Annotated in this window: 126 protein-coding genes, 6 tRNA genes and 1 pseudogene (2 of these 133 cut by a window edge); 62 read left to right on the top strand and 71 right to left on the bottom strand. The window is 60.0% G+C overall.

Features of this window, described 5'->3' with window-relative positions:
* Positions 1-1,184, top strand: partial view of a tyrosine--tRNA ligase gene (gene tyrS / locus SynPROS71_RS10505; RefSeq protein WP_186594974.1) — the 3' portion only. It extends 61 nt beyond the left edge of the window; only the last 1,184 of its 1,245 coding nucleotides appear in the window; its start codon lies beyond the left edge, outside the window; its stop codon occupies positions 1,182-1,184.
* Here tyrS and SynPROS71_RS10500 read toward each other — a convergent pair.
* The 3 genes from SynPROS71_RS10500 to SynPROS71_RS10490 all read right to left on the bottom strand — a co-directional run bounded on the left by SynPROS71_RS10500 (position 1,174) and on the right by SynPROS71_RS10490 (position 2,443).
* Positions 1,174-1,584, bottom strand: coding sequence for a type II toxin-antitoxin system VapC family toxin (locus tag SynPROS71_RS10500; RefSeq protein ID WP_186594973.1), 411 nt, complete (start codon positions 1,582-1,584; stop codon positions 1,174-1,176). The genes tyrS and SynPROS71_RS10500 overlap by 11 nt on opposite strands.
* Entirely contained in the window at positions 1,584-1,811 is a 228-nt protein-coding gene (locus SynPROS71_RS10495) for a type II toxin-antitoxin system Phd/YefM family antitoxin (RefSeq protein ID WP_011933840.1), read from the bottom strand. The genes SynPROS71_RS10500 and SynPROS71_RS10495 overlap by 1 nt, the downstream gene beginning before the upstream one ends.
* Before the next feature lie 122 nt (positions 1,812-1,933).
* Positions 1,934-2,443 (bottom strand): cupin domain-containing protein, encoded by a 510-nt coding sequence (locus SynPROS71_RS10490; protein ID WP_255442118.1) that lies wholly within the window; start codon positions 2,441-2,443, stop codon positions 1,934-1,936.
* Between SynPROS71_RS10490 and pyrF the strand changes: the two genes are divergently transcribed.
* On the top strand, positions 2,420-3,169 hold the full coding sequence (gene pyrF / locus SynPROS71_RS10485; protein ID WP_186594972.1) for an orotidine-5'-phosphate decarboxylase: 750 nt from the start codon (positions 2,420-2,422) through the stop codon (positions 3,167-3,169). The genes SynPROS71_RS10490 and pyrF overlap by 24 nt on opposite strands.
* On the opposite strand, the gene SynPROS71_RS10480 is transcribed toward pyrF, so the two are convergent.
* From SynPROS71_RS10480 to SynPROS71_RS10465, 4 genes are all read right to left on the bottom strand, one after another.
* Entirely contained in the window at positions 3,170-3,310 is a 141-nt protein-coding gene (locus tag SynPROS71_RS10480; RefSeq protein WP_186594971.1) for a hypothetical protein, read from the bottom strand.
* 201 nt (positions 3,311-3,511) lie between these two features.
* Positions 3,512-3,904: a type II toxin-antitoxin system VapC family toxin gene (locus SynPROS71_RS10475; RefSeq protein WP_186594970.1), complete on the bottom strand. Its 393-nt coding sequence runs from the start codon at positions 3,902-3,904 to the stop codon at positions 3,512-3,514.
* Positions 3,901-4,155 carry a type II toxin-antitoxin system Phd/YefM family antitoxin gene (locus SynPROS71_RS10470; RefSeq protein WP_186594969.1) on the bottom strand — a complete coding sequence of 85 codons (255 nt, stop codon included), beginning with the start codon at positions 4,153-4,155 and terminating at the stop codon, positions 3,901-3,903. The genes SynPROS71_RS10475 and SynPROS71_RS10470 overlap by 4 nt, the downstream gene beginning before the upstream one ends.
* A 166-nt stretch (positions 4,156-4,321) precedes the next feature.
* A complete protein-coding gene (locus tag SynPROS71_RS10465; RefSeq protein ID WP_186594954.1) occupies positions 4,322-5,731 on the bottom strand; it encodes an autotransporter outer membrane beta-barrel domain-containing protein in 1,410 nt (469 codons plus the stop codon).
* Positions 5,732-6,067: 336 nt separating this feature from the next.
* Here SynPROS71_RS10465 and SynPROS71_RS14010 point away from each other — a divergent pair.
* Together SynPROS71_RS14010 and SynPROS71_RS10460 are read left to right on the top strand one after the other, a co-directional pair.
* Positions 6,068-6,460 (top strand): annotated as a pseudogene (locus SynPROS71_RS14010) (DUF4347 domain-containing protein); the annotation flags it as partial.
* 3 nt (positions 6,461-6,463) lie between these two features.
* Positions 6,464-13,063: a rhodanese-like domain-containing protein gene (locus SynPROS71_RS10460; RefSeq protein WP_255442115.1), complete on the top strand. Its 6,600-nt coding sequence runs from the start codon at positions 6,464-6,466 to the stop codon at positions 13,061-13,063.
* Here SynPROS71_RS10460 and SynPROS71_RS10455 read toward each other — a convergent pair.
* The 6 genes from SynPROS71_RS10455 to SynPROS71_RS10430 form a co-directional block, all read right to left on the bottom strand.
* Positions 13,036-13,431: a hypothetical protein gene (locus SynPROS71_RS10455; RefSeq protein ID WP_186594950.1), complete on the bottom strand. Its 396-nt coding sequence runs from the start codon at positions 13,429-13,431 to the stop codon at positions 13,036-13,038. The genes SynPROS71_RS10460 and SynPROS71_RS10455 overlap by 28 nt on opposite strands.
* A complete protein-coding gene (gene plsY, locus SynPROS71_RS10450; RefSeq protein ID WP_186594949.1) occupies positions 13,428-14,039 on the bottom strand; it encodes a glycerol-3-phosphate 1-O-acyltransferase PlsY in 612 nt (203 codons plus the stop codon). Before plsY ends, SynPROS71_RS10455 begins: the two co-directional genes overlap by 4 nt.
* On the bottom strand, positions 14,039-14,998 hold the full coding sequence (locus SynPROS71_RS10445; protein WP_186594948.1) for a DUF3086 domain-containing protein: 960 nt from the start codon (positions 14,996-14,998) through the stop codon (positions 14,039-14,041). The genes plsY and SynPROS71_RS10445 overlap by 1 nt, the downstream gene beginning before the upstream one ends.
* Positions 14,999-15,114: 116 nt before the next feature.
* Positions 15,115-15,531 (bottom strand): DUF3119 family protein, encoded by a 417-nt coding sequence (locus SynPROS71_RS10440; RefSeq protein ID WP_186594947.1) that lies wholly within the window; start codon positions 15,529-15,531, stop codon positions 15,115-15,117.
* A gap of 12 nt (positions 15,532-15,543) precedes the next feature.
* On the bottom strand, positions 15,544-16,290 hold the full coding sequence (locus SynPROS71_RS10435; RefSeq protein WP_186598044.1) for an ABC transporter permease: 747 nt from the start codon (positions 16,288-16,290) through the stop codon (positions 15,544-15,546).
* A gap of 23 nt (positions 16,291-16,313) precedes the next feature.
* Complete coding sequence (locus tag SynPROS71_RS10430; protein WP_186594946.1) at positions 16,314-17,672, bottom strand: MFS transporter; 1,359 nt, start codon at positions 17,670-17,672, stop codon at positions 16,314-16,316.
* A gap of 95 nt (positions 17,673-17,767) precedes the next feature.
* On the opposite strand from SynPROS71_RS10430, the gene SynPROS71_RS10425 reads away from it, so the two are divergent.
* A tRNA-Gly gene (locus SynPROS71_RS10425) sits at positions 17,768-17,838 on the top strand.
* A gap of 57 nt (positions 17,839-17,895) precedes the next feature.
* Here the strand turns inward: SynPROS71_RS10425 and SynPROS71_RS10420 are convergent.
* Positions 17,896-19,974 (bottom strand): glycogen-debranching protein, encoded by a 2,079-nt coding sequence (locus SynPROS71_RS10420; protein ID WP_186594945.1) that lies wholly within the window; start codon positions 19,972-19,974, stop codon positions 17,896-17,898.
* Between the two features lie 63 nt (positions 19,975-20,037).
* On the opposite strand from SynPROS71_RS10420, the gene SynPROS71_RS10415 reads away from it, so the two are divergent.
* The 4 genes from SynPROS71_RS10415 to SynPROS71_RS10400 all read left to right on the top strand — a co-directional run bounded on the left by SynPROS71_RS10415 (position 20,038) and on the right by SynPROS71_RS10400 (position 22,814).
* Positions 20,038-20,712, top strand: a complete 675-nt coding sequence (locus SynPROS71_RS10415; protein ID WP_186594944.1) for an MBL fold metallo-hydrolase — start codon at positions 20,038-20,040, stop codon at positions 20,710-20,712.
* A 154-nt stretch (positions 20,713-20,866) separates the two neighbouring features.
* Positions 20,867-21,142: an HU family DNA-binding protein gene (locus SynPROS71_RS10410; protein WP_006043393.1), complete on the top strand. Its 276-nt coding sequence runs from the start codon at positions 20,867-20,869 to the stop codon at positions 21,140-21,142.
* Between the two features lie 51 nt (positions 21,143-21,193).
* Positions 21,194-22,090, top strand: coding sequence for a tRNA glutamyl-Q(34) synthetase GluQRS (gene gluQRS, locus SynPROS71_RS10405; RefSeq protein WP_186598043.1), 897 nt, complete (start codon positions 21,194-21,196; stop codon positions 22,088-22,090).
* A 478-nt stretch (positions 22,091-22,568) separates the two neighbouring features.
* Entirely contained in the window at positions 22,569-22,814 is a 246-nt protein-coding gene (locus tag SynPROS71_RS10400; protein WP_370586874.1) for a lactate dehydrogenase, read from the top strand.
* 3 nt (positions 22,815-22,817) lie between these two features.
* Here SynPROS71_RS10400 and SynPROS71_RS10395 read toward each other — a convergent pair whose 3' ends face one another.
* On the bottom strand, positions 22,818-23,054 hold the full coding sequence (locus SynPROS71_RS10395) for a hypothetical protein (RefSeq protein ID WP_186594941.1): 237 nt from the start codon (positions 23,052-23,054) through the stop codon (positions 22,818-22,820).
* Between the two features lie 73 nt (positions 23,055-23,127).
* Between SynPROS71_RS10395 and SynPROS71_RS10390 the strand changes: the two genes are divergently transcribed.
* The 5 genes from SynPROS71_RS10390 (at position 23,128) to SynPROS71_RS10370 (ending at position 24,969) form a co-directional block, all read left to right on the top strand.
* Positions 23,128-23,334, top strand: a complete 207-nt coding sequence (locus SynPROS71_RS10390) for a hypothetical protein (RefSeq protein ID WP_186594939.1) — start codon at positions 23,128-23,130, stop codon at positions 23,332-23,334.
* An 11-nt stretch (positions 23,335-23,345) separates the two neighbouring features.
* Complete coding sequence (locus tag SynPROS71_RS10385; protein ID WP_186594937.1) at positions 23,346-23,870, top strand: early protein (E6); 525 nt, start codon at positions 23,346-23,348, stop codon at positions 23,868-23,870.
* 77 nt (positions 23,871-23,947) lie between these two features.
* Positions 23,948-24,289 (top strand): hypothetical protein, encoded by a 342-nt coding sequence (locus SynPROS71_RS10380; protein ID WP_186594935.1) that lies wholly within the window; start codon positions 23,948-23,950, stop codon positions 24,287-24,289.
* A 76-nt stretch (positions 24,290-24,365) separates the two neighbouring features.
* Positions 24,366-24,626: a hypothetical protein gene (locus SynPROS71_RS10375; RefSeq protein WP_186594934.1), complete on the top strand. Its 261-nt coding sequence runs from the start codon at positions 24,366-24,368 to the stop codon at positions 24,624-24,626.
* 52 nt (positions 24,627-24,678) lie between these two features.
* A complete protein-coding gene (locus SynPROS71_RS10370; RefSeq protein ID WP_222929529.1) occupies positions 24,679-24,969 on the top strand; it encodes a hypothetical protein in 291 nt (96 codons plus the stop codon).
* A gap of 51 nt (positions 24,970-25,020) precedes the next feature.
* Here SynPROS71_RS10370 and SynPROS71_RS10365 read toward each other — a convergent pair whose 3' ends face one another.
* On the bottom strand, positions 25,021-25,455 hold the full coding sequence (locus SynPROS71_RS10365; protein WP_186594930.1) for a VOC family protein: 435 nt from the start codon (positions 25,453-25,455) through the stop codon (positions 25,021-25,023).
* Between the two features lie 618 nt (positions 25,456-26,073).
* Here SynPROS71_RS10365 and SynPROS71_RS10360 point away from each other — a divergent pair.
* From SynPROS71_RS10360 to SynPROS71_RS10350, 3 genes are all read left to right on the top strand, one after another.
* Entirely contained in the window at positions 26,074-26,547 is a 474-nt protein-coding gene (locus tag SynPROS71_RS10360) for a cupin domain-containing protein (protein WP_186594928.1), read from the top strand.
* A gap of 160 nt (positions 26,548-26,707) precedes the next feature.
* Positions 26,708-26,908, top strand: a complete 201-nt coding sequence (locus SynPROS71_RS10355; RefSeq protein WP_255442114.1) for a hypothetical protein — start codon at positions 26,708-26,710, stop codon at positions 26,906-26,908.
* Between the two features lie 42 nt (positions 26,909-26,950).
* Entirely contained in the window at positions 26,951-27,325 is a 375-nt protein-coding gene (locus SynPROS71_RS10350; RefSeq protein WP_186594926.1) for a hypothetical protein, read from the top strand.
* Positions 27,326-27,425: 100 nt separating this feature from the next.
* Here SynPROS71_RS10350 and SynPROS71_RS10345 read toward each other — a convergent pair whose 3' ends face one another.
* Together SynPROS71_RS10345 and SynPROS71_RS13925 are read right to left on the bottom strand one after the other, a co-directional pair.
* Positions 27,426-27,683: a DUF1651 domain-containing protein gene (locus SynPROS71_RS10345; RefSeq protein ID WP_186594925.1), complete on the bottom strand. Its 258-nt coding sequence runs from the start codon at positions 27,681-27,683 to the stop codon at positions 27,426-27,428.
* Positions 27,684-27,788: 105 nt separating this feature from the next.
* Complete coding sequence (locus SynPROS71_RS13925) at positions 27,789-27,917, bottom strand: hypothetical protein (RefSeq protein ID WP_255442113.1); 129 nt, start codon at positions 27,915-27,917, stop codon at positions 27,789-27,791.
* Positions 27,918-27,949: 32 nt separating this feature from the next.
* Here SynPROS71_RS13925 and SynPROS71_RS10340 point away from each other — a divergent pair, with 32 nt between their 5' ends.
* The 5 genes from SynPROS71_RS10340 (at position 27,950) to SynPROS71_RS10320 (ending at position 30,873) form a co-directional block, all read left to right on the top strand.
* Complete coding sequence (locus tag SynPROS71_RS10340; RefSeq protein WP_186594924.1) at positions 27,950-28,720, top strand: hypothetical protein; 771 nt, start codon at positions 27,950-27,952, stop codon at positions 28,718-28,720.
* 139 nt (positions 28,721-28,859) lie between these two features.
* Positions 28,860-29,285: a hypothetical protein gene (locus tag SynPROS71_RS10335; protein ID WP_186594922.1), complete on the top strand. Its 426-nt coding sequence runs from the start codon at positions 28,860-28,862 to the stop codon at positions 29,283-29,285.
* 338 nt (positions 29,286-29,623) lie between these two features.
* Positions 29,624-29,875 carry a Nif11-like leader peptide family natural product precursor gene (locus tag SynPROS71_RS10330; protein ID WP_186594920.1) on the top strand — a complete coding sequence of 84 codons (252 nt, stop codon included), beginning with the start codon at positions 29,624-29,626 and terminating at the stop codon, positions 29,873-29,875.
* Positions 29,876-30,054: 179 nt separating this feature from the next.
* Positions 30,055-30,318, top strand: a complete 264-nt coding sequence (locus SynPROS71_RS10325; RefSeq protein WP_186594918.1) for a Nif11-like leader peptide family natural product precursor — start codon at positions 30,055-30,057, stop codon at positions 30,316-30,318.
* A gap of 252 nt (positions 30,319-30,570) precedes the next feature.
* On the top strand, positions 30,571-30,873 hold the full coding sequence (locus SynPROS71_RS10320; RefSeq protein WP_186594916.1) for a Nif11-like leader peptide family natural product precursor: 303 nt from the start codon (positions 30,571-30,573) through the stop codon (positions 30,871-30,873).
* Between the two features lie 227 nt (positions 30,874-31,100).
* Here the strand turns inward: SynPROS71_RS10320 and SynPROS71_RS10315 are convergent, their stop codons facing one another.
* Both SynPROS71_RS10315 and SynPROS71_RS10310 read right to left on the bottom strand, forming a co-directional pair.
* Positions 31,101-31,301 (bottom strand): hypothetical protein, encoded by a 201-nt coding sequence (locus SynPROS71_RS10315; RefSeq protein ID WP_186594910.1) that lies wholly within the window; start codon positions 31,299-31,301, stop codon positions 31,101-31,103.
* A gap of 96 nt (positions 31,302-31,397) precedes the next feature.
* A tRNA-Ser gene (locus tag SynPROS71_RS10310) sits at positions 31,398-31,462 on the bottom strand.
* 175 nt (positions 31,463-31,637) lie between these two features.
* Between SynPROS71_RS10310 and SynPROS71_RS10305 the strand changes: the two genes are divergently transcribed.
* The 4 genes from SynPROS71_RS10305 (at position 31,638) to SynPROS71_RS10290 (ending at position 33,848) form a co-directional block, all read left to right on the top strand.
* The gene (locus SynPROS71_RS10305) at positions 31,638-31,856 is read left to right on the top strand and encodes a hypothetical protein (protein WP_186594914.1); all 219 of its coding nucleotides are present in this window, start codon (positions 31,638-31,640) and stop codon (positions 31,854-31,856) included.
* Positions 31,857-31,936: 80 nt separating this feature from the next.
* Entirely contained in the window at positions 31,937-32,377 is a 441-nt protein-coding gene (locus SynPROS71_RS10300; RefSeq protein ID WP_186594913.1) for a hypothetical protein, read from the top strand.
* A 682-nt stretch (positions 32,378-33,059) separates the two neighbouring features.
* Positions 33,060-33,332, top strand: coding sequence for a Nif11-like leader peptide family natural product precursor (locus SynPROS71_RS10295; RefSeq protein WP_186594912.1), 273 nt, complete (start codon positions 33,060-33,062; stop codon positions 33,330-33,332).
* Between the two features lie 216 nt (positions 33,333-33,548).
* Positions 33,549-33,848, top strand: a complete 300-nt coding sequence (locus tag SynPROS71_RS10290; RefSeq protein WP_186594911.1) for a Nif11-like leader peptide family RiPP precursor — start codon at positions 33,549-33,551, stop codon at positions 33,846-33,848.
* Between the two features lie 212 nt (positions 33,849-34,060).
* Here the strand turns inward: SynPROS71_RS10290 and SynPROS71_RS10285 are convergent, their stop codons facing one another.
* Both SynPROS71_RS10285 and SynPROS71_RS10280 read right to left on the bottom strand, forming a co-directional pair.
* A complete protein-coding gene (locus SynPROS71_RS10285; RefSeq protein ID WP_186594910.1) occupies positions 34,061-34,261 on the bottom strand; it encodes a hypothetical protein in 201 nt (66 codons plus the stop codon).
* Between the two features lie 96 nt (positions 34,262-34,357).
* Positions 34,358-34,431, bottom strand: a tRNA-Arg gene (locus SynPROS71_RS10280).
* A gap of 68 nt (positions 34,432-34,499) precedes the next feature.
* Here SynPROS71_RS10280 and SynPROS71_RS10275 point away from each other — a divergent pair.
* Complete coding sequence (locus SynPROS71_RS10275) at positions 34,500-35,240, top strand: helix-turn-helix domain-containing protein (protein ID WP_186594909.1); 741 nt, start codon at positions 34,500-34,502, stop codon at positions 35,238-35,240.
* A 1-nt stretch (position 35,241) separates the two neighbouring features.
* Here SynPROS71_RS10275 and SynPROS71_RS10270 read toward each other — a convergent pair whose 3' ends face one another.
* Together SynPROS71_RS10270 and rsmI are read right to left on the bottom strand one after the other, a co-directional pair.
* Positions 35,242-35,469 (bottom strand): hypothetical protein, encoded by a 228-nt coding sequence (locus SynPROS71_RS10270; RefSeq protein ID WP_186598042.1) that lies wholly within the window; start codon positions 35,467-35,469, stop codon positions 35,242-35,244.
* 22 nt (positions 35,470-35,491) lie between these two features.
* On the bottom strand, positions 35,492-36,358 hold the full coding sequence (gene rsmI / locus SynPROS71_RS10265; protein WP_186598041.1) for a 16S rRNA (cytidine(1402)-2'-O)-methyltransferase: 867 nt from the start codon (positions 36,356-36,358) through the stop codon (positions 35,492-35,494).
* A gap of 23 nt (positions 36,359-36,381) precedes the next feature.
* On the opposite strand from rsmI, the gene SynPROS71_RS10260 reads away from it, so the two are divergent.
* Entirely contained in the window at positions 36,382-37,293 is a 912-nt protein-coding gene (locus SynPROS71_RS10260; RefSeq protein ID WP_186594908.1) for a 3'(2'),5'-bisphosphate nucleotidase CysQ, read from the top strand.
* A gap of 12 nt (positions 37,294-37,305) precedes the next feature.
* Here the strand turns inward: SynPROS71_RS10260 and SynPROS71_RS10255 are convergent, their stop codons facing one another.
* The 14 genes from SynPROS71_RS10255 to sppA all read right to left on the bottom strand — a co-directional run bounded on the left by SynPROS71_RS10255 (position 37,306) and on the right by sppA (position 48,841).
* Complete coding sequence (locus tag SynPROS71_RS10255; protein WP_186594906.1) at positions 37,306-39,471, bottom strand: polyribonucleotide nucleotidyltransferase; 2,166 nt, start codon at positions 39,469-39,471, stop codon at positions 37,306-37,308.
* Positions 39,472-39,631: 160 nt separating this feature from the next.
* Entirely contained in the window at positions 39,632-39,934 is a 303-nt protein-coding gene (rpsN, locus tag SynPROS71_RS10250; RefSeq protein ID WP_186594904.1) for a 30S ribosomal protein S14, read from the bottom strand.
* 43 nt (positions 39,935-39,977) lie between these two features.
* Positions 39,978-41,063: an RIP metalloprotease RseP gene (gene rseP, locus SynPROS71_RS10245; RefSeq protein WP_186594902.1), complete on the bottom strand. Its 1,086-nt coding sequence runs from the start codon at positions 41,061-41,063 to the stop codon at positions 39,978-39,980.
* Positions 41,064-41,082: 19 nt separating this feature from the next.
* Positions 41,083-42,360 (bottom strand): serine--tRNA ligase, encoded by a 1,278-nt coding sequence (serS, locus tag SynPROS71_RS10240; protein WP_186594901.1) that lies wholly within the window; start codon positions 42,358-42,360, stop codon positions 41,083-41,085.
* Between the two features lie 59 nt (positions 42,361-42,419).
* Positions 42,420-42,581: a hypothetical protein gene (locus SynPROS71_RS10235; protein ID WP_011933801.1), complete on the bottom strand. Its 162-nt coding sequence runs from the start codon at positions 42,579-42,581 to the stop codon at positions 42,420-42,422.
* 72 nt (positions 42,582-42,653) lie between these two features.
* Complete coding sequence (locus SynPROS71_RS10230; RefSeq protein ID WP_186594900.1) at positions 42,654-44,153, bottom strand: AAA family ATPase; 1,500 nt, start codon at positions 44,151-44,153, stop codon at positions 42,654-42,656.
* Positions 44,146-44,700: a DUF177 domain-containing protein gene (locus tag SynPROS71_RS10225; RefSeq protein WP_186594899.1), complete on the bottom strand. Its 555-nt coding sequence runs from the start codon at positions 44,698-44,700 to the stop codon at positions 44,146-44,148. The genes SynPROS71_RS10230 and SynPROS71_RS10225 overlap by 8 nt, the downstream gene beginning before the upstream one ends.
* Positions 44,697-45,848 carry a membrane protein insertase YidC gene (gene yidC / locus SynPROS71_RS10220; protein WP_186594898.1) on the bottom strand — a complete coding sequence of 384 codons (1,152 nt, stop codon included), beginning with the start codon at positions 45,846-45,848 and terminating at the stop codon, positions 44,697-44,699. The genes SynPROS71_RS10225 and yidC overlap by 4 nt, the downstream gene beginning before the upstream one ends.
* A gap of 75 nt (positions 45,849-45,923) precedes the next feature.
* Complete coding sequence (locus SynPROS71_RS10215; RefSeq protein WP_186594897.1) at positions 45,924-46,355, bottom strand: PH domain-containing protein; 432 nt, start codon at positions 46,353-46,355, stop codon at positions 45,924-45,926.
* Positions 46,352-46,747 carry a ribonuclease P protein component gene (locus tag SynPROS71_RS10210; RefSeq protein ID WP_186594896.1) on the bottom strand — a complete coding sequence of 132 codons (396 nt, stop codon included), beginning with the start codon at positions 46,745-46,747 and terminating at the stop codon, positions 46,352-46,354. Before SynPROS71_RS10210 ends, SynPROS71_RS10215 begins: the two co-directional genes overlap by 4 nt.
* 23 nt (positions 46,748-46,770) lie before the next feature.
* Complete coding sequence (rpmH, locus tag SynPROS71_RS10205; RefSeq protein ID WP_011128745.1) at positions 46,771-46,908, bottom strand: 50S ribosomal protein L34; 138 nt, start codon at positions 46,906-46,908, stop codon at positions 46,771-46,773.
* Between the two features lie 54 nt (positions 46,909-46,962).
* Positions 46,963-47,553 (bottom strand): DUF2808 domain-containing protein, encoded by a 591-nt coding sequence (locus SynPROS71_RS10200; protein ID WP_186594895.1) that lies wholly within the window; start codon positions 47,551-47,553, stop codon positions 46,963-46,965.
* Positions 47,554-47,651: 98 nt separating this feature from the next.
* Positions 47,652-48,032 (bottom strand): chorismate mutase, encoded by a 381-nt coding sequence (aroH, locus tag SynPROS71_RS10195; protein ID WP_186594893.1) that lies wholly within the window; start codon positions 48,030-48,032, stop codon positions 47,652-47,654.
* Positions 48,029-48,841, bottom strand: a complete 813-nt coding sequence (gene sppA, locus SynPROS71_RS10190; RefSeq protein WP_186594891.1) for a signal peptide peptidase SppA — start codon at positions 48,839-48,841, stop codon at positions 48,029-48,031. The genes aroH and sppA overlap by 4 nt, the downstream gene beginning before the upstream one ends.
* A gap of 53 nt (positions 48,842-48,894) precedes the next feature.
* Between sppA and SynPROS71_RS10185 the strand changes: the two genes are divergently transcribed.
* The 3 genes from SynPROS71_RS10185 to SynPROS71_RS10175 are packed head-to-tail and all read left to right on the top strand — an operon-like array spanning position 48,895 to position 52,801.
* A complete protein-coding gene (locus SynPROS71_RS10185) occupies positions 48,895-49,857 on the top strand; it encodes a DMT family transporter (protein ID WP_186594889.1) in 963 nt (320 codons plus the stop codon).
* On the top strand, positions 49,854-50,957 hold the full coding sequence (locus tag SynPROS71_RS10180) for a glycosyltransferase (protein ID WP_186594888.1): 1,104 nt from the start codon (positions 49,854-49,856) through the stop codon (positions 50,955-50,957). The genes SynPROS71_RS10185 and SynPROS71_RS10180 overlap by 4 nt, the downstream gene beginning before the upstream one ends.
* Positions 50,957-52,801 carry a glycosyltransferase family 39 protein gene (locus SynPROS71_RS10175; protein ID WP_186594887.1) on the top strand — a complete coding sequence of 615 codons (1,845 nt, stop codon included), beginning with the start codon at positions 50,957-50,959 and terminating at the stop codon, positions 52,799-52,801. Before SynPROS71_RS10180 ends, SynPROS71_RS10175 begins: the two co-directional genes overlap by 1 nt.
* Here the strand turns inward: SynPROS71_RS10175 and SynPROS71_RS10170 are convergent.
* Positions 52,795-53,337, bottom strand: a complete 543-nt coding sequence (locus tag SynPROS71_RS10170) for a DUF721 domain-containing protein (RefSeq protein ID WP_186594886.1) — start codon at positions 53,335-53,337, stop codon at positions 52,795-52,797. The genes SynPROS71_RS10175 and SynPROS71_RS10170 overlap by 7 nt on opposite strands.
* Positions 53,338-53,420: 83 nt before the next feature.
* On the opposite strand from SynPROS71_RS10170, the gene SynPROS71_RS10165 reads away from it, so the two are divergent.
* From SynPROS71_RS10165 to SynPROS71_RS10145, 5 genes are read left to right on the top strand one after another with little or no spacing between them, the layout of a single operon-like run.
* On the top strand, positions 53,421-54,188 hold the full coding sequence (locus SynPROS71_RS10165; RefSeq protein WP_186594885.1) for a PspA/IM30 family protein: 768 nt from the start codon (positions 53,421-53,423) through the stop codon (positions 54,186-54,188).
* A gap of 55 nt (positions 54,189-54,243) precedes the next feature.
* Entirely contained in the window at positions 54,244-54,570 is a 327-nt protein-coding gene (gene trxA, locus SynPROS71_RS10160) for a thioredoxin (protein WP_186594884.1), read from the top strand.
* A complete protein-coding gene (locus SynPROS71_RS10155) occupies positions 54,557-55,750 on the top strand; it encodes an aminotransferase class I/II-fold pyridoxal phosphate-dependent enzyme (protein ID WP_186594883.1) in 1,194 nt (397 codons plus the stop codon). The genes trxA and SynPROS71_RS10155 overlap by 14 nt, the downstream gene beginning before the upstream one ends.
* Positions 55,750-56,520, top strand: a complete 771-nt coding sequence (locus SynPROS71_RS10150) for a biotin--[acetyl-CoA-carboxylase] ligase (RefSeq protein WP_186594882.1) — start codon at positions 55,750-55,752, stop codon at positions 56,518-56,520. The genes SynPROS71_RS10155 and SynPROS71_RS10150 overlap by 1 nt, the downstream gene beginning before the upstream one ends.
* A 30-nt stretch (positions 56,521-56,550) precedes the next feature.
* Positions 56,551-57,525, top strand: a complete 975-nt coding sequence (locus SynPROS71_RS10145) for a M23 family metallopeptidase (RefSeq protein WP_186594880.1) — start codon at positions 56,551-56,553, stop codon at positions 57,523-57,525.
* On the opposite strand, the gene SynPROS71_RS10140 is transcribed toward SynPROS71_RS10145, so the two are convergent.
* Genes SynPROS71_RS10140 through SynPROS71_RS10130 form a run of 3 tightly spaced genes read right to left on the bottom strand, consistent with a single transcriptional unit; the run spans position 57,514 to position 60,587 of the window.
* On the bottom strand, positions 57,514-58,254 hold the full coding sequence (locus SynPROS71_RS10140; protein WP_186594878.1) for a response regulator transcription factor: 741 nt from the start codon (positions 58,252-58,254) through the stop codon (positions 57,514-57,516). The genes SynPROS71_RS10145 and SynPROS71_RS10140 overlap by 12 nt on opposite strands.
* Before the next feature lie 31 nt (positions 58,255-58,285).
* Positions 58,286-59,023 carry an ABC transporter ATP-binding protein gene (locus SynPROS71_RS10135; protein ID WP_186594876.1) on the bottom strand — a complete coding sequence of 246 codons (738 nt, stop codon included), beginning with the start codon at positions 59,021-59,023 and terminating at the stop codon, positions 58,286-58,288.
* Positions 59,016-60,587: an NAD(P)H-quinone oxidoreductase subunit N gene (locus SynPROS71_RS10130; protein WP_186594875.1), complete on the bottom strand. Its 1,572-nt coding sequence runs from the start codon at positions 60,585-60,587 to the stop codon at positions 59,016-59,018. Before SynPROS71_RS10130 ends, SynPROS71_RS10135 begins: the two co-directional genes overlap by 8 nt.
* 127 nt (positions 60,588-60,714) lie before the next feature.
* On the opposite strand from SynPROS71_RS10130, the gene topA reads away from it, so the two are divergent.
* From topA to SynPROS71_RS10105, 5 genes are read left to right on the top strand one after another with little or no spacing between them, the layout of a single operon-like run.
* On the top strand, positions 60,715-63,432 hold the full coding sequence (gene topA / locus SynPROS71_RS10125; RefSeq protein ID WP_186594874.1) for a type I DNA topoisomerase: 2,718 nt from the start codon (positions 60,715-60,717) through the stop codon (positions 63,430-63,432).
* Positions 63,432-63,917 (top strand): hypothetical protein, encoded by a 486-nt coding sequence (locus SynPROS71_RS10120; protein ID WP_186594873.1) that lies wholly within the window; start codon positions 63,432-63,434, stop codon positions 63,915-63,917. Before topA ends, SynPROS71_RS10120 begins: the two co-directional genes overlap by 1 nt.
* A complete protein-coding gene (locus SynPROS71_RS10115; RefSeq protein WP_186594872.1) occupies positions 63,917-64,561 on the top strand; it encodes a DUF2232 domain-containing protein in 645 nt (214 codons plus the stop codon). Before SynPROS71_RS10120 ends, SynPROS71_RS10115 begins: the two co-directional genes overlap by 1 nt.
* Complete coding sequence (locus SynPROS71_RS10110; protein WP_186594871.1) at positions 64,533-65,738, top strand: nicotinate-nucleotide--dimethylbenzimidazole phosphoribosyltransferase; 1,206 nt, start codon at positions 64,533-64,535, stop codon at positions 65,736-65,738. The genes SynPROS71_RS10115 and SynPROS71_RS10110 overlap by 29 nt, the downstream gene beginning before the upstream one ends.
* A 9-nt stretch (positions 65,739-65,747) precedes the next feature.
* Positions 65,748-66,758: an ABC transporter substrate-binding protein gene (locus tag SynPROS71_RS10105; protein WP_186594870.1), complete on the top strand. Its 1,011-nt coding sequence runs from the start codon at positions 65,748-65,750 to the stop codon at positions 66,756-66,758.
* Here the strand turns inward: SynPROS71_RS10105 and SynPROS71_RS10100 are convergent.
* Positions 66,747-67,883 carry an aldo/keto reductase gene (locus SynPROS71_RS10100; RefSeq protein ID WP_186594869.1) on the bottom strand — a complete coding sequence of 379 codons (1,137 nt, stop codon included), beginning with the start codon at positions 67,881-67,883 and terminating at the stop codon, positions 66,747-66,749. The genes SynPROS71_RS10105 and SynPROS71_RS10100 overlap by 12 nt on opposite strands.
* Before the next feature lie 17 nt (positions 67,884-67,900).
* A complete protein-coding gene (locus SynPROS71_RS10095; RefSeq protein ID WP_186598040.1) occupies positions 67,901-68,491 on the bottom strand; it encodes a bifunctional nuclease family protein in 591 nt (196 codons plus the stop codon).
* A 57-nt stretch (positions 68,492-68,548) separates the two neighbouring features.
* Here SynPROS71_RS10095 and SynPROS71_RS10090 point away from each other — a divergent pair, with 57 nt between their 5' ends.
* Together SynPROS71_RS10090 and SynPROS71_RS10085 are read left to right on the top strand one after the other, a co-directional pair.
* Positions 68,549-69,196, top strand: coding sequence for a riboflavin synthase (locus SynPROS71_RS10090; RefSeq protein WP_186598039.1), 648 nt, complete (start codon positions 68,549-68,551; stop codon positions 69,194-69,196).
* Positions 69,197-69,269: 73 nt separating this feature from the next.
* Complete coding sequence (locus SynPROS71_RS10085) at positions 69,270-69,860, top strand: HdeD family acid-resistance protein (protein WP_186594868.1); 591 nt, start codon at positions 69,270-69,272, stop codon at positions 69,858-69,860.
* A gap of 78 nt (positions 69,861-69,938) precedes the next feature.
* Here the strand turns inward: SynPROS71_RS10085 and SynPROS71_RS10080 are convergent, their stop codons facing one another.
* The 4 genes from SynPROS71_RS10080 to SynPROS71_RS10065 all read right to left on the bottom strand — a co-directional run bounded on the left by SynPROS71_RS10080 (position 69,939) and on the right by SynPROS71_RS10065 (position 73,502).
* Positions 69,939-70,316, bottom strand: coding sequence for an AbrB family transcriptional regulator (locus SynPROS71_RS10080; RefSeq protein WP_186594867.1), 378 nt, complete (start codon positions 70,314-70,316; stop codon positions 69,939-69,941).
* Positions 70,317-70,411: 95 nt separating this feature from the next.
* Positions 70,412-71,014 carry a cytochrome c oxidase subunit 3 gene (locus tag SynPROS71_RS10075; RefSeq protein WP_186594866.1) on the bottom strand — a complete coding sequence of 201 codons (603 nt, stop codon included), beginning with the start codon at positions 71,012-71,014 and terminating at the stop codon, positions 70,412-70,414.
* On the bottom strand, positions 71,011-72,681 hold the full coding sequence (ctaD, locus tag SynPROS71_RS10070; RefSeq protein WP_186594865.1) for a cytochrome c oxidase subunit I: 1,671 nt from the start codon (positions 72,679-72,681) through the stop codon (positions 71,011-71,013). Before ctaD ends, SynPROS71_RS10075 begins: the two co-directional genes overlap by 4 nt.
* On the bottom strand, positions 72,678-73,502 hold the full coding sequence (locus tag SynPROS71_RS10065; protein WP_186471648.1) for a cytochrome c oxidase subunit II: 825 nt from the start codon (positions 73,500-73,502) through the stop codon (positions 72,678-72,680). The genes ctaD and SynPROS71_RS10065 overlap by 4 nt, the downstream gene beginning before the upstream one ends.
* A gap of 225 nt (positions 73,503-73,727) precedes the next feature.
* On the opposite strand from SynPROS71_RS10065, the gene SynPROS71_RS10060 reads away from it, so the two are divergent.
* Genes SynPROS71_RS10060 through SynPROS71_RS10030 form a run of 7 tightly spaced genes read left to right on the top strand, consistent with a single transcriptional unit; the run spans position 73,728 to position 78,933 of the window.
* Complete coding sequence (locus SynPROS71_RS10060) at positions 73,728-74,657, top strand: heme A synthase (RefSeq protein WP_186594864.1); 930 nt, start codon at positions 73,728-73,730, stop codon at positions 74,655-74,657.
* On the top strand, positions 74,650-75,651 hold the full coding sequence (locus SynPROS71_RS10055; protein WP_186594862.1) for a heme o synthase: 1,002 nt from the start codon (positions 74,650-74,652) through the stop codon (positions 75,649-75,651). Before SynPROS71_RS10060 ends, SynPROS71_RS10055 begins: the two co-directional genes overlap by 8 nt.
* A gap of 29 nt (positions 75,652-75,680) precedes the next feature.
* Entirely contained in the window at positions 75,681-76,694 is a 1,014-nt protein-coding gene (locus tag SynPROS71_RS10050) for an ATP-binding cassette domain-containing protein (protein WP_186594861.1), read from the top strand.
* A gap of 37 nt (positions 76,695-76,731) precedes the next feature.
* Complete coding sequence (locus SynPROS71_RS10045) at positions 76,732-77,589, top strand: ABC transporter permease (protein WP_186583169.1); 858 nt, start codon at positions 76,732-76,734, stop codon at positions 77,587-77,589.
* 4 nt (positions 77,590-77,593) lie between these two features.
* Positions 77,594-78,043, top strand: a complete 450-nt coding sequence (locus SynPROS71_RS10040; protein WP_186594859.1) for a hypothetical protein — start codon at positions 77,594-77,596, stop codon at positions 78,041-78,043.
* On the top strand, positions 78,043-78,732 hold the full coding sequence (locus SynPROS71_RS10035) for an N-acetylmannosamine-6-phosphate 2-epimerase (RefSeq protein ID WP_186594858.1): 690 nt from the start codon (positions 78,043-78,045) through the stop codon (positions 78,730-78,732). Before SynPROS71_RS10040 ends, SynPROS71_RS10035 begins: the two co-directional genes overlap by 1 nt.
* Positions 78,733-78,750: 18 nt before the next feature.
* Positions 78,751-78,933, top strand: a complete 183-nt coding sequence (locus SynPROS71_RS10030; protein WP_186594857.1) for a hypothetical protein — start codon at positions 78,751-78,753, stop codon at positions 78,931-78,933.
* A gap of 37 nt (positions 78,934-78,970) precedes the next feature.
* Here the strand turns inward: SynPROS71_RS10030 and groL are convergent, their stop codons facing one another.
* Positions 78,971-80,641 (bottom strand): chaperonin GroEL, encoded by a 1,671-nt coding sequence (gene groL, locus SynPROS71_RS10025; RefSeq protein WP_186594856.1) that lies wholly within the window; start codon positions 80,639-80,641, stop codon positions 78,971-78,973.
* 129 nt (positions 80,642-80,770) lie between these two features.
* Here groL and SynPROS71_RS10020 point away from each other — a divergent pair, with 129 nt between their 5' ends.
* The gene (locus SynPROS71_RS10020) at positions 80,771-80,959 is read left to right on the top strand and encodes a hypothetical protein (protein WP_186594855.1); all 189 of its coding nucleotides are present in this window, start codon (positions 80,771-80,773) and stop codon (positions 80,957-80,959) included.
* Between the two features lie 27 nt (positions 80,960-80,986).
* Here the strand turns inward: SynPROS71_RS10020 and fabG are convergent, their stop codons facing one another.
* From fabG to SynPROS71_RS10005, 3 genes are read right to left on the bottom strand one after another with little or no spacing between them, the layout of a single operon-like run.
* Positions 80,987-81,739 (bottom strand): 3-oxoacyl-[acyl-carrier-protein] reductase, encoded by a 753-nt coding sequence (fabG, locus tag SynPROS71_RS10015; protein WP_186594854.1) that lies wholly within the window; start codon positions 81,737-81,739, stop codon positions 80,987-80,989.
* A gap of 47 nt (positions 81,740-81,786) precedes the next feature.
* The gene (locus tag SynPROS71_RS10010; protein ID WP_370586820.1) at positions 81,787-82,908 is read right to left on the bottom strand and encodes a TrkA family potassium uptake protein; all 1,122 of its coding nucleotides are present in this window, start codon (positions 82,906-82,908) and stop codon (positions 81,787-81,789) included.
* Entirely contained in the window at positions 82,908-83,735 is an 828-nt protein-coding gene (locus SynPROS71_RS10005) for a glycosyltransferase family 9 protein (RefSeq protein WP_186594853.1), read from the bottom strand. The genes SynPROS71_RS10010 and SynPROS71_RS10005 overlap by 1 nt, the downstream gene beginning before the upstream one ends.
* 72 nt (positions 83,736-83,807) lie before the next feature.
* Between SynPROS71_RS10005 and ispD the strand changes: the two genes are divergently transcribed.
* Positions 83,808-84,479, top strand: a complete 672-nt coding sequence (gene ispD, locus SynPROS71_RS10000; protein ID WP_186598037.1) for a 2-C-methyl-D-erythritol 4-phosphate cytidylyltransferase — start codon at positions 83,808-83,810, stop codon at positions 84,477-84,479.
* Here the strand turns inward: ispD and SynPROS71_RS09995 are convergent.
* Positions 84,470-85,390: an LD-carboxypeptidase gene (locus SynPROS71_RS09995; protein WP_186594852.1), complete on the bottom strand. Its 921-nt coding sequence runs from the start codon at positions 85,388-85,390 to the stop codon at positions 84,470-84,472. The two genes, ispD and SynPROS71_RS09995, sit on opposite strands and share 10 nt — an antisense overlap.
* On the bottom strand, positions 85,390-86,286 hold the full coding sequence (locus tag SynPROS71_RS09990) for a 4-hydroxybenzoate polyprenyltransferase (RefSeq protein ID WP_186594851.1): 897 nt from the start codon (positions 86,284-86,286) through the stop codon (positions 85,390-85,392). The genes SynPROS71_RS09995 and SynPROS71_RS09990 overlap by 1 nt, the downstream gene beginning before the upstream one ends.
* A 97-nt stretch (positions 86,287-86,383) precedes the next feature.
* Between SynPROS71_RS09990 and SynPROS71_RS09985 the strand changes: the two genes are divergently transcribed.
* Entirely contained in the window at positions 86,384-88,045 is a 1,662-nt protein-coding gene (locus SynPROS71_RS09985) for a Ppx/GppA phosphatase family protein (protein WP_186594849.1), read from the top strand.
* Here the strand turns inward: SynPROS71_RS09985 and SynPROS71_RS09980 are convergent.
* From SynPROS71_RS09980 to petC, 6 genes are all read right to left on the bottom strand, one after another.
* Entirely contained in the window at positions 88,029-88,793 is a 765-nt protein-coding gene (locus tag SynPROS71_RS09980; RefSeq protein ID WP_255442106.1) for a helix-turn-helix domain-containing protein, read from the bottom strand. The genes SynPROS71_RS09985 and SynPROS71_RS09980 overlap by 17 nt on opposite strands.
* A gap of 168 nt (positions 88,794-88,961) precedes the next feature.
* Positions 88,962-89,033: transfer RNA gene (locus SynPROS71_RS09975), tRNA-Val, on the bottom strand.
* 38 nt (positions 89,034-89,071) lie between these two features.
* Positions 89,072-89,833: a precorrin-4 C(11)-methyltransferase gene (gene cobM / locus SynPROS71_RS09970; RefSeq protein WP_186594845.1), complete on the bottom strand. Its 762-nt coding sequence runs from the start codon at positions 89,831-89,833 to the stop codon at positions 89,072-89,074.
* A complete protein-coding gene (gene lgt / locus SynPROS71_RS09965) occupies positions 89,833-90,696 on the bottom strand; it encodes a prolipoprotein diacylglyceryl transferase (protein ID WP_370586819.1) in 864 nt (287 codons plus the stop codon). The genes cobM and lgt overlap by 1 nt, the downstream gene beginning before the upstream one ends.
* A gap of 5 nt (positions 90,697-90,701) precedes the next feature.
* Positions 90,702-91,634 carry a cytochrome f gene (gene petA, locus SynPROS71_RS09960; RefSeq protein WP_186594843.1) on the bottom strand — a complete coding sequence of 311 codons (933 nt, stop codon included), beginning with the start codon at positions 91,632-91,634 and terminating at the stop codon, positions 90,702-90,704.
* 41 nt (positions 91,635-91,675) lie between these two features.
* Positions 91,676-92,212 carry a cytochrome b6-f complex iron-sulfur subunit gene (gene petC / locus SynPROS71_RS09955; RefSeq protein WP_186594842.1) on the bottom strand — a complete coding sequence of 179 codons (537 nt, stop codon included), beginning with the start codon at positions 92,210-92,212 and terminating at the stop codon, positions 91,676-91,678.
* 85 nt (positions 92,213-92,297) lie between these two features.
* Here petC and SynPROS71_RS09950 point away from each other — a divergent pair, with 85 nt between their 5' ends.
* Positions 92,298-92,663, top strand: coding sequence for a DUF3067 family protein (locus SynPROS71_RS09950; protein WP_370586873.1), 366 nt, complete (start codon positions 92,298-92,300; stop codon positions 92,661-92,663).
* Here SynPROS71_RS09950 and tatC read toward each other — a convergent pair.
* Positions 92,614-93,348: a twin-arginine translocase subunit TatC gene (gene tatC, locus SynPROS71_RS09945; RefSeq protein ID WP_186598035.1), complete on the bottom strand. Its 735-nt coding sequence runs from the start codon at positions 93,346-93,348 to the stop codon at positions 92,614-92,616. The genes SynPROS71_RS09950 and tatC overlap by 50 nt on opposite strands.
* Before the next feature lie 113 nt (positions 93,349-93,461).
* Complete coding sequence (locus SynPROS71_RS09940; RefSeq protein WP_186594841.1) at positions 93,462-95,177, bottom strand: NFACT family protein; 1,716 nt, start codon at positions 95,175-95,177, stop codon at positions 93,462-93,464.
* A gap of 63 nt (positions 95,178-95,240) precedes the next feature.
* Here SynPROS71_RS09940 and gmk point away from each other — a divergent pair, with 63 nt between their 5' ends.
* Positions 95,241-95,810, top strand: a complete 570-nt coding sequence (gene gmk, locus SynPROS71_RS09935; RefSeq protein WP_186594840.1) for a guanylate kinase — start codon at positions 95,241-95,243, stop codon at positions 95,808-95,810.
* A 64-nt stretch (positions 95,811-95,874) separates the two neighbouring features.
* Here the strand turns inward: gmk and psaJ are convergent, their stop codons facing one another.
* Together psaJ and SynPROS71_RS09925 are read right to left on the bottom strand one after the other, a co-directional pair.
* On the bottom strand, positions 95,875-95,988 hold the full coding sequence (psaJ, locus tag SynPROS71_RS09930; RefSeq protein WP_011933743.1) for a photosystem I reaction center subunit IX: 114 nt from the start codon (positions 95,986-95,988) through the stop codon (positions 95,875-95,877).
* A gap of 40 nt (positions 95,989-96,028) precedes the next feature.
* On the bottom strand, positions 96,029-96,508 hold the full coding sequence (locus SynPROS71_RS09925; RefSeq protein WP_186594839.1) for a Photosystem I reaction center subunit III: 480 nt from the start codon (positions 96,506-96,508) through the stop codon (positions 96,029-96,031).
* 76 nt (positions 96,509-96,584) lie between these two features.
* On the opposite strand from SynPROS71_RS09925, the gene tsaD reads away from it, so the two are divergent.
* Both tsaD and SynPROS71_RS09915 read left to right on the top strand, forming a co-directional pair.
* On the top strand, positions 96,585-97,655 hold the full coding sequence (tsaD, locus tag SynPROS71_RS09920) for a tRNA (adenosine(37)-N6)-threonylcarbamoyltransferase complex transferase subunit TsaD (RefSeq protein WP_186594838.1): 1,071 nt from the start codon (positions 96,585-96,587) through the stop codon (positions 97,653-97,655).
* Between the two features lie 39 nt (positions 97,656-97,694).
* A complete protein-coding gene (locus SynPROS71_RS09915) occupies positions 97,695-97,889 on the top strand; it encodes a high light inducible protein (protein WP_186594837.1) in 195 nt (64 codons plus the stop codon).
* A gap of 21 nt (positions 97,890-97,910) precedes the next feature.
* On the opposite strand, the gene SynPROS71_RS09910 is transcribed toward SynPROS71_RS09915, so the two are convergent.
* A complete protein-coding gene (locus SynPROS71_RS09910) occupies positions 97,911-99,092 on the bottom strand; it encodes a type IV pilus twitching motility protein PilT (RefSeq protein ID WP_186594835.1) in 1,182 nt (393 codons plus the stop codon).
* Between the two features lie 113 nt (positions 99,093-99,205).
* Between SynPROS71_RS09910 and wecB the strand changes: the two genes are divergently transcribed.
* Genes wecB through SynPROS71_RS09890 form a run of 4 tightly spaced genes read left to right on the top strand, consistent with a single transcriptional unit; the run spans position 99,206 to position 102,329 of the window.
* Positions 99,206-100,318: a non-hydrolyzing UDP-N-acetylglucosamine 2-epimerase gene (gene wecB, locus SynPROS71_RS09905; RefSeq protein ID WP_186594833.1), complete on the top strand. Its 1,113-nt coding sequence runs from the start codon at positions 99,206-99,208 to the stop codon at positions 100,316-100,318.
* Positions 100,299-100,844, top strand: a complete 546-nt coding sequence (locus tag SynPROS71_RS09900; protein WP_255442105.1) for a DUF1643 domain-containing protein — start codon at positions 100,299-100,301, stop codon at positions 100,842-100,844. Before wecB ends, SynPROS71_RS09900 begins: the two co-directional genes overlap by 20 nt.
* Positions 100,844-101,089: a hypothetical protein gene (locus tag SynPROS71_RS09895; protein ID WP_186594829.1), complete on the top strand. Its 246-nt coding sequence runs from the start codon at positions 100,844-100,846 to the stop codon at positions 101,087-101,089. Before SynPROS71_RS09900 ends, SynPROS71_RS09895 begins: the two co-directional genes overlap by 1 nt.
* Complete coding sequence (locus SynPROS71_RS09890; protein ID WP_186594827.1) at positions 101,079-102,329, top strand: sodium:proton antiporter; 1,251 nt, start codon at positions 101,079-101,081, stop codon at positions 102,327-102,329. The genes SynPROS71_RS09895 and SynPROS71_RS09890 overlap by 11 nt, the downstream gene beginning before the upstream one ends.
* On the opposite strand, the gene gltX is transcribed toward SynPROS71_RS09890, so the two are convergent.
* The 6 genes from gltX to SynPROS71_RS09860 form a co-directional block, all read right to left on the bottom strand.
* Positions 102,312-103,742: a glutamate--tRNA ligase gene (gene gltX / locus SynPROS71_RS09885; protein ID WP_186594825.1), complete on the bottom strand. Its 1,431-nt coding sequence runs from the start codon at positions 103,740-103,742 to the stop codon at positions 102,312-102,314. The genes SynPROS71_RS09890 and gltX overlap by 18 nt on opposite strands.
* A gap of 21 nt (positions 103,743-103,763) precedes the next feature.
* A tRNA-Asp gene (locus tag SynPROS71_RS09880) sits at positions 103,764-103,837 on the bottom strand.
* 190 nt (positions 103,838-104,027) lie between these two features.
* A complete protein-coding gene (locus SynPROS71_RS09875) occupies positions 104,028-104,216 on the bottom strand; it encodes a hyperconserved protein Hcp (protein ID WP_006043540.1) in 189 nt (62 codons plus the stop codon).
* A gap of 36 nt (positions 104,217-104,252) precedes the next feature.
* A tRNA-Trp gene (locus SynPROS71_RS09870) sits at positions 104,253-104,325 on the bottom strand.
* A 63-nt stretch (positions 104,326-104,388) separates the two neighbouring features.
* Positions 104,389-104,877: a 50S ribosomal protein L19 gene (gene rplS / locus SynPROS71_RS09865; protein WP_186594823.1), complete on the bottom strand. Its 489-nt coding sequence runs from the start codon at positions 104,875-104,877 to the stop codon at positions 104,389-104,391.
* Between the two features lie 32 nt (positions 104,878-104,909).
* Positions 104,910-105,224, bottom strand: coding sequence for a PepSY domain-containing protein (locus SynPROS71_RS09860; protein ID WP_186598034.1), 315 nt, complete (start codon positions 105,222-105,224; stop codon positions 104,910-104,912).
* Between the two features lie 70 nt (positions 105,225-105,294).
* Between SynPROS71_RS09860 and map the strand changes: the two genes are divergently transcribed.
* Positions 105,295-105,789, top strand: partial view of a type I methionyl aminopeptidase gene (gene map, locus SynPROS71_RS09855; RefSeq protein WP_186594821.1) — the 5' portion only. 345 nt of this gene lie beyond the right edge of the window; only the first 495 of its 840 coding nucleotides appear in the window; it begins with the start codon at positions 105,295-105,297; its stop codon lies beyond the right edge, outside the window.

The following is a 105,789-nucleotide window of genomic DNA, read 5'->3' as shown; positions in this document are numbered from 1 at the left end:
CGGGAGACCCCGCTGATGCAGATCAGGCCCTGGCGGCACGCTTGGCGCATGCGGAGACGCAGGGCCGGCCGCTGCGGGTGAAATTGGGCATCGACCCCACCGGCAGCAGCATTCATCTTGGCCACAGCATCTTGTTCCGCAAGCTGCGGGCCTTCCAGGATGCGGGCCATACGGCGGTGCTGATCATCGGGGATTTCACGGCACGCATCGGTGATCCCACCGGCAAAAGCGACACCCGGGTGCAGCTCACGGCTGAGCAGGTGGACGCCAATGCCGCCACCTATCTCGCCCAGCTGGGCCAGGGGCAACCGAAGGACACGGCCCTGCTGGATTTCGAGACCCCCGGCCGTTTGGAGGTGCGCCGCAACAGCGAATGGCTGGAGGGTTTGGATCTGCCTCAGGTGATCGCTCTGCTGGGGACGGCCACCGTGGGCCAGATGTTGGCCAAGGACGACTTTTCCAAGCGCTACGGCAGCGGCACGCCCATTGCCCTGCATGAGTTTCTCTATCCGCTGTTGCAGGGCTACGACTCGGTGGCGGTGAACGCCGATGTGGAGCTGGGCGGCACCGACCAGAAGTTCAATGTGGCCATGGGCCGCGATCTGCAACGCCATTTCGGCAAGGGGACGCAGTTCGGGTTGCTCTTGCCGATCCTGGTGGGTCTCGATGGGGTGCAGAAGATGAGCAAGAGCCTCGGCAACACCGTGGGTTTGGAGGAGGATCCCCTCTCGATGTACTCCAAGCTCGAAAAGGTGGGCGACGGGGCGATCGACGACTACGTGACCTTGCTCACCGACCTGGATCTGGCGGCGTTGCCGGAGAACCCACGCGAGAAGCAGAAGGCGATGGCTCTAGCGGTAACCGCCAGCCGCCATGGGATGGAGGCCGCCACCAAGGCTCAGGCCGATGCCGCCAGCCTGGTGGGCGGAGCGGGGGATGCAGCGGCGGAGGTGCCGGAGGCGTCGCTGGCGCAGGTGAACTTCCCAGCCAAGGCCTTCTATCTGCTCAGCGCGGTGGGCATCTGCGCCAGCAGCAGCGATGCGCGCCGTCAGATCAAGGGTGGCGCCGTGCGCTTGGAAGGAGAGAAGATCACCGACCCCAACCAGGAGTTCGCCACAGCCGCGGAGCTGGAGGGCAAGGTGCTGCAGTTGGGCAAGAAGACCTTCCGGCGGCTTACCGCTTGAGCAGGGTGACGCAGGCCCCGTACTCGCTCAGGGGCTGATCGCAGCTCAGTAGCTGGATCCGCTCCTCCTGCGCCTGAGCGATCAGCAACCGATCAAAAGGATCCCTGTGGTGCCAGGGCAAATTCTGGACGGCTAAGCAGTGCTCGGCCTGGATGGGCAATTCTTCAAACCCTTCACGCTGGAGATGCTGGCGTAACGCAGCAGTGTCGAACTGAAAGTCGGGGCGGTTGAGCGAGCGTTTGATCGCCACTTCCCACAGGCTGACGACACTCACAAAAAAGCGTTGTTGTCGGTCTTTCAGATCTGGGATCAGCGTGGCTGGGAGCTCTTCCGGTGCAAAGGCCATCCAGATCAGCAGCTGCGTGTCGAGCAGGCGTGGCGGTGTTGTTCCGCTGGTCATCAGCCGAACATGGCGTTGATGTCATCAACGAAGTCGGCTTTCACATCAGCAGTGGCGATGCCCTGGTTGCTCATGAACCCCAGCGTCCGCCTGCGCGGTGAGGTGTCGACGGGGACGAGCTTCACCAACGGTTTGCCGGCCCGAGCGATCACCACCTCATCCCCATCCAGGGCCTGCTCCACATAACGGGAGAGGTGGGTCTTGGCGGCGTGGAGATTCACTTGCATGGCATCAGCTTAGCCGGCAGGGCGGCTAAGCCAGAGGGGTATGTGCTGCGGCTGGGCAGGAGGACCTTCCGGCGGCTTACCGCTTGAGCAGGGGCCAGTCCCTCAAGCTGCCTTGATGGGGATCAGAGGTTGCGCAGCACCTCCAGATCTTCGGGTTCGAGGGCCGTGGGGATGCCCTGGCGCAGGATCTCCGAGAAACCCTCATCGCGGTTGAGCACGGTGAGCAGGTAGAGGCGATCGGGGCCGGGATTCTCGAAATCGTGAATGGCCTCGGCAGGAACCACCACAAAGTCGCCGGTGTTGGCTGTGATCGAGCGCTCCTCGATGTGGAAGATCACCGTGCCCCGCAGCACGAAATAAAACTCCGCGGAGTGGTGGTGGGTGTGCAACGGCACCCGGTCGCAGGGATCGTGGATTTCCAGAAACAGGCTGATCCCTTCCTGGGACCCGCGGTCGTCATCACCATCGGCGGGTGAGCTGAGCAAGGCCAGTCGGCAGTGGTCCTGATCGCTGAAGCGGTAGCCCTGGAGCTGGTCGGGGTGAATGATCCGCGGAAGCATGGGTCGGGTGGCTGTGGCTTCAGGATGGAGACTGCTGCTGCGGCTGTCTTGGCTTCGTTGCGTTCCGCCCATCCGGCTGATCGGATCATCGTGGCCCTCGATGGCATGGCGCCCGAGCAGGCCCTGACTTTTGCTGCCCAGGTGGAAGGGCTGCGCTGGGTGAAGGTGGGCCTGGAGCTGTTTGTGCAGGCCGGGCCTGAGGTGGTGGCGCAGCTGCGCGAGCAGGGGTTGCGGGTGTTCCTCGATCTCAAATTTCACGACATCCCGGCGACGATGGCCGGTGCCTGCCGGCGGGCGGCGGCGCTGGGGGCCGAACTGATCACGGTGCATGCCTGCGCCGGCAGCGATGCACTCAAGGCAGCCCAGGCCGCGGCAGAGGAGGGCGCCCAAGGTGCGGGTCAACCCGCCCCCACGCTGTTGGCGGTGACGGTGCTCACCAGCTGGGAGGAGCAACGGCTGCAACGGGAACTCGCCATTGGCCAGTCCATCGGCGAACGGGTGCCGGCGTTGGCGCAGCTCTCGGCGACCGCCGGCATCGGCGGTTGTGTGTGCTCACCCCTGGAGGCCGCGGCATTGCGGGCGCAGCACCCTGAGCCCTTCGCGTTGGTCACCCCCGGCATTCGCCCCAAAGGAGCAGCGGCTGGCGATCAGGCCCGGGTGATGGGGCCGGCTGAGGCGATTGCAGCAGGAGCCAGTCAGCTGGTGATCGGCCGGCCGATCACCAAGGCCGAAGATCCCAGCGTGGCGTTTGCAGCTTGTTGCGGGGAGCTCATCGGAAGCCCCCAGCAAAGCGAGTGATCAGAACTTGACGTTGAGACCACCCCAGGCGCGCCAGGCTGTGCCCAGATCATTGCCGTAGAACACCGGGCCGCCGCGCAGGAACACGCCCACCCAGGTGTCGGTGACGTTGTAGGTGGTGTAGTCGAGGCCGGCTTCCACGAGGAAGCCGTTGGCATCGCCGCTGTCGAGCTAAGCGTTTGCCGCTCTGAATCTGCTGCAGTTGCGTTGATTCCTGCGTTGCCAACTGCGCGACGCGATGGGATCAGGTTGCTCTTCGAAGAGATGGCTCCCGAGCATTCGCTGCGCGAACCTGCCGAGGCTGCAGGGTTGTGGTGGATGCAGGTGGGCTTGGCCCAGAAGTTAGGTGATCAGGCGCACGCAGGCTCCATAGGCTTCGAGAGCACGATCGCAGGTGAACAGCAGCAACGGTTCAACCCGGCTCTGGGCCACAAGTAAACGATCAAAAGGGTCACGATGCCCCTCAATGGTTTCCAGCCGTGCTACTTCCAACAGGTGCTCGTTGCTGATCGATAACCACTGAAAACCCTCGGCTTGGACTTGTTGCTCCAGGTCCGTTAGGTCAACGCTCAACCGCCCGAGATTGACCTTGATCGCCATTTCCCAAAGCGAGGCCTGGCTGATCAGGACGCTGTGCAGATCTTTCTGCAGTTCTGTGACCAGTGAGGTGGGGAGGCGCGGATCACCTTTCAGCCACCACAGCAGCAGGTGGGTGTCCAGCAGCACCCGGCTCATGGCTGATCGCGGCCGGATGGCTCAAGGCTGCCGTCGAACAACCCTTCGAGAGGCAGGTCGAAATCGTCTCCGATGCTGATCTGATCACGCATGGCTCCAGGGGGCTTTAATCCCTTGGGATTCGCATTGATCGGCACCAACTGAGCTGAAGGCTTGCCAGCGCGAGCAATGACGATCGTTTCCCCGGCCTCCACCTGCTGAAGAAGTTTCGATAACTGGGTTTTTGCCTGATGCACGTTGACGGTGGTCACAGCAGCTCTCCGGCGATGCTCATCAGCTTAGTTTGACTTAGCTAAGAGTCAGCCCTTGTGTTCAGTTTTCGCTTCAGTGCCAACGACACCGGAAGCAGCCCAGCTACACCGGCCCGATGTGACCGATTGCGGGGAGCTCATCGGAAGCCCCCAGCAAAGCGAGTGATCAGAACTTGACGTTGAGACCACCCCAGGCGCGCCAGGCTGTGCCCAGATCATTGCCGTAGAACACCGGCCCCCCGCGCAGGAACACGCCCACCGAGGTGTCGGTGAAGTTGTAGGTGGTGTAGTCGAGGCCGGCTTCCACGAGGAAGCCGTTGGCATCGCCGCTGTCGAGGTCGAAGGAATAGCTGGGGCCGCCATTCACATATCGCACCGATTGTGAGCCGTTGTTCTGCCCCCAGTTGGCGATCCAGCCCAGGCGCAGGGAGGGCAGCAGCAGCGAGCGTTCATCTTTGCGAATCGGCACGCCGATCTTGAGTGCCAATTCACTGTTGAGTGCATCCACATTGCTGCTGCCGTAGCGCAGTTGCTGATCGCGGGAGACTCCGGATTCGCGGAAGCTGTCGAGGCTGGCGCCCACCCAGCCCAGCTGGGCCTGGGGTTCGAGGTACAGCGAACCGGCATCGATCGGTGCGCCGATGCGCACGGCTGCATTCCAGGAGCTGCCACTGCGCTCACCGCGGGCATCGTTGCCTTTGAGGCTGCGCTTGTGGGTGCCGGAGAAGGCATTGCCGCCCACCAGTCCCTGGATGTAGAAGTTGTCGGTCCACCAGTCGGCAGTGATGCCGCCGCCCCAGCCGTCGGGATTCCAGGAGCCGCGGTTGCCGCTGGCGTTCGCGCTGCCGTAGTTGCCGTAGAGGCCGAGGCTGAAGCTGGGGCTGAGATCCACGTCGAAGCCCAGCACCACGCCGCCGGAATCGAGATCCACCGTGCGGTTGTTGATGCTCAACTGATCACCACCGCCGTAGCCGCTCACCCAAACGTTGACGCCTGGCTCCACGTAGGGATGGGAATAGAGCAGGGTGTTGGGCTCAAGGATCTCGAGATAGTCGGTTTCGCCGAAGCGAATGGTTTCGCCGGTGGCGCTGGTGTTGATCGGGGTGTTGTCCACCTGGGCCAGCAACTGTTGGCGCAGGGCGCGTTCCACGTAGTCAAGAGCTTGAGGCTCAGGCAGGTCGCCGGATTTGAACCAGAGCGCCCGAATCGGCTCAGGTGCAGGTGCCGGTTCTGCAGCAGGTTCAGGGGCGGGCGCGGGAGCGGGTTCAGGAGCAGGTTCGGGTTCGGGTGCCGGTTCCTGCGGCTCGAACACGCGGTAGGGCTGGCGGCGGTCGAAGATCACGCCGGGAGGCAGGCCCGGGGGAACAAAGGTGCCGGGGATGTTGGGAGGCTTGTTCGGATCGTTCGGATCGTTCGGAGATTGATCGGGCAGACAGATCTCACCACCCAAGGGATCGGGTGTGCAGGCCTGGGCAAAGGCAGACGGGAGTGCTGCAGCACTCAGGAGGGTGAAGGCCAGGGCCGACGTACCAGCGCAGGGGAGGCAAACGCGAAGGAGTGAGCGACGAATCGGCACCCAATACATCAACAAACTGATTTGACACTGGCGATTTAGTGATGCCCTGCACTGTCAAGGAGACACTTTTTGAATAGGTGCTGCTCAAGGTGAAGACCCGGTTTCGGTAGCTTCGGCAAAGCCCTTAAGCTCGCTTGTGCCCGGGCTTTTGTTTCGTGCGCTGATCAATGTCTGCGAGATGGCAGCCGCAATGCGGTGCTGAACATTTGCCCGATTCGGATCACCCCTTGTCATCCCAGGCTAAATCAATTGTTTCAGCGACTCTCCCCCAATTGAGGGATGAGAAACAGCTGAACAATCGCTAGTAATGGTTATTACTTGTTCTCTCCAAGCGCCATGCAGCGTTCCCTTGTTGCTGAGTCGTCATCCACGGCTCGGTTGACAACTCATCTGCTGCTCGGTGATGGCAGATGTGCTCAGATCCGGGCTCTGATTGGCGGCGCTGTTGCTCCAACGCTGGCTCTATCGGCGGATCAACACGGGTTGAGCGCTGTGTCGGACGCGCTGGCGCAGCGACGAGCGCAAGGCCATCCGCCTGGTGTGCTGCACCTGATCGCCCACGGCCGGCCGGGGGCGTTTCGGATTGGCGATACCTGGATTGATGCTGAGGTGTTGAAGGCCCATGCGGCTGATCTGGCCCAGTGGGGTGTGCAGACGATCGCCCTGTGGAGTTGCCGTGTGGGCGCGGATGCCGGTTTTGTGGCGCTGCTGGCGGAACTCAGCGGTGCGCGGGTGCTGGCCAGTGCCGATTGGCTGGGGCGGGATGAAGGCGGCAATGAACAGCTGCAGTTGGGAGCGTGGTCTCTGGCGGATGTCAGCGATGCAACGGCATGGCCGGCAGCGTTCCGGTTGGCGTCTGTTCCTTACGACGAGATCACGACAGAGCTGCTGCGTCAGCGTCTGTCGTCACGGCCGGATGATCTGCTGCTGCTGGATGTGCGGCCTTTGGAGACGTCCGAAGCCGATGCCATTGAGGGGGCCGTGCGCATTCCCTGGCCAACGATTGAGAGCGGTGCAGCGCTGGAGCAGGTGCGTTCCCTGGCGGCCGGCAAGGATGTGCATGTGATCTGCCAATCAGGTGATTGGTCGGCAGCTTCCAGTCAGTTTCTGGAGGATCAAGGCATTGAGGTCACCAACGTGAGCGGAGGCATGAATGCCTGGGTGTCTCAGACAACAGAGGCATCGGTTCAACAGGCCGGAGCTACCTCACTTGAAACCAACACCGTCGACGGAGACGACCATCCAGCAGTTGTTGTTGAACCCGATGGCTCAGGGATCTTTTGTTCAACAGATGGCAGTAAATATCTGGTGTACAAGGTCACGGGCATTCCCGAGGACGGAGAAAGTGGGAAGTCGGGATGGGTGAATCTTGAGGCCACTGCTTCAGAAGATGGTGATTCAACAGAGAACCTGGAGATCCGCACAACCGAGGATGGCACTTGGAATCAGTACGACGGCAAATGGACCCAGCTGAGTGATGCGGGCACGTTGTATGTGCGCATGGCCGCCGACAAATTAGGAGAGGCCACAAGCCTGACGCTGAAGGCGACGCAGCATGCACCTTTGGATCTCCAAAATCCCGTGCTGGACCTTGGCCTTTCAGACATGGTTCTGAAGAACGCCGTCAAGGTGGAAGCCGATGGAACTCCTGTCGACGATGTTGAGGGCAAGCGGGTGGTTAATGGAAGAGACGAGAATGAAACAATCACAGCAGAGGATTGGAACGATGTTTGGGAAGTAGCAGGTGGTTGGCCTCTGGACAATCAGATGGGTAACGATGGCAAAGATATTCCAACCCTGTTTTACAAAAATGGCTCAGACTATTCTGGAGAGGGTTATTACCAATATACAAACATTGTTCCCGCTCTGGAAGGTGTTGGCTATCGGCTGAATGCTCTTGTTGAGTATAACTTTGAAGGCCTAAGGCGATTTAAGTTTGACGATGATATTAAGGGAAGCCCAGGTAATAAAAAAGGCGGCGCTGATATTGATAAGTTCCAGCCAAGCCTTCAGGAATACCTGGCTAAGGGGAGTGTTAAGGAAAATGGCGCAACGATTGATGATATCGCTGCAAGTGATGACAAGTATGCAGTAGGCAATCCTTCTTTGGAAGGTCGCAAGGGTCAGTCAGGGGGTTGGGTAGATTTTGACTGGACATTTACTCTGGAGAAGGATGGGAGCGGGCCAATAGAAGTCGAAATCCTTAATTTCGTCATGCAGCCCAATGACGTGGACGGAAATCCCAATAAAAATACGGAAGGGTCGTATTTACTGCCTGGTGCGGAATATGTTGAGCTTCCATCTTCGCTCTATGGAGGCGAGTGGAATCCACTTGAGAGTCTCCAAGAAGAAAGTAAGCTGTATTATGACATTCTGCAGGACAATGATCCCTCAACGGAGTATAAGCCACAACAAGATTTGAATACAATTTCGCGGTTCGACGGAAGGGAGGAGAATTATAATCAAGAAGGCTTTTGGGTTGATAACAGCAATGCCGGTCCTTGGCAACAGATGGATGGTTACACCGAAGATTATCCAGGTATCAAGAATGGAGGCGACTCCGACAATAGCTATATCCGTTGGATGGGTCGCCCCCATGACAAACATGGTGGCAGCAACAGCACTTCAGGTCTGACAGATGAAGCCTCGGGTGCTGCGACATTTTATTATCCTGATGAAGTCAAGAATCTGCAGTTCCGTTATGGCATTAGTGATCAAGCCAATTATGCGGATTTAAATGGTTTAAAATACAATACATCTCGCTTTTTTCAGGTTCAATTTGGTAACTCAACGCTAACTGGCAATGTTTTGCCAGATCTCGATACAGATACGGATGAAGCGACGATTGAGATTGTGGAGTGTCCGGCGATCAATTTTGATGTGGTCGGGAGCGGGTTCTGCGCAAAGGATTTAGGTGATCAGCTTGCAACAGCAGGATTCACGATCACGTTTGGCTCTGATCGTCAGCCTGGATTAACGAGCGAGGAGAGATTGCGCTATGTGCTGACGGGAGATGGAGATGGAGGAGATTTTGATGTTGTGGAGAAAGGCTTGGTGGCGTATGACGCGACTGGTGAGGTTGTTAAACGTGGTGTAACGGAGATTGTTGGCGCTCGTTATGACGAAGCAAGCAATACGTATCAGGGGGGAATTGTTGTTGCCGAGGGAGTGAAGCGGATTGAGCTTGGAGCGAGCTGGAAGAAGAGTAATGGGGAATTAACGGGTGACGAGAGTGTGTCGCTGACGGTGATTCAGGACAACGGGTTGAGCACGGTGAGCAAGACCGGTGTTGCGACGTTGGATCATGATGGTGATGGAAAATTTATTAAGGAGAATTGTCCGCCGGATGAGGCGCTGCCGGAGCTGAATTTTGATGTGGTCGGGAGCGGGTTCTGCGCAAAGGATTTAGGTGATCAGCTTGCAACAGCAGGATTCACGATCACGTTTGGCTCTGATCGTCAGCCTGGATTAACGAGCGAGGAGAGATTGCGCTATGTGCTGACGGGAGATGGAGATGGAGGAGATTTTGATGTTGTGGAGAAAGGCTTGGTGGCGTATGACGCGACTGGTGAGGTTGTTAAACGTGGTGTAACGGAGATTGTTGGCGCTCGTTATGACGAAGCAAGCAATACGTATCAGGGGGGAATTGTTGTTGCCGAGGGAGTGAAGCGGATTGAGCTTGGAGCGAGCTGGAAGAAGAGTAATGGGGAATTAACGGGTGACGAGAGTGTGTCGCTGACGGTGATTCAGGACAACGGGTTGAGCACGGTGAGCGAGACAGGTGTTGCGACGTTGGATCATGATGGTGATGGAAAATTTATTAAGGAGAATTGTCCGCCGGATGAGGCGCTGCCGGAGCTGAATTTTGATGTGGTCGGGAGCGGGTTCTGCGCAAAGGATTTAGGTGATCAGCTTGCAACAGCAGGATTCACGATCACGTTTGGCTCTGATCGTCAGCCTGGATTAACGAGCGAGGAGAGATTGCGCTATGTGCTGACGGGAGATGGAGATGGAGGAGATTTTGATGTTGTGGAGAAAGGCTTGGTGGCGTATGACGCGACTGGTGAGGTTGTTAAACGTGGTGTAACGGAGATTGTTGGCGCTCGTTATGACGAAGCAAGCAATACGTATCAGGGGGGAATTGTTGTTGCCGAGGGAGTGAAGCGGATTGAGCTTGGAGCGAGCTGGAAGAAGGCGAATGGTGATTTAACGGGTGACGAGAGTGTGTCGCTGACGGTGATTCAGGACAACGGGTTGAGCACGGTGAGCAAGACCGGTGTTGCGACGTTGGATCATGATGGTGATGGAAAATTTATTAAGGAGAATTGTCCGCCGGATGAGGCGCTGCCGGAGCTGAATTTTGATGTGGTCGGGAGCGGGTTCTGCGCAAAGGATTTAGGTGATCAGCTTGCAACAGCAGGATTCACGATCACGTTTGGCTCTGATCGTCAGCCTGGATTAACGAGCGAGGAGAGATTGCGCTATGTGCTGACGGGAGATGGAGATGGAGGAGATTTTGATGTTGTGGAGAAAGGCTTGGTGGCGTATGACGCGACTGGTGAGGTTGTTAAACGTGGTGTAACGGAGATTGTTGGCGCTCGTTATGACGAAGCAAGCAATACGTATCAGGGGGGAATTGTTGTTGCCGAGGGAGTGAAGCGGATTGAGCTTGGAGCGAGCTGGAAGAAGAGTAATGGGGAATTAACGGGTGACGAGAGTGTGTCGCTGACGGTGATTCAGGACAACGGGTTGAGCACGGTGAGCAAGACCGGTGTTGCGACGTTGGATCATGATGGTGATGGAAAATTTATTAAGGAGAATTGTCCGCCGGATGAGGCGCTGCCGGAGCTGAATTTTGATGTGGTCGGGAGCGGGTTCTGCGCAAAGGATTTAGGTGATCAGCTTGCAACAGCAGGATTCACGATCACGTTTGGCTCTGATCGTCAGCCTGGATTAACGAGCGAGGAGAGATTGCGCTATGTGCTGACGGGAGATGGAGATGGAGGAGATTTTGATGTTGTGGAGAAAGGCTTGGTGGCGTATGACGCGACTGGTGAGGTTGTTAAACGTGGTGTAACGGAGATTGTTGGCGCTCGTTATGACGAAGCAAGCAATACGTATCAGGGGGGAATTGTTGTTGCCGAGGGAGTGAAGCGTATTGAGCTTGGAGCGAGCTGGAAGAAGGCGAATGGTGATTTAACAGGTGACGAGAGTGTGTCGCTGACGGTGATTCAGGACAACGGGTTGAGCACGGTGAGCAAGACCGGTGTTGCGACGTTGGATCATGATGGTGATGGAAAATTTATTAAGGAGAATTGTCCGCCGGATGAGGCGCTGCCGGAGCTGAATTTTGATGTGGTCGGGAGCGGGTTCTGCGCAAAGGATTTAGGTGATCAGCTTGCAACAGCAGGATTCACGATCACGTTTGGGTCTGATCGACAGCCTGGATTAACGAGCGAGGAGGGATTGCGTTATGTGCTGACGGGAGATGGAGATGGAGGAGATTTTGATGTTGTGGAGAAAGGCTTGGTGGCGTATGACGCGACTGGTGAGGTTGTTGAAGGTGGTGTAACGGAGATTGTGGGTGCTCGTTATGACGAAGCAAGTAATACATATCAAGGAGCGATTGTTGTTGCCGAGGGAGTGAAGCGTATTGAGCTTGGAGCGAGCTGGAAGAAGGCGAATGGTGATTTAACAGGTGAAGAGAGTGTGTCGCTGACGGTGATTCAGGACAACGGTTTGAGCACGGTGAGCAAGACAGGTGTTGCGACGTTGGATCATGATGGTGATGGAAATATTGCTGAGAATTGCTCGCCTGATGTTCCCCCATTGGAGAACGAGTTTGAACTTGACGCAACAGCAGCATGCCTTAATGCAGATGCCACACAGGCTGAGGTGGAATTTACTGTTACTGGTAAACCTGAGAACCTCTCCGGTTATTACGACTATGCCTTCAGCTATGGAGGTGACGGCTCGGCAGACGACACGATTTCAGCGCCGGTGATTACAACTCTCGATGGGCAGTTGCTGGTGGCCGATCGGGACTACTGGTTGGTTCCTGATTCTGATACTCCAGGATCTGGAACAATTCAGATTCTTAATCCTGCACTTGCGGGATTGACCATCAGATTTGAGATCGTTTCAGAGACTCCTTTCCTGGGGAGTGAGCAGTTCTCCTTCAGTTTCGGAGATGCCACAACGGTACGACGCGTGGTGGCAGGGCTGGATGACCCTGAATTGAACTGTCCCGAGCCCCCGGAGTCGCCTGAAGAAGTGCCGCCGATGGCTGGCACCGTGTATCTGCTGATGGATAACTCCACATCGATGAAGGGGTCTGATCCTTCCACGAATAATGCCGATGCGCCGGATCGGCTGGAAGCGCAGAATCGTCTGGCGTTTTATTCCTTCCAGCAGGCTGCCAGTCGCGCTGGTTATGGCTTCCGCAAGATCGGTGAGCAAGAGGTGCAGTCGTTTGGTTCTGCCAACACCAACAACATCATCAATAGTGGTTCTCAATCCCTCGCAGATGCACTCAGTGGTTACGAGCTCGTTGACCTGCCTGATGATGGCTTTGAGGCTCAGGATCTCACCGTGAATCTGATCACGTTTGGTTATGTGGTGGAGCATCAATCGGTCACTTTCTCCGCTGACGATCCCATTGCCGGTGTTGACATCGCTCAGTCGATCTTGCTGACAACCACACCTGATCAGGTGTACGGCAACAGCATCGATGGCAACCCGGTCTGGAGCGAGCGGGGCCTCCCTCAGCCAGAGGCGCGCGATCTGTTCAGGGGCGACGGGCGCCTGGCTTCCAACCTCTATGCAGGCACCGAGATGTACGGGGCCTTGAAGGGCCTTGAGCATCTCCTCTCCGAACAGGCCAGCACCGATCCGCTCACAGGTGAAGAGTTTGTGTTTGTGGCTCTCACCACCGATGGCCGGCCTGAGCGCCGGGCCTGGTGGGGCAATCGCGGTGGCGATGGAACCGGCGTGAATGTTGCACTGCCAGGGGTTCTCGGCGGTGATGCCGTGACCTCCGCTGGTCTGCTCTACGACAATGCCGGCAATCCTGTGTTTGTTGCAGACAACAGCGGCACCCAGCAGTGGACCCCCATGCAGGCGGATCTCAACCGAGTGCTTGATCAACTCGCCAGTGGTGCGGCAAGTCCGCTCACCCAGGTGCAGGTGCGTGCCGTGGGCATGGGTGATGGATCCGAATCCAATTTCCTCGCCATCTACAACGATCTTCTCGGCAGGCAAACGTTCAATGGCGATGCCGCCTGGTCGTACAACTACGCCAGCAGTTACAGCCTTCCTGAGTTCTTTGGGTGATCCATGCACTGCTCCTTCAGCTGCCGCCGCAACCAATCGGCGGCGGCGTTGGGGGCTTGGTTGCCCCAGCCCTGCAGCTCCCTGGCCTCTTCTTCCAGGGCTTGAACGCTGTGGGCGGCATCGAGTTGATCCGCCAGTGCGGGCTGGCGGCAATGCTGCAGCCGGTGCACTGCTTCGTGCAGCAGCGTGCTGGTGAGCGCCACATCGCTGCTGTGGTTATTGCTGCAGAGGCCGATGCGGTTGAGCGATGGGGCGTAAAAACCCTCCAGGCCGGCAGGGCAGTCGTCCAGCAGCAGCACGCGCGTCTGGCCGGCGCTCTCCACCTGAGCGATCAGGGTGAGCAGGGCGATGCCGGTTGCTGTACTCAAGACTTCTGGCCGATTTTGGGTTCACTGCCATCGATCAGGCGCTGCAGGTTGCTGCGGTGACGCCAGAGCACCAGCACCATCGCCACCACCGCGACCAGGATGTAGGGAGGGCTGCCGGTGGAGAGCACCATTAGCAGGGGCAGGCTGAGGGCTGCGATCACGCTGGCGAGCGACACGATCTTGCTCAGGCTGAACACGGCCATGAACACCCCGAAGCAGGCCAGACCCACCGGCCAGGCCAGGCCGAGAAACATCCCGAAGCCAGTGGCCACGGCCTTGCCGCCCTTGAAGCCCAGCCACACCGGCCAGATGTGACCAGCCAGGGCCGCCAGGCCGGCCAGCACCTCAAGCCAATTGCGCATCAGCTCCATTCCCACCAGGCCTTCGCTGAGGGCTCTGGCCAGCAGCACAGCCGCTGCTCCCTTGCCCACATCCACCAGAAACACCACCAGGGCTGGGCCCTTGCCCACGGTGCGCAGCACGTTGGTGGCGCCGGTGGAGCCTGATCCGATCGTGCGCAGGTCGATGCCTTTGAGCCAGCGGCCCGCTAGGAAGCCGCTGGGGATGGATCCGAGCAGATAGCCCAGCAGCACAGAGAGGAGGCCCATCACAGCAGGTCGTCGATGTCGTCGGTTTCGCCTGGTCCAGCCGCAAAGGCCAGCCAGAGCGGGAACTGAAGCACGGGGATGTCCACCACCTGCTCGGAGGCGTCGATCAGGATCAGCGGCACCTCGCCCCGTTCCTCAAGGCGGTCGGCCCGCTCCACCAGGGCGTCGCCGCGTTCAAAGAGCACGATGCCGCTGTTGGGGCCGAAATCCTCCCGGCCCAGGCCCAGGGCATCCTGCAGACCTCGGCGCCAGTCGCCCAGCCGTTCGGGTTGGCCCGCCAGCACCAGGGTCTGGAATTGATCGCCGTAGAGCTCACCGATCACTGCGATCAGCGCGGCTCCCAGAAGCACGTTGCGGGGCCGGCTGCCGCGGCTGGGCTGGGCTCCGCGGCCTCCTTGATTGAAGAACCAGTCCTCGAGTACGGCGGTGTCTGCGGTGTCCAGGCTGCGGCGCAGCTTCCAGGGGTCGGCGTAGAAGTCGGGCTGCTCCAGGAAGCGTTTGAGGTTGGCGCGGATCAGTTCCTCATCCGGGCGGAAGGTGTCGGCCAGCGCCGGGGCTGCACCTGCGCTCGCCGCCTGATCGGCAGCTTCAGCTGCGGCCTGCGCGTCCAGCGGTGAGGGCTGCACCACCACCGGCTGGGCCACCAGTTCCAGGGTTTCCACCGACTGGGCCAGGCCCTGGAGGGCGCCGCCCAGGTACTCCTGGAAGCCCTTCACGCGTCGGGCGATCGCATCGGACTGCCCGGCAAAGCTGGCGGCCATCTCCGTTTCCAGCTGCTGTTTGCGTTGCGTGAGGGTCTCGATCTCCTGCTGCAGAGCGTCGCGTCGCTCCTGGAGTTCGGTGAGGGCCAGCTGGATCAGGGGTGCATGGCCCTGGGGTTGAGGGTCGGGCTCCTGGGGCTGGGGGGCTGCCTCCTGGGGGGCCGGCTCCTGGGGCGTCAGATCGGTGTCGTCAGGCATGGCGCACTTGTCCTGTCTCTATTCCAGCGGATCGCCGCTTGCCTGGCACAGGCGGCACTGATTCGTGTTGCTTGCGTTGCGATTACGTTACGCATGCGTGTCTTAATGGTTGGCTCTCAGGGCTTCGGGGTTTCCAGGGAGCCCACCCGCAGCACCAGTTGCTCCCGTAGCTGTGCCGGATCAAACAGGATCGGCAGGAAGTGGATGCTGTTCACCTCGCGGAAAAAGAACAGTCCGGGCAGCCAGGCTGCGAACAGGCGCCAGCTCTGCCACTCCGCGTAGGGAAAGCGTCGCAATTCTTGCTGGCCCCGCCACACCACCAGCGTGTCGGCGCGGAACTCCAGGCGCAGGCTGTAGGTCTGCACCAACAGAAACAGGCCGAACACCCCAATCACCAGGCTCGGCCAGGGGCGCAGTGGTAAGGGCAGCAGCGCTGCACCCAGCAGCAGAATCGCCAGAGGAAGCCGCGGGCTGGGGGCGATGCTCACGCTGCTTGCATCTGCGCTCGCTGGTGCTGGAGATGGGTCGCTCATGGGGGTGGGGCTCTAGCCGAAGAGGATCTGGGTGAGAACGGTGTCCATCAGGGCCACGGTCACCAGGATCATCACCACGGCTCCGGTGGTGCTGGTGCCCACCTCCTTCGGGCCGCCCTGGGTGGTCATGCCCCAGCCGCAGGAGAGCACGGCGATCTGCAGGCCGAACACCAGGGCCTTGATCAGCATGAATGGAATGTCGTCGGGCATCAGCCAGCTGCGCACCGACGACCAAAACACCTGGGGCGGAATCGCGTAGATCTCGGTGCTGCTGATCTGGGCGCTCCAGATCGCCACACCGAAGAACAGCAGGCACTGCACCGGAGCCATCACCACCATGGCGATCAGTCGAGGCACCACCAGATACTCCACCGGATCGGTGCGCAGCATCGTGATCGCGTCGATCTGTTCGGTCACCTTCATGGTGCCGAGCTGGGCGGCGTAGGCCGTGGCCACCTTGCCTGTGAGCAAGGTGGCGGTGAGCAGCGGAGCGATCTCCCGCGCCAGGCCGACAGCCAGCACGCCACCCACCGTGGCACTGGCGCCCATGCTGCTCAGCTCCTTGGTCACCTGGATGTTGAACACCGTGCCCGCAGCCAGGGACGTGATGATCACGATCAGGAAGCTGCCAGGACCGGCTTCCTGCAGTTGGTCGAGCAGGTCAACGGTGTTAATGCGGCCCCTGGCGGTGGCGGTGACGGCTTGCCCGCCGATGATCAGGCTGCTACCGAGCCGGTTCAGCCAACGGGGAGATTTCAAGCGGAGCCGGAGCGGAGGAGAAGTCATGCGCGTTGCAGGTGGGCGCCGCGGTCGGGCCAGCGTCGCATCACGAGAAGTCCAAACACCACAAGGATGGCGGGAATCACACCCATGCTCATGCGAATGGCCAGCAACGCCATCGCCGGTTGCTGAATGAAATCCATCGCGCCGCTGCAAGCCTCGCTGGAGATGTAACCGGTTAGCGAGAGCAGCACGCCGAACACGCTCATGCTCACGCCGATGATCAGTTTCTGGCCGAACACCATCCAGGCGGTGTAGAGGCCTGCGGGGTGTGTCGGATCGGCGTCAATCGCGTCGGGCAGTAGCGACCAGGGAATCAGGTAAGCGGTGGAGGCGCCGAGGCCCACCAGCATGATCAGGCCGATCAGGGGAATCAGTTCAGCGCCGCTTCCGCCGTGCTGCAGCGGCGGAAACACCATCGAGAGCAGGCAGGCCAGGATCCAGAGGCTGCCGCCCCAGCGCAGCGCCACCAGGCGCCCTTTGCGGTTCGACAGCAGGCTCCAGAGTTGCAGGCCTGCCAGGGCACTCAGCTGAAACGGCAGCAGGATCCAGGTGGACAGATTCGGAGGCACATGCACCACCTGCACCAGCCAGATCAAGGCCACCACCTGCATTAATTGCAAGCCAAACCACAGCAGCAGGTACAACCCCAGAACCATCAGGAAGCGGGAGTTGGATCGGATCCTCCTGAATTGCTCCAGGGGTGGTTCGTTCTGGCTGCTGGGGCGTTGGGCCCGCTTGGCAAAGGGGGCCAGACCCCAGCAGCAGGCCAGGGTGGCCAGGGCCGCGATGGTGCCGGTGATCCGGCCCATGCGCAGGTAGCCCGCGGCGCCATCGCTGAGCACCAGCGAGGCCACAATCAGGCCGCTGAGCCCCGCCAGGATCGACCCGGTGAAGCGCGCGGCGTTCAGGCGGGTGCGGATGCCGGTGTCAGGGGTGAGCTCGGTGGAGAGGGCTGCGTAGGGCAGATTCACGCTGGTGTAAGCGCTCATCAGCAGGATCGCCATCACCACGTAATAGAGCGTGCGCTGGGTCAAGTCCCCCTGGGGAACCCACCACATCGCTGCCAGGCTGATGCCCAGGGGTAAGGCGGCCCCCAGCATCCAGGGGATCCGCGGCCCCCAGCGACTCTGGGTGTGATCGCTCATCCAGCCGATTAAGGGGTCGTTGATCGCATCCCACACCTTGATCACCGTGAGCAGCGAGCCGGCGATGAACGCAGGCAGTCCGGCTGCGCAGGTGAAGAACGGAAACAGGTAAAACCCCAGTTGGGTGGCGGCCAGTCCGGTGCCGGCATCCCCCAGCCCGTAGGCGACCATCAGGCGTTGTCGGGATCCCCCGGGAACAGTGCTCTTGCTCATCAGGCCAGGGGAGGGGGCAGGCGGACCGCCATAATGGTGAAGCATGCATCCAGGAACACCACCCAACGCGGGTGAACTGGTTCGGATGTATTGATGCGGGCGTAGTTTAGTGGTAAAACCTCAGCCTTCCAAGCTGATGATGCGGGTTCGATTCCCGCCGCCCGCTTCCTGAAATGCGGCTCAAATTGGCCTCCTGGCTGTTTGAAGCCTCGGTGCTCTTGGCCTACAGCTTGAGGCTATTGGTGTACTCCCTGGCCACCATCACCACCAAGCTTCTGGCCTCCAGGGGCACTCCCGATGGAGTCCAGGGTTCGGGCTGGGCCGGAAGGTCCTCTCCCGGTGGCAGGGCCGTATCGATCAGGCGATGCCACGGTGTGGCGGCCTCGGGCAGGTCGAAGTGCATGGCCTTGAAATAGGCGTTGAAACCGGCCCACAGCACCGCCCCCTGGCTGCCCCGGTGCACGCTCAGGGCCAGGCAATGGGACCAGCTGGCCCAATCGGGTTTGCCCAGCTCCACGCCATGCCACTGTCGCCAGAACCCCTCAGGGTCACTGCTGAGCTGCTGGGGCTTTTCGTTGTGGGCGATCAGCGGGGTGAACAGATCCTTGAGTTGGTGACGCACAGCGATCAGCCGCCGCACATAGGTGAGCAAGTCCGTGTCGCAGTGATCATCCGACCAGATCATCCAGCTCAGTGGGGTGTCCTGGCACCAGGTGTTGTTATTACCCCCCTGGCTGCGGCCCACTTCATCACCCATTAACAGCATGGGCACTCCGCGGGCCAGCAGCAGGGTGCTGAGCATGTTGCGCTGCTGGCGCCGGCGCAGAGCGGTCACCGCATGGTCGCTGCTCGGCCCTTCCACACCGTGATTCCAGCTGATGTTGTGATTCTCGCCATCGCGGTTGTCTTCCCCGTTGGCCAGGTTGTGCTTGCTGTTGAAGCTCACCAGGTCCATCAGCGTGAAGCCGTCGTGGGCTGTGAGCAGATTCACCGAACGCCCAAGCGCCACGGGCTTGCCGTCGTAGAGGTCCGGGCTGCCGCGCAAGCGTTGCCCCAGGGCCCAGGTGGTGTTCTCATCCCCTTTCCAGAAGCCGCGCAGGGCGTCGCGAAAGCGGCCGTTCCAGGTGCCGATGCGCTGGGCCGGAAAGTCGTTGAGCCGGTACAGCCCGCCGCAGTCCCAGGGTTCACTCACCAGCTTGAGGTCGCTGAGAAGCGGGTCGGCTTCCATGGCTTCCAGCAGAGGTGGGTGGTCGAGTGGTTTCAGGCCCTCTCCACGGCTGAGCTCGATGCCAAGATCGAAGCGGAATCCATCCACTCCCAGCTCCAGAGCCCAGCAGCGCAGGGACTCCAGGATCAAGGCCCGTGTCAGCGGCTGATTCGCGGCGATTGAATTGCCGCAACCGCTCACATCGAGATAGTCGCCTTTGCTGGATTGGTGGTAATAGATCCGGTCAGCGAACCCACGCCAGCTCAGGGTGGGGCCGGCTTGGTTGCCTTCGGTGGTGTGGTTGTAAACCACATCCAGAAGCACCTCGAGGCCGGCGTCATGACAGGCGGCCACAAGGGCGCGCATCTGCTTGCGGGCCTGCAGGGCGTCGTCTCCGCAGATGTAGCCCGCGTGCGGGGCGAACCAGCTCAGCGGGCTGTAGCCCCATACGTTGTCGCGGCCTGGAGGCGCATCGTGCGGATCGAAGGCTTGCACCGGCAGCAACTCGATCGTGGTGACACCGAGGGCTTTGAGGTAAGGAATCTTGTCGATCACCCCCAGGAGGGTGCCGCGCCGCTCCGGCGCCACACCGCTGTCGCTGCGCCGGGTGAAGCCCCCCACATGCAGTTCGTAGATCACCGTCTGCTGCCAGCTGTGGCGCGGTCTGGGGTGGGCATCAAAGTCGAAGCGGTCGCGCTCACACACCACACCTTTGAGGCAGCAGTCGGTGTTCGGTGAAGCTCCGGTGGCCATCTCTCGCTGGTACACCGACCAGCCCTCGATCCCCCGGGCGCAGGGATCGAGGAGCACTTTCGCGGGCCGGAATCCATGCCCACCCGGCGCCAACGGCCCGAACACCCGGTAGCCGTAGAGGCAGCCCTCCGTTAGGCCCTCCACCTCCACATGCCAGTAGTCGCCGGAACGATGGGTGTGCACATCAAGATCGATGATCCGCTCAGGACTGGGAGCCTCACTGCTGCTGAAGAGCAGCAGCTCCACCCGGTTGGCCTGCGGTGCTGCCACCGAAAAATTCACCCCCCGTGCTGTCACGGTGCTGCCCAAGGGCCAAGGTCTTCCACGAAGGATTGCGTTCACCGAACCGCCCGCCGGCCGCAGGACGCACTGGTTTCAAAGTAGTGGTAACTGCGGTGATGCACCGTGACTGTGTTGACCTCCGCCCTTGAACCCGGTCGCCCTCCGCAGCGCATTCGCCCGGATCTCTGGCTGTTCCCTCCCAATCGCGACTGCCGCGGTGGCTCGTCTTGGTGGCTGGATGTCGATCCGGAACCGGTGCTGATCGACTGCCCCCCGCTCACCGAGGCCACGCTGACGGCCTTGAAGGAGCTGGCTGGAGGCCGCGTGGCCCGCATCCTGCTCACCAGCCGTGAAGGCCATGGCCGCTTGCGCCGCCTGCAGGAGCAGCTTGATTGGCCGGTGCTCGTGCAGGAGCAGGAGGCGTATCTCCTGCCTGGGGTGCCAGACCTCGTCACCTTCGCCGAGGCCCACACCACCATCTCCGGATTACGCCTGCTCTGGACCCCGGGGCCGACCCCGGGCCATGCGGTTGTGTACGCCCCAGCACCTTCGAATGTGCTCTTCTGCGGACGATTGCTGGTGCCTGTTGCCGCCGATTCTCTGGCCCCGCTGCAGCACAGACGCACATTTCATTGGCCCAGACAGCAGCGCAGCCTGGATCATCTTCGGGGCTGGCTTCCTCCAGATGCAAGCCCCGCACTGGCGTCTGGGGCTGGGCTAGGTGCCTTGCGCGGCGAGCGTCTGGCTCCGTTCAGCAGCTGGAGTCCCGCCGGGCAGCGCGACGGATCTGAGGTCTGAATCTGGCGACATTGCAGAAAAAGCTTTGCGGCGCGGTGTTTTTCGGTTGCCGCACTGCTCAGACCTCCATACGATTGGCGCGCTCAGGTAAGCCGTGCGGATGTCGACCTCCGCATCGTCGTTCCAGCCGCTTCCGCCACTTTCCTCTTTTTCCATGAACAAAGCCGATCTCGTCAATCTGGTTGCTGCCCGCACCGAGCTCACCAAAACCGACGTGTCCCTGGTTGTGGACGCTGCCATCGAAACCATCATTGATTCCGTTGTTGAAGGCAAGAAGGTCTCCATCCTTGGCTTCGGCTCCTTCGAGCCCCGTGAGCGCTCTGCGCGTCAGGGCCTGAACCCCAAGACCGGTGAAAAGATCAAGATTCCTGCCAAGCGCGTGCCTGCTTTCACCGCTGGCAAGATGTTCAAGGACCGCGTTCAGGGCTGATTCGCATCTGCTCAACGCTTTGAGGTGGTCCCTCGGGACCACCTTTTTTATGTGATCTGCCCAGACCATCTTCTTGCCGCCCTGAGCCGTGGTGAGGCCTTGGCCTCCGTGGGTTACCGAGGACGGTTTGCCCCGACGCCATCCGGCCCCCTGCATCTGGGGAACCTGCGCACAGCTCTGCTGTCCTGGTTGCAGGCTCGTTGGCATCAAGGCCAGTGGCTGCTCCGCATCGATGATCTCGACACGCCGCGGGTCCAGCCCGGAGCGACCGAGTCGGCTCTGAACGATTTGCAGTGGCTGGGTCTCCACTGGGATGGACCTGCGATCCTTCAGAGCGAACGCCGGGGCCTCTATGGATCCTTCTTGTCGGCCCTGCGCCGCCAGGGTTTGGTGTACGCCTGCCGCTGCAGCCGCAGGCAACTGGCCGGGTCGCCCCGTTACCCAGGCACGTGCCGTGGCCGAGGCCTGGGCTGGGGCTTGGAAGACGGCCGTCTTCCTGCCTGGAGACTCATTGTTCCGGAACCGTTTGCATCGTGCTGTGGTGATCCGGTCTTGCGCCGCGCGGACGGTTTCGTGGCTTATCACCTGGCCACGGTGGTGGATGAGCTCTCCCTCGGCATCACCGAGGTGGTGCGCGGCAAGGATCTGGCTCCAGCTTGTTTGCCGCAGCAGGCTCTGGCGGTGGTGCTGGGGCAAAAGGCACCCGCTTACCGCCATGTGCCCCTGCTCCTTGCGGATGACGGCCTGAAGCTGTCGAAGCGCGAGCGGGCCAGGGGATTGGAACCCTTGAAGCAACAAGGTTGGGGGCCGGATCGGGTGGTGGGCCACCTGGCCGCATCCCTGGATCTGGTTCCTGCAGAGACCGCCCTTTCAGCGCTTGAGCTGCTCGACCACCTGCGTCGCCAGCCCGACCTATGGCAGAACAACAGCCAGTTGTTGCATTCTTAAGGAAGGCTTCGGGATCAGAGGGGTCCGTTGCCACCACACTGATCTCAATACGCGGTTGTGGTCATGGCTATCTGCTCCTGCTGCGGAGGCAGTGGAATTCAACGGGTCAGCGAGCAGCAGTTCCGTACCTGTCTGGCCTGTTTGGGCCAAGGCTGCGACGGGGCTGAGGATTCAGAAATGGAGTCACGGCTTGATCAGCCAGCAACCGTGCGCATCAACGCAGTTGCTTCTTCCGCTGCTGCCAGATGAAGAAGGTGGCGGTAGCCACCACGGCCAGCAGGGGGACGCTGGTGAAGAGCAGCAGAGCGACGGCGGTCCAGTCGGTGTACATCCAGTCAGCAATGAGTGCTTTCTATTCTCTCAGGAGAATGCAGTGATTGCTCTGATGGCTTCATCGGTCAGCGGCGCGAGGAGCAAAACGTTGCGTCCATGGGCAGACTGAAGCCCATCTCCGTCATGCGTCATGAAGGCAATTTTGATGTTTTTATCTGGCATCTCACTGGCTAGCGCGCTTCTGGCGGGCACGGCGGGTGCCCAGATCCGTTTCGACGATTGCCAACCAGCGGCTGGGGGTGGCATCACCTGCAACACGGTTCCCTATGGCAACACTCGGGCCGACATGATCGATGGCGAGTACGGCTTGATGGATCAGGCCAGTCCCGGTTGGGCTGAATACAACCCCTATGAGGGCTACGACGACATGCTGGGTGGCAATCAGACCTGAGCTTCAGGGGCGACGCCAAATCTCCCAGATCAGAAGCGTGGGTACAGCCAGCAGCACCACGACCAACACAATCACCAGAATCACGATGGTGGGCCACACAAAGGTGGGCGGAAGCATGGTGTTCAGATCCCACATCGTGGCCATTACGACCGTCTGAATCCCGTTGTTCAGGAGTGACAACAACACGATCCAGCACCCCGTGATCAATGCGGTCAGGATCAGTCGTCGGTTCGTTGTCATCACTTCATCTCGGCTGCAGCTCTAGACGCTTGCCACGAACTAGACCAGCATGGAACTGGTGCGCTCCGATTGTATGGATCAGGATCCAAACGCCACCAGCTCTCGGGAACGCGCGGTGCTGATTGTTCTGCTTCTCGCCCTGGGCCTCGGGCTTGTGGCCATCCCGCCGGTTCGAGAAGGGATCCTCAAGGATTTCAGGCGTAAGTGGGATCAGAACGGGCAGCTGCACAACGCCGGATCCATCCGGCTGGCATCACGCGGTGATGCCTTGATCCAATGACGGTGGTTTGAATGCCATCCCAACCCCGAAACCGTGTTGGTGAGGTGTACGGCAAGCTCACGGTGCTGCGGCTTTCAGAGCGGCGCACCAAGGGCGGGAATGTGTACTGGTGGTGCCGTTGTGCCTGTGGCCGAGAGCGGGAAGTTCCTGGAGACAAGCTGTCCCACAACACCACGCGCAAGAAACCGGTGGTGATCGCTTGCCATGCCTGCGCGCGGGAACTGCAGGTTGAGGCCGTTCAAGCGCGCAACGATCGCGATGAGCAGGAGCGGCGGGAGGAGGCGCGTCGCAACAGGAGCGCGTTGCAAGGCCAGGTGCCCGAGAGTTGGCTCAGGCTGGCGTTAACGGATGCCCACGCGCGGGAGCTGGGCCAGGTGCTTTTTTTCCGGGGGACGCGCTGCCTGCGCAACCATCTGGCGCCATACCGCATCAATGGGGGATGTCTGGCTTGTGCTGGTCAGAAACCCTCAGCGCTGACTGACGTGTCTGCACAGGAGTCTGATGCGCTGCGAATCCAAGCAACAGCGCCGGAATGATGCTCTCGGGGTGTTGGCTCTGCGACTTGCGGAATCCACCTGAACCGCGAGGATCAGATCCACCTCGGAACTGATCCATGGCATCCAAGTTCTTCCATGTGCACCATGAGTTCCGTGCAGGCAAGGCTGCTCAGTGGTGGCAGGCGGCGCAAACAGCCATGGCGCCTGGCGGCGGTTGGGATGAAGCTGTTGCCAAGAATCTCGAGGCTGGTTTTTATAACCACTCCTTCTGTCCGGTTGGTCCAGAGGGTCCGGCTTTCTGCATCTGGGAAGTGCGCGAAGGCATCACAGCCGAGCAGTTTCAGGAGTTCATCGATGGTCCGATGGGTGTCAATTTCGGGCTGGATGCGTGGATGAATATCTGTAGAGAAATCAACCTTGAGCTTGCCGGTAATCCTCCCTACGCAAGGAAGTTCTGACCTTCTCTCCTACCAACACCACCTCAACGATGGGGCTTTGGTGGGAGACTGACTGTTGTTCCAGGACTTCGGCGCGTTGAATCCATCCACCATCAGGCGCTTTGTTTTCACGCTGATCACCGGATACCTGGCGATCTATGGGGTCAGGCAAATCCCCTATGAATTTCCCAATGAATGGGGCGTCATTATCCCAGTTCTGATCGTCGTTTATATCATCACCGTTTGGCTTGATGGACTGATCTTTAACGACGTCACAGCAAACATCACGTCGGATCGTGTTGCTGAAACGCCAACAAAAACGAAGCCCAAAAAACGTGCAACTGGATTTGGCGATTAATCGGCCCATCGCTGCCATCGGAGCGGATCTTGACGACAATGGTTGAATGACAATGCCTACCTCTGAAGCCGCCACCGCTGCGCTCGAACGCCTGCTTCTGAGCAGCATCACTCCTGCACTGGCAGCAGAAACGGAAGGCATCACACCGATCGGAGAACGGATCAACGCCTGCATCGAGCGGGTGAAGGTTGATGCGTCAGAGGGTGCTGCTCTTGTTGCTGAATGTGCTCCCCATGGGCGAGTGATGGTGGCCCAGGCGCAGAAGACCTTGGCAAACCTTGAAGCTTTAGCGGTGATGCAAGCGTTTTTCGATGAACACAAGGATGATTTCGACTTCCGCTGACTCAACATTCCCTCTTGCATTCGTATGAAAGGGATTGCAGGGTGATGGAACTCAAGCCTTTGCTTGTTGGAATTCAAGGAACTCCAGGCAGTTATCAAAGGGATCTTTCACAAAGAAGCGTTTGCGATCTGAGAGCTTTTCTTCCCCAAAGGGCACATGTCCATGGGTTGTTAATGACTGATGAAGAGCCGTCAGGTCGTTGATTTGGAAGCAGAGGTGTCGGCCTGCTGGGATCGGAGTATGAGCCTCATCAAAAACGATATGGATCATGGCGTCATTAAAAACAAACCAGATGAGCCCTGTCTTCACTTGCCCTTGCAGATTGCCAAGGTGGGCAGGGATGGCCCCTTCCTCCATTTTCAGTAAGCCTGAGTAAAAGCTGCGGGCTTTTTCTTCCTGGCCAGGGGGAGCCGTCATCGCAGAGTGATTGATGCCCTTGATAAAGGGGTGGGTCAACTTGATTGTGACTAGCTCGCCGATGCTCATCTGGTGTCAGGGAGGCGTTACCCAAAATCTAGCCATGACGATCACGCAGGCTTTTTCTTCGTTCCGCCAATGTCGCAACAGAATGTCTACTTCAGTCGAAACCCCGTCGGAATGGCGGGGGTTTGTGTTGTTTGTGCTGCATAAAAGCATCAGACTTGTCAAAGCTTGAATGCAGAAGCATTGGGAGACCAACGATGCGCCTTTTGACTGAGGCCAATTACCACCAGACATGGAACAATCATGCTGACAGCAGCCCAATGCATCAGCATCCCAGGAAAAGTCATTGAGCTGGATTTGGTGTGGTCGAACCCTTTCAATGCACTCGTCACGACATTTCAATCTCTGGACAAGATTTTGGTCAAAATTGCTGCGAGAACTCTTAGAGTTGAGTGAAAAGTACCTAAAACAATGGTGTGGCAGTTCTCTATGGATGCCTGACGCAGTTCTTCGCTGACTGCAAGCGATGCAAGACCCGATAAGAGGAAAGCAGGGGGGCGTGGTTGTCGCTATCGGTCTCCCAATAAAACCATCACCCCGTGAGTAGTGGCGGGGTTTGAATTAATGTTTCGGTAAAAGCAATCAATCCTTGAATGGATTAACGTTTCATTTTTAACAACAGTGAAGGCTTTGTTTTTTGCGCGTGGACTTCTTGGGTTTGCGTCTGTGTTTGTCGTCGGCGATATTGCATTTCCAGCCTACGCCAATATTGAGCCAGTTAAGACAATTAACGGCAAGTCCATTCCTGGTACAATCAAACCCCTGGTCAATTCCAAGACACTAGTTGATGAGATTAGGCCTGATGGCAAGCGCATTTTAGCTGTTCGTGGTACACGCCTGCCTGGCACTCGAGTGCCCATACATATACATGAATTCTCAGGATTAACCTGCGTTATTTCTGGGCAGATAACTGATTTCGTTGAAGGACAGAATGATAATGTATTTGGGCCAGGCGACTGCTACTACATGCCAGCTGCAACGCCCATGTCAGCCGTTAACTTGGGCAAAGACCCGGCTGTGTTAGTTGATATATTTGTTTTACCAGTCGACGAGATGCCAATGAAAGTGATTGAGCCTGGGATTCAATATCCGTAGTAAGGCGGGCTCTTGAATATCTTCCAATGATAAAGTAGGAGCCTAATGAATGCCATCGATTTCATAAATCAGTTTTCCAACTCCGTCAGCAATGGCGGGGTTTTTAGTGCATCGGGGAATGTTCAGCTGGTGCACCCGACCCATGACCTTCGACACTTAGATGACCATTGCGCTGCTGCAGGAACTGCTCCTAGCGCTTCGTAACTACGACTCCAATGCCTTCAAGGCTTGGCTGTCTCTAGGAATCGAACGGCTTGGAGAGCCTGCTGTTATTCAGCTGATGCTCGATGGGCTGAATCCAATTCTCACGACAGACGAAGCGGATAGGCTGGTGGGGTGGTACCTGGGGGGCAGCCTCTAACGCAGTTGGGTCGTGCTCGATACCTCCACTGGTGTCCTATCGATGGATCAACGCACCTCCAACATTGAAGCGCTTATGTCTCAACAGCTCTCGCAAGAAAAAGTGAACGCCTTTCGGTTAAGGCAACGCGACACAGGCTGGGGCTATGCCTGGGCACATCTGGTGCCCTTTGTGGGCCTTTATTACGCAGTGACCCGTCGCACCATCACACCCTTACTGGTGGATGTGCTGGGCTCAACTGCCATCATGATTGTGTTCTTAATCCCCGCAGCTGCGATTGAGGATGAACAAGCTTCAGTGATGTTTTCTATTTTAGGCAATCTCACAGCCATCGCCGCAACGCCGTTCCTTGTCAAAAATGGTATTGACCGTGCCCGGAAAGCAGCACACAAGTCACTGCTTGATGCAGGTTATTGAGAGAAGTGTGTTGGGTTGATGTAGGTGAAAGTCCCCCAGTTGGGGGGGGGTCTTTCGCAAGCCCACTTATGCCGATGCCTCCCTTCGGACCCATGGGCCCTCATTCGAATCGCGTCCAGCCAACCTTCTGCAGATGCAGCCACATCTCGATCCCTAGGTGCCGCAGCATTCGCTGTTCACGGATCGGATTGCCCAAAGGCTGCCGCAATCGGAAGGTCGACACCAAGACGAACTGAGCGTGCTGCGTGGGCTTGTCGGGTTTGATCCTGATCACCAGCTGCTCGTCGCTGTTAACCAGCCAACCCTCGCCATCGTGCTTTTCCTTGTGATGGGCGTAATCAGGCTTCTGTTGCCACATCAGAAGGGATCCAAACAGAGCATCCGATCAACGGTCACAGGCGCTTGGCACGTTCACTCAGTTTGTCGAGAGTCAAACCAGAAGGCTCTTGAGCGGGGAATGCTTTCAGCGCTTGTGGTGACTGGGATCTGAGCCGTTCACCAGGATTTCACCAGAACTGTTCCAGCGCTGCACCAGGGCTGTGTAGTGGGGTTCACCAGAAGGGCTGTGACCTTGAAGGAGTCGAGGGGGCAACACCCCCACATCAACATTCACTCCTTAAAGCCATGACACCTTCAGCAGCCACTTTGAATCGCTCTCACCGCTGGGATGCTGCAGAGAGCTTTGATGCAATCACAGGACAAGCAACAAGCTCCCCGATGTTTGATGAGCAAGAAGATTTCAACAAAGAGAGCAGAAATATCGCTAGGAAAATAGTTATCAAAGAAACGAAGAAAAAGCTGGGCCCTGTTGGACTGATTGCAGATGCGCCAGATGCAGTTAATGGTTATACGGATTCCAGTCAAATTAAAAAAGATTATGAAAGAAAAGTCAGGGAAGGATTTGATAAGGGGACCAAAGAGGGTGTCGAGGAAGTTGCCTATCATGTTTTGTCACCAACCGGAACCTTAGAAGAAAAACTCAAAATTGATGCACAAAAAAAATATCATGACCCTAATGCCTCCCCGGTGAACAAAGTGGGCGCTGCTGCCGTGCACGGCACTGTGTATGTCATTCGTAGAACTGTTGGGGCACCCATCTCATTGGCTGAAAGTGGTATCCGCTGGGCTGTACGTGGGATTTTCAGCTGGTTTGACGAGGTCGAAGACGAAGGATTTGAGGCTGGAGGGCAGGAGACTCAAAATCGTGCCGCTATTCGTGACAGGGTGTTTGGATCTGCCCCTGAAACACTGGCACCGATTGATCTCAACGCTTCAGTCATCACTGATGTCTCTCAGCAACAAGATGGTCCTGGGGCTGATCTGGTCGGTGGTCAGATGAATCAAGGAGTGGAACCCTATCAAGCACAAGATGACAAATACGCAGTCTTGGCCTGACCTCAGATCACATCACCTCAACAGTATCAACCCCGTCGCAATGGCGGGGGTTTTTAGTGCAGCGAGGAATACTTCAGGGAATTGCACCCGATCAATGACCCTTGACACTCAGATGACCCTCAGGAGCCAGAATTGAGCAATGGAGAAACCACGCACAGACATTGACAAGCTCCAGCAGGAGATTGACCGTGAGCGAACGGCGGCCAAGGAGGCAGCCAAGAAATCGGTCACTGCCAAACTTGCTCCTGCAAAATCATCCTCCTCAGAAGTTGTGCTGACCTTGGCGGGAGGGTTGACAGCATTCATTGGCTGCGGCGCATTAGCGGCACTACTCAGTGGATGCCTTCCTAATCCACGTGGTCTGATTGATGGAGCTGTAAAAAATTTGCACTGCGCTGCAATCAAGAAATCATTTAATGATATTCAACAGAGAGGAATTCAGCTCAGCATTAAGGCTAACGAAACAGAGGCAGAGCGACAAGAGAGATTAGAAACTTCCCTGGATATTTACGTCAGCCAGTGGGAACAAAGGAAATGTCGAGGTTCAATCAGTGATGCTTCTTGAATATCCTTGCCAAATTGGAGCTTGAAGGTTGACTGCTATGGCTGAACCCTCTGCAGCAGCTGCTCCTAGCGCTTCGTGGCAACGACTCCAATGCTTTCAAGGCTTGGCTGTCTTTAGGAATCGAACGGCTTGGAGAGCCTGCTGTGATTGAGCTGATGTGTGATGGGCTGGACCCAATCCTCACGACCGAGGAGGCAGACAGGCTGGTCGGTTGGCACCTGGGGGTGAGCCTGTGACCCAGACGAGGTAGAGGAAAAGGTTGCTCGCCCCTGAGTGTTTGAGTTGTAGATGCCGCTGCCGACCGTTGCTATGACCAGGCTGTAGCTCAACGCCCTCTCATGTCAGAAGAGCAACTCAAAGCGTTTCTAGAGAAGGTCAAAGCAGACACCAGCCTTCAGGAAAAGCTCAAAGCTGCTTCGGATGCTGATGCTGCTAGTGCTATTGCCAAAGCAGCAGGATTTAGTATCTCTGCTGATGAATTCACTAAGGCTCAATCAACTGAGCTTTCAGACGAAGAGCTGGAAGGCGTGGCTGGAGGGACGATTCCGATCCCCGGGGGATCAATTGGTGATCCCTCTTGTTATAGGTAGCCTACACACTCAAAGCCCCTGCAACCGCAGGGGCTTTTTACTTCTTCAACCTCGCCAATAAGCCCATAAATCAGCCTCCAATACTTGGCACCATTGCACACACATAGCGGGCTTGTTTATTAGATAAAGACACCGCTGCCGACCGTTGCTATGACCAGGCTGTAGCTCAACACCCTCCCATGTCAGAAGAGCAACTCAAAGCCTTCCTGGAAGCCGTCAAGGCTGATGCAGGGCTTCAGGAGAAGTTGAAGGCGGCAGGTGATGTCGATGCCGTCGTGACGATTGCCAAGGCTGCAGGTTTTGTGATTTCAGCTGAGGAGCTGAAGAAATCACAGGCAGAGGTATCAGAAGAGGAGCTGGAAGGTGTGGCTGGAGGTGGGGCTGGGTACTTTTGGAAGGTGTACCGAGGTAATTTATGTGTCGTGGATTCAATTGATTATTAATGTCGATGCCAAACTGTGATTATTTGATTATTAAGGAACACCTCTTTAGCTCATCCTAATCCTCTAGAGCCCCTGCAATCACAGGGGCTTTTTATTTCTTCAGCCACCCTCAACCAGCCCCGAACGGCTTCCGATACCTGGCACAATTTTCGTCAATTAAGTAACAGTAGTGCGTCAGCAATGGCGGGGTTTTTGTTGAACAGACAAATGCTGTTCGTTTTGCTATGAAGTGACTGTTGAAGATCAAACCCGATGTCAGAAGAGCATCTCAATGCTTTCTGGAAAGCCGTCCAAGCAGATGCGGGGCTTCAAGAAAAGCTGAATGCAGCTGCGGATGCGGATTCCGTAGTTTCGATTGCTAAGGCTGCGGGCTTTGTGATTTCTGTTGAAGCGCTGAAGAAGGCTCAGGTAGAGCTTTCTGAGGAGGAGCTGGGTGGCGTGGCTGGTGGTACTGAAGATGGGGTTCGTGGTGTGGTCGGGCTGGGTTGGGTGGCTAACCCATTCAAGGGATTTAGCCCATATGGCGGAACCCATGCTGGCGAAACCCGTACATGAGAGCGGATGAAGAGGAAATGAGACTCCCAGCTAATTACTGAAATTACCCGACATCTGACTCCCTTTTGTATCCCTGATCTCGTCAAGCCCCTGCAATCACAGGGGTTTTTTATTTCTACATCCACCCTCAACCAGTCCCAAATGGCTTCCGATACCTGGCACAATTTTCGTCAATTAAGCAACAGTAGTACGTCAGCAATAGCGGGGTTTTTTATTGCTTGACCAACTCACCTTTCACCCAGCAGGTCGTTCCACGTCACTGATCCATATCCACCCTCTCGCAGCTGACGGCCACGCTCCTGCATCTGCCGTAACTCCTCCTCTGTATATCTCTCCCACCATTCCGGTCCACGACACCGGCGGCGGTAATCCTTCCACTGCTGCTCTTGAGTTTCTTCGGGTCTGCCCCGGTGACGGCGCTTTGGCATCAGCGCAATGGGCTCAACAACCGCCGGGAGACCAACAGCGCAAAATGAAGGCTCTCGGGACAACCAAGAGCCCTCTGCCTGACGAGCCTTTGTGTACGCCCCCTGATGGATTCGAACCATCGACCGACTGCTTAGAAGGCAGTCTTTTGTCCAGTTGTAGCAGTGCTTTTCCCAGTCATACCAACGGTTTGTCCTGTTGGGGGATCTTGGGGGAGGACAGAAATGGGGTCAAAGTGGACAAGGATTTGGCGGGTTTGTCCACTTTCATGACTTGAGAACGGCTGCCTCGAAAGCGGTTGGTCAGCGGGTAATGCTTTCAGCAGTTGCACCCGACCAATGCCCCTCGACACCCAGATGACCATTGCGCTGCTGCAGGAGCTGCTCCTCGCACTGCGTGACAACGACTCCAATGCCTTCAAGGCTTGGCTGTCTCTTGGGATCGAGCGGCTGGGAGAGCCTGCTGTGATTGAGCTGATGTGTGATGGGCTGGACCCAATCCTCACGACAGCCGAAGCGGACAGGCTGGTCGGTTGGCACCTGGGGGTGAGCTTGTGACCCAGATGGGGGAGGAGGGCGGCTGAAATCGGGTGGATTTATCCCCCAGTTGGGGGTTTTGCTTTCCAGCGAGAACGGCGATGGTGAATGTGTCCGAGGGGATGAGCCTCACACATCACAAACTTCAAGTGAAACTCATTAACGCAATAACAGCCACAATTCTTCTTCTTGCGCCTGTACCTGCAATCGCTCAGAACACGGCAGCTTCCAACGCACAGCCTGAGACAAGTATTGTAGACATAACCGACGCACAAGTCGACGCAATATATGATCTCGCTGGCGGCAAAAAGCAATACAGGGAAATGGTAGAATGGGCATCAGAAAGTCTTACGAAGAATCAAATTCAAGCATTTGATGCAACAATTGAAAATGGTCAATACTCTCAAATCGTAGCGGCAGTTGAATGGTTGATTCAAACCTACCAAGCTCATGCTTCAACCAACTCAAGCAGTGAAACCGTTAACGCAAAAGTCAAGCCCGCACAGACAATGTCTGACACGCCATTTTTTTGGGATAACTGATATTAATCATGAATATAAAGATTATACTGACCTCAATTCTATCGGTGGCTGCCAGTACATGGCTTGCAAATCCAGTCCATTCATTCACTAGTGAAATCAATGCCATAGAGTCAGTCATAGAAAACAGAGTTGGCACCAAGGTTCTGTGGTCCAACGGCCACGATTTATGCAAAGGAGATATATACGGTTTTTATAACCCGGAGAAAGACGTAGTAGTAATGTGTCAAGAAAATCATTCATTTGACTATAATGAATTGATAGGAACCTTGAAGCATGAGGGGTGGCACGCGGTTCAGCACAAGTGCAATAATAACAAAGCCGCGCTTTCGGATGAGTTGATAAGAAAGCACATGGATTCTCGAACGCGAAATGTATTGCATAACTACCCCCACAAGCAACATCGATCCGAGGCAGAAGCTAGAGTGGTAGAGAATATTCCTACCAAAAATTGGATAAGCGGTGTTGAATTTTATTGCTCTTGAGTCGGTTTAAGAAGACGGAAGCCGCAACAGATCGGCTGAAAGCTATACAAGACCCGACAGGGGAAAGCAGGGGGCGTGGTGTTGTCGCTATCGATCTCCCGACAAAACATTCACCCTGTCAGCAATGGCGGGGTTTTTTGTTGCTAACTGACAACGTTGCCGACGATTGCTAAAACCTGGCTGTAGCTCCACACGTTCCCATGTCAGAAGAGCAACTCAAAGCTTTCCTGGAAGCCGTCAAGGCTGATGCAGCATTGCAGGAAAAGCTAAAGGCTGCTGGCGATGCCGATGCCGTCGTAACGATTGCCAAGGCTGCAGGTTTTATTATTTCTGCTGAGGAGTTGAAGAGGGCTCAGGCAGAGGTATCAGAAAAGGAGCTTGAAGGCGTGGCTGGTGGTTTTAATCCAACGCGGTATCAGTCCAATGCTGAGGCAACTGTACCTACCTGCACCTACCCAGGCTGTGGAACCTAGTGTCTGTCTACTGATTCTTCAGCCTATAACGCGAGCCCCTGCAATCACAGGGGTTTTTTATTTCTACATCCACCCTCAACCAGTCCCAAATGGCTTCCGATACCTGGCACAATTTTCGTCAATTAAGCAACAGTAGTGCGTCAGCAATGGCGGGGTTTTTTGAGCAGACAAATGCTGTTGGTTTTGCTATGAAGTCACTGTCAAAAAACAAACACGATGCCAGAAGAGCAACTCAAAGCTTTCCTGGAAGCCGTCAAGGCGGATGCAGGGCTTCAGGAAAAGCTAAAGGCAGCAAAAGATGCTGATGCCGTAGTAGCGATTGCCAAGGCAGCGGGCTTTGCGATTTCTGCAGATGAAATAGATGCGCTGAAGAAATCTCAGGCAGAACTGTCGGACGAAGCCTTGACGGACGAAGAGCTGGAAGGCGTGGCTGGGGCTGGCTGCTTTTTGACGAAAGAGTGGTATAAGGGTAATGTGAAGAGTGTGCTTTTTGATATATGCTTTGGTCAGAGGTGATATGGACGAAGGGGTTTCTCTGAGCAAGGTGGTCTTGCTGTGCTGGGTGTGACACATCCTAATTCTCTATAAGCCCCTGCAATCACAGGGATTTTTTATTTCTACATCCACCCTCAACCAGTCACAAACGGCTTCCGATACCAGCACAATTTTCGTCAATTAAGCAACAGTAGTACGTCAGCAATAGCGGGGTTTTTTATTGCTTGACCAACTCACCTTTCACCCAGCAGGTCGTTCCACGTCACTGATCCATATCCACCCTCTCGCAGCTGACGGCCACGCTCCTGCATCTGCCGTAACTCCTCCTCTGTATATCTCTCCCACCATTCCGGTCCACGACACCGGCGGCGGTAATCCTTCCACTGCTGCTCTTGAGTTTCTTCGGGTCTGCCCCGGTGACGGCGCTTTGGCATCAGCGCAATGGGCTCAACAACCGCCGGGAGACCAACAGCGCAAAATGAAGGCTCTCGGGACAACCAAGAGCCCTCTGCCTGACGAGCCTTTGTGTACGCCCCCTGATGGATTCGAACCATCGACCGACTGCTTAGAAGGCAGTTGCTCTATCCAGCTGAGCTAAGGGAGCCCGCCCCACCATTCTTGCAGTCGATCCCGACGGCGCCGCCTACTGTTAGAGGCTGTGCAGTGCAGGCGATGGCCCCAAGCCGGCTTACCGACAGTCAGAAGCAGGAGCTCCTGGAGCGTTACCGCAATGGTGAGTCCAGTGCTGCGCTGGCGGATGCGTTTGCATGCAGTGCCAACACGGTGAGTCGCACCGTTCGCTCCTTGCTGTCGGAGGAGGAGTACAGCGCCCTCAAGACCTCCCGTGCCCGCGGAGCGTCAGTGCCCCAGAGCCAGACCCAGCCTAAGGCTGCCGTTGAGGTGTCCGTTGAGGATCCAGCGAGCCTCGCGGGGGATGACGAGGCGTCCTCGGGCCTGGCTCTCGATGATGCCGATGATTTTGGGGCCGATGAACCGGAGGCCCTCGCGGATGAGGAGTCTGGGGAAGGCTTCCCGGGTGGGGATGAGTTCCATGAAGTGGCGGTGCTGCCCGTCGACCTCCCCCAGGTGAACACCCAGCAGGTGCATTGCCTGCCGTTTGAGATCGGAGTGCTGCCCGACAGTGTGTACATGTTGGTGGACAAGACCGTTGAGCTGGATCCGCGGCCACTCAGCGACTTTCCGGAGCTCGGCGTGGCTGATCCGGAAGAGCAGGCCCTGCAGGCCCTCTGTCTGTTCACCAGCCCGCGCACAGCCAAACGTCAGTGCGGCCGCAGCCAGCGTGTGATCAAGGTGCCTGATACCCAGGTGTTTGCCATCACCACGCGCCACCTCGTCGCCCGAGGCATCACTCGCCTGCTGGTGGAGGGTGCGCTCTACGCGCTCGACGCCTGATTCAACGTTTGGCGTTTGGCAGCAGCAAGGCCGTGAGGCTGCCGCCCCCGAGCAGGCCAAGTACAGCACTGACGCCCACCACAAAGCCCGCCGGCAGCGGTGCGGTGGAGCCCACACCCAGATTCAGGCGGTAACGATCTCCCAGATTCTGAGCACCGAGGCAAAGCACCACCAGCAGGGCCACACCCCCGCCCACGGTGATCATCAGCAGACGCAGGCGCAGCAGCATGGCGCCAATCATCGAGGCCTGATCAGTCTGCCTGCTTTTCCGCTTCATGCAGTAGTGCATACAGCTCTCTGCGGCTGCGTCCGCTGGCCGGGGCCAGCTCCCTTGCCGCTTCGCTGGCTTTCAGTCCCTGGTTGATCAGATTGCGCAGCTCTTCCAGACAGCGTTCGTTGCTGAAGAGGGTGGCTTCAGCGGGCTCGGCGCCCCCGAGCACCAGGGTGAATTCCCCCTGGGGAGCGTGCTGGGCGAAATGCTCCAAGGCGGCCTTCACGCTGGGACCCACCTGCTCCTCATGGCGCTTGGTGAGCTCCCGGCCCACGTGCAGCGGCCGGTCGCCACCGCAGTGTTCCGCGAGCTCTTCCAGCAGTTTGAGCAGGCGATGGGGGGCTTCGTACAGCACCGTTGTGCGCTGCTCAGCGGCAAGTTCCACGAGGCGTTCCTTGCGCTCCCGGCCCTTGGAGGGCAGGAATCCCTCGAAGCAAAAACGACCGCTGGGAAGGCCGCTGCTCACCAACGCTGTAGTGGCGGCGCAGGGGCCTGGGATGCAGATCACCGCATGGTTGGCCTCTCGCGCTGCCCGCACCAGCTCCTCTCCAGGGTCGCTGATACCTGGCAGGCCGGCATCACTGATCACAGCAACGCTGCGGCCATCCCCCAGTTCCTCCAGGAGCTGGGGGATGCGGGTGTGGGTGTTGTGCTGGTGGAAACTGCAGCGCCTCGCCTGGGATCCCAGGGCGCTGAGGAGCTGGCCGCTGTGGCGAGTGTCTTCACAGGCGATGGTGTCCACTGCGATCAGCAGAGCCCGGGCCCGTGGGGAGAGGTCACCGAGGTGCCCGATCGGGGTGCCGACCACATAAAGCACTCCGGCATCAGGCTCGGCCCGCTGCTTCACAATGGCTCCGCCAAGATCTCTCCATGATGCCGATTGCTCCAACCCTTCCTGCCGGCATCGATCAACACCAACTGCTTGAGGCCCTGCGACCGCTCTGTTGGGGTGCGGCCGATATTCTCCGCGCCTACGCCCGCGGCGAGCAGCCCCCTCACGGTTTTTCCCGCGCTCTCAGCGTTGAAGATGGCGGAGAAGGCCCTGTTTCGGCGGCGGATCTGGCTGTGAATCAATGGCTTCTCGATGGCTTGCGCTCGGCCTTCCCGGATGCCGGGTGGACCTTGCTGAGCGAGGAGACCGCCAAGGAGCAGCTCACGGCGGGCCAGCCCCTCGCCGCTGAGTGGCTCTGGATTCTCGACCCCCTTGATGGCACTAAAGATTTTCTCCAGGGCACGGGGGAATACGCCGTACATCTGGCTCTTGTGCAGGGGGAGCGTCCCGTGCTGGGGGTGGTGCTGCTTCCAGAGGCCGATGAGCTCTGGTTCGGCGTGGTGGGCGAGGGCAGCTGGTGCGAGAACCGTGCTGCCGAGCGCAGCCCCGTGCGCTTCAGTGACCGCAGCCACGATCTAGTGCTCGTCGCCAGCCGCAGCCACCGCGATGATCGCCTGGAGCGCCTGATCGATGCCTTGCCCCTGGGCAGCTCCAAGGCGGTGGGCAGCGTTGGCTGCAAAGTGGCCACGATCCTGCGCGGAGAGGCCGATGTGTACATCTCCCTGTCTGGGAAGAGTGCTCCGAAGGACTGGGATATGGCGGCCCCAGAAGCGGTGTTACTCGCCGCGGGAGGGGCCTTCACCCATGCTGATGGCCGTCTTCTCACCTACAACACCGGCGACGTCCGCCAGGCTGGATGCCTGATCGCCAGCCATGGAAAAGCCCATGCCGCCCTGGAAGATCAGGCGGCACGGGCGATGGCAGAGATTGACCCTGGCTTCCCGGTTTGACCCGGGAGGTCCTCAGTTGAGGGGGGCGACCGGTGTGGGGGCCGGTGCGGGTTCGGCGTCCTCACCGTTCTGAGGCACACCGCGCAGGGTGAGGTTGATGCGGCCACGGTTGTCGATCTCGCGCACGCGCACGGTGACTTCGTCGCCCACTTTCACCACATCCTCCACTTTCTCCACGCGCGCTTCGGACAGCTGGGAGATGTGGATCATGCCCTCCTTGCCGGGAAGGATCTCCACAAAGGCGCCAATCGGAATAATCCGCGTGATCGCACCACTGAAGACCTCGCCTTCGTTCACCTTGCGGGTGAGCCCTTCGATGATCTTCTGCGCTTCATCGGCCGCTGCTCCGTCGTGGGAGGCGATGGTCACGATGCCGCTGTCTTCGATGTCGATCTTGGTGTTGGTGCGTTCGGTGATGCCCTTGATGGTGCGTCCACCAGGACCGATCACGGTGCCGATCAGTTCCGGGTCGATCCGGAAGCTCAGCAGACGTGGCGCATGGGGAGACAGTCCGTCACGCGGTGTGTCGATCGCCTCCATCATCTTCTCGAGGATGTGCAGGCGTGCCGGTCTGGCTTGGTTGATGGCCTCGGCAATGGTGCCCATCGCCAGCCCGGTGATCTTCATGTCCATCTGCAGGGCGGTGATGCCCTTGTCAGTTCCGGCCACCTTGAAGTCCATGTCGCCGAGGAAATCCTCGATGCCTTGGATGTCGGTGAGAATCCGCACCTCATCACCTTCCTTGATCAGCCCCATGGCGGCACCACTCACGGGTGCTTTGAGGGGAACACCGGCATCCATCAGGGCCAGGGTGCTGCCGCAAACAGAGCCCATGGATGTGGAGCCGTTGGAACTCAACACCTCGCTCACCACGCGCACGACGTAGGGGAAGGTGTCCTTGGCCGGCAGCACGGGCAGGATGGCGCGCTCAGCGAGCGCACCATGGCCGATTTCTCTGCGGCCAGGCGAACGCATCGGCTTGGTTTCACCCACGGAGTAGGGGGGGAAGTTGTAGTGATGCAGATACGTTTTTTCGGTGCTGGGATTCAGGTCATCCATCTCCTGGGCATCACTGGGGGTGCCCAGGGTGGCGGTGGAGAGCACCTGGGTCAGGCCGCGCTGGAACAGGCCTGATCCATGCACGCGTTTGGGAAGCACCCCAGCGGCAGCACTGATCGGGCGAACCTGGTCCAGGGTGCGGCCGTCCACCCGCTTGCCGTCCTTCACGATCTGCTGGCGCATCAGCTTCTTGGTGAGCGCCTTGAAACTGGTGGGGAGCGCTTTGCTGTTGGTTGACACCAGCTTGCGCACCGGATCGCTGTCTTTCAGCCCCTCGATCGTTTCTGCAGTGCTGCTGCGGATGGCGTCTAGCTTGCTGTCACGATCCGCTTTGCTCTGCTCGAACTGGCTGAGAACTTCGCCGATCGCCTTGGTGCAGGTCTTCTCCAGGTACAGCGGCAGGGTGGAGTCTTGTTCGGGTTGTTCCGGCTTCACCTGCTCGATCCCTGCGTCCTTGAGGATCGACTCCTGGGCTTTGATCAATTCGCAGACGGCTTCGTAGCCGAAGTCGATCGCTTCGATCACGTCCTGTTCGGGAAGCTGATTCGCTCCGGCTTCCACCATCACGATCCCTTCTGGGGTTCCTGCCACCACCAGATCCAGATCCCCCCGCTCGATTTCGCGGTAGCTGGGATTGAGCACAAAGTCGTCGCCGAGCAGGCCGACGCGCACGGCCGCCATCGGTCCATAGAACGGGATGCCGGCCAGCAGGGTGGCCATGGACGCGCCGGTGACCGACAGCACATCAGCCGGTACGCGCTCATCAAGAGACATGCAGGTTGCGACGATCTGCAGGTCGTCGCGGAGCCAGCTGGGGAAGAGCGGCCGCATCGGTCGGTCGATCAGCCTGCTGATCAGGGTGGCTCGCTCGGGGGGGCGACCCTCCCGACGCATGAAGCTGCCTGGGATGCGTCCTGCGGCGTAAAGCCTTTCTTCGTAGTCGCAGATGAGAGGCAGGAAGTCGATGCCTTCACGGCCTGAGGATCGGGTGGCGGTGACCAACACCGAGGTGTCTCCACACTCGATCATCACGGATCCGCCGGCCTGAGGGGCATAGCGCCCCGTGGTCAGCCGAATCTCCCGACCGTCGAAGGAGATTGACTGTGTCTGACCTTGCACTTGTGCTTATGTCTTTCTGTCAAGTCTGATTCTGGCATTCAGCAGGAACGGATCGTCAAATCCCCCGAGTGCTGATGAATTTTGTTCTGAATCGAGGCAAAAAAAAGGAGGTGAAGGTCACCTCCGCAGAACTTGTATTGGTGTTCCTGGCGAACAGTGATCACCAGCTGGACTTCACCACGCCAGGGAGCTCGCCTTTGTGGGCGCGTTCACGCAGTTGGTTGCGGCACAGTCCGAAATCGCGATACACACCACGGGGCTTGCCGGTGGCCCAGCAGCGATTCCTCATGCGTGAGGGTGCGCTGTTGCGGGGCAGAGCCTGAATCTTGCGGTGAATTTCCAGACGCTTCATCGGATCCTCCGCTGCATTGAAGGCGGCCATCAGGGCTGACCGCTTAGCGGCGAAGCGCTCAACCATTTTCTTGCGCTTCGCATCGCGAGCGATCATCGACTTCTTGGCCATGCAGCGGTTGGAAACGAGCAGTTCAATCTGAAACTTTACTGCCTCACTGACCCATCAACTGGCGCACCACCGCCAGTTGGCTGGTGTCACGCACGATCAGCAGAACGCTGAGACCGAGCACGAGCAGCAGACTGGATTGCATCACCGCGAGTTGAAAGCGCTCGGGCAGCGGCCGTCCCCGCAGACCTTCCAAGAGGAGGAAGACCAGTTGTCCGCCATCGAGCAGGGGCAGAGGCAGGGCATTGAGGACGCCAAGATTGATCGAGATCAAGGCCAGGAACAGGGCCAGGCCGGATCCTCCCTGGCTGGAGAGCTGAGCACCCATCTCCACGATCTTCACAGGCCCGGAGACCTGCTGAGCTGTGGTGCCGAAATCGGTGAGAAGACTGGCGTAGCCCGACACCGTGCGGCTGAACAGACCTGCAAATTGTGCGCTGCCAGCACTGATCGCTTCAAAGGGAGACCGCACCGGACGACTGCCACCGTTCATCGCCACCTGCAACTGGGCGCCGATCCGCCCGGTGCCCTGTTGATCAGCGGGGGTGAGCCGCAGTGTTCTCACGCCCTCACCGCGTTGAACCTCAAGCTCCAACCTTTGGCCTGGGCTGCGGCGGATCGGGTCGACGGCCGCCCGAACAGCGGCATCTCCGCTTCCGAGGGATTGGGCATCGATAGAGAGAATGCGATCCCCTGGCCTGAGCCCGGCCTGGGCTGCAGGAGCGCCGTCCTGCACCGTCATCACCATCACGCCGGGAGAGGGATCGCCGGGAACACCGGCAGCGGCCGTATGGCCCACCAGCACCAGCCAGGCCAATAGCAAATTCGCCAACACCCCGGCACTGATCACCAGCACGCGTTGGGGAATTGGACGGTTGCGAAGCAAATCCGGATCGTCCAAGGGAATGGATTGGTCGTTGTCGTCGTCATCTGGAAACGACACGAAGCCGCCGAGTGGCAGCAGGCGCAAGGCATAGGTGATGCCGTTGCGCTCGGTTTTCAGCAGCGCTGGACCGAAGCCCACGGAAAAGCCGTTGACGCGGATGCCTTGCAGACGGGCGGCCAGGAAATGACCTGCCTCATGAATCACGATCAGCAGCCCCAGAGCGAGCAGTGAGGCCAGAACGTTCATGAGGATTCACGCAGTCGGATCATTCTGGCTGGAGACGATCCGAACCGAAGTAAGGCGCGAGCGCTTGCGGCAAGAGAACGCTTCCATCGGCCTTCTGTCCGTTTTCCAGCAGGGCGGCCATGGTGCGACCGATGGCCAGGCCGCTGCCGTTGAGGGTGTGCACGAGGCGGGTGGCCTTGCCGTCTTTGGTGCGGATGGACGAGCGTCGGGCCTGGAAATCGCCGCAGACGCTGCAGCTGGAAATTTCCCGGTAGGCCCCAGCCCCTGCGAGCCACACCTCCAGGTCGTAGGTGCGCGCTGCGGAGAACCCGAGATCACCCGTGCACAGTTCCAGCACGCGGTAGGGCAGCTCGAGCGCCTGGAGAACAGCTTCCGCATCGGCGGTGATCGCCGCATGCGCCTCGTCGGCGTGGTCGGGATGCACGAACCAATACAGCTCAACTTTGTTGAACTGATGCAGGCGGATCAGGCCCCGGGTGTCACGGCCGTAGCTGCCCGCTTCCCGACGGAAGCAGGGGCTGTAGGCCACGTAGCGCAAAGGGAGTTGATCCAGCGGAATGATTTCATCGCGATGAAGCGAGGTCAGCGGCACCTCCGCCGTGGGCGTCAGCCAGAGGTCATCGTCCGCGCAACGGAAGCTCTCCTCGGCGAATTTGGGGAGCTGCCCTGAGCCGGTGAGGCTGGCGCTGTTCACGAGCACCGGAGGCAATACTTCGCGGTACCCCTTGCCGGTGTGGAGGTCGAGCATGAAGTTGATCAGGGCCCGCTCCAGGCGAGCACCCTGACCAAACAACGTCACAAAACGGCTCTGGGCGATCCGCACCGAGCGCTCACTGTCGAGAAGCCCCAAGCGATCGGCGATGGCCCAGTGCTCTTCAAGCCCCTCCTGCTTGCGCGGGACTCCCCAGGTGCGGATCTCGATGTTGTCGTTCTCATCCCGGCCGTCTGGACACTCGGGTGAGGGGAGATTGGGGAACGTGAGCAGCTGAGTCTTCAGCTCGGCGGCGAGTTGACGTTCCTCGTCCTCCAGCACCGCCACTTTTTGTTTGATCGCATTGCCCTGTTGACGCAGTTCAGCGACTTCATCACCCTTCGGATCAGCCCCTGCCTTGATCTTGAGGCCAACCTCTTTGCCCACGCGGTTGCCTTCGGCCTGCAGGCTGCTGCGCTGCTCTTCGCGGTCTCGCTGCTGTTGGGCGAGGGCCTGAAGGCCGCTCAGATCAACCGTCAAGCCGCGGCGAGCAAGCTCCCTGGCCATCAGCTCAGGGTTCTCTCGCACCAGACGCTGATCGAGCACAGGGATTTCAATGGCGGCGCGGGCAGCCTAAGCGTCCGCCTCCCAGGGCTTCTGCCGATTCAGAGAACCTGGCCGACCATCACCGCCGCCACCGCAGAGAACAGGGTGATGCCGAGGGCTGTGATCGGATTCTGGCCTTGCACCACAGCAACGGTGGTGATCACTCCAGCGCCGAGACAGGCTGCTGCAAGCTGGGTGGTGAGGTCAGTGGTGCGGTTCACGGCCTAACTGTCTGTAGTCCTGGCAACCTACGGAGCTTGTTCCATGTCGTCCTGGCGACACCGTCGGATTCGTTACGGCGCGTCAGGGTTCGTTACGCGCCGCAATGAAGCGGGCCTGGCCCGGCCTGCACTGGCCCATTGCTTGAGGGCCTCCAGCTGTTCCCGAGCGGTGCGCGCCAGGGGGACCAACTGGGATGCAGCCTTGATCAGGTCGCTTTCATTCAGTTCGCGGCGTTCCGCAAAAGCGAGGTGCATCGCTTCGATCACCACTTGCTCGAGTTCGGCGCCGGAATAGCTCTCTGTTCGGTCCACCACGGTGGACAGGGGCAGATCGAGATGCGGGCGTCTGCGCTGGAGATGGAGAGCCAAAATGCCGCATCGCTCCTCTCTGGATGGAAGGTCCAGAAGGAAGATCTCGTCAAAGCGCCCCTTGCGCAGCAATTCGGGTGGCAGTCGCTCCACGCCGTTGGCCGTGGCCACCACGAACACGGCGGAGCGTTTCTCCGCCATCCAGGTGAGAACCGTGGCCAGAACTCTCTGACTGGTGCCACCGTCGCTGCGGCCGTCCTGGCCGAAGCCCTTGTCGATTTCATCAATCCACAGCACACAGGGCGCCATCGCTTCGGCGCGCAGGATCATGTCGCGTGTGCGTGCCTCGCTGGCCCCAACCAGCCCTGAGAACAGGCGGCCCACATCCAAGCGCAGCAGAGGCATGGACCAGCTGTGGGCAATGGCTCGTGCAGTCAGTGATTTCCCTGTTCCCTGCGGACCGACCAGCAGCACACCCCGCGGCAGGGGGAGTCCGAAACGGCGTGCCTCGTCGCTGAAGGCGCGATGACGCTGATCGAGCCAGTGCTTCAGGGTCTCCAGTCCACCGATATCCGCGGGTGTGGCATCCGTGCGGCAGAACTCCAGCACTTCGCTTCGTGCCAGGGACAGGCGTTTTTCCTCGAGCACATCGGCCAGATCATCAAGGCTGAGGCGTCCGCGCTGGGCCAAGGCTTTGGCAGCCACATGCCTCACCCTGGATTCACTGAGGCCGCAGCAGGCGTGGGTGAGCTCTTCCAGCACCTCCTCTTCGAGGACGGACCCACTGGCTCTGGCGATATTGCTCAACAGGATCCGCAGTTCCTCTTCCCGAGGCAGCGGCAGATCCAGCAGGGTGAGTGCCTCGTCGAGGTCGTTGGGCGGTGTCCACTGGCCGCAGCTCAGGATCAGGGTGTGCGGGGTGGATCGCAACTCGCTGGCCAGGTTGCGCAGCATGCGCGCGATGCCGGGGTCATCGCAGAATCGGTGCACATCCTTGAGCAGCAGCAGGGTGGGATCGTTGTTTGAGCGTTCCTTCAGCCACTGCAGAACAGCCATCGGCTGCCGTGCTCCCAGGTTGTCCTGGCTCAGAACACCGCTGAGTCCACCGACAAAATCCCATTGCGCCAGCAAACGATCGCCGAGACGTTGGCTGGCCTGGGCCAGGAGGGCCTCAACCCTCTCCTCTTCATGGCTTCGGATCCAGATCAGAGGGGTTCCCGATCGGATTAGGAGATCCAGCTGACGGCTCCAGGATTCAGTCATGCCGTTGGTCCGGTGATGGCTCCATCGATGCTTGAAGGTCTCGCAGCGCTTGCCAACGGGGATCCTTCAGCGCCGTTGGCGTTGTGGGGGCTGCTGCTGCGCTGGTCTGCACGGGAGGACCTGGGCAGTGATCGCCGCAGCGGTTGACCACCGACATCTGCAGACTCAGTTGCTCAAATACCCAGCGCTCAGGCTCGAACGAGCCCCGTGGGTCCAAGCATTCCATCAATCCCTCAGGGGCCTCAGCGTCGAAGATCCCATTGCCGAAGGTTTCCTCTGAGGGATCTGAGCCAAGCCAGATCAGTTCGCTGTTGTCAACGGTGAGTTGCTGGTTGAAGTGTCCAAGGCAGCGGTCACAGCGAAGGCAGATGATGGTCTGCAGGGATCCCTCAACCTCAAGGATGTTGCCGCGGTGTTCCGCGCAGACGCGACCTCTGATCGGTGTGAGGCTTGCAAGCTCGTCGTGGTTCCCATTCACCTCCCAAACCTTGGGCTGACCCAGGGCAAGGAGGTCTTTCAAGGCCACCGGCTCCAAGCCGGGAATCATTTGCTTCCGCCCTTGGGTTCAAAGGGCAGACGGCCTGCCTGGGATCCGCCGCCGGCTGTGGCAGTTGCAGGCGTCTGGCCCTGCTGCTTCATCTGGTCATCCAGGATCGCTTGCAGATTGTCGGGCAGTGCTTCGCGGGTGAGAAGGAAGGTCTGAAGGGCCTGGAAGATATTGGCGATCACCATGTAGAGCAACACGCCGGCCGGCAGTGGGAAGAAGAGAAACATGCCAGTGATCATCACGGGCGTGATCTTGTTGGCCGTGGCTTGCTGGGGGTTGGCTGGCATGCCCATGCCCGACAGGAGCTGGGAGATGAAGAGGCTCAAGCCGAAGGCCCCCACGAGGATGGCGATATCCCAATTGATGGCTCCCTCGGTGTAGAAGCCCACCTGGCCAAGGGCTTTGATGAACAGGAAGCCGCTTCGCGCTGCGAGGCCAGGGATCTTGCCCTCAACCGTGGCATCTCCTGGGGCCAAGGCCTTGATGGTGCCGTCCTCAGAGACGGACACCACCGACTCCCCTTTGGTCACGGACCAGCTGGGAAGGAAAGACTGACCGTTCTCCACGTCGCTGAGAACTTTGCTGAACGGCTCTCCGCTCTTGGTTTGGAGCTGGATCTGAACGTTCTCTCCGGCTCCGATCTTGGTGCCGCCGGGAAGGCTTGCGATCACAGGAACGTGATCGGTTTCAGTCACGAAGATTGAGTGGCTGGCGCTGGTGAAGGGTTTGGGGTCGACCGCGGCGATCTGGTCGGCAGGCAACACCTTGAGGTTGAGGGTGTAGGGGACGTCAGCGAACGGTGATCCCCGCAGGGTGGCGAACAGGGCGAAGAGGATCGGCATCTGCACGAGCAGAGGAAGACAACCGGCTAAGGGGCTGCCGAACTCCTTCATCAGTTTTCCCAGCTCTTCCTGCTGCTTTTGTGGGTTGCTGGCAAACCGAGCCTTGATTTCTGCCTGGCGCTTCTGCATCACCGGCTGGGCGATGCGCATGCGCCTGGCGCTGCGAATGGATCCTGCGCTGAGCGGGAACAGCGCCAGGCGAATGACGACCGTGAGCGCCACGATGGCCAGTCCGTAGCTCGGTACCAATCCGTAGAAGAAATCCAGGATCGGGAGGAGCAGATTGTCGGAGATGTACCCGATCACGATGGCGTTCCGCGGTGTGGTGAAAGGTGATGCCAGTGTGCAACAGCGTCGCCGCTTTTGCGGTGCTGCCGGGCTTCAGGCAGCGAAACCCTTGCTGGTGGACTCGTCAACACCAGCCTGGCTGGGTCGCTCGTTCGTGGGACGCGATTGGATGCGCTCCAGGATGTAGGTCTCAACCTCTCGGAAGCGAGGCAGCGAGCGCATTTCGAGTCTGGATCCGTCAGCGAGCACCAGCACCATGTCTCCCCAGGCGCCGAACCCTCTGGGCACGCAACGCACCTCGCGGATCTGGCTGTAGACCACCTGACTGCGGTCACGCCCCATCCAGCCTCCGCTGACGGAAACTCTGCGGCTGGTGATGTTGAAGCGCAGCCAGAGGGCTCGCACCACAGCGCCGATGGTGAAGGGAAGTCCGATGAGCGTGAAACCAAGGAGAAGGTTGACGATCAGGTCCCCCTTGGCCGGACCTCCTTCGTAGAAGGTGTCTTCCTGAATGGACTTCGTCATGGCTGGAGACCCGCCTCTTCAAGCAATCTGTCGCATTCTTCCAGCAAGTTGGCCTCTTCTGCGTCAGCACCGGGCCGAAGACTGATCAGCAGCCAGCAGTCGCTGTGCTCGGAGCGCGCTTCGAAGCGCGCTCGAAGATGGTCATGCAGCAACCGCCTGAGGCGATTGCGCACCACCGCACGCTTGTGCACCTTGCCGCTGATCACCACTGCAATCCTGCAGCTCTGGTGCTGAGCATGCATCGAGACACCAGTGGCATCGCGACGCAGCAACTTGGGATTGGATGATGCCTTACGCAGCACCATCAAGGTGCCGTGGTAGCGCTTGCCACGTCTATGCAAGTGATCGAAACAGCGATGGCCACGCAAACGCATGGAAGCGGGCAGAACCATCGCTGAAAATGTGCTTTACCGGATCAGACGGCCAGACGGGAGCGGCCCCGCTTGCGGCGGGTGCGGATCACGCGGCGGCCGGTGTGCGAACGCATGCGCACGCGGAATCCGGAGACGCGCTTGCGCTTACGGCTGGTACCACCGAGGGTTCGCTTGGTCATGAATCTGTTCCGGCGTCCGGCTTTTTCTCAAGAGGAGAGTTTATCAGGGAGGGTTCAATCGATATCGATCAACCAGCTTCCGAGATACCCGGCCACGGGAACGTCGCCAGGGGCCTGGGCCAGCGCATTGAACTGATACATGCCCTGGGAGTTGGGATTGAAGATATTCATCACCACGGCGTAGGTGCCGCCTGTGGGGATCGGGGAATCGGGGAACACCTCAATCGCGGTTTGCTTCTCGTTCACCTCGAACACAGCGGGCAGAACCTCTTTGCAACGGCTGCGGGAGAGGACCCCACCAAGCTTCATCTTGCAAAGCGACAGATTCTTCGGCTGGATCCGGGCATTGAAGTAGCTCGGAACCGTGATGCTCAGCTTGAGAATGGCGGTCTTGCGATCCTTCGGTCTCAGCATGAAGAAGTACTCGGCCCGCTCGAGTTGCTGCGTGCTGCTCTGCACGTAGTAGAGCTTCTTGTAATCCTTCGAGCCATCCCAGCGGAATTCCAGCAGCGACGGGGTGTTCTGGGCCTGCACGGCTTGGGGCGCAGTGGTGGGCAGAAGGGCTGCAGTGCCGATGGAGCCGGCAAGGAGTGCAGCGGCGAAACCGGCACGGCGGGACGTGAATTGGAACAGGCTTCGAGTCATGGAATCGGATTGCTTACGGCGATGTCGCCATGGGACGTGTGTGAATTGTCCTGAGAATTGAGGGAAGATCGGCCCGCCCATGGTCGGCCCTTCAGCTGTCAGCTGTGACCGGATCTGTCAGGTCGCAGACGCGAGGCGCCGCGGAGATAGGGGTGATGCAGCGGCTGGTCCGCTGGAACCCAGGCATGGGCCAGAAGCCGAATGCAGCGAGCGAGATCACCATGAACAGCCATCTGCTGCACATCCAGCAGGGCGACGGCGTCCCAACCGGCACGGTGCCGGGCCGTTGCGGCCGGGAAACAGGCATCAAGGTCGGTTGTCACGGAAAACGTTACCGACACGAGTTGATCGGGTTGCAGCTGGTTTTGCTCCATCAGGGCATCCACCAGCTCCGCCACGGCGTTGCTGATGGAGGCGGCTGTGTTGTCAGAGCTGGTCGTGGCTCCACGCAGGCCACGCAGCTGCAGGGGAAGGGTCATGGCCGGTGCATCCAGAGGAGTTGACCACTCAGCTCCAGTTCCGCATGCAGCCGTTGTTGAACGGCGCTGAGCAATGCGGAGCCCGGGAGTCCCTGGAGCAGGCTTTTGCGCGGCTTCCCGAGGGTCACGGGTTTGCAGCGTTCCTCATCCAGATCGGCCAGTCGGGCCGCCAGAACCCTGGCCTGTTCCTCATCGCCGAGTTCATCCACCAGGCCAAGCTCCTTGGCTTGGGCACCGCTGAACACGCGACCATCGGCAAAGGCCCGCACGGCATCGGGCTCGAGTCCGCGTCCGTCAGCGACGGCCGCGACGAACTGGTCGTAACTGCTGTCGATCAGGTCCTGCAGCAGCTGCCGCTCCTCAGGACTGAGGGCACGATCCGGCGAAAGGATGTCCTTGTAGGCCCCGCTTTTCACGGTTTCGAAGCGGATCCCGATCTTGTCGAGGAGCTCCGAGAGATTGTTGCCGCGCAGGATCACGCCGATCGATCCGGTGATGGTGCCGGGATTGGCAACGATCGTTTCGGCTGCGACGCCCACATACACCCCGCCAGAGGCAGAGATGTTGCCGAAACTGGCGACCACCCGGCAGCCTTTCTCGCGCAGTCTCAGCAGGGCGGCATGGATTTCTTGGCTGTCGCCAACCGTGCCTCCTGGGCTGTCGATGCGAAGCAGCAAGGCTGGAAACTCCCGCTCCTGCACCTCGCGGAGAGCCTTGAGAACCCGCCGGCGAGTGGACCCGCTGATGGCTCCCTCGATGGCGATTCTCGCCATGCGACGTTTGGATTTCCGGCGCCACGGCCACACCATGACTCTCCGTTCAACTGGCCGGATCTTAAAAAGGACCCTGTCGGCCCGATTTCATGTCCTCCCTGCAGCGCGGGCTGTTGATGGTTCTCCCCTTCGCTTTGTGGGGTACGGCCATGGCTGCGATGGCTCCCCTGGTTCATTCCGGCGGGCCAGCGCTGGTGGCCTGTCTCAGGCTTCTTCCTGCTGGAGCTGTGCTGCTGGTTGCCGTTCCCTGGCTTGGTCGTTCCCTGCGGATCGACCCCGGCGATCGGGGTTGGTTTGTGCTGTTCACCCTTGTTGACGCCTTCTTGTTCCAGATCTTTCTCGCCAAGGGAATTGAAGGGACGGGTGCTGGACTCGGTTCGGTTTTGATTGATTCCCAGCCGTTGATCGTGGCGCTGCTGGCGCGGTGGCTGTTCGCGGAAGCGATCAATCCATTCGGTTGGCTCGGTCTGGCCCTTGGTTTGGCAGGAATCGTTTGCCTCGGGGTCCCCGCTCCCCTTCTGAACCACTGGTGGCTGGAGGCCGATCTGTCCTCATGGGAGTCCGGATGGCAGTCCGGGACTGGATGGATGCTGTTAGCGGCCCTCACCATGGCCCTTGGAACGGTGATCAGTCGCTTTGCTTGCCGCCGCAGTGATCCCGTGGCAGTGACCGGATGGCACATGCTCTTCGGGGGCATTCCCCTGCTGATCTGGCATGGGCTGGACCCGGCGACCTCCCTGCTCCCGCCCTGGACTGGCTTGGACTGGGCGCAGATGGCCTACGCCTCCATCCTTGGCAGTGCGTTGGCCTATGGCCTGTTCTTCTGGTTCGCCAACCGTGAGGACCTCACTGGTTTCACCACCTTGGGCTTCCTCACCCCTGTGTTCGCCCTCGCTTCAGGGGGTGTGCTCCTCGGGGAACGCCTTGCGGGCCTGCAATGGTTCGCTGTTTTGCTCGTTTTGGCTTCAGTGCTGTTGGTCAGTCAGCGGCAGAAGCTCTGGGATCCATTGCTGCGCGCCGCTGCGCCCCAGCCCGGAGACATGAAGGCATGACGGAGCGTCCCCTGAATCTGGTGCTGGTCAGCACGCCGATCGGTCAGCTTGGTAGTGGGCGAGGAGGGGGCGTCGAGCTCACCCTCGGATCGGTACTGCGCGGCCTTGCGGGCCGCGGTCACCAGCTCTCGCTCGTGGCACCGGAGGGATCGAGGTCGCCGGTGGTTGCTGACACGGTTCAGCTGCATTCGTGCCAGGGCGTGGATCAGCCGAGCTGGCAGCACGCCGACCGTGGAGCTCCAATGCAGATTCCTGATGATGGGGTGCTCCCCCGCCTTTGGGAGCGTGCCCTCGACCTGGGCCGTCAGGCCGATGCCGTGATCAATTTCGGTTACGACTGGCTTCCTCTGTGGCTGACGCCCCATGCCCCCGCGGCCCTGTTTCATCTGGTGAGCATGGGGTCGGTTTCGCAGGTGATGGATCGCGCCGTGGCTGCGGTGGCCCGTTGGGACCAGCGCCGGTTGGCGTTTCATACCCGCCGTCAGGCCCAGGATTTCGACCTGGTCGCCCCGCCTGAGGTGGTGGGTAACGGCTTCGATCTCTCGAACTATGCGCTTCAGCTCGGCACATCGGGTCCCTTGGGATGGGCCGGTCGGGTCGCTCCGGAAAAGGGTTTGGAGGATGCGGCGGCCGCGGCTGCGGCCCTCGGAGAAACGCTGCGGGTCTGGGGCCTGGTGGAAGACCAGGCCTATGCCCAGCATGTGGAGGCAAATGTGCCGCAGGGCACCATCGAGTGGTGCGGGTTCAAACCCACCGCCGAGCTTCAGAGAGAGCTGGGGGCCTGCCGGGCGCTGCTCAACACCCCCAAGTGGAATGAGGCCTACGGGAATGTGGTGGTGGAGGCTCTGGCCTGTGGTGTGCCAGTGGTGGCTTACGACCGCGGAGGTCCTGGTGAGATCGTTCAAGACGGAGTCACGGGTTGGCTCGTTCCCCCCGATGACCGCGACGCCCTGACGCGAGCCACGCAGCGTGTTGGTGCGATCGATCGACGGGTTTGCCGCGGCTGGGCTGAACAGTGGGCGAGCCAGGAGGGTTTGGCCATTCGCGTGGAGACCTGGATCCGCCGGGGGTTGTCTCGGATGGATGGCACGATCGTCTGATGACAGGGGATCGACCTCACACGACTGAGCTCACGCCACTGGTGCGGCGCAGAGGGCTCTGGTGCATTTTCGTTCTGGCTGTGGTGATCTTCACCTGGCAGCTAGGAAGCACTGGATTGGTGGATGAAACGCCACCTCTCTTTGCTGCTTCAGGCAGGGCGATGGCGGAAACCGGCGACTGGTTGACGCCCCGGGTGAATGGTCTGCCTCGCTTCGACAAGCCGCCTTTGGTGTATTGGCTGATGGGGCTGAGCTACAGCCTCCCCGGGTCAGCGTCCTGGGACCCCCTTGGCACCTGGGCCGCGCGCCTGCCGTCGGCCCTGGCGTCAATGGCCTCCATGCTGATGGTGGGTGACACGCTGCTGCGCTACCCCTTGGCTGGCGATGCTCACCCTCGCCGGACGGCGGTGGCTGGAGCGCTGGCCTTCGCCCTCTCCCCTCTGGTGCTGATCTGGAGCCGCACCGCAGTGAGCGATGCCCTGCTGAGCGGCACCCTCAGTCTCAGCCTGCTCTGCCAATGGCGTTGCTATGCGAGTGGATCCACGCGGCGCTGGTGGCTGGCCTGGGTGCTGCTGGCCCTTGCTGTGCTGACCAAGGGGCCCGTGGCGGTGGTGCTCACCGGAATCACCCTGAGCCTCTATGCCCTGATCCGCAGGGATCTGTTCGGTTTGTGGCGGCTCCTTCGCCCCATCCCCGGCTTGCTGATCACAGCTGCGCTCAGCTTGCCCTGGTATGTGGCCGAGCTGGTGGTGGAGGGCCAGCCGTTCTGGGACAGCTTTTTCGGTTATCACAACCTCCAGCGCCTCACCAGCGTGGTGAATGATCACCTCCAGCCCTGGTGGTTCTTCGGACCGGTGCTTGTGGTGGCGTCTCTCCCGTTCACGCCGCTGCTCCTGCTCGGCCTTGCACGCTGTCTGGCCGCGTTCCGGGGAGAGGGATCGCGTCTGCAGCTCCCAGCCCGGCAGAGCCTCCGCGATTTCGCAGGTTGCTGGGTGTTGTCGTTGCTGATTCTGTTCACCCTGGCGGCAACCAAACTTCCCAGTTACTGGTTGCCGGCCACCCCAGCCGCTGCCCTGTTGATCGCCCTGACGGCTCAGGCTCCCTCGTGCAAGCGACGTCCATTGCTTCTGTGGATGTGGAGCCTCACCTTGCTGCTCACCGCCGTTCTCGCGGCGGGTCTCTGGGTATCGCCCCTCTGGATCCCCCTGATTCAGGACCCGGAAATGCCCACGCTTCCCGCTGAGCTTCTGGCTAGTGGTCTGGTGTTCAGGGCGGCTGTTTGCTTCAGCGTGGCGACCTTGCTTGGCCTGCTCACCTTGGTGCGGACTCTTGATGGTCGCCTGCTTGCGGTGCAAGGGCCTTTGGTGGCGTTTCAGCTCGTTGCACTCCTGCCGATGATCGAACTCGGGGATCGGGTTCGGCAGCTTCCTGTCCGGCAGGTGGCTGGAACGGTGGTGAGTCAACGGCGACCCGGGGAACCCGTCGCGATGATCGGCGTTCTCAAACCCTCCATGCACTTCTACACCCGTCAGGTCGTGCTTTATGAGGGCAAGTCGAAGTCCGCACTGGTCAACCTTGCGGATCGACTCAGCCGTGAGGAGCGCCAGGGATTTCAAGGCATCCCCCTCAGCGATGCCGACAGCTCGGACACGGTGCTCGTGGTGATTGATGGACGCACCGCCGAGCGTGAGCACTGGCAAGATTTGAATCCTGAGATCTTGGGCCAATCGGGCATCTATGCGCTCTGGCGTGTGGATCGCAGGCGGCTGGAGCAGCGGGCTGCAGCCCTTCAGGCGCGTGGTGTCGCCCTGACCTGGCGGGATCCAAGGCCAGAGCGTTACTGATCGGTGCCCCTGGCCGCCTCCGCGCCTAAGTCAGCGCTTCTGCAGAAGCTGCAATGTCCCCAATAGGCCATCTCTCCAGTCGGCGCCGGTGATCCGCAGCGCGGGCAGGTCGCCATCCCATGCACATCCGTCCGGCTGGGATGGCGGTTCCACTCGTCCAGAGGATCCCCTGGATCAGACCGGCGTGCCGTGTGGTGTTGCAGGATGCGAAGGTCGCGCACGGGGTGACCGGCAGCACGGATCGCGGCGAGGAGCTGAAGCTTGCTGTAGAGCAGGGCCTGGCGCCACTGGGGATGGCTGGCACCCACGCTGAGCACTCCTTGTCTCAGGGTGAGAGGCCGGCAATGGTCAGCCAGGGACGGTCCTGCCAGTTTCGGCCAGTCCTGCCATAGCGCTGCCATTGAACCGTCCTGACGCCATTGCTGGTTCAGTCGGTCCAGGCATCCCCGGATTGACTGGGCCGGCTCAGGAGGCGCCGGCATCAAGAGCTCACCCTTGCCGAAGCGGCGTCGCTGTGATTTCGGAGCCCTTCCCATGGTTGATCAGGGATCGATCCCCTGACGATAGGGAGGACTGGCGAACCCTCTCGCTAGCCTCTGGTGGCTGCTTGCCCTGATCCATGGGTTTCTTTGATCGGCTGAGTCGTCTGGTTCGCGCGAACGCCAATGCTGCGGTCAGCAGCATGGAAGACCCCACCAAGATTCTCGATCAGTCGGTGGCTGATATGCAGTCTGATCTGGTGAAGCTGCGCCAGGCGGTTGCTATGGCCATTGCCAGCCAGAAGCGTCTGCGCAATCAGGCCGACCAGGCCGAGACCCAGTCACGCACTTGGTATGAGCGGGCTGAACTGGCTTTGAAGAAGAACGAGGAGGATCTGGCCAGGGAAGCCCTGACTCGCCGCAAGACCTTCCAGGAAACCGCTACTTCCCTCAGCACCCAGGTGCAGGCGCAGGAAGCTCAGGTGGAGACCCTCAAGAAGAGCCTTGTCGCTCTCGAGGGAAAGATCGCTGAGGCGCGAACGAAGAAGGACATGCTCAAGGCCCGAGCCCAGGCCGCTCAGGCGCAGCAGCAGCTTCAGAGCGCCGTTAATGGCATTGGGACCAATTCCGCCATGGCCGCTTTTGAGCGGATGGAGGACAAGGTTCAGTCCATGGAAGCCACCAGTCAGGCGGCGGCCGAGCTGGCCGGAGCAGATCTTGAAAGCCAGTTCGCTGCCCTGGAAGGTGGCAGCGATGTGGATGATGAACTGGCCTCCCTGCGGCAACAGCTTCAAGGTGGACCTGAGGCTGTTGCCCTTCCGCAGGCTGATGACAAAGTGCAGCCCGTGAAGGTCGCCGAGGTGGATCAGGATCTCGAGGAACTTCGGCGATCCATCGACAAGCTCTGAGCCCTCTCCAGTACCCCTCCCGTCCATAGGATCAAACGTCCTTCGTCGTCTTGCTGTGTCTGCTGCTGTTTCCGACTTCACCGATGCCGGTTTTGATCAGGACGTCCTGAAGGCATCCGGAACAGTTCTGGTGGATTTCTGGGCGCCTTGGTGTGGTCCCTGCCGGTTGATGGTTCCTCTGATGGACTGGGCGGCCGAAACCTATGCAGGGCGTCTGCAGGTGGGAAAGCTTGAAGTGGATGGCAATCCCGCAACCCGCGATGCTTACCAGGTGCAGGGAATCCCAACGTTGATCCTCTTCCGCGATGGTGCGGAGATCGGTCGTCACGAGGGGGCCATCGCCCGTCCTCAGTTGCAGGCTTTCCTGGATGCTCACCTCTGAACGCCTGGCCCGGCTGGGCAGTGGTGTTTTCGACCGGAATGATCGCCGCAAAGCGCAGTACTGCTCAGGGACTCGTCATCCCCAGCAGCCGCTGATTGATCTTTCGCTCGGGTCAACCGATCTGGCTCCACCTGCGGAGGTGATCGCGGCCATGGCTGGTGCGCTTCAAGATCCCATCAGTTCGTCGTACTGCCTGCATGCCGGAACCGAAGCGTTCCGCCATGCAGCAGCCGCTTGGTGTGAGCGTCGCTTCGATGTGGCGGTTGATGCCGAAACCGAAGTTCTGTTGTTGGTGGGTTCTCAAGAGGGGACCGCCCATCTACCGATGGCCGTTTTGGATCCTGGAGAGAGCGCCTTGATCCTTGATCCTTCCTATCCGTCCCATCGCGGCGGTCTCGAACTGGCGGATGCCGCAATCCACACGCTGCCGCTTCAAGCCGAGAATGGATGGGCTCCAGATTTTTCCACTCTCACGACGGAGCAGTGGAGGCAATTGCGCCTGATGGTTCTGGGGTTTCCCCACAATCCCACCGCATGTACAGGAGATCAGGCTTGGCTCGATGAAGCGATGGCGCACTGCCATCGCCATGATCTCGTTCTGGCCCATGACAACCCTTACGTTGATTTGGCTCTGCAGGGAGAGGCCCCCGCTCTCCTGCGCTGTCCCCAATGGAAAGAGCGGGGAATTGAGTTCTTTTCCCTGTCCAAGGGCTGGTGCCTGGGGGGATTCCGTCTGGCCTTTGCCGTGGGGGCTGCACCCCTGATCAGCGCCCTCCGTCAACTCAAGGGCGTGGTGGATTTCAACCAGTGCCGGGCCCTGCAACAGGGAGCAGTGCTGGCGCTGGATCGCTTCGCCGATTGGCCAGGATCGCTGCGCCCTGTCTATCGGGATCGCCGGGATCGCATGCTGCGCGCCCTGGCGAGGATCGGCTGGTCGGTGCCCCAGCCCTCCATGGCCCTGTATCTGTGGATGCCTCTGCCGCCTTGGGCCCGCTCCCGGGGCTGGAGTGATGAACAGCTGGCCGCTGAAGTGCTCGAGCATTGCGGTGTGGCGCTCACTCCCGGCTCTGGATTTGGAGCAGCTGGAGCAGGATGGTTGCGACTGGCTTTGGTGCGCCCTTCTGAAGACCTCGAGTCGGCTGTGGACCGGCTTGCACCCTGGTGGGCACTGCAGAGCTGATGCCCTCGGTTGCCAGGGGAGGCGCTCGGCTCCTCAGGGATCTGCGCCGTTGCGGCGACTCGCACTGGAGACTGCGGCAATTGCAGGTTTGCACCAGTACGGAAATCGAGCTGGTGCGTTGGCTGGAGTGCCAAGCGTGGAGCGGTGATCAACCGCGTGCTGTGGTCGCGTCCCATCAGACCCAGAGTCATGGCCAGCATGGGCGTGTGTGGTTGGCACCGCGGGGAGGTGTCTGGCTCAGTGCGGCCCTGCCTTGGCCGCATCCGATCAGGGCCACGGGGTTGTTCGGTTTGGTTGTGGCCCTGGCGCTGACGGAACAGCTCGAATCCCAAGGTGTGCCGGTGCGGATTAAATGGCCGAACGACCTGTTGGTCCATTCCAGGAAACTGGCAGGAATCCTGCCCACGTTGGTGTTCCGCGGCAGCCAGGTTCGGCTAGCCCGCGTCGGAGTCGGACTCAATGTGTGCAATGCCGTTCCCTCCGGAGCCGTCGCGCTCAAACAGCTCCTGCCAGCCGGTCGCTGCCGGCTGCAGTGTTGGCAAGGCGCTGTTCTTCAGGCCTTGGACCGGTCGATGGATCTGGCCCGTGACCCTGCTGTTGTGGTGCGAGAAGCAGAGCGTCGGCTCTGGAGTGACCGGGTGCGCGACCCCAAGAGTGGGGAGGATTGGCAGGTTCGAGGGCTCGGGCTGGATGGACGCTTGCTGCTCAGTCAGGGCACCCAGACCTGCAGCTGGACCCGATGGGGTGACAGCAACGGCGGGAGTGTCTAAGGTCTCGCACGATGAGATCGCCTGGATCCGTTGGCACTTCGCTGGCTTGCTGCACCGATCCTTCTGACGCTGCCGCTGGCACCGGATGTTGAAACGCCAGTCGCTCCTCCGCTGACGTTTGATCACTCCCTCGACTCGCTGGAGCAAAATCGAGTCATTACGCGCCAAGAACGACTCCAGATCGAATCAGGCGGCGGAGGTGTCGCTCGCCCCATCGATGTCCCAGCGTTTCAGCAGGCTTGCCGTACGGGAGCCCTTTCGAAGCAGGAATGCCGCGAGGGTGTCGCTGTGCCTGGTCGTGATCGACGCCGTGGTGCCCGTGTGGTGCTGAACGGACGGGATGGACGCTTCACTGGTTTGGGACGGCGGAGTGCAGATGGTCGCCCGCTTCCGCCCATCTCCGTTCCGGTGTCCGCGCTTCTGGCCGGCTCAACAGGCGGCTTCCGCCTTGAATCGGTGTTTGCGGTGTCTCCCCGTCCGGCTTCGATCCCTGGAAACGGCAACCGCAAGCCCCTGTTCCCCATCCTTGGATCGGCCATAACCACCAGTGAGTTCGGCTGGCGCATGCATCCCATCGTGGGGCAATGGTTGATGCACGCAGGCAAGGATTTTGCTGCTCCAGAAGGAACGCCGGTTGTGGCAGCTCTGTCGGGAACCGTTCTGAGCAGTGGCCTTGCTGGTGGTTATGGCATCGCCGTTGAGCTCGACCATGGTGATCCTCCTCGGCGGACGCTGTACGGACACCTCTCCGAGATTTATGTGAAAGCGGGCCAGACCGTGCGTCAGGGAGAGGTGATCGGGCGTGTCGGCAGCACGGGTCTCAGCACAGGACCCCACCTTCACTTCGAGCTGCGTCGCCCTGATGGTGACGGTTGGGTCGCCACGGATCCTGGCGATCTTGATCTCAATCCACTCACTGCATCGGATACCGATGCGGTCTCTCTGCTGGTTGGGCAGCTGATGAACAGTCTCGAACGGCCTGAAGCCCCAGCCTCAGGAGCCTGATGCGGGCGTCTCCTCTCTGAGGATGAACCCGACCCCTCGCACGGTGTGAATCAGGGTGGGTTGATCTTTTGACTCCACCTTCTGTCTCAGATAGCGGATGTAGACATCCAGCAGGTTGTCGTCTCCATAGAAGTTTTCTCCCCAGACCCCGCGCATGATTTCGGCGCGCTCCAACACCTTGCCCTTGCCGCGCATCAGGAAATTCAGCAGCTCGTATTCCTTCACAGAGAGCTGAATCACCCGTTCACCCCGGGATACATCCCTGGTGATGGTGTTCATGCTGAGGTTCCCCACAGTCATGGTTTCCGGTTGTGGTCCGTCTCCATTGACGGCTGCAAACGTGTTGGCGCGGCGCTGCATGGCCCGCAACCTGGCCATCAGTTCTTCGATGGAAAAGGGCTTGATTAAGTAGTCATCCACGCCTGCATCCAAGGCGGTGACCCGATCGGAGATGTCGTCATGCCCGGTGAGCATGAGAATCGGGGTTGTGACACCACTGGTTCGAATTCTTTGGCAGATATCAATGCCACTGAAATCAGGCAAATTCCAATCCAAAACAATCAGATCAGGGCCAGGTGTTTCTCGGGCATGGAAAAGACCTGAGGCTCCATCAGCGGCCACAACCACCTCATAACCTTCCACCTCCAGTTCCATCTTGAGAAGATCCGTTAATCGGACCTCGTCATCCACAAGAAGGATGCGGATGGATGGAGCGGCAGAAGCTCCCATGCGAACCATTCCTGATACCTCCACACCTTAATCAGGGGTGTTTTGAAGGACCTGTTTTCGTTTTTGGACTCTCCCAGCGTTCCACCTGCCCATCGCGGAAATGCGCCACACGCTCTGCGCGGGCTGCCACATCGTCTTCGTGGGTGACCAGAACCACGGTGATGCCTTGGCTGTGCAGGCTGTCAAACAGGTTGAGAACGTCGTCTGTTGTGCGTGAATCGAGTGCTCCTGTCGGCTCATCGGCGAGCAGAAGCGCGGGTTGATTGATGATGGCCCGTGCAATGGCCACGCGCTGCTGCTGGCCTCCAGACAGTTGATTCGGTCTGTTCTCGAGGCGATCCCCCAAGCCAACCCTCTCTAGGGCTGCACGGGCGCGATCTCGCCGCTGGTTCACATCAATTCCGGCGTAGATCATCGGCAGCATCACGTTCTCCATGGCCGTGGCATGGGGAAGCAAGTGAAACTGCTGGAACACGAACCCCAGTTCCTGGTTGCGTAGATCGGCGAGCGCATCATCATCGAGCTGCTCGACCGCATGGCCATTGAGAAGGTACGAACCGCTGGTGGGGCGATCCAAGCAGCCAAGGATGTTCATGGCGGTGCTCTTGCCGGATCCGCTGGCCCCCATCACGGCGAGGTAGTCCCCTTGCAACACCGTGAGATCAAGCCCATCCAAGGCTCGTACCTGGGTGTCTCCGGAGCCATACACCTTGTCGACCGCTCTCAATTCAGCAACCGGCCGACGTTCGGGTGGGATGGTGTCAGCCAAGGGGAGATCTGCTCACACTGGCGATCGCCTCCTGCAGCAGAGGCGTGCCTGCCACCGCATCACTGGCCCACTGGAAGAGGGGATTGGAGAGAATTCCGCCCACTGCGGTCACGACCACACAGGTCACGAGGGCGACCCTCAGGGGGGGGAGCCCAAGCGTTGACCATTGAACAGGGGGGTAGGCCTTGACGACGTCTGAAGCCTCTTGGGGCTCCTTCACCACCATCATCTTGATCACACCGATGTAGTAATAAATCGAGATCACTGACGTGATCAAACCGACGACCACGAGCACGTACTGGTGATCTGCCCAGCCTGCGAAGAAGAGGTAGATCTTGCCGAAAAAGCCGAGCATCGGGGGAATGCCCCCAAGGGAGAGCAGGCAGAGACTGAGCCCGAGCGTGATCAGTGGATCTTTCTGGTAGAGCCCCGCGTAATCAGCGATCCGATCGCTTCCTGTGCGGATCGAGAACAGGATGATGCAGGCGAAGGCGCCCAGGTTCATGAATAGATAGGCCGCTGTGTAGAGAACCATGGCTGCGAAGCCATCCTCGGTTCCGCACACCAGCCCAATCATCACGAATCCGGCTTGACCGATGGAGCTGTACGCCAGCATCCGCTTCATCGAGGTCTGGGCCAGTGCCACCACATTGCCCAGGGTCATGCTCAGCACGGCCAGCACGGTGAATAGCAACTTCCACTGGGTGTCGAAGCTGCCGAAACATCCCACGAGAAGTCGCAGGGCAAGGGCGAAACCAGCAGCCTTCGAGCCCACGGAGAGGAAGGCGACCACAGGGGTCGGCGAGCCTTCGTAGACATCAGGTGTCCACTGGTGGAACGGAACGGCAGCGATCTTGAAGGCCACGGTGGCCAGGACAAACACCAGCGCGAGGGCGGCCAGCGGGGTGGGACTGGTGAGGAGTGCCTGACCGATCGCTTCAAGGCTTGTGGATCCGCTGAGGCCGTAGAGCAGGGAGGAGCCGTAAAGGAAGACTGCGGCCGCGGCTGATCCCACCAGCAGATATTTCAGAGCGGCCTCGGAGCTGCGAGCGTCGCGCTTCATGTACCCCGACAGGAGATAGCTCGCGACGGACAGGGTTTCCAGTGATACGAACACGCTCACCAGATCGGTGGCTCCGCAGAGGAGCATCCCGCCCAGGGTTGCGGCGAGCAGGATCGCCGCATATTCACCAACGGGGCTTCCGCTCTGTTCGGCGTACCGCCAGCTGATCATCAGCGACAGCAGGGTGGAAAGCGCCACAACAGCCCTGAAGGCGATCGCGAGGTGGTCAGGCAGGAAAGCTCCGAGGAAAGAGGTTTCCAGGGGGGCATTCCACTGAAGCGCCAGCAGCACAAGCGCTGTCCCCAGGCCCGCATAACAGATCGGAGGAACCCAGCGCGTGGAGATCTTCTCGCCGGCCAGATCCACCAGAAGGGTGGCCAGCATGGCGAGCAGAACAGCACCTTCCGGTGCGACAGCACTCGCATTCAGCGAGAGGTTGAGCAGCTCCCCAGGAGCTGCCAATGCCGTGGTGGACAGAAGCAGAGCACCCATCTCGGGCATGGTGCGCGCAGGGCAGAGCAATAGGGGGGACTGTAGCGGCGTTGCCGATCAGGCTTGAGATGAACGGTGAATTCGCTGCAGCCGGAGCGGCGGTGCGATAAAGAAGGGGACGGTTATCTGCCCGCCTGTGGCGCACACCCTGGTCATTGTTGAGAGCCCTACGAAGGCCCGCACCATCCGTGGATTCCTGCCCAAGGCCTTCCGCGTGGAGGCCTCTATGGGCCATGTCCGTGACCTCCCGAACAACGCCAGCGAGATTCCAGCGGCTCATAAAGGGCAGAAATGGGCCAATCTTGGTGTGAACACCGAAGCCGACTTCGAGCCGCTGTACGTGGTGCCGAAGGACAAGAAGAAGGTGGTCAAAGAGCTCAAAGATGCGCTCAAAGGGGCTGATCAGCTCCTGTTGGCGACGGATGAAGATCGCGAAGGAGAAAGCATCAGCTGGCACCTCCTGCAGCTGCTGGCCCCCAAGATCCCCGTCAAGAGGATGGTCTTTCACGAGATCACGAAGGAGGCGATCGGGCGGGCTCTCGATCAGACCCGGGAGCTTGATATGGAGCTCGTGCATGCCCAGGAAACCCGCCGAATCCTTGATCGATTGGTGGGCTACACCCTCTCCCCACTGTTGTGGAAGAAGGTGGCCTGGGGGTTGTCAGCGGGCCGGGTTCAGTCGGTGGCTGTGCGTTTGCTGGTGCAGCGGGAACGGGCTCGAAGGGCCTTCCGAAGTGGTAGTTACTGGGATCTCAAGGCCGCTTTGGAGAAAGCTGGCACGCGCTTTGAAGCCAAGCTCACCCATCTCGAAGGGCAACGCATTGCCACTGGCAATGATTTCGATGAGAGCACCGGTGGCCTGAAAGAGGGCAGCAAGGTGCGTCTCCTCAGCGAGGAAGAAGCACGCAAGCTGTCCGCCGCTGTCGAGTCCGCGGACTGGAGCGTGACGGCCGTGGAGGAGAAACCCACGGTGCGTCGCCCAGTGCCGCCCTTCACCACCAGCACGCTTCAGCAGGAATCAAACCGGAAGTTGCGGCTGTCGGCACGGGAGACCATGCGCTGCGCTCAGGGGCTGTATGAGCGGGGCTTCATCACCTACATGCGTACGGATTCGGTGCACCTGTCGGATCAGGCCATCAGCGCAGCACGCAGCTGTGTGGAATCCCGCTACGGCAAGGAGTACCTCAGCAAGTCGGTGCGTCAGTTCAGTACCAAGTCCCGCAACGCTCAGGAAGCCCATGAGGCGATCCGCCCCGCCGGCGAGAGTTTCCGGGCTCCCCAAGACACTGGTCTGGACGGGAGGGATCTGGCCCTTTACGAGTTGATCTGGAAGCGCACCGTGGCCAGTCAGATGGCTGAGGCTCGTTTGACCATGCTCTCCGTGGATCTCAGCGCTGCAGATGCCGTGTTCAGAGCCAGTGGCAAGCGCATCGATTTTCCAGGGTTCTTCCGGGCCTACGTGGAGGGCAGTGATGATCCTGATGCAGCCCTGGAAGGCCAGGAAGTGCTGCTGCCCTCGCTGAGCGTTGGTGACGCACCGTCACTGAAGGACGTTGAAGCCCTCGGACACCAGACCCAGCCACCGGCGCGGTTCAGCGAAGCGTCCCTGGTGAAGATGCTGGAGAAGGAAGGCATCGGTAGGCCCTCCACCTATGCCTCGATCATCGGCACGATCGTGGACCGTGGTTACGCCACGCTTCTGAACAACTCCCTGACCCCCAGTTTCACAGCCTTTGCTGTGACATCGCTCCTCGAGGAGCATTTCCCTGATCTGGTGGATCCGGGGTTCACGGCCCGGATGGAGAACACACTCGATGAGATCTCCCATGGGACCGTGCAGTGGCTTCCCTACCTCGAAGGGTTTTACAAAGGCGACAAAGGGCTTGAATCCCAGGTTCACCAACGCGAAGGAGATATCGATCCCGGTGCCTCCCGCACCATTGATCTCGAAGGCCTGCCTTGTGTGGTGCGGATCGGACGTTTCGGTGCCTATCTGGAGTCGAAACGCGTTGGGGAGGATGGCGAGGAGGAGTTGATCAAGGCCACCCTGCCGAGGGAAATCACTCCCGCGGATCTGGATCGCGATCAGGCGGAGTTGATCCTCAAGCAGAAGGCTGATGGGCCCGAAGCTTTGGGTGAAGATCCCGAAACTGGCGACCTGGTGTACCTGCTCTTTGGGCAATACGGCCCTTACGTGCAGCGCGGACAGGTGAGCGATGAGAACCCCAAGCCCAAGCGTGCCTCGTTGCCCAAGGGTGTGAAACCTGAGGATCTCAGCCTTGACGATGCGCTTGGATTGCTGCGCCTGCCGCGTCTGCTGGGTGAGCATCCCGATGGCGGCAAAGTTCAGGCTGGTCTCGGTCGTTTCGGCCCCTACGTGGTGTGGGACAAGGGCAAGGGAGAGAAGGACTACCGATCGCTGAAAGGGGATGACGATGTGCTGGCGGTTGGCCTGACCCGGGCCATGGAATTGCTGGCGATGCCCAAGCGTGGGCGGGGTGGCCGCACTGCCCTGAAGGACTTGGGGAAACCCGAGGGCAGCGAGGAGACGATTCAGGTGTACGACGGTCCTTACGGCCTCTACGTGAAGCAGGGCAAGGTCAATGCATCGCTTCCCGAGGGCAAGGGCGCTGAGGACATCACCCTGGAGGAAGCGGTGGAGCTGCTGGCTGCGAAGGCCTCAACGAAAAAATCCAGCAGTCGCAAGTCCGCTGCCGCCAAAAAACCGGCGGCGAAGAAACCTGCCGCCAAAAAACCAGCGGCCAAACCAGCTGCGAAAAAGCCACCGGCCACCACCAAGTCGGGACGCCTTCGGGCCAGTGCGGTGCGGGTGATCCGGCCTGGTGATTCCTGATGTCCCGGAGGCTGCTTCCTGGTGTTCTGCTGGCTTTGATGCTCCTGCAGGCCTGTGACGGCACGCCGTTCGGCCAACGGCTGTCAGATAGTTTTGACAGCCCAACGACCCAGTCCTCATCAGAGGAGGCAGCGCAGTCTGTTCAGGACAAGGCGGAGCCAGTGGAGAAGGCGCCAGTCGAAAAAGATGCAGTGAAGAAGGATTCAGTGAAGGCTGAGGCGACAAAGACCGAGGGAGTGGAGACCGAAACCAAAGAGACCGAGACCGGCGAGCCCAAGGCTGATCTCCCTCGCACCATGAGCGGCCGCACCCTGCCGTATCGCATCACCATCCGCCTGTCGTCGGCGGATCCAGCGGCACCGGCCGAGGGGGTCACCGATGCTCTGCGCAAGGCCGGAATTGGCTTTGAAGTGGAAACCATCGAGAAAATCTCCACGCCGCAGTCGTCGGCGTCGATGGATCAACAACCGACTCCGTCGCCCTGATGCCTCCAGCCCTCAGCCACCGACAGGCTCTGCGCATGATGGAGTGTTCGTACCTGGCCGCCGCCGCCGCTCTGATCTGGCTCGCGCTCTACTACCTCCCGGTGGGTGGCTCACTCTTTCGATTGGCTCTTCCCCTTCCCCTTGCCTTGCTGACGGTGCGTCGGGGGAGCCGGGCGGGCCTTGAGGGGCTGGCCGTGTCGATCCTCTTGCTGATGGCCTTGATGGGGCCGGTGCGGGGACCCTTGATGCTCTTTCCCTACGGCTTGCTGTCGCTCTGGCTGGGCTGGTGCTGGCAGCATCGGCAGAGCTGGTGGATCAGTTGGGGCTTCGGCCTGGTGATCGGAGCCGCAGGGTTTTTGGTGAGGGTCGTGGCCCTCTCGTTGCTGGTGGGTGAGAACCTCTGGGTGGTGATCACCCGAGCTGGCGCCGGACTGCTCGATCGCTTGCTTGAGCTGCTTCAGCTTCCGCTCGCGCCGGATCTGCTTCTGGTGCAGGTCATGGCCCTCGTGCTGGTTGTGATTCAGCAGCTGATCTACGTGCTGGCCCTCCATGCCTTGGCCTATTGGATCTTCCCCCGGCTGCAGGCGCCAGTTCCTGAGCCTCCGCGTCTTCTGCATGGTCTGGTTGCCCTCGATCCCCTCTGATCTCGATCTCCCATCCGGCTGTCGCCAGCTGACAGGGACGTCTCCGGGAGCCGGAGGGACCTCTCTGCTCAACCGCTGGCAATCCCCTGAGTTGTCCACCCCGGATTGTTTGCTGGTGCTCGCCTCCACGCGCTCTGCCGAGGTTCAGGGCATCTCCGCCGCCGGATGCACGGCAGCAGCCCGTCGCACCACGGCCCTCGCGGATGCTGAGTTGCTGATTCATGGCCCTGGCGTGCCTCCCCGCTGGCCGCTGCCCCCTCTGCCTGCAGGCGTGTCACCGGCGCTGATCAGCAGGGTCGTCGCCGAAACGATCCCACTCAATCTTCAGGTGGCAGCCCTTGGGCTGCCGATCGAGCCTCCTTTCCCCCATCTGCGTTTCGAAGCCCCGTCCCTTGGTCCTGCGCACTGCCTCAGCGGTGGTGCAGCGATGGATCTCGAGCGGGCCGGCCAGCTGATCCAACGGGGGAAACGGCTGGGCCGCCGCCTGCGCAGGCCGTTGGTTCTCGCGGAATGCGTGCCCGGGGGGACCACGACGGCGTTGGCTGTGCTCACGGGCCTTGGTCTTCCCGTGGCCCAACTTGTGAGTGGTAGTGCACTGCATCCACCGATGGAGCTCAAGCAGGCGCTTGTCGCTGAGGGGCTGTCTGGGATTCAGCCCGTCCCGACGGATCCGGAGGTGCTGCTGGCGGCGGTCGGTGATCCGTTTCAGGCCCTGGCGATGGGGGTTCTGCTGGGGGCGGTGGAGTCGGATCAGCCGATTCTTTTGGCCGGAGGCAGCCAGATGGTGGCGGTGCTGGCTCTTGCACTAGCTGCGCTCCCGCCCGTCCATCGGCAGCCCCTCTGCAACAGGGTGATGTTGGGAACCACGGCATGGCTGGCGGCCGAATCGCTGGAATCAGCGATCGGTCCCTCATCCCTCGAAGCCCTGCTACTTCGTCTTGAACACCACTTCGGCGTGGCCTTGGAGGCATATGCAGCGGGGTTGCGCTTCTCCAACAGTCGCCATCAACAACTGCGTGACTTTGAATCCGGTCATGTGAAGGAAGGGGTGGGCGCCGGTGGTCTGGCCCTGCTGGCCGCCTTGCGTGGTGTGGACCATGGAACCCTGCTGCAGGGATGTGACGACGCGATGGATCGGTTGCTGCAGGCCACGGGCCTGCGCCCGCCCGCCCCGTAGGTTCGGGTCATGAAGGCTGCCACTTCCTCCCTGCCACTCCTGCGCCGTAGGACGCTGTTGCAGATCGGTGCTCTCGGTGTGGCGGCCGGGCTGGCGGGGTGTGCTCAGGGGGTGATCAGGCCAACGCTCCGTGCCCCTGGAGACATCCTGCCTTCGCTGTGGCGTCGCCAGCTCCCGGCTCCTTGGCGGTTTGAACCCCTCAGCGGATCGACGCCGTTCCAGACCCCCTGGCCCAAGCCCACGGATCTCCTGGCTCTGGCGGATGGCTGGTTGGCGTCTCTGACTCCAGATCAGCTCCAGTCAGTGGCCGCTCCTGCGCTGACAGACAGGCTTGGAGCGCTCGGGCAGCGTTTTCTCACGGAGGCTCCGTCGGCTTGGAGTTCCAAACTTCTCCCCGTGGGCTTCAGTCCCTATGTGTTGCTGTTTCGCCGGGAGGGCCGTGTAAGGCCGGCGGCGGATGCGGGCTGGATGACCTTGTTGGACCCTGCCCTCAAGGGCAAGGTGCTGCTGCCGTCCAGCCCGCGCCTGCTGATGTCCTTGGCGGATCACATGGACGCTCCGGATGGGCTCAGTCGTCTCAGGCAGGCAGCCATCAGCTTTGATGATCGCTACGGCCTCAATTGGCTCCTGCAGGGCGACGCCCGTGTGGCCGTGCTGCCCCTCCAGCGCTGCATGCAGGCTCTGAAGCGGGATCCGCGGCTCACCGCCGTGTTGCCAGAGAGTGGAGCTCCTCTGCATTGGACGCTGCTGGCCCGTCCAGCGGAGACGGCCGAACCCCTGCCTCAGGCCTGGGTTTCCGAGGCCTGGAAACCTCCATTGCTCGCGCGCCTCCTGGCTCAGGGCTGGATTCCGCCCCTTCCTCGGGAGGAGCTTCGGGACGCAAGCGGTCGAGTCCCAACCGATCTGCGCGCTCTCGTGCTTCCTTCCCAGGAGGTCTTGATGCGCAGCTGGACCCTCTATCCAGCTCCTGAAGATGAGGTTCGCCGTCTGCAGCAGCAATGGAGGTCGTCAGCCCCATAGGCGCCGCTTTGGCGCTGCGGCAAGCCTGCGGTGGGTGTCATCCAGCAGATCGGGGATCGGCAAGTGATTGGGACAGCGGGGCAGGCAGTCCCCGCAGTGTGCGCAGGCATCGGCATTCACCGTTTCCCACCAGTGCCCCGCCCGTCCGATCAGGTTGTATCGCTCTTGTGCGAATTCCTGGAGATCGTGGCCGAGGGCCAGGTTGCGCAAGCGCAGCAGCTCGGGAATTGGCACTTCGTTGGGACAGGGCAGGCAGGCACGGCATTGGCCGCAGAACTCCGATCCCAACCGTTCGCGTCTCAGCGCTTCTAGGCGGGCAAGAACCTTCGTTTCCTGCTCCTCCAAGGGGCCGTCTTGATTGGCCAGGGCAGTGGCCAGGCTCAAGTCGGAGGGTGTCTCCGCTCCCACCGTGAGTGTGCTCACCCCTGCGGCCAGCAGAAAGCGGTAAGCCAGCGCCAGGGGAGCAAAGGGAGTGCAGTCGCTCACCAGTTGATTGCTTGGTGCCTGCAGCCGACCGCCCTTGTCCGCCGGGGAAATGGCGAGCACACCCATCCGCTGGCCCAAAGCGTCTTCAGCCAAGGAGATGCGCTGCTGATCCAGCAAGTGCAGGTGAAGGCCGCAAAACCGGAAGCGGCCGCTGTGGATCGCCTGCTGGATCAGTGCATTGGATCCATGACTGGTGAAGCCCACCTGTCCGACCCTGCCACTGGTCAGCGCCCAGTCGATCAGCTTTGCTCCATCACCGATCAGGGCCCAGTGGAGATGCTCCTCCCGGTTGATGCCGTGGATCGCCAGGTTCTCGAGCCTGGGGCGATCCAGGCGTTCCAGGCTGGCATCAAGAGCGCGACGGGCCTGGTCCAGGGGCTGGCCAGGCAACAGTTTGCTGGTGATGACCCAGTGGCCTTCCGCAGGAACGCTTCCCTCCTGATCCAGCTGCCTCAGCGCTTGTCCCAGAAAGGTTTCCGCCGGACCATAGGCCGGTGCAGTTTCCACATGGTTGATACCCGCGTCGCGGGCGCTGTGCAGCACGGACAGCATCTGGCCCCGTGATTGCAGCGCTCGCATGGTGCCGAGGGTGAAGAGGCTCACAGCTGGGCCATCGCCGAAGGCGCGCCGCCTTGTCATTGGCGCGGCTGCCTTGCTCAAACGTCCGGTGCGTCTTTCGGTGTGTCGTTGGGATCCGCCGAGTCCCGGCTTTCCAGGTGACGCACCAGCGCGGCGGGGCTGACTTGATCCAGAAAACGGCGGAATTCATCTTTTTCCTCCGCGTCGGCTTCGGCATCCACTGCGATTGAAGCCTCAGCGACCACCTCCTCCAGCATCCAGATGCTGCTGCCGGTGCGGATCGCCAGGGCGATGGCGTCACTCGGGCGGGCATCGATCTCTGCGAGGCACTCCTCCTCTGCGTCCGACTCGCTCGCATCCCGCGCAGCGGATGGATCCTCGTCCTGATCGTGCCGGAGCCTCAGCACAGCACGGAATGTGCTGTCTTCAATGGCATGAATGATCACCCGCTCAAGCTGCAGGCCTCCTGCCTCGAGCAGGGCCGCCATGAGGTCATGGCTGAGGGGGCGGGGCTGGGGTGTTCCGTTCAGGCCGGCCATGATGTTGTGGGCTTGGGCCTGATCGATCCAGATCGGTACCTGACGACGTCGCGACGGGTCGCGCAGCAGCACGATCGGACTTCTGCTGCTGGCATCGAGGGCGATGCCAGCCACACTCATCTCCACCACGGACGGCTCCGCCGCTGTATCGATTATGACCAGAGATGAGGGCACTGAATGGAACCGATGTTCACGGGGTTGGTGCAAGCGGTCGGACGGGTGGAACGCCGGGGCACGGGACTGCTCGTTGAGGGCTGTGCTCCGTTTGCACCGCTTCAGCTCGGCGACAGCGTTGCCGTCGATGGTGTTTGTCTCACCGTGGCGTCGCTAGTGGGTGATGGTTTCCTCGCCGATGTGAGCGAGGAAACATTGCAAAGGACGTCACTGGGTCGCAAGGCTTCCAGGGGGGGGGCTGTGAACCTCGAGCCCGCTCTTCGACTTTCGGACCGACTCGGAGGTCATCTCGTGAGTGGTCATGTGGATGGAACGGGCGAGGTGGTCTCCATTGAGGCGCTTCCCCAGTCCTGGACGGTGGAACTGCGCTGGAAGGATTCCCATTTCGGTCGCTACATCTGCGATAAGGCCAGCGTTGCCGTCAACGGCATCAGCCTCACCGTGGCCGGAAGCCGTGATCAGGGCACACGCTTCTGGGTTGCGGTGATTCCCCACACCTGGTCGGTCACTGCACTCAGGGATCTTGCGGTCGGAGACGACGTCAATCTTGAGATCGATCTGTTGGCGCGCTACACCGAACGGCTTCTCGCTGCCGCTGATGGAGGCCAGTCCTCCGGGGAGCTCAGCGCTGACTGGCTCTCTGCCCATGGCTGGGGCTGAGATTCGATCACAAATCCTGGCAAGAATCGTTCGACCTCAATACCTTGCGGAAGTTGTTCCTACTGAACCTTTCATGAGCTCTGAGGACCGCTCCGGTTCCCTTGGAACCTTCAAGACCTTTGCCATTGCCGAGGGAATCCTTCTGATCGTTCTCGGCATTCTTGCCCTGGTGTTTCCTGTGATCGCTTCGGTTTGGACCACCGTGGTGATTGCTGTGCTGTTCCTGGTCGGCGGCCTGGTGGGTTGGATCAGCAACCTGGCCCGTTCCGGACGGATGGGCCGCTGGATTTGTTTCTGGCGTCTTGTGGTGTCAACCCTGTTCCTCGTGGCCGGCGCTTCGATGATCAGCAACTTTGGTGATACCGCTGATGCTCTTCAGCAGGTCGCTGCCTTCGCTCTGGCGATCGGCATTGTCTTCCTGGTGGAGGGTGTGGTGGCCTTCTTCAGCGGGCTGGCCCATGCCAAGCGTCCTGGAGCTGGCTGGGCCATCGCCAATGGCGTGATCACCTTCATCCTTGGGCTGTTGATCGTCACCTTGAAGTTCTGGGGATTGCTCTGGGTTCTCGGCACCCTGGTGGGAATCAGCTTCCTCTTCAGCGGTCTTGAGCTGATTGTGTTCAGCAGCTCCATGCACGACGAGCAGGATCCGCCGGCTGCAGCCTGATTCAGGCTTGATCGAGCCCAAGCGCTGACGGCACAAACAGCAAGGAACCGGCAGATTCAACCTTGTCTGCCGGTTTTTTTAGTCTTCGACGTTGTGCTGTGGGCTGTCTGAATCAGCCATTGGATTCAGGGCGATCGTGCCGGTGTCTTTGTTGAGTTCAATCCTGAATTCCTGACCCGGCGTGAGTCCCAAACGGCGTGTGTAGGCATGGCCAATCAACAGGTTGCCATTGCCGTGCACCCGCGTACGGAACTCGGCTTGCCGGCCACGCGCTCCGCCTGGGTTGGGTGAATTGGAAGGAAGTTTGTAGCCTTTGGCTTCAACGAGTGCGCGATAGAAGCTTTTGCGCAGAACGCGGCCACTTGGACCGACATAGCCGCATCCCCGTGCAATCTCATCTTCGGGCCGGTTGCTAAGAGCCCGGGCCTTCGATAGCAATTCGTCTCCAACCAGCATCTCAATTGAGAGAGACAAATCAATTCTGGCTTCAGACAGCCCTGAGGGCAAGGAATCAACCTGAAATCGGTTCCAGTTGTGCGGCTGAGGCTTCGTTAGATGAGGTAGAGAATGACGAAGAGAATCACCCAGATGCCATCGACGAAATGCCAGTAGAGCTCTGCGGCTTCGAGGGGAAAATGATTGCTGGCGCTAACTCTCCCTGAGGGCGTGCGGCACTGCCACCAGACAATCAGAATCATCAGGGTCCCAAGCGTCACATGCAGGCCGTGAAATCCAGTGAGGGCGTAGAACGTGCTCGCGTAGAGATTGTCGGCGAGTCCGAAGGGCAGCGTGAAGTACTCCACCATCTGGCTGACGAGAAAGGCCAAGCCGAGCACCGCTGTTCCCAGGAGCCACACACGGCAGCGTTCGTTGAGCCCCTTGCGCAGATTCACCCCTGCGCGGTGAAAGGTTGCACTGCTCACCAAAAGCAGAATGGTGTTGAGGGTGGGTAGGGGCAATTCCAGCTCGTAGATGGCACCCGGCATCAGGGGGTTGACGGCCTTGAACGTGAGGTAAGCGGCGAAGAAGCCAGCAAACGTCATGGCGTCGGCCACAAGAAATGTGGCGAGCCCGAACATGCGATGGTCGGGATGCTCCGCCTCGTGATGTTCGATCTGCTCTTGGATCTGGTCCTGAGGGCTGAGGGATGTCATTGGCCATTTCTCCAGAGATCACTGCCACTCACGGAACGAAGATCGATCTCACCGTCCGGAGTGCCATAGGCATAGGGATTACTGACAAGCGGTGGCTCTCCTTTCCAGTTCTCCACCGGTGGCGGAGAGGTGGTGAGCCATTCGGGTGTGAGGGCATTCCAAGGGTTGTCGCCGGCAATGGCGCCCTGGCTTGCGCTGGCGATCACATTCCAGAGAAAAGGGAGTGTGCTGATGGCCATCAAGAGGGCACCCACACTGCTGAACTGGTTAATGAGCTGGAATTGCGGGTCGTATTCCGCCACCCGTCGTGGCATTCCGTTCAGACCGAGCCAGTGTTGCGGTGCGAAGCAAAGGTTGAATCCAATAAAGGTGAGCAGGAAGTGAAACCTGCCGAGATGTTCATTCATCAGCCGCCCCGTCACCTTCGGGTACCAGTGGTAGATCGACGCAAAAATCACAAACACCGATCCGCCGTAGACGATGTAGTGGAAATGAGCAACTACAAAGTAGGTGTCGTGGACATGCACATCGAAAGGAACCTGGGCTAGTGCCACCCCAGTGATGCCGCCGAGCACGAAATTGACGATGAAGCCACAGGAAAACAGGACGGCGCTGTTGAGGCTGATCTTTCCTCCCCAGAGGGTGGCCAACCAGTTGAAGAATTTGATTCCTGTGGGAACGGCGATGAATGCTGTGGCGATCGTGAAAAACAGACGCATCCAGGGAGGTGTACCGCTGGTGAACATGTGGTGGGCCCAGACCACTAAACCCAAGACCACAATCGCCATGATCGAATACACCATGGTGGTGTAGCCGAACAAAGGCTTTCGGCAATGGATCGGGAGAATTTCACTCACTAGTCCAAAGGCCGGAAGCACCATGATGTAGACCGCTGGGTGGGAATAAAACCAGAACAAGTGTTGATACACGACAACATTGCCACCCAAACCTGGATTGAAAAATCCGGTATGAGCCACGATGTCGAAGCTGAGCATGATCAATGTCCCAGCTAAAACAGGTGTCGACAACACCACCAAAATGCTGGTTCCCAACATGGCCCAGCAATACATCGGTAATTGCATCAACTTCAGGCCTGGTCGGCGTAATTTCAGAATTGTGGCAATGAAATTGATGCCTCCGAAGATGGAGCTTCCTCCCAGCAACAGCACACTCAGAATCCAGATGATCTGACCACTCGCTGGTGTTGTCAGGCTGAGCGGTGGGTAGGCCGTCCAGCCCGACTGAGCTGCCCCTGTGATGAAATAACTGCTGATCAGAAGTAAACCGGCTGGAGGAATCAGCCAGAAAGCTACGGCGTTGAGGCGGGGGAACGCCATGTCACGGGCTCCCACATAAAAGGGAATCAGATAGTTCCCAAACGCACCATTAACCACTGGGACAATCCAGAGAAAGATCATCACCGTGCCATGCAAAGTGAGGACCTGGTTGTAAACATCTCGAGGCATGAAATCCGAGATGGGGCTAACCAGCTCCGTGCGGATCGCGCCTGCTAGCGCTCCTCCGATTAGATAGAACGCAAACCCGCAGACCATGTATTGCAGTCCGATCACCTTGTGGTCAACGCTGAAGCTCAGATAGCGCAACCAGCCTGTTGGCTGAAGGGATTGAGGGGCGGGTGGTGATTGCTGGGGAACGGTGAGTGTCATGCCTCTTGCACAGGAGATTTGCGGTTCGCCTGAAGCCAGGCATTGAAATCGTCGGCGTTATCCACCACAACGGTTGAGCGCATGCCTCCGTGGTACGGGCCACAGAGCTCGGCGCAGACGATGGGGTAACGCCCCGGTCGGGTCGGGGTGAAATCCAACAGGGTGGGTTGTCCGGGGATCACGTCTTGTTTGAGACGGAACTCAGGAACCCAGAACGCATGAATGACATCTTTTGCTTCCATGCGCAGGCTGACGGGGCGACCGGCCTGAACGTGAAGTTCTCCAGACATGATGTCGCCGTCAGGGTAATGAAACAGAAATGCGAATTGCATGGCTGTGACTTCAACCGGCAATGGTTGCAACGGCGATGCTGAAGAAGTTGTAGAGATTTCCGACGATCCGATGCCTCCCCAGATGCGTTGTTCGGTTTGCATCGCTGTTCCATGGTCACCATGACTGAGAGGAGCCATCCCTCCCATTCGTTCGTAAATGTCGTAACTAAAAAGACCGACAAAGAGAACCACGATCGCCGGAACAGCAGTCCAGAACACTTCCAATGGGAGATTTCCTTCCAGGGCCAGGCCATCTCCGAGTTGGCCCGGGCGACGGCGGAACCGCACAAGGCTGAAGATGATCAGGCCGACAATGCCGAGAAACAGGATTGTTCCGATGCTGAAAAGAACACGGAACAGCTCGTCATAAATGGGTGCATTGGCACTGGCGTCAACGGGCAGAAGATTGATGTTCTGGCCGATCCACAGCCCCCCGAGGACGAGGAGCATCCCCAGCACCAGAGTGACGATCGCTGAGGGGATCTGCACGATGACCTCATCACAAGCATCTTCAGACTATGGAGCTCCGCGTCATTCACCACGGGGTGATTGTTAAAAACGCCTGAAATTCCTTCGTTTTGACTTGCCTGATCCGGCTCATGTCAGCGAAATCGCATTAATCAGGAGACTTCATGTTGCACTCCTGCATAGAGCGTGTCGTTCTGAATCAGATCGCTACGTTTTGGACATGACTGGTTCTTCTGGGGGTCAGCGTTGACTGCATCGTCGTTGGATTCGATTCGTCTCCGCCTCGCTCAGCTGGCCGCGCATCTTGTGGTGGCGCTCGTGGCTCTGGTGGTCATTGGCGGCGCCACCCGGGTGATGGAGGCTGGTCTGGCCTGCCCAGACTGGCCGCTTTGTTACGGGACTTTCCTTCCCGGCCGGCAGATGAATCTGCAGGTTTTTCTGGAATGGTTCCACCGGCTTGACGCCTTCGTGGTGGGCGTTGCCCTGCTGGTGCAGCTCGCGGTCGTGTGGTGGTACCGACGCACGCTGCCGACCTGGCTGCTTCCTGTCAGCGGTCTACTGGTGTTGATGGTGGCTTTGCAGGGAGGCTTGGGGGCTCTCACCGTGCTTCAGCTGTTGCCTTCGGCTGTGGTGACCGCCCATCTGGCGTTGGCTCTGACCCTGGTGATGTCCGTGAGTGGTCTTACCCAGGTTTTGCTTAGCGGAACCACGGCCAGTCCTCCTCCTCGCTGGTGGCCCTGGCTTGGCGGCCTCAGCGTGATTGCCGTCTCCACGCAGAGCCTGCTGGGCGGTCGTATGGCGACCTCCTGGGCCGCCCAACGCTGTCTGGAGGCCGGCCAGGCCTGCCAATGGCTGCACTGGCATCGATCCTTCGCCACTCCAGTGGCGCTGACCGTTGGTCTTTTTGTTGTTGTCGCCCTGCTCTCCGGTGGCTGGCCCCGGCAGCAATGGCCGCTGTTGCTCACGGCTCTTTGTCTTGTGGCAGCCCAGGTCGCCCTCGGGGTGTCAACGCTGCGCATGGGCCTGTCCCAGCCGGTCTTGACCGTGGGCCATCAGCTCGTGGCCTGTCTTTTGGTGGCCGTGCTTTCAGCTCTCACCTGCCGTCGTCCTCCTTCGCCCTCGGCCCCCCGTCCTGTCGTTCTCGACTCATCAACTCTGGAGACTTGTCATGGCTAGTTCATCCGCCACAGCAGTCCCGCTCACCCGTGAGCAGGTTGTTCCATCGAGAAAACGCATCAAGCTTCCTGCTTGGTTGGAAGTCGCCAAACCTCGCCTGATTCCTCTTCTGCTGGCCACCACATTGGGTGGAATGGCGCTCACAGAAGGCTGGCCCCTTTCATCGCCTCGACTGGTTTGCACTCTTGGTGGGGGTGCCCTGGCGGCCGCTGCTGCTGGTGTGCTGAATTGTCTTTGGGAGCAAGAGCTCGACGGCCGCATGCAACGCACCAGCGGCCGGGCCCTGCCATCGGGTCGCTTGTCTCCCACTGCGGCGTTTGCTGGCGCAGTCTCCTGCGCCCTGGCGGCTGCAACTCTGCTGGTGAGTGGGGTGAATTGTCTGGCTGCTGGCCTGTCATTGCTTGGACTGTGCAGCTACGTGCTGCTCTACACCGCCCTCCTCAAGCCTCGGACCCCGCAAAACATCGTGATTGGAGGGGTAGCAGGGGCAATTCCTCCGTTGGTTGGTGCTGCGGCCGCCACCGGTCATGTTGGTCTCGGTGGCTGGTGGTTGTTCGCCTTGGTGATGGTGTGGACTCCTGCCCATTTCTGGGCTCTGGCCCTACTCCTGCGCGAGGATTACCGCGCTGTCGGCATTCCCATGCTGCCGGTGGTGAAGGGGCCAGTGGTGACGACACGGGCCATTCGTCGCTACGGCTGGGCGACGGTGATCATTAGCTTTCTGGGGGTTTGGGCCCTGCCGGAGGGGGGCCTGCTGTATGGCCTGCTTTTGCTTCCATTTAATGGAAGGCTGCTGCAGATGGTTGAACGGCTCGCCGATGAACCCGACAGCACTGAGCGCGCCAAAGGGCTCTTCCGCTGGTCGATTCTCTATCTCTTCGGGATCTGTTTGCTGCTGATCTTCAGCCGTCAGTCAGGCGCAGCATTGTTCGACCTCCAGCTGAGAGGCTGGATTGCCGCCTTCCCAAGCGGTTTCCCCGGCATCAGTGCCTAGATTTTGGCCCACGTGTTTCCTAAGACGGGATGTCACTGATTGAGCTGGATCATCTGGTGAAGTCCTACGGGATGGTTCCGGCTCTGACGGATCTCACGCTCGCGGTTCCTGAAGGCTGCCTTTACGGATTTCTTGGTCCTAATGGGGCTGGAAAAACCACCACGTTGCGAGTGCTCGCCACGCTGTTGTCACCCGACAGCGGACGGGTCATCGTGGCTGGTGTCGATGCATTGCAGAACCCCCGTCAGGTGCGTCAGATCCTGGGGTATGTCGCCCAGGAGGTGGCGATTGACAAAATCCTCACAGGTCGTGAACTGCTGGCTTTGCAGGGCGATCTCTATCACCTGCCCAGAACAGAGAGGAATCAGCGCATCGATGATCTGATTCGGCGTCTGTCGATGGAGGATTGGATCGACCGGCGCTGCGGAACCTATTCCGGTGGGATGCGGCGACGCTTGGATCTCGCCGCCGGCTTGCTGCACTCTCCCCGCCTTCTGGTGCTTGATGAGCCCACCGTCGGTCTTGATCTCGAGAGTCGCGCCGTGATCTGGGAGGTACTCCAGGACCTCAGAGATCAAGGCACAACCATCCTGCTCAGCAGTCATTACCTCGAGGAGGTGGAGGCCTTGGCCGAACGCATGGCGATCATCGACGCAGGACGTGTGATTGCTGAGGGGTCACCGGAGGAGCTCAAGTGCGCCCTTGGAGGTGATCGCGTCACTCTGCGCGTGCGGGAATTCAGTGACCAGGCCGAGGCAGAGAAGATTCGTGAGCTTCTGGATGCCGTTGAGGGTGTTCGCCGGATTGTGATCAATCGGGCCCAAGGGCATTCCCTCAATCTTGTGGTGGACGGAGATCATGTCCTCCCCCGTCTCAAGCAACGCCTGGGTGAAAGCGATCTGTCCGTTTTCTCTCTGGCTCAGAGCCGTCCGAGCCTGGATGATGTTTACCTTCAGGCCACCGGGCGCACCCTGATGGACGCTGAACTGGCGGTGGCTGGTCAGCGTGATCCGAAGCAGGAGCGTCGCCAGTCGATGCGTTGAAGCTTTTCGCGGTTGCTCTTTTTCGTTGTTCTGATCCATGACCAACTCCGTTCTCGATCTCTCCACCCCAAAGCAGAACCCACGCTCCGCTTTTTCGGAGCTGGCTCAGGAGACAGGTGCACTCACCCGCAGGCTGTTTGTTCAACTCCAGCGGCGACCGTCCACGCTGGTGGCGGGAATCCTGCAGCCATTGATCTGGCTGGTGCTTTTCGGTGCCTTGTTTTCCCGAGCTCCGGAAGGCCTTCTGCCTGGAGGAATGAGTTACGGGCGTTTCCTGGGTGCTGGCGTGATCGTGTTCACAGCGTTCAGCGGGGCTCTCAATGCCGGCTTGCCGGTGATGTTCGACCGGGAATTCGGGTTCCTCAATCGTCTGCTTGTGGCTCCGTTGCGCAGCCGTAGCTCCATCGTGCTCGCCTCCGTGATCTACATCACCACCTTGAGCCTTGTTCAGAGCCTGGCGATCATGGTGACCGCTTCCCTTCTCGGCTATGGCTGGCCAGGCGCTGCAGGCTTGCTGCTCGTCATGGTCACCCTTCTCTTGCTCGTGTTTGCCGTGACTGCCTTGAGTCTGGGTCTCGCCTTCGCGCTTCCCGGCCATATCGAGCTGATCGCCGTGATCTTCGTGGCGAACCTTCCCCTGTTGTTCGCGAGTACGGCCTTGGCTCCGCTCAGCTTTATGCCTCCCTGGTTGGGCTGGCTAGCAGCACTGAATCCCCTTACCTTCGCGATAGAGCCGATCCGCGCCGCTTATGCCGGTCCGTTGGATCTTTCTTCCGTTCTTCTGGAAGCTCCTTACGGCTCTGTGACCGGCACCACCTGTCTGCTTGTGCTCACTCTGCTGACGGCCGGCCTGTTTCTGCTCATTCGTCCCCTGCTCAATCGCAAGCTCGCCTGATCCCGTGACTTTTTCTCCTTACCAGCATCAGGACCCTCGCCAAACAACGCTTCAGCGTCAGATCGAGCAATCGCGGCAGGTTGGCGATGCTGAGCGTTTGCAGCGTCTCGAACTTCAGTGGGTGCATCGTTTTGGCGTGGCCTCCCTGCCCGCTGGCGATCGGCCCATGGTTCAGCCTGAGATCCACCAGATCGAGATCGAGCAGGAGATCGAGCAGCCCGCAGCTGAGGTGTCCCAGGAACGCCATCAATCGCCCTCAGGAATCGGGCGGTTCACCGCCTTGCTGCGCGACTCGCTTGATGATGTGGCCCGCACCTTGGATGAGAGCAGCGGGGATGCATTCGAGCAGAATCGCTCGGCTTCGGCTTCGGCTCCTGTTCCGGTAGCCAGCCCCCAGCGGCTGCGGCGCTGGCTCACGCCAGTGACCAGCGATGAATTTCCCAAAGCCTCCTGATGACTCTGCCCCTTAGCAAGGGCCTGATCGTTTCAGTTCAGGCTCCTGAAGGCTCGCCGATGCGCCATCCGGATGTGATCGCTGCTATGGCCGACGCCTCACTCCGAAACGGTGCCCTTGGCGTCAGGTTGGAGAGCCCTGAGCACGTCGCTGCCGTGCGCGAACACTGTCCAAAGGCTTTGATCATTGGCCTTTGGAAGCGATCTTGGCCTGATAGCTCGGTCTACATCACACCGCGTTGGCACGAAGTGAAGGCCATTTGGGGCGCTGGTGCCGATGTTGTGGCACTGGATGCAACGGATCGGTTCCGGCCGCAGGCTGAGGAGCTGGAGGATTTGGTTAAACGGGCCAAGGATGAACTGGGGGCTCCGTTGATGGCGGATGTTGACAGCGTGGAGAATGGCTTGAGAGCCGCGTCGTTGGGATGCGACTGGGTCGGAACCACCCTGTTTGGTTACACCGAATCAACCAGGGATTCGAGACCACCAGGCCTGCATCTGTTGAAGCCTTTGCGTGCTCAGCTTCCACCGGAAACAATGTTGATCTGTGAGGGAGGCATCGCGTCCCCGCAGACCGCCAGGGATGCCATCAGCGAGGGTGCCGATGCAGTGGTGGTGGGTACGGCAATCACGGGTGTGGATCTTCAGGTGGCGTCTTACCACCAACACATCACCAGGCAAACTGTTTGAGTCCCGCGAGACTCGGCCGTGGATCGCCTGCTTGTTCTTCCGGTTGTGATAACCGGTTTTGTGTTCGGGATGCCGATGGCCACTCTGCCAATGGGTGAGCTTCAGGCCCTCAATCGGGAGTTGGGGCAGCTTTGCCGTAAGCCACCCCGAGAAGCCTTGGCGGTGTGCCGTATTCACGCCCGCCTGATTCGCGCTCTCTGAGTATCAGATCACGCGAGCCAGGCGGATGTGAGCGGGCTCACATCATTCCGGGCATGCCCATGCCGCCCATGCCACCCATACCGCCCATGCCGCCCATACCACCCATGGGATCGCCTCCGGGTGCAGGAGCTGCAGGAGGTTCGGGCTTGTCGGCCACCACCACTTCGGTGGTGATCAGCAGCGACGCGATGGAAACCGCATCCTGAAGGCCCAGCCTCACCACTTTGGCGGCGTCGAGGATGCCAGCCTCGAGGAGGTTTTCATAAGCACCTGAGAGTGCATTGAAGCCCTGGCCGGTGCGCTGCACCTGCTCAACAACCACATCGCCATTGGCCCCTGCATTAATCGCGATCTGGCGGAGAGGTGCGCTCAGAGCGCGACGCACAATCTCAACCCCGGTGCGCTGATCACCTTGCAGTTGATCAGCCAGCCCGCTCAGGGATCCGGCCAATTGGATCAATGTGCTGCCACCGCCGGCCACGATGCCTTCCTCCACAGCAGCTCTGGTGGCATTGAGGGCATCTTCGATGCGCAGTTTGCGGTTCTTCAGCTCGGTTTCCGTCGGAGCCCCCACCTTGATGACGGCCACACCGCCGGCGAGTTTGGCGATGCGCTCGTTGAGCTTCTCGCGGTCGTACTCGGAGTCGGTGTTCTCCAATTCCCTGCGGATGGACGCCACGCGCTCAGCGACGGCATCACGGCTGTCTTCGCTGGCGACGATGGTGGTTTCTTCCTTGCTGATGGTGATGCGACGGACGCGGCCGAGATCCTCCAGCGTCACCTTGTCGAGCGTCATCGCTCGGTCTTCGCTGATCACGGTTCCACCGGTGAGGATGGCGATGTCCGCGAGGGCGGCTTTGCGGCGCTCGCCGAAGGAGGGTGCACGCACAGCAGCCACCTGAAGCACGCCGCGGTTTTTGTTCACCACGAGGGTTGCCAGGGCCTCTCCGTCGACTTCCTCGGCAAGGATCACCAGGGGAGATCCGGTTTTTTGAACCGTCTCTAGAACCGGAACGAGATCAGCTACGGCACTGATCTTGCGATCGGTCAGCAGCAGCAGGGCATTTTCGAACTCACAGAGCTGACGATCACCATCGGTGACGAAATAAGGCGAGCTGTAACCCCGATCAAAGGCCATTCCTTCGGTCACCTCCAGCTCCGTGGCCAGTGACTTGGATTCCTCGACGGTGATCACCCCGTCAACAGTGACCTTGTCCATGGCTTCAGCCACCATGCGACCAACTTCTTCATCGCCTCCGGCGCTCACTGTGGCCACCTGCCGGATGGCATCCCCACTCACAGACTGGCTGCGCTCGGCGAGCCCTTCGACGATCTGAGCGACCGCTTTCTCCATGCCGCGACGGAGCTCGATCGGGCTGGCACCAGCTGCGGTGTTGCGTAGACCTTCCTCGACCATGGCCTGAGCCAAAACGGTCGCGGTCGTTGTTCCATCACCGGCTTTGTCCTTCGTTTTCGACGCCACCTGTTGAATCAGCTTGGCCCCGATGTTTTCGAAAGGATCTTCGAGCTCAATCTCTTTGGCGATCGTGTCGCCGTCATTGACGATATCGGGAGCTCCGAAGCTTTTCTCCAGCACCACGTTGCGTCCGCGGGGGCCGATCGTGACGCGCACGGCATCGGCGAGAGCATTCATGCCTCGCTCCAGTGCGGCGCGAGATTCATCCGAAAAACTGAGAAGTTTGGCCATGAGTGACACTTACCCGTTGGTCAATGTCCCACAGCGGCAGGGCGCCTTGGGCGCTTCTTGAAGTGGGGAAAGCCGAATCTTTCTCCATTCAGGCCCGACAGAACGAACACTGCTCGGTAGCTTTAAACCATGAACGATTCAGGCGCGCTGTTCTTCGTTCTGATGACCGGTCTGGCCGGGATCATGGCGCTGGTCTATGTGCCACTTCGGATCTTTCTCACCCTGACGGAGCGAAGGCGCCGGTACAAGCTGTTGCAGAAAATTCGCAGGCTCAGAGATGAGTTGGTGCAGCCGCTTGAACCGGGTGCAGCCCCCTGAACGTTGAGATCTTCCGAGGGATTGAGCTCAACCCATCACCATGCCGCCATCCACCTGCAGAACTTGTCCGGTGATGTACGCCGCTGCAGCATCAGCGGCAAGGAAGCGCACCGCGCCTGCCACCTGTTCCGGGGTTCCGAATGTCCCGAGGGGAATGGCTGTGAGAATGCCCTCGGCTTCAAGGTCCTTGGTCATGTCGGTGGCGATGAATCCCGGAGCCACGGCATTCACGGTGATGCCCCGGCTGGCCATTTCCTTCGCAGCGCTGCGGGTCAGGCCCACCACACCGGCTTTAGCAGCGGCGTAATTGGCCTGCCCTGCGTTGCCCATCAGCCCAACGACTGAAGTGATGTTGATGATCCGACCGCTTTTTTGCTTGAGCATCGGCCGGGTCACAGCGCGGGTGCAGAGAAACACTCCGGTGAGATTGAGATTGATCACCGCGTTCCAGTCGGCGGATTTCATCCGCATCAGCAGTCCGTCGCGCGTGATGCCTGCGTTGTTGACCAGAACATCGATGCGACCACTGCGCTCCAGCACCGTTTTGATCAGTGCGTCCACGGCGTCTTCATCGCCCACGTCGGCCTGAAGGGCATAGGCCTTTTCCCCCATGCTCTCGATCTCTTTCACCACGGCTTCGGCCGCATCCGGGGAGCTGGCGTAATTCACCACCACTTCCGCCCCGCATTCAGCCAGAGCCAGAGCCACGGCACGCCCGATTCCCCGGCTGGCACCGGTTACGAGGGCGGTCTGACCATCGAGGGTCCGGGTTGGGTTCATCCGATCTCTGCAGCCGAATGATCGTAAACATCAGCCCAAATCGGGCCTCATCCAGATGCCGGTTCATTCAAGTGGGCGACCCCGCCCATGGTTTCAACAGTGTCGAGGGCGTCCCCCAGGATCGTCCTAAATGCAGTCAACTGATCTTGGCTGCCCATCACCACCAGCATCTGTCCAGGCGCCAGAGTCATGCTTCCGCTTGGATTGGCGGTGAGTGTGCTGTTTTCGCGAATGGCCAGCAGCATGGCGCCGCTGCGACGATCCAGCGCAAGCTCCGCCAGGCTGCGATGGGAAAGGTGGCTCATCAGCAGAGGATCCCGGCTCAATCGGAACTCCTCGATTTCGCAGTCAGAGCCAGCCAGCAGATCCATGAAGTCAACGGCGATGGGCCGCAGGGCCGTGGCTGCCATCACCCGGCCTCCTGCCACGTAGGGACTCACCACCACGGACGCACCCGCCAGTTCCAGTTTGGAGGCGGCCTCATCGCTGTCGGCTCTGGCGATCAGCCGGCAGTTTTTGCGCAGGCCCCTGGCGCTGAGAACCACGTACAGATTGGCGGCATTGCTCGGTAGTGCCGCCACCAGGCTTCGGCAGCGGTCGAGCCCTGCCTCTAGGAGCGTTTCATCGAGCGTTGCATCGGCCTGAAGGACTTGCAGTCCTCGTTCCTGCGCAGCTCTCTGGCGTTTTGGATCCATTTCCACCACAAGAACCTGAACGTTCTCAAGCAGCAGCTGCTCACCGATCTCCTTGCCGATCCGGCCATATCCACAGAGGATCACGTGGTCGTGCATGCGCCGCAGCATCCGACGAAATCGAATCTCCCGTAGCTGGCGGAAGTAGCCAGATTGTGACAGTCCCAGCACCCGTTGGATCGTGAGCTGGACCACCAACAGTCCGCCGGCGATGGTCAGCACGGTCACCAGACGTCCTGCCTGGGACAACGGCTCCACCTCGCCGTAGCCGATGGTGCTGATGGTGATCAGCACCATCCAGAGGCAGTCTCCCCAGTCCCAGCCTTCGGTGATGCGGTACCCAATGGCGCCACCGAGAATCACGGCCGTGAGCGCCATGATCGGCAGCAGCCATGGGCGGGCCAGCAGCTGCAAATGGCGGCGACGCTGACCAGCTTTCAATCGGCCTGGCATCCGTTGGCGTCGCGCTTCGTTCATCAGAACCCGAGGGCTTTCATCACCTCCTCGGTGCTCAGGCCCTGACGATCGCCAGGCAGGACCCGGATGACGTCCCTTGTGGGCAGGGCATCGGCAGTGGCGCCCATCGCCACGAGGGGGACTCCGCAGTACGCCGTTAGCAGTTGGGTGATCGCGGAGCTGCTGAGAACAACATCGGCGCAGGCCACCGCTGCCGCACGCTGCGCGAACGGTGCTTGAGGGGTGAGAACCTCGCAGCGCAGCTGTGGCAACCGCTCACGAATCCTCTCGGGCAACAACTGCCAGCGTTCTTCCGGCCAGTCATTGGCGGCGTCATCCGGTGCCAACAGCAGCAGTGGTCCCTCCCCGGGCGGTTGTCGCTGGCGGGCTGCCTCCATGGCTTCGGCGGGCAGGCTGAGGCGGAAGTCGTCCGCATTCAGGGACAGGCCCAACGGTTGGAGATACGCCGCGAGTGCCTGGGGCTTCCATCCCTGGTCCGGAGACACCAAGGCTGTGCTCGAAAACCCTTCGGTCGCTACACGAACGGGGATATGGCTCATCGACAGCATCAGGTTGACCTGACGTCCGGTCGCGAAATTGAGGCAGGCCTGGAAGTCGGGTTCGCGCACGAGCCCGAGAAGGTTGGCCCACTCAGCGAGATTGGGATCTCCCGCAAAGGGGAAGGGGATCACTTTCTCAACCGACGGAAGTAAGTTCCACAGCGCCCGATGGGATGGCTCGCAGGCCACCTGGATCTGGGCGTCGAGCTGTTCGGCGACGGCTGCGAGGGCAGGAAGACGCTCCAGCTGCTGCAGCAGGCTTCCGGGGCTGAGAGCAAGAACGCGCATGAAGCGGCAGCACAGGTGGTGCGTGCTGATTGTATGGAGGCCGTTTCAGCCTGCTGTCAGCAGGAGTCGCTTGTGCATCTGTTGATTGCTGCCGCGGGCAGTGGCCGGCGCATGGGGGCGGATCGCAACAAGCTTTTGCTTGCTGTGCATGGGCGACCCGTCCTTGCGTGGACCTTGGAGGCTGCCGGCGCTGCGGCGTCCATCGATTGGATCGGTGTCATCGGTCAACCGGTGGACCAACCCGCCATGGCGGCCTTGTTTCACCATGCCGGGCAACCAGTGACCTGGATTGAAGGGGGCAGCACGCGTCAGGAGTCGGTGGAGCGAGGTCTGCAGGCACTGCCCGGGGATGCACGCCACGTGCTCATTCACGACGGCGCTCGTTGTCTTCTGTCTCCGCAGGTGTTCAATCGCTGTGCGGAAGCACTCCTGAAGGGTGGTGCGGTCATTGCCGCGACTCCGGTGACTGACACCATCAAGCGTGTGGACTCCCAAGGCGTGATCACTGACACTCCCAATCGTTCTGAGCTCTGGGCCGCCCAGACGCCCCAAGGATTCTCGGTGTCAGAACTGCGTGAAGGTCATGCCCAGGCGAGAGCCAGAAACTGGGTGGTGACGGACGATGCCTCGTTGTTTGAGCGTCTTGGCTGGCCGGTGCGGGTGCTCGATGCAGGGCCAGGAAACATCAAGGTGACCACACCCTTCGATCTCACCGTGGCAGCGGCCGTGTTAGCTCAACGCTGATTCGCACGCTCAAGGCTCAGTGTTCCCCGGTCTGCGTCCAGCCTGGCTGGAACGCCCATCGGCAGGGCTGCATTGCCTCCTGGGCCATGCCCAACCGGCAATCCCGAAATCACGGGAATGCCCAGATCGCCAGTGCGCTCCTTCAGGACCTGCTCCAGGCTGAACGTTTCTTCAGCGTTGGCTGGCAGGTTGGGATCGTCACAACCACTGAACCGCCCCAGTCCAATCCCCGCCAGAGCCTGAAGAGTGCCTGTCAGTCGCCAGTGCGTCAGCATTCGGTCCAGGCGGTAAGGCGCTTCACCCACGTCTTCGATCACGAGGATCATGCCCCGCAGATCCGGCAAGTGGGAACTGCCCAATAGGTGGGATGCCACGGTCAGATTGACGGTGATCAATGGGCCTTGGGCTGTCCCTCCCACCCAGGTCTCCCCTTGGAGATCAGGTGCTATCTGCTCGAAAAGCAGTTCCTGGAGGCGGTGCTGGCTCCAGTCGGGTTCATCGGCCAGCGTTGTGACCAAGGGTCCGTGCACGCCACCTCCCACGCCATGGGCAAGCCTTGAGCAGAGCAGGGATGTGATGTCGGAGAACCCCAGCAGCCAGCCAGGGCTCCAAGGCCATGGGTGTTCGAGCAGCCGTGCTGCTCCCCAACCTCCGCGGGCGCAAGCCAACAGGGATGGGGTCGGTTGCTGATCGAGGTCGCCTCTGCGCTGCTGGTCGGTTCCAGCCAGATAGCCCCAGTGCCGCCCATCAAGCTGATGGGGTTGCACCTCGAGTCCCCAGGATTCGAACACGGCGATTCCACGCTTCAGGCTGTCGTCGTTGCGGAGAGCCGAACTGGGCGCCGTGATGGCAACGGCGTCGCCGCGCTTGAGTGACGGCGGTTGAACAATGGGAGCCTTCGTGCGTGGCATCAACCCAGCCGGCTGAGGACCACCCCGGCGAGCAACAAGCTGCCGATTTGCACTTGTCGGGCGAAATGTTTGGCGTACACCGAGGCGGCTTGCTGGTCTTCCGCCTTCAAGGGAAGGGTTGAACGCCAGAAGCCGATGCAGGCCACACTCCAAAAGATCCAGAAGATCACTCCCGTTTGGGTTGCTGCGGCGGCAATCGCGAGCCCTACAGCCGTCAGGCCATAGCCAGCGCGTACAACCTTCACGGCGGAATCCCCGAGGGTCAATGCGCTGCTGCGCAGCTTGAGCGTGGCGTCGTCAGGCCGGTCCGCCATCGCGTAGACGGTGTCGAAGCTGAAGGTCCAGCAGAGTGTCGCCCCCCAGGTTGCAATCAGCGGCAGGCTGAGACTGAGGGACCCAGTGGCTGCAGCCCACGGAATCAGAACGGCGAAGCCCCAGCAGAACGCAAGGATGGCCTGTGGAAAGGGAAACCAGCGCTTGGCAGAGGGGTAGAGGAGGATCGGTGGCAAGGCCAAAACCGCCAATTGGAGGCAGAGCAGTCGCACGTCTGCAGGCAGGCTGATCACCACCAGCAGCGACAGCGTCAGCAGAACGGCCAGCAGAGTGAAGGCCTGCACACGGTTGAGATCGCCACGGGCTAAGGGTCTTTGACTGGTACGTGCCACTTCACGGTCAATTCTCTGGTCCCAGAGGTCGTTGGCAACGCAGCCTGCTGCACTGACAGCGAGCCCCCCGATCAGGATCTGGAGGATGAGCTGCAGGGATGGTGTTCCGGCTGGATTCAGCCAAAGACTCCATCCGGCTGGAATGAGAAGAATCAGACGGCCACTGGGTTTGTTCCAGCGCAGCAGGGCCACCCAGGGGGACGTGAGGCGGGAGGAGAGCGTGCCGGTCACGGACTGGGCTGACGGACTTGAATTTCTCAAACCTTAATCAGCGCCGGCGTCCCCTGGTGCCGATGCCAGAGTGGGCAGGTTTCCATCACGGTGCTCCATGGCAGGTGCCGAGCCTTTTCTTGAGACTGCGATGGATCAGAACAGCCGGCAGCTCAATCAGGAGTTTTCCGACGCCCCTCCGTTTGGGGAGCGTCTGCGGCAGGTCGCAGCCATCGATGTCGGCACGAATTCCACCCATCTGTTGGTGGCATCCGTGGATGTTGCATTGGGAACGTTCAGCATCGAGCTGGCCGAGAAATCCACCACACGGTTGGGTGAGAAGGACCCAGACACCGGCGAGCTGACGCCAGAGGCAATGGAACGAGGGCTTGCAAGCCTTCGCCGCTTTAAGGAACTGGCGATCAGTCACCAGGTGGAGCAGATCGTGATCGCAGCCACCAGTGCTGTTCGTGAAGCTCCCAACGGTCGGGATTTTCTGCAGACGGTGCAGGATCAGCTCGGGCTCGATGTGGATCTGGTGAGCGGTCCGGAGGAGGCTCGGCTGATCTATCTGGGGGTTCTGTCTGGGATGCCCTTCGGCGATCGTCCCCATCTTGTGCTGGACATCGGCGGTGGATCCACCGAGTTGATCCTTGCGGATGGTCGTGATGCCCGTGCTCTGACGAGCACCCGGGTGGGTGCGGTGCGTTTGCAGAGGGATTTCGTGAAAGACGATCCAATCCCTCCGCATCGGCGATCGTTTCTTCAAGCGTTCATTCAGGGATCACTTGAGCCAGCCGTCGACAAGGTTCACCGACGGATCAAGCCGGGTGAGACCCCTGTGCTGGTCGCGACCAGTGGCACGGCCATGGCCATTGGTGCGTTGGCAGCCACTGAAGACGATCGACCGCCGCTAAAGCTGCATGGTTACAAGGTCTCCAAGCAGCGCTTGGATCGCGTGGTGGAGCGCTTGGTGGTGATGACACCTGAGCAACGGCGCGACCTGGCACCGATCAACGACAGACGGGCGGAGATCATTGTTCCTGGAGCCTTGATTCTTCAAACCACCATGCAGATGCTGGGTGTTGGAGAGCTAGTTCTCAGTGAACGGGCCCTGAGGGAAGGGCTGATCGTGGACTGGATGCTGCGTCATGGACTGCTGGAGGACCGCTTCAGCTTTCAGAGCAGCATCCGCCAGCGCACGGTGATGCATCAGGCCCAGCGATTTGCCGTCAATCGGGTTCGGGCGGAGCGCGTTGCCAGTCATGCCCTCAGTCTTTACGACAGCACGCAGGGGTGTTTGCACCGTGATGACGGTTCAGGCCGTGATCTGCTGTGGGCGGCCGCTTTGCTGCATGCCTGCGGCCAACACATCAACCTCAGCGCATACCACAAGCATTCTTGGTACCTGATCAGGCATGGAGAACTGCTTGGTTACTCAGAATCCGAGCATCTGATGATCGCCGCGATTGCGCGCTATCACCGCCGCAGTTTGCCCAAGAAACGACATGAAGCTTGGCAGGCCTTGCAGACACGCCAGAACCGACGAACAGTCTCTGAAATGGCCTTGTTGCTTCGGTTGGCAGCAGCTCTGGATCGACGTCCAGACCCTGTTGTGAAAACCCTTTCTGTGGGGTTCACCTCCAGCTCCGTGACCCTGGAACTCGTGCCAGAGCGTCTGAATCAGAATCTCAGTCTCGAGCAGTGGAGCTTGGAAAGCTGTGAAGCGATTGTCCGGGAGGTCACTGGTCTGAACCTGAAGGTCAAGGTTCAGGAGTGATCTTGTGCCAGCGAATATCGGTGATGTCGCCGAGAGGTTGGGGGGGATTGTTGCCAACGCTGAGTAAAACGAGGTCAGGGCGTCCTGCATAAACCTCGTCTCCTGGATTGACAGCCAGTGGACTCTCTCCGTCAAGTGTTCCCTCGTAAACCGTCTCGCGATTGGCATTACGGACTTCCAGCCAGCTTGGTTCCTGACTGGTAATCGACAGTGCAGGAGCTTCGGATGCCGGGATCAGCGAGGATTCCGGTTCGGTTGTCACCGCTGGCTCCGGAGTCTCTGGCGTCGGCGGGCGCGACGTTGTGTTTGAAGCCACTGCAGGAGGCGAGATCTGCCGCTGTTTGGTAAAGACCAAAGCGCTGCCGATACCGATGCCAGCTAAGAGGGCGATGGTTGCCGCGGCTTTCCAGATCGTCGCCGATGGGTTTGATTCAGATCGTGCAGGAGATGGCTTGTCTCGGGAGGTAAGAGGAGAAGGGGTAGGGGGAGTCGTCTTAGGCGATCGTTCGGCTTGTCCCTCTGCCATTGCGATGCTCAGCTCATGGATGAGCGGGTCTGCATCCATCTGAAGCCTGGCCGCAACGCGTCGAGTCATGGCCTTGATAAACACCGGTTCGGGCAATCGGTCCCGTTCACCTTTTTCAAGAGCATCGAGCTGCTCGTGGCCCATGTGCAGGGAATCAGCCAGTTGTGCGCCACTCAGACCCGCCGCTTCCCTCGCCGAGCGCAGTTGGCTTCCGATAGTCACCAGCTTCGAGGCTGTCTCGTGTCTTGCCTGATCAGCTGACTCCTCAGAGCGCATTGGGGCCCGAACCTCTGAATTCGTCCGAACATAATGGTGATCTCGGATCTTGTCAGTCAGATCACGCACCTACAGTCACATCAGTGTGAATGGCGCGAGCTGCAGCAGAAATCATGGGCGATACTGGATTCGAACCAGTGACCCCTTCCGTGTGAAGGAAGTGCGCTACCACTGTGCTAATCGCCCGCACAACGTAATCTTAAACCACGAGATGAGGCTCAGTTTCAGCCCCGTGGTCTGAAGAGGTGGTCGTGATCGGGAGAATAAAGCCGCGACCGATCGGAACTGTCTCGATCCCGTAGAGCTGGGCTGATCACATACAAGGTGGTGCGGATCAGGTTCCGTGCCCTTGTTGCATCGGCCATTGCCTCAAGCGGAACCACATCGATTGACTGATCGGGCCAGCTCACCCGGTAGCCGATCGCGACAGGAGTGTCAGCGGGGTAGTGCTTGAGGAGCGTGGACTGAACCTCATCAACATGCCGTGCGCTGAGGTAAAGGCACAGCGACGCTTGCAATCTGGCGAGATCATCCAGTTGTTCCCGCTCAGGAACCCCTGTGCGGCCGCCGGTGCGACCGAGCACGATCGTCTGCACCACGCCGGGAATCGTGAGCTCTGCATTGATGGCCGCTGCGGTGGCTTGATAAGCACTGATCCCGGGGACAACCTCCACAGTGATGTCGGCATCCGCGAGTGCGCAGATCTGTTCGTTGAGAGCGCTGTAAAGGCAGGGATCGCCGTCATGGAGACGGACCACACGCAACCCCTGACTTGCTCGATCGATCATCAGGGGGATCACCTCTTCCAGCGTGAGTGTGCTGGTGCGAATCCGTTCGCAATGCTCAGGTGCCAGGGCGGCAATTTGAGGCGCAACCAGCGAGTCGGTCCAGATCAGCACATCCGCCGCCTGAATTCTCTGTTCAGCTCTGCGGGTGAGCAGATCGGGAGCGCCGGGGCCGGCTCCAACGATGGAGATGGTTGTCATCAAGGGTCGACGCGGCGGAGACCTGGATCAGGCAGTGATGCGCGGCGGCCGTAGAGCCAAAACAGCCCAGCTGAGGCCAGGGCCATCAGAGCAAGGCTCATCAACTGGGCGATCCGCAGGCCGCCATCGCAGAACGGTGGCTGACCTCCCAGGCAAAGCGGATCGATGCGCAGACCCTCAATCCAGATGCGTCCGAGGCTGTATCCGAGAAGATAAAAGCAGCTCAAGGCTCCAGCCGGCAGCTGAATTCGACCTCGCTGCCCCAGCCTGAACAAAACAAGTAGTCCGATGAAAAGAGCCAGATTCCAGAGAGATTCGTAGAGAAATGTTGGATGGAAATACTCTGAATCCGCGAAAATCTTAGGTCTGTTGGCAAATGGAATCAGGAGTTTCCAAGGAAGATCCGTGGGGACTCCGAAGGCTTCTGAGTTGAAAAAATTTCCCCAGCGACCGATGGCTTGCCCGAGAATCACTGAGGGCACCAGAACATCGAGAACATCCCAGAAGGGAACGCGTCGCCACCGGCAGAACACGATCACTGAGAGCGTTCCTGCGATTAAGGCTCCATGGATGGCAATCCCACCGCGCCAGATGGCGAAGGCGTCCCACCATGAACCTTGATAGGTTCTCCACTCAAAGGCCACGTAATACATCCGAGCGCCCACAACGGAAGCGAGCACGAGGATGGGCAGGAGGTCGCTGATCAAAGCGCCATCAAGGCCACGTTGACGGGCAAGCCAGCTGGAGAGATTGAGGCCAATCAGTACGGCCAGGGCGATGAGCAGGCCATACCAGCGAAGAACGAAAGGCCCGAGCTGAAAAAGCTCGGGCCCAGGGGAGGTGAAGACGCCAGGAATCAACACCGAATTCAAATGCCCTCCGCAGCCTGCACTTTCTCAAACTGCTTTTTCTTCAGTACCAGCATGATCTGGGCCAGAGCCACGGCTGCGAAGAAGGCCAGCAGTCCGTAGATACGCACGGGATTCTGGAGCACAACTTCGGTATCAAGTTGTCCAAAGCCGCCCACATTGGGGTCGTTGGTGATTGGAGCACCTGCCTCAACGGCATCGCCGACGGACACGATCAGTGCTGGTCCAACAGGAACGGTTTCAGACAGCTCACTGCCATCGGCTGAAGTGATGGTCACCACGCTGGCTCCGTTATCACCCGCTTCGATGGAACTCACGGTTCCGGAGGACGGCGCTGTGAACACGGTGTTGTTGCTCTTTTCACCTGTGGGATACACCTGGCCTCGGCCACGGTTGCCGCCCACGTGAATGGAGTATTTGCCGAAATGGATGTTGCTGTCAGTGGCTGGATCCGGTGAAAGCACGGGGAAGACAATCTCCTGGTGCTGATCGCCGGGGATCGGACCCACAAGGATCACATTGGGCTGATCATCGCTGTACTCAGTGAAATAAACGCCTTCGGTTTCTTCCTTGATGTCGTCGGTCCAGCGATCTTGCGGTGCCAGGGTGAAACCATCGGGCAGCATCACCACAGCGCCGACCTGGAGAGGCACTTCACTGCCATCAGCACCGATTTCTGGAACAGTGGTGTCGTAGGGAATCTTCACGACAGCTTTGAACACGCTGTCGGGCAAAACCGACTGGGGGACCTCGGCTTGGGTCAGTTTTTGAGCGAGATGGCAGTTGGCGCAAACGATCTTTCCGGTGGCTTCCCTCGGAGAGTCGTAGTTCTGTTGGGCCCAGAAGGGGTAGGCCCAACTGGTGGTGGGAGCTGTCAGCACTGTGACGCCCACGATCAGGGCGGCGAACAGAGGTGAGAGGAGGCGACGCATTGGTGGCTGGAAACGAAGAGGGGCGGGAAAAGCGGAGGTAATCAGGCCCACCAGGGCTTGTCGCCCGTGCGGAAATCGGTGTCCGTCCATTGGCTCACGAACACGTTGTCGTTTTCGACGCTCACATTGGCCAGGGCGAGCGAGAGGGGCGCGGGACCTCGCACGACCTTGCCTGTGGCGTCGTATTGGCTGCCGTGGCAGGGGCACATGAATTTGTTGGCTCCGCTGTTCCAGGGCACAACGCAACCGAGGTGTGTACAGATGGCGTTGATGCCGTAGCTGCCGATGGCATCGTCGCCCTCAACGATCAGATAGGTGGGATCGCCCTTGAGACCCTGCACGAGGCTGCGATCTCCGGCTGGGTGAGAGCTCAACCAACCGCTGGCGGTGACTGCATTTCCGAGTTCATCCTTGGCACTGGTGCCGCCACCGCTGCCTGCAGCGCGGGGGGGGATGAAGTAGTTCACAACCGGGTAGAGAGCACCGAGCGCTACACCTGTGACCGACCCGAAGGTCAGCAGATTCATGAACTGCCTGCGCCCCATTCCGGGCACATCACCTGCTGGCATTTGGGTCATGACGGACTGTCAATCGGCACTGGATGGCGTTCATTATGGATGCATTGGGTCCTGTCAGTCTTTGCGGCGACTGGGATTTTCATCGATGTTCAAGGACGGCTTCTTGATGCCCCAGGCTGCCTCTCCCACACCGGCTGCACCGCTCAGTGTTGAGGAGGTTGTTGCCCTCTTCCGGTCCCGCTGGCAGGCCAGTTACGACATGCAGATCGTGACGCGCCGTCGTCGTTTTTATGTGCAGGTGATGTGGGCTTATCTCGAACAGCAGTCCTTCCCCCTCACCGAAGACGCCTATCGCCAGCACCTGGCTGAGGTTCTTGAAGTGGTGAACAGGCTCGGGGAGGCTGGGGCCGTGCGGGCCTGGCTGCAGACAACGAAAGATCGCCCTCGTCTCGGGAAAGCCCTCAGCCTGCAGTTGCCGGGGGAGGGTCGACTGGAGGAGTTTCTGCTTTGAATCGCTGCACAACCGCCACCAGCAAGACCCCAATGAGAAACAGGGCTGTGATCGCTCCTCCCAGAAGCAGCATGGTGATTGGGTCCGTAGAGGGTGTGAGCACCGCACCGGCCAGGGCGGAGGTGAGCACCACCCAACGCCAGGCCGAAAGCATCTTCCTCCAGTTCACCAAGCCGAAGGCACCAAGCAGCAACTGGAGCACGGGTAACTGAAAGGCCAGTCCTGTGGACAGCATCAAGAGCAGCACGAAATCGAGGTAGCGCTCGATCGACCAGATCGGTTCCACCACGTCGGCTCCATAGCTCACCAGAAAACTGAGGGCCGCCGGCACCAGCGCCCACCAGGCGAAGCCCAGTCCAGCCAAAAACAACACCGCTGACCCTGCAACGGCCGGGGCGATCAGGCGACGTTCGTTGCGCGTGAGTCCAGGGAGAACGAAGGCCAGTCCCTGATACAGCACGTAAGGAAGCGCCAGGGTTAGCCCCGCATAGCCAGCCACCTTGAACGAGACGAATAAGAACTCCCCCGGAGCCAGTTGGAGAAAGCGGATCGACCCTGCAGGCTCCTCCAGCAGTCGGACCAACGGCCTCACGGCCAGCAGACAGGCGAGCGCACTAACTGCAACAGCGAGAAGGCTGCGCAGCACCCTCTGCCGGAGCTCCTCGAGATGGTCCGCCAGGGGCATCTCAACGTCATTCACCGCATCGCCCGTTGCCGTCACCTTGATCGGCGGAGGCGGTGGAAGAACGCTGGATTCGTTGGGGTCGGAGGGCTTCAGATCATGAATCTGTTCAAGCCTCAGGCTAGGAGTTCTCTTCCCTCAAGTTGGCGCCTGGCCCGGTCAGGCTCCGCCCAGAGCAGTTCTGCATTGCGATGGCGCACGGTTCCCGGCAGTGCTCCTGGAATGCGCTGAAGGGCATCGACCGCTGCCATCACCACGGGGACGGTGCGATTGCCCCGAGCACGACTGAACCATGCGGCCAGATCAGCAGCCTGTTGGATGGCGTCTTCGGATGCAGGCGCCATCGAGGCTTTCAACACCACATGACTGCCCGGACATTCCTGGGCGTGAAACCAGAGATCGCCAGCTCTGGCCTGACGCAAGCTGATCCATTCGTTCTGGCGGTGGTTTCGGCCCACCTGGATTGTCAGTCCATCAGTGGTGTTGACCACAAGCGGCTGAGGCTGTCCCGTCGCTGAACTGCTGCGGCGACGTCGCTGCCTCGGTGCCAACAACTCCTCCAGTTCTTGATGGAGATCCTTCAGTTGCAGACTGCGCTCATCGGGGTTGTCCCAGTCAGCACGGGTGAGATCCTCCAAGAAGCTTTCACTGCCCTCGATCAGCATCAGTCGCTGGTCGTGATGCTGGAGACGTTCTTCGATCAGGGGAACGGCCCGCCGTAGGCGTCGAGCCCGGTGGTAGAGCTTCTGAGCACGGGTGATCGTGTCGCGATCAGGATCCGGTTGGCACAGCAGCTGATCTGCCTCCGACTGAAGGGTTGCGGCACCAGCGGTGTCCTGCAGTCGTTGTTTCTGTTCGTCGCGTTGGGCCTGTTCCCGCTCGCGGCATTGTTGAAGTCGCTGTTGCAGGTTGCCGATCTCCCGCGAAAGTCGGCGCTTCGTCACATGGTCTTGGTAGTAGCAACCCAGCCTGAGACTGAGCACCCCCTGATCTCCATCGGCAAGGGGTGGCTCATTCCACACGCGGAAGCCGCTGCCCTCCAGCTGCAGAGAAAATCTTTCTTCGTTGAGATGGTGCAGCCAGCACCCCCAGCGTTCATAGAGGCGTTGCCATTGCGATTCGGAAATGTCGCTCACCAGTTGTTCTTTCAAGACCTTCCCGTGGCTGTCGAGGGACCCGGGAAAGCTGGTGAGCTGGGTCGCTAACGCTGGGCTGATTCCCTGATAGGTCTCGCGAAGTGCTCTGCCGAGTGGAATCGGAAGCAGGGAGAGCCGGCGCTTCCACTGATCAAATGATTCGTCACGGCTCGGTGGCAGCCCCTGCAGCGGTGGAGGTGGGGTATAGAAATCACCAGTGCTGAGCGGGCGAATCCTGGACTGGTGTTGCCGCACCTGACGGCCGATTGCAGTGATGCGTTTCTGTTCATCAAGAAGCAACAAGTTGCTGTGGCGTCCCATTAATTCGAGAACCAGGGTTCGTACGGGGGGACTGCCCGGGCGCGACGCCAAATGAAAGAACACAACACGTTCGAAGTCATGTTGCTCGAGCTCCACCAGAGCCAGTTGCCTCAGCCCGTGCTGAACCTGCTGAGCCAGAGTGCTGCCTCCTCCATGGCGTCGTGGGGCATCGATCTGCACGAGCCGTGCGGATTCCGCCTGCCAGCTGAGCTCAAGCCACACCATGCCTTGCAGGGTTCGGAAGCCCAGCTGGAGCGCATGGGCATCGGGTTGCTGCGCCTTTTCGAATCGGCTCGGCAGCATCCGGTCGCGCAGATCCTTCAGCACCGCTTTCAGAGCGGTCAGGTCCATCACCTGGAGCGTGCTGGTGGCCATCCGCGCGTGCTGGTCCGGTGAGTTAGATGCCTTCCTACCCTGCAGCCTGTCTGCAGACAAGCGATGGCATCGTCACAAGCCACTGCCCGGCTCGCGTTGCTCACCGGACCCAGCGGTGTCGGTAAGGGCACGCTGGTCGCACGCTTGCAGGAGCGCCATCCCAATCTGTGGTTATCGGTGTCGGCCACCACACGGGCTCCCCGGGCGGGCGAACAAAACGGTGTGCACTACTTCTTCAAGACACGCCAGGACTTTGATGCTCTGGTCAGTAGTGGTGGTTTGTTGGAGTGGGCTGAATTCGCCGGTCATTGCTACGGCACTCCTCGTCTGCCCGTGGAAGAACGGCTTGATGCAGGAACTCCCGTTCTTCTGGAAATCGAACTTGAGGGCGCCCGCCAGGTAAGAACGAGTTTCCCCGAAGCCCTGCAGATCTTTTTGGCGCCACCGAGTTTCGAGGAGCTGGAACGGCGCATCCGCGGGCGGGCCACTGAATCCGCGGATGCGATTCAACGCCGCTTGGAGAGAGCGCGCACTGAACTGGATGCCCAGTCTGAGTTTGATGCCGTGGTTGTGAATGATGATCTCGACACAGCCCTCTCGGAGCTCGAGGGCTTGATGGGGCTTTCGAGATAACGCTGTATCGCGCAACAAAAAAGAGGGCTCGAAGCCCTCTTTGCATTCACCTTTAAGTTGACTTTTATGGGTGGAACAGAAGATCGGGGAAAAATCGATTCCACTCGATCAGGATTCCAGCTGTGAGTGTGAACCAAATGGCGGCAACCACTGGTGCCGTAGTGAGAAATTTCTGCATCGATCGAAAGTGTTAGTGAAGGTTTGAGAGCTGAAGGGCTTCAGCGAGGAGACACGGTGATCTTGTCGTCGCTTTCAAGCAGCTTTCCACTGGTGAGTTCTCCGAAAGCTGCAATGGGCCATGTGGCGGCAGCGATGCAGGATTTCAGCGCCAGGGGGAGGTCGATCTGAATCTCCTTGGTGTACTGCTCCTTGGTTCCGCGGGTCGCTTTCAGATATTCACGGCCAGCCCAGCCAATGCAGCCTGCGATGTAGAGAAACATCAGGCCTGGAAGCATGAATTCGCCGGCATGATCCCAGCGACCATCAACGATGAGGTGGGGCAGCCCGTCCTCACCACACACGGCTTGGCTGTACATCTCAAACCTGGCTTTGGCTTGGGCTGTGGTGGCTGCGCTGGCACGTTGCTGGAAACGGGCGCTTTCAGCGCAAGGGGTCAGGCCTGCAACATCGGCCTTGGCGACCGGTGCAAAGCCAAACACCAGCAGGGCCGAGAGCGCTAGAGCGAAAAGACGACGCATCGGAACGGTTCCTGTTAAGCCTGCCCCGGAGCGGCAGGATGTCACAAGCGGACAGTAGTGGAGGGTTTCGGCCTGAATGCCCAAGGTGCTTGCGCTCGAAACAAGTTGTGACGAGTCGGCCGCAGCTGTTGTGGAGCTCTGTGCCGGCCGAACGGAGGTGGTGGCTCACCGCATCGCCTCTCAGGTGGAGGAGCATGCCCAGTGGGGAGGTGTTGTCCCCGAAATCGCCTCCAGACGCCATGTGGAGGCTCTGCCGCACCTCATCGGCGCGGTGCTGGACGAAGCCGGTCAAACGGTGGCCGACATGGATGCTGTGGCTGCAACCGTGACACCGGGGCTGGTGGGAGCCCTGATGGTGGGTTCGGTGACAGGGCGCACTCTGGCGGCCCTTCATGGCAAGCCCTTCATGGGTGTGCATCACCTGGAGGCGCACCTTGCTTCAGTGCGTCTGGCCTCATCACCCCCCGAGCCTCCCTATGTCGTGCTGTTGGTTAGTGGCGGACATACCGAGCTGATTCTTGTGGCGATCGACGGCGGCCTGCAGCGTCTTGGACGCAGCCATGACGACGCAGCTGGAGAAGCTTTCGATAAAGTGGCCCGTTTGCTGGGGCTGGCCTACCCAGGTGGACCTGCCATCCAGGCTGCTGCCAGAGATGGCGATCCCAAGCGGTTTCCCCTACCCAAAGGACGCGTGTCCCGTCCGGAGGGTGGCTTCTATCCCTACGACTTCTCGTTCAGCGGTCTCAAGACGGCCATGCTTCGGCAGGTGGAAAGCCTGAGGGCTCAAAGTGATGCGCTGCCCCTCGAGGATCTCGCTGCAAGCTTCGAGCAGGTTGTGGTGGATGTGCTGGTGGAGCGCAGCCTGCGGTGCTGTCTTGATCGGAGCCTGTCCACCCTTGTGATGGTGGGCGGGGTGGCTGCGAATGTCAGGCTGCGCAGGCACATGGAGCAGCAAGGGCGGGAGCGTGGGGTTTCCGTTCACCTAGCGCCACTCGCTTACTGCACCGATAACGCGGCGATGGTCGGTGCTGCCGCCTTAGGTCGGCTTCAAGCCGGATGGGGCGAGAGCTCCATCCGGCTTGGGGTTTCAGCCCGCTGGCCCTTGGAGGGCGGAGGAGACCTCTATGGGCAAGATCCACAGTTTTAAGAGTTTCAGGAATAATGTTGATCCGAGAGCTTTGCGGTGATGGTGGTCGAATCCGAGTCCCAGCAACGGCAGCAATCCCAGCCGGTTGATGCGGGTGAGCTCAATGAGTGGCGCCGCGGCTTCACCCCTCAAGCTGAAATCTGGAATGGGCGTCTGGCCATGCTGGGCCTGTCCCTCGGCCTGCTGACGCTCATCCTCGTCAGACTTTTCAGTACGGGACTGTCTGCAAGCTGAAAGCGCTCAGCTCCATGCCGTTCATGTGCTCCTCCCGCGGATGGCTTGCGACAGCTCGTTCGGTTTAAGGCTGACGGCAATCGCGTCCTGGGGTTGAATTCGTTCGGTTGCGACCAGTTCCAGTAAGGATTGATTGCTGGTCACCATGCCATCGAAGCCGCTGCGCTCCATGATTTCCTCCACCTCGTCGAGGGCCCCGCGCTGGATGTAGTCCTTGCAGGCCTCCGTATTGATCAGGATGTCGTGATACGCAGCCCGCTTGCCATCGTTGGTTCGGATCAATCCCTGGGCAATCACACCCAGAAGGGATTCCGATAGCGAGCGGCGAACGCTCTCTTGATCCTCAGGGGCGAAGAGCCCCAGGACGCGTTCGACCGTTTTCACTGCCGAATTGGTGTGGAGCGTCCCGAACACAAGATGGCCCGTTTGTGATGCTTCGAGAGCCGTGCTCAACGTTTCGCGATCACGGATCTCACCCACCAAGATCACGTCTGGATCCTCTCGTAAGGCTGCTCTCAGAGCGTTGTGAAACTGCAATGTGTGCAGCCCCACTTCCCGGTGCCTGATCAGAGAGCGCTGACTCTGATGAACAAACTCCACAGGGTCCTCAATCGTGAGGATATGACGTGTTTGATTGCGGTTGATCCAGTCAATCATTGCCGCAAGGGTGGTGCTTTTGCCTGATCCAGTTGGTCCGGTCACTAACACCAGTCCCTTGGGGCGTGATGAGAGTTCCCGCAGCACCTCGGGAAGTTTCAGGTCTTCAAGCGTGAGGATGGTCTGAGGAATGAGCCGCAGAACCATGGCGGGTCCCAACAGCGAATCCAGGAGGTTGATCCGAACCCTGACAAATGGGAACGCATGGGAGCCGTCGAATTCCTTCGTCTGCTGAAAGAGATCAATCTGCTGGGGCGTAAGGATTTCCCTGAGCCAGCGATGAAACGTGCTCGGATCTGTGACCGGCCACTCTGTTTGCAGCATCTCTCCGCGGGCGCGGAAGCGCGGGATTTCTCCCACGCCGAGGTGCACGTCGGAGTGGCCTTTGTCATGGGCCATCCGCACGATGTCCTCAAGGCTTGGTGATCCTTTGGGTGATGGGGTCGCTGCAGGCTTCAGCGAGGCTGACTCCGAAAAGGAGGGGCTATGGGTGGGGGCCGCAACAGGTTGGGGCGGAAAACCCGGGGGGAAGATCGGTTGATTCATCGGCTTCCGCGTCTGTCTTGCTTCAGCTTCGCCACTGCTGCTGCCGTGGCAAGTGAGGGTCGGCTGGGAGCTCTCTGAATCGCGCTTAGGATCCCGCCACCGATCCTGCGTTTATGGCGGCCAAGCCTCGCGTCACCATTGTGCTCGGCACTCGGCCGGAAGCCATCAAACTGGCTCCGGTCATCCAGGAATTCCGAGCTTGCTCGGCATTGGAAACCCGCGTTGTGCTCACTGGGCAGCATCGGGAGATGGTGACCCAGGTGATGGATCTTTTCCAGCTCACCGCCGATCAGGATCTCGATCTGATGGCTCCTCGTCAGACGCTGACGCACGTCACTTGTGCAGCATTGCAGGGGCTTCGCGACGATTTTCAAGCCTTCCCTCCGCAACTGGTGTTGGTGCAGGGAGACACCACCACGGCCTTCGCGGCGGCTCTTGCTGCGTTTTATGAGCAGATCCCTGTTGGGCACGTGGAGGCAGGCCTGCGCACTGACAACCTCCTGGATCCCTTCCCTGAAGAAGCCAATCGCAGGCTGATCTCCCAGGTGGCTCAGCTGCATTTCGCTCCGACGCAGCGTTCCCAGGCCAATCTCGAGGCCTCAGGTGTTGTCGGTCGGGCCATGGTCACTGGCAATACGGTGATTGATGCCCTGCTGCGCATGGCTGAGCGCGCCCCTGAGCTCACCGACCTGCCCATCGACTGGGCCAACCAGCGCGTCATCCTGGCCACAGTGCATCGCCGCGAGAACTGGGGGGACCGCCTGCGCAGCATCGCTGAAGGAATGTTGGCGGTGCTGGAGTCCCATCCCGACACCACACTCCTGTTGCCGCTGCACCGGAATCCCACCGTGCGCGAGCCTCTTCAGGATCTGCTTGGTGGCCATCCACGCGTGGTACTCACCGAACCTCTCGATTACGACCGGTTGGTGGCGGCCATGAAAGGTTGCACCCTTCTGTTGACCGATTCCGGTGGCCTGCAGGAAGAGGCTCCCGCCCTCGGTAAGCCTGTTCTTGTGCTCAGGCGCACGACCGAGCGTCCCGAGGCTGTTGATGCTGGAACAGCGAAGCTGGTGGGTACGGACAGCGCATCGATCGCTCAGGAAACAGCCCGTCTCCTCGATGACCCAGCGGCATATGACCAGATGGCCCGTGCGGTCAATCCCTTTGGAGATGGTCTCGCCAGCGGGCGCATCCTCCAGGCCGCCCTTGATCTGTTGGTCACCTGACGCATCCTTCAGCAGCTGCGGCCATTACCGCTGGCTGCTGCAACGTGCTCTTGTGGAGCCGTTGCAGGCTGAAGTTCCGCGAACGCTGATCTTTGTGGGTTTGAACCCTTCCCGAGCCAGCGATCATCGCGATGATCCCACCCTGAGACGTCTCAGGGCGTTTGGAACGCGCTGGGGGTATCACCGGCTTGTGGTGATCAATTTGTTCGCGCGGATCTCTCCTTCACCGCAGGCGTTGCAGCGCTGCAGCGATCCGATCGGTGCCAAGACTGATGCGGTTCTTCAGTTCTGGATGGAGGATTGGGCTGACCATCCGTTCTGGGATCTCTGGCTGGGCTGGGGAACCCGAGGTGTCCTGTTTCAGCGGGATCAGGCAGTGCTGGCCACCCTGGCGCGCTGCCTCCAACGCCGTAAGGCCGGGGCTGGCCCTTTGACTCTGGGAACAACGCTCAGCGGACAGCCGCGCCATCCCCTCTATGTTCCAGGGGACCGAGTTCCGACTCCCTGGGCCTGTACGGTTCGCTGATGCCCCGTCAACCACGCCGCTATCGCATTTCTATCCACCTCTCAGGTGGTCAGACTGAAGTGGTGCATTTTCCAACCCTCGAAACCTTTCAGGAGTGGTATCAGGGCCTCGTGAACGGCGGCCAGGGGCAGGCGTTCGTGAATGTCCCCCTGGGTGAGCTCGAAGGGGAATATCTGGTGATCCGCCCGGAGGCGGTGATCGGACTGCGTGTGGAACCGCAATACGCCTCCATCGATGACGCCTGAGCGGCTGGGATTGCTCTGGGGCATCACGGTGTTCGCCGGTGCCGGCGCAAGGCTGTTGGCCGCCCTTTCCGGTCTTCCGGGAGTTGTTCTTCTGCTCCTCTCCGGACTGTTGATAGGACGCTCCGGACTGGGGCTCGTCGAGCCACTGGACCTCGGTATTGGGCTCGAGACCACGGTGGGACTTCTGGTCAGCCTGGTGCTGTTCGACGGCGGTCTGAACCTGCGTCTCCCTGGGGACACCATCAAGGCGACTGTGTTGCGGATTTCTCTGCTGCGTCTGCTGTTGTCACTCGGGGCCGGCGTGCTCGCCGCACACTGGCTGGCGGGACTGGGCTGGTCGGTGGCTGCCGTGTACAGCGCGATCGTGCTGGGCACCGGGCCGACCGTGGTCACGCCGATTGTTCAGCAGATCCGTCTGGCATCGCCGTTGGGGGATGTGCTGGAGGCCGAGGGGCTTGTGCTGGAGCCGGTGGGTGCGGTGTTGGCCCTGTTGTTGCTTGAACTGCTGCTGGGGGATCTGCATGGCTGGCGTGAGCTGGCGATCGGGTTGATGTCGCGGCTTGGGGGCGGGGTGCTCATTGGCCTGGCCGTGGGCTGGCTGCTGTCGGAAGTGCTGCGACGCTTGCCTTCGGAGCATTCCGTGGGGCTGAGGCTTCAACTCACCCTGGGGGTGCTGTTTCTGATGTTCTCGATTGCCGAATGGCTGCTCCCGGAGTCAGGCCTTCCTGCTTCGGTGGCCGCTGGCGTGGTGGTCGGGCGTCGCCCCTCCACCCAGGCAGGTCAGCTGGATGAGTTGATCAGGGAATTGGCCCGGCTTGCGATCACCATGCTCTTCCCGCTCCTGGCAGCGGATGTGTCCTGGGCCGAGCTCAGTCCCCTCGGATGGGGTGGAGTGAGCTGCGTGCTGGTGCTGATGCTCGTGGTTCGCCCAGCGGCCGTCAGCGTGGCCACCGTGGGGCTTCCTCTCGATTGGCGACAGCGCCTCTTCCTGGGATGGCTCGCTCCACGGGGAATCGTGACGGCTGCTGTGGCCTCGCTGTTTGCAATCAGGCTCGAACAGGCCGGTGTGCTCGGCGCTGGACGCCTGCAAGGCCTGGTGTTCCTCACGATCTTGATGACCGTTGGCCTTCAGGGCCTCACGGCTCAGCCCCTTGCCAAGGCTCTCGGTCTGATCGATCAAACGCCCGATGCGGTCAACGACGCTTCGTTGCCTGCGGAACCGTCAGAGGCAGCGCCTTAAGCGGGACCGATCCTGATCGATCTTGGCCAGAAGAGACCAGGTGGTGAGGAGATCGGGGCCCTGCAGTCGTCCTAACAGCGCGGCCCTGAGGCTTTTCATCAAGACCCCTTTCTTCACGCCTGCAGTGGAGGCAGCGCTTTTGAGGATCTCCTGGGCTTGGTCGATGTTGTCGCCAGACCAGGGGGCCGCGTCCAGGGTGTTCAGAAGTTCCTGCAGACAGGGTTTTGCTCCCTCCTGCTCCAGCTGTTTGAGGGCGTCCTCCTCCAGGGCGGGTTCCACGAAAAAAGGTCTGGCCTGATCCACGCCGTCGTTCAGCAGTGTCAGTGATGGTCCAAGCAGCTCCACCAAGGACAGGGCCCATTGGTTGGTGTCAGGAATTGTCCAGCCCTGATCGGCCCAGAGTGGTGAGAGCGCGTCCAGAAGCCTGGGCGGCTCCCAGCTGTGAAGGATCTGGGCATTCAGCCAGTTCAATTTGTCCCAATCGAACTTCGCGCCGGCTTTGTTGACGCGGTCGAAAGCGAAGACCTTGGCGGCTTCGTTGAGCGTGAAGATCTCATTCATGCCTTCAGGTACCGACCAGCCCAGCAGGGTCATGTAGTTCGCGAGCGCTTCCGGGGTGTAACCCATCGCGCGGAAATCATTGATGGAGGTGACCCCATCCCGTTTCGACAGCTTGCGACCCTCGGGATTAAGGATCAAGGGTGCATGGGCGAATGCCGGAACCGGCAAGGAGAGCGCCTCATAGAGAAGAAGCTGTTTGGCGGTATTGGCGATGTGGTCTTCGCCTCGGATCACATGGCTGATGGCCATCGCGGCGTCGTCAACTACCACCACCAGGTTGTAAAGCGGATCTCCGATTTGATCGGCGGGAGCCCTCCTGGCCACCACCATGTCACCACCGAGGTCGGCACCACGCCAAAGCATCGGCCCACGCACGAGGTCATTCCAACGAATGTCGCGCTGCTCATCGATGCGGAAACGGATCACGGCTTCTCGGCCCTCGGCCTGGAGGGCCGCTTCCTGCTCAGGCGTGAGATTGCGGTGGCGATTGTCGTAACGGGGTGCCTGGTTGGCCGCTTTCTGCTGGGTGCGCATGGCATCCAGTTCCTCTTCGCTGGCATAGCAGCGGTAGGCCAGTCCTTTGTCCAAAAGACTTTGAATCGCGCCGCGATGGCTTTCGGCCTGCTGGCTTTGGATGACCGGGTCGCCGTCCCAGTCAATGCCCAGCCATTGGAGGCCCTCGAGGATGTTCTGGGTGAATTCCGGCTTGGATCGTTCCTTGTCGGTGTCTTCAATGCGCAGCAGGAAGCAACCCTCTTGGTTTCGCGCAAACAACCAGTTGAAAACGGCCGTCCTCGCCGTGCCGATGTGGAGGGTTCCCGTAGGGCTGGGAGCCAGACGAACGCGAACCATGCGAAGTCTTGAGTGATGAAACGGGACCGACGGGATTCGAACCCGCAACTTCCGCCGTGACAGGGCGGTGCTCTAACCGGTTGAACTACGGTCCCAGGTTGCCGACGGACATCTCAATCCGATCGGTTGTCCTGTGTCGCCTGCGCGACCAAATCAGTATCGACCTTAGGCCTGCCCTCCGTCAACACTTGAAAGGGAAACGATCCCTTGCGGCTGGGTGAGGGCTTCCGAACATCAAAAAACCCCACCAGTGGGTGGGGTTTTGAGGAATCAGACGATGCAGAATTAGGGACGGAAGCCGGCAGGCTCAATCAAACGAACTTGATTGCCGCGGGCGGTGAACTCGCGACCTTGATCGCTTTGAACAACGACACGGCCACCAGATTTGACACGAATCACCCGTGCACGAACCCAGCCTAGGGCGGCTGATTCGAGCACCTTGACCACATCACCAGGTTGAAGATCCAACTCCATGCTCGAACTCAGGAAACTGCAGTAGGGGTCATCGGACGCGCCGTGGAGGACTCGAACCCCCGACATCAGGTTTTGGAGACCTGCGTTCTACCAACTGAACTAACGGCGCAAGGCGATGACCCCCTCGACCATCGCCGAAACGATGGCATTTGGATTGAACGAGGTCGAAACCTCAGCGATCGAAGCGCTGCTTCACGCGGGTGGCCTTGCCCACCCGTTCCCGCAGATAGAAAAGCTTCGCCCTTCTTACTTTACCGCGACGTTCAACCTTGACGGAGGCCACTTGCGGACTGTGCAGCATGAATACGCGCTCGACGCCAATTCCTTGGAAGATCCGGCGCACGGTGATGGTTTGATTCAGGCCGCCGTGGCGCTTGGCAATGACCACGCCCTCGTAGGGCTGAACACGTTCCTTATTCCCTTCGCTGATGCGCACACCAACGCGGACGGTGTCGCCAACGTAAATCTCTGGAAGATCGTTTTTCAGCTGAGCTGTCTCGAATTCCCGGATCAGATCCGCCGGCTTCAGGCGAACCGTGTTCACCGTGGGCGATGACTTGGTTGCCGACTCCGCAGTCGCAGTGCCACCGTTCTCCACAGCGCCATCCGTCGCCGCTGTCGCGCTCTCCTTTACAGAAGTGTCGTTTGGATCCGCTGCCATCCAGCTCCGGGGAATCACGCCAAACAACCAGCTTACCCTGCCGACTCACCCTCGTTAGAGCGTTTTTTGAAAGCGGAAGTCCAGCTCTGAATCAGCATGGCCCCACCGGTGGCCAACATCCAAATCAATCCCAGGGCGTTGAGCAAAACCACAACAGGTTCGAGTTCAGGCCCCAGCCATTCGCCCTCGTGCAGGCTCATCAGCCAGTGAGCCTGATCACGACTCAACCCTCCCCAATCTCGGGCGAGTCGATACGTCAGACCACTGAGCACGGACGTGAGCAGTGGCAGCAAAACGAACGGAGCAATCCATCGATGCCAGCGCCTGATCTGCGCCATCCAACGCATCACCGTCATTCCCTTTGCACGATTGATAGCGTGACAGGAAGACGTCGGGATTGTCCCGAAGGAACGACCGATGAACTTGTTCGCAGATCTTCTCGCTTCAGCCCAGAGCGGTTCCGTCACAGCGACAGGCCCACGCATTCAGCAGCGACGAGGGGTTGAGATCAAGTCGGCACGCGAACTCAAGATCATGGCGAAGGCCAGTCGCATCGTGGCCACGGTGCTGAGGGAAATCATGGATCTGGTGGAACCAGGTCAGACCACGGGCGATCTCGATGCCCATGCTGAGCGAAGAATCCGGGAAATGGGAGCCACCCCGAGTTTCAAGGGGTATCACGGCTTTCCCGCCAGTATCTGCGCCAGCATCAACAATGAAGTGGTGCATGGCATTCCCAGCAACAAGCGCGTGATCAGGGCCGGAGATCTCCTGAAAGTGGACACGGGAGCGTTTTTTGAGGGCTACCACGGCGACAGTTGCGTCACGATCTGTGTGGGCGATGTCAGTGACGAAGCGGCCACGCTCAGTCGCGTTGCCCAGGAATCACTTTTGGCCGGACTCTCTCAGATT

The organism is Synechococcus sp. PROS-7-1 (genome assembly GCF_014279795.1).
In the GTDB taxonomy this organism is placed as follows: Bacteria; Cyanobacteriota; Cyanobacteriia; order PCC-6307; family Cyanobiaceae; genus Synechococcus_C.
The sequence above is the reverse complement of the archived record's forward strand: the minus strand, read 5'-3'. Positions and strand labels throughout refer to the sequence as shown.

What these genes read in the sequence shown, in the direction of transcription:
- tatC (WP_186598035.1), bottom strand. Translation starts at nt 93,348, where the DNA reads ATGCCCCTGGCGGACCATCTCGAGGAGCTCCGGCAGAGGGTGCTGCGC.
- SynPROS71_RS10200 (WP_186594895.1), bottom strand. Translation starts at nt 47,553, where the DNA reads ATGACTCGAAGCCTGTTCCAATTCACGTCCCGCCGTGCCGGTTTCGCC.
- SynPROS71_RS10115 (WP_186594872.1), top strand. Translation starts at nt 63,917, where the DNA reads ATGCCTCCAGCCCTCAGCCACCGACAGGCTCTGCGCATGATGGAGTGT.
- SynPROS71_RS09890 (WP_186594827.1), top strand. Translation starts at nt 101,079, where the DNA reads ATGACGCCTGAGCGGCTGGGATTGCTCTGGGGCATCACGGTGTTCGCC.
- SynPROS71_RS09950 (WP_370586873.1), top strand. Translation starts at nt 92,298, where the DNA reads ATGTTCAAGGACGGCTTCTTGATGCCCCAGGCTGCCTCTCCCACACCG.
- gltX (WP_186594825.1), bottom strand. Translation starts at nt 103,742, where the DNA reads ATGGTTCGCGTTCGTCTGGCTCCCAGCCCTACGGGAACCCTCCACATC.
- aroH (WP_186594893.1), bottom strand. Translation starts at nt 48,032, where the DNA reads ATGACCCTTCCCCTGCAGCTGCGTGGCCTGCGTGGAGCCACGACCAGC.
- SynPROS71_RS10270 (WP_186598042.1), bottom strand. Translation starts at nt 35,469, where the DNA reads ATGCTGCTGCGCCTGCGTCTGCTGATGATCACCGTGGGCGGGGGTGTG.
- SynPROS71_RS09915 (WP_186594837.1), top strand. Translation starts at nt 97,695, where the DNA reads ATGGTGGTCGAATCCGAGTCCCAGCAACGGCAGCAATCCCAGCCGGTT.
- SynPROS71_RS10340 (WP_186594924.1), top strand. Translation starts at nt 27,950, where the DNA reads ATGACACCTTCAGCAGCCACTTTGAATCGCTCTCACCGCTGGGATGCT.
- SynPROS71_RS10315 (WP_186594910.1), bottom strand. Translation starts at nt 31,301, where the DNA reads ATGCCAAAGCGCCGTCACCGGGGCAGACCCGAAGAAACTCAAGAGCAG.
- cobM (WP_186594845.1), bottom strand. Translation starts at nt 89,833, where the DNA reads ATGACAACCATCTCCATCGTTGGAGCCGGCCCCGGCGCTCCCGATCTG.
- SynPROS71_RS10185 (WP_186594889.1), top strand. Translation starts at nt 48,895, where the DNA reads ATGTCCTCCCTGCAGCGCGGGCTGTTGATGGTTCTCCCCTTCGCTTTG.
- SynPROS71_RS10005 (WP_186594853.1), bottom strand. Translation starts at nt 83,735, where the DNA reads ATGCGCGTTCTTGCTCTCAGCCCCGGAAGCCTGCTGCAGCAGCTGGAG.
- rpsN (WP_186594904.1), bottom strand. Translation starts at nt 39,934, where the DNA reads ATGGCCAAGAAGTCGATGATCGCTCGCGATGCGAAGCGCAAGAAAATG.
- fabG (WP_186594854.1), bottom strand. Translation starts at nt 81,739, where the DNA reads ATGAACCCAACCCGGACCCTCGATGGTCAGACCGCCCTCGTAACCGGT.
- SynPROS71_RS10020 (WP_186594855.1), top strand. Translation starts at nt 80,771, where the DNA reads ATGAACGATTCAGGCGCGCTGTTCTTCGTTCTGATGACCGGTCTGGCC.
- sppA (WP_186594891.1), bottom strand. Translation starts at nt 48,841, where the DNA reads ATGGTGTGGCCGTGGCGCCGGAAATCCAAACGTCGCATGGCGAGAATC.
- SynPROS71_RS10380 (WP_186594935.1), top strand. Translation starts at nt 23,948, where the DNA reads ATGGCATCCAAGTTCTTCCATGTGCACCATGAGTTCCGTGCAGGCAAG.
- wecB (WP_186594833.1), top strand. Translation starts at nt 99,206, where the DNA reads ATGGCGGCCAAGCCTCGCGTCACCATTGTGCTCGGCACTCGGCCGGAA.
- SynPROS71_RS10490 (WP_255442118.1), bottom strand. Translation starts at nt 2,443, where the DNA reads ATGGGCGGAACGCAACGAAGCCAAGACAGCCGCAGCAGCAGTCTCCAT.
- SynPROS71_RS10105 (WP_186594870.1), top strand. Translation starts at nt 65,748, where the DNA reads ATGAAGGCTGCCACTTCCTCCCTGCCACTCCTGCGCCGTAGGACGCTG.
- SynPROS71_RS10385 (WP_186594937.1), top strand. Translation starts at nt 23,346, where the DNA reads ATGCCATCCCAACCCCGAAACCGTGTTGGTGAGGTGTACGGCAAGCTC.
- SynPROS71_RS09995 (WP_186594852.1), bottom strand. Translation starts at nt 85,390, where the DNA reads ATGCCACGCACGAAGGCTCCCATTGTTCAACCGCCGTCACTCAAGCGC.
- SynPROS71_RS09940 (WP_186594841.1), bottom strand. Translation starts at nt 95,177, where the DNA reads ATGGCCACCAGCACGCTCCAGGTGATGGACCTGACCGCTCTGAAAGCG.
- rseP (WP_186594902.1), bottom strand. Translation starts at nt 41,063, where the DNA reads ATGAACGTTCTGGCCTCACTGCTCGCTCTGGGGCTGCTGATCGTGATT.
- SynPROS71_RS10350 (WP_186594926.1), top strand. Translation starts at nt 26,951, where the DNA reads ATGGATCAACGCACCTCCAACATTGAAGCGCTTATGTCTCAACAGCTC.
- SynPROS71_RS10165 (WP_186594885.1), top strand. Translation starts at nt 53,421, where the DNA reads ATGGGTTTCTTTGATCGGCTGAGTCGTCTGGTTCGCGCGAACGCCAAT.
- rplS (WP_186594823.1), bottom strand. Translation starts at nt 104,877, where the DNA reads ATGGCAGCGGATCCAAACGACACTTCTGTAAAGGAGAGCGCGACAGCG.
- groL (WP_186594856.1), bottom strand. Translation starts at nt 80,641, where the DNA reads ATGGCCAAACTTCTCAGTTTTTCGGATGAATCTCGCGCCGCACTGGAG.
- SynPROS71_RS10410 (WP_006043393.1), top strand. Translation starts at nt 20,867, where the DNA reads ATGAACAAAGCCGATCTCGTCAATCTGGTTGCTGCCCGCACCGAGCTC.
- psaJ (WP_011933743.1), bottom strand. Translation starts at nt 95,988, where the DNA reads ATGCAGAAATTTCTCACTACGGCACCAGTGGTTGCCGCCATTTGGTTC.
- SynPROS71_RS10320 (WP_186594916.1), top strand. Translation starts at nt 30,571, where the DNA reads ATGTCAGAAGAGCATCTCAATGCTTTCTGGAAAGCCGTCCAAGCAGAT.
- SynPROS71_RS09875 (WP_006043540.1), bottom strand. Translation starts at nt 104,216, where the DNA reads ATGGAGTTGGATCTTCAACCTGGTGATGTGGTCAAGGTGCTCGAATCA.
- SynPROS71_RS10275 (WP_186594909.1), top strand. Translation starts at nt 34,500, where the DNA reads ATGGCCCCAAGCCGGCTTACCGACAGTCAGAAGCAGGAGCTCCTGGAG.
- SynPROS71_RS10090 (WP_186598039.1), top strand. Translation starts at nt 68,549, where the DNA reads ATGTTCACGGGGTTGGTGCAAGCGGTCGGACGGGTGGAACGCCGGGGC.
- SynPROS71_RS10210 (WP_186594896.1), bottom strand. Translation starts at nt 46,747, where the DNA reads ATGGTTCTGCCCGCTTCCATGCGTTTGCGTGGCCATCGCTGTTTCGAT.
- SynPROS71_RS10290 (WP_186594911.1), top strand. Translation starts at nt 33,549, where the DNA reads ATGCCAGAAGAGCAACTCAAAGCTTTCCTGGAAGCCGTCAAGGCGGAT.
- SynPROS71_RS10155 (WP_186594883.1), top strand. Translation starts at nt 54,557, where the DNA reads ATGCTCACCTCTGAACGCCTGGCCCGGCTGGGCAGTGGTGTTTTCGAC.
- SynPROS71_RS10430 (WP_186594946.1), bottom strand. Translation starts at nt 17,672, where the DNA reads ATGAGCAAGAGCACTGTTCCCGGGGGATCCCGACAACGCCTGATGGTC.
- SynPROS71_RS10100 (WP_186594869.1), bottom strand. Translation starts at nt 67,883, where the DNA reads ATGACAAGGCGGCGCGCCTTCGGCGATGGCCCAGCTGTGAGCCTCTTC.
- SynPROS71_RS10010 (WP_370586820.1), bottom strand. Translation starts at nt 82,908, where the DNA reads ATGAACGAAGCGCGACGCCAACGGATGCCAGGCCGATTGAAAGCTGGT.
- SynPROS71_RS10355 (WP_255442114.1), top strand. Translation starts at nt 26,708, where the DNA reads ATGACCATTGCGCTGCTGCAGGAACTGCTCCTAGCGCTTCGTAACTAC.
- SynPROS71_RS10495 (WP_011933840.1), bottom strand. Translation starts at nt 1,811, where the DNA reads ATGCAAGTGAATCTCCACGCCGCCAAGACCCACCTCTCCCGTTATGTG.
- SynPROS71_RS10130 (WP_186594875.1), bottom strand. Translation starts at nt 60,587, where the DNA reads ATGCCCGAGATGGGTGCTCTGCTTCTGTCCACCACGGCATTGGCAGCT.
- SynPROS71_RS10305 (WP_186594914.1), top strand. Translation starts at nt 31,638, where the DNA reads ATGCCCCTCGACACCCAGATGACCATTGCGCTGCTGCAGGAGCTGCTC.
- SynPROS71_RS10225 (WP_186594899.1), bottom strand. Translation starts at nt 44,700, where the DNA reads ATGATTCCCGGCTTGGAGCCGGTGGCCTTGAAAGACCTCCTTGCCCTG.
- SynPROS71_RS10295 (WP_186594912.1), top strand. Translation starts at nt 33,060, where the DNA reads ATGTCAGAAGAGCAACTCAAAGCTTTCCTGGAAGCCGTCAAGGCTGAT.
- ctaD (WP_186594865.1), bottom strand. Translation starts at nt 72,681, where the DNA reads ATGACACTCACCGTTCCCCAGCAATCACCACCCGCCCCTCAATCCCTT.
- SynPROS71_RS09910 (WP_186594835.1), bottom strand. Translation starts at nt 99,092, where the DNA reads ATGAATCAACCGATCTTCCCCCCGGGTTTTCCGCCCCAACCTGTTGCG.
- SynPROS71_RS10110 (WP_186594871.1), top strand. Translation starts at nt 64,533, where the DNA reads ATGGTCTGGTTGCCCTCGATCCCCTCTGATCTCGATCTCCCATCCGGC.
- SynPROS71_RS10325 (WP_186594918.1), top strand. Translation starts at nt 30,055, where the DNA reads ATGTCAGAAGAGCAACTCAAAGCCTTCCTGGAAGCCGTCAAGGCTGAT.
- rpmH (WP_011128745.1), bottom strand. Translation starts at nt 46,908, where the DNA reads ATGACCAAGCGAACCCTCGGTGGTACCAGCCGTAAGCGCAAGCGCGTC.
- SynPROS71_RS10260 (WP_186594908.1), top strand. Translation starts at nt 36,382, where the DNA reads ATGATGCCGATTGCTCCAACCCTTCCTGCCGGCATCGATCAACACCAA.
- SynPROS71_RS10440 (WP_186594947.1), bottom strand. Translation starts at nt 15,531, where the DNA reads ATGAGCGACCCATCTCCAGCACCAGCGAGCGCAGATGCAAGCAGCGTG.
- SynPROS71_RS10140 (WP_186594878.1), bottom strand. Translation starts at nt 58,254, where the DNA reads ATGGGAGCTTCTGCCGCTCCATCCATCCGCATCCTTCTTGTGGATGAC.
- SynPROS71_RS10285 (WP_186594910.1), bottom strand. Translation starts at nt 34,261, where the DNA reads ATGCCAAAGCGCCGTCACCGGGGCAGACCCGAAGAAACTCAAGAGCAG.
- SynPROS71_RS10045 (WP_186583169.1), top strand. Translation starts at nt 76,732, where the DNA reads ATGACCAACTCCGTTCTCGATCTCTCCACCCCAAAGCAGAACCCACGC.
- SynPROS71_RS10395 (WP_186594941.1), bottom strand. Translation starts at nt 23,054, where the DNA reads ATGACAACGAACCGACGACTGATCCTGACCGCATTGATCACGGGGTGC.
- SynPROS71_RS10300 (WP_186594913.1), top strand. Translation starts at nt 31,937, where the DNA reads ATGGTGAATGTGTCCGAGGGGATGAGCCTCACACATCACAAACTTCAA.
- SynPROS71_RS10080 (WP_186594867.1), bottom strand. Translation starts at nt 70,316, where the DNA reads ATGCTGGTTGGAGACGAATTGCTATCGAAGGCCCGGGCTCTTAGCAAC.
- SynPROS71_RS10055 (WP_186594862.1), top strand. Translation starts at nt 74,650, where the DNA reads ATGGCTAGTTCATCCGCCACAGCAGTCCCGCTCACCCGTGAGCAGGTT.
- SynPROS71_RS10180 (WP_186594888.1), top strand. Translation starts at nt 49,854, where the DNA reads ATGACGGAGCGTCCCCTGAATCTGGTGCTGGTCAGCACGCCGATCGGT.
- SynPROS71_RS09985 (WP_186594849.1), top strand. Translation starts at nt 86,384, where the DNA reads ATGGCAGGTGCCGAGCCTTTTCTTGAGACTGCGATGGATCAGAACAGC.
- SynPROS71_RS10035 (WP_186594858.1), top strand. Translation starts at nt 78,043, where the DNA reads ATGACTCTGCCCCTTAGCAAGGGCCTGATCGTTTCAGTTCAGGCTCCT.
- SynPROS71_RS10475 (WP_186594970.1), bottom strand. Translation starts at nt 3,904, where the DNA reads ATGAGCCGGGTGCTGCTGGACACCCACCTGCTGCTGTGGTGGCTGAAA.
- SynPROS71_RS10330 (WP_186594920.1), top strand. Translation starts at nt 29,624, where the DNA reads ATGTCAGAAGAGCAACTCAAAGCGTTTCTAGAGAAGGTCAAAGCAGAC.
- SynPROS71_RS10050 (WP_186594861.1), top strand. Translation starts at nt 75,681, where the DNA reads ATGTCACTGATTGAGCTGGATCATCTGGTGAAGTCCTACGGGATGGTT.
- SynPROS71_RS10230 (WP_186594900.1), bottom strand. Translation starts at nt 44,153, where the DNA reads ATGACTGAATCCTGGAGCCGTCAGCTGGATCTCCTAATCCGATCGGGA.
- tsaD (WP_186594838.1), top strand. Translation starts at nt 96,585, where the DNA reads ATGCCCAAGGTGCTTGCGCTCGAAACAAGTTGTGACGAGTCGGCCGCA.
- SynPROS71_RS10370 (WP_222929529.1), top strand. Translation starts at nt 24,679, where the DNA reads ATGCCTACCTCTGAAGCCGCCACCGCTGCGCTCGAACGCCTGCTTCTG.
- SynPROS71_RS10400 (WP_370586874.1), top strand. Translation starts at nt 22,569, where the DNA reads ATGTTTTTATCTGGCATCTCACTGGCTAGCGCGCTTCTGGCGGGCACG.
- SynPROS71_RS10390 (WP_186594939.1), top strand. Translation starts at nt 23,128, where the DNA reads ATGGATCAGGATCCAAACGCCACCAGCTCTCGGGAACGCGCGGTGCTG.
- SynPROS71_RS10215 (WP_186594897.1), bottom strand. Translation starts at nt 46,355, where the DNA reads ATGACGAAGTCCATTCAGGAAGACACCTTCTACGAAGGAGGTCCGGCC.
- SynPROS71_RS09925 (WP_186594839.1), bottom strand. Translation starts at nt 96,508, where the DNA reads ATGCGTCGTCTTTTCGCTCTAGCGCTCTCGGCCCTGCTGGTGTTTGGC.
- petA (WP_186594843.1), bottom strand. Translation starts at nt 91,634, where the DNA reads ATGCGTCGCCTCCTCTCACCTCTGTTCGCCGCCCTGATCGTGGGCGTC.
- SynPROS71_RS09895 (WP_186594829.1), top strand. Translation starts at nt 100,844, where the DNA reads ATGCCCCGTCAACCACGCCGCTATCGCATTTCTATCCACCTCTCAGGT.
- SynPROS71_RS10365 (WP_186594930.1), bottom strand. Translation starts at nt 25,455, where the DNA reads ATGAGCATCGGCGAGCTAGTCACAATCAAGTTGACCCACCCCTTTATC.
- SynPROS71_RS10075 (WP_186594866.1), bottom strand. Translation starts at nt 71,014, where the DNA reads ATGACATCCCTCAGCCCTCAGGACCAGATCCAAGAGCAGATCGAACAT.
- SynPROS71_RS10345 (WP_186594925.1), bottom strand. Translation starts at nt 27,683, where the DNA reads ATGTGGCAACAGAAGCCTGATTACGCCCATCACAAGGAAAAGCACGAT.
- SynPROS71_RS10170 (WP_186594886.1), bottom strand. Translation starts at nt 53,337, where the DNA reads ATGGGAAGGGCTCCGAAATCACAGCGACGCCGCTTCGGCAAGGGTGAG.
- SynPROS71_RS10150 (WP_186594882.1), top strand. Translation starts at nt 55,750, where the DNA reads ATGCCCTCGGTTGCCAGGGGAGGCGCTCGGCTCCTCAGGGATCTGCGC.
- petC (WP_186594842.1), bottom strand. Translation starts at nt 92,212, where the DNA reads ATGACCCAAATGCCAGCAGGTGATGTGCCCGGAATGGGGCGCAGGCAG.
- SynPROS71_RS10335 (WP_186594922.1), top strand. Translation starts at nt 28,860, where the DNA reads ATGGAGAAACCACGCACAGACATTGACAAGCTCCAGCAGGAGATTGAC.
- plsY (WP_186594949.1), bottom strand. Translation starts at nt 14,039, where the DNA reads ATGGGCCTCCTCTCTGTGCTGCTGGGCTATCTGCTCGGATCCATCCCC.
- gmk (WP_186594840.1), top strand. Translation starts at nt 95,241, where the DNA reads ATGGCATCGTCACAAGCCACTGCCCGGCTCGCGTTGCTCACCGGACCC.
- SynPROS71_RS10085 (WP_186594868.1), top strand. Translation starts at nt 69,270, where the DNA reads ATGAGCTCTGAGGACCGCTCCGGTTCCCTTGGAACCTTCAAGACCTTT.
- SynPROS71_RS09860 (WP_186598034.1), bottom strand. Translation starts at nt 105,224, where the DNA reads ATGCGTTGGATGGCGCAGATCAGGCGCTGGCATCGATGGATTGCTCCG.
- SynPROS71_RS10445 (WP_186594948.1), bottom strand. Translation starts at nt 14,998, where the DNA reads ATGCCTGACGACACCGATCTGACGCCCCAGGAGCCGGCCCCCCAGGAG.
- SynPROS71_RS10120 (WP_186594873.1), top strand. Translation starts at nt 63,432, where the DNA reads ATGTCCCGGAGGCTGCTTCCTGGTGTTCTGCTGGCTTTGATGCTCCTG.
- SynPROS71_RS10175 (WP_186594887.1), top strand. Translation starts at nt 50,957, where the DNA reads ATGACAGGGGATCGACCTCACACGACTGAGCTCACGCCACTGGTGCGG.
- SynPROS71_RS10500 (WP_186594973.1), bottom strand. Translation starts at nt 1,584, where the DNA reads ATGACCAGCGGAACAACACCGCCACGCCTGCTCGACACGCAGCTGCTG.